Below are 115,343 nucleotides of genomic sequence, written 5' to 3' on the forward strand. Positions count from 1 at the left end.
CCACCGAGATCTTCAAGCAGCCAGAGCAGCCCCGCGCATTCGCCGTGGATCAGCGCACCATCGTCGGCAGCCTGACGTAGATCGCGGCGAATGTCATCACGAATAGATAGCGCGTCGGCATGCTCTTCTGGGAATCCACCGGGCACGATGTAGCCTTCGGCTTCCGGCAGTTCGTCAACCAATGGGTCGAAATCCACGACCTCGGCTCCAGCGGCCTGCAATAGCTCACGGTGCTCTGCATAGGTAAACGAGAACGCAGGACCCGCCGCGACCGCCACGCGCACGCGGCGATTAAGAGCCAGCGGTGCAACGAACTGTGCAGGGGCCCATGGTTCAGCTGGATAGGGCTGCCGGGCAAGCTGGATAATCCGGTCGATGTCGATGTAGGTTTCCACCAAGTTGGCCATCGATTCAATGACCGCTTCTAGCTGCTCACCCTGCTCGACTGCAGTGACCAGCCCCAAATGCCTGCTGGGCACCTCAATATCAGTCACTCGCGGAATAGCGCCGAGCACCTCGACCCCCATGGCCTCCACAGAACGGGTAATGATGTCCGCATGCCGCGGGCTGCCCACCTGATTAATAATCACGCCACTGACACGGACGTCAGTGCGAAGCGTGGAGAAACCGTGGACAACAGCCGCCGCCGACTGCGACATATGCCGGGCATCAATCACCAACACCACCGGAAGGCCCAACAGTGAGGCAATCTCAGCCGTCGAGCCCTCCACCGATAGCGGGTCGTCACCAATGCGGCCGTCGAAAAGCCCCATAACCCCTTCGACCACCGCAATATCGCTGTCGGCAGCTCCATGTGCGTAGAGCGGCCCAATCATCTCAGGCGCGCACATAAAGGAATCCAGATTGCGCCCGGGACGACCAGCGGCTACCCCGTGATAGCCAGGATCAATATAATCGGGTCCGACTTTGAAAGGTGCCACCGCGTGACGACGCGACAGTGCACGCATCAGCCCCGTGGAGATTGTCGTCTTTCCCGTGCCTGAAGCTGTCGCCGCGATGACAATTCCAGGCGCTACCACTCGATGCCCTTTTGTCCCTTACGTCCGACATCCATCGGGTGCTTAATCTTGGTCATCTCCGTCACCAGATCCGCGACCTCCACGAGCTTCGGATCCGCATCGCGGCCAGTCATCACCACATGCTGGCGGCCGGGACGGTTCCTCAATGTCTCCACCACATCGTCGACATCAATCCAACCCCACTTGATTGGGTAGGTGAACTCGTCGAGGACGTAGAAGTCGTGCACCTCATTTTCCAGGCGCCGTTTAATCTCCTGCCATCCCTCGGCAGCAGCTGCCGCATGGTCCTCCTCAGTGCCCTGCTTACGCGACCAAGACCAACCTTCGCCCATCTTGTGCCATTCGACCGGGCCGCCTTCCCCCGTGTCGTCGTGAAGCTCGCCCAACCGGCGCATGACAGCTTCCTCGCCAACCTTCCACTTTGCCGACTTTACAAACTGGAAGACACCGATATTCATCCCCTGATTCCACGCGCGCATCGCCATACCGAATGCCGCGGTGGACTTGCCCTTACCTGGGCCCGTATGCACCGCAGTAATCGGAATCATGCGACGCTGCCTGGTGGTCAGTCCATCGTTGGGAATTGATTTGGGGTCAAGCTTTCCTTGTGCCATGGTCTCGATGATAGGCATGGACCACGCCCGCCACGGCTTCGGCATTGAGTTCGGAGAGATTTATGCAGGTCGCACCCAATTCCACGCTGAGTTCCTGTGCCAGCCCCAGCCGCACGCGAGAGCGCTCACAGTCGATAACCACCGTCGCCGCCAACGCTTGACGACGGATCTTTGCGGCCACAGCCCTCGCCTGCTGCAGGCCATTTTTACCCGTTGCTCGGCCGTCGGAGAGCAAGACCATGATTGCGCGCCGTGTGGGCTCCCTATGGGCTTCCCGAACTACCACTTCGTGTGCCTTCAGCAATCCTTCGGCCAATGGAGTTCGGCCACCAGTGCGGACATCTGCGAGGCGACGTACTGCGGTGTCGATAGACTTCGTCGGCGGTAAAACTAATTCGGCGTTATTTCCGCGGAAAGTAACGACAGCGACTTTATCGCGGCTTTGGTAGGCATCACGCAGCAGCGATGTGACCGCGCCGGTGACGGCTGCCAGACGGTCGCGTGCTGCCATGGAACCCGAGGTGTCCACGACAAAGACGACCAGATTGGACTCAGTTCCCTGTCGAATAGCGCCGTGAACGTCCTCCGGTTCCAGGGGAATCATGGAGTCGCCCATGCGGGCGCCACGATTGGCCGCCGCCAGCACTGTCGCCGGCACGTGGAGACCATGGCCTCCCCGCTCGGCACCAATGGTGCTGCCCCGCGGGCCAATGGCCTTGGAACGCCGACCGGAATCCCCTTGGCCGACACCGTCAACGCTGATTTTACGAACGGCGAAAGGGGGCGCCTTCAGCGGCGCGACCTCCCTTCGATCCCGAGGAATTCGACTGTTGTGGCTCCTGAGGTTCGGAGTTGGAGTCGAACTGGGAGACCTGCTCAGCATCGGGCTCTGGATCCGACTCCGGACTCGACTCTGGCTGATTCTGGTCATCTCGGAACTGCTCCTCTGCATCCTGCAGAGCATCGTCGAGCTGTTCCTGGTCCAGTCCTGGTTCATCAAAGGGGTCACGGCGACGACGGTGCGGCAGTGCCATTTCCGCAGCTACCTTAATGTCTTCCGCAGTGATCTCAATTGGATTGCCGGGTGCCGGCTGCGCCGACTCGTCCCCGGCTACTCGCCAGGCAGCGTGAGCGCGGGCGGTACGTGCAATGACGATGTCGGCACGCATCCCGTCCACATCAAAAGCAGCGCACACTGTGGCAATTTGACCAAGAATGTTGGGGGTCAATTCGACGTCGTCAAGCAGTGCGCGCGCGCGATCGATGCGAGCGTGTAGCGCATCGTCGTCGGCGGCGAACCGCGTGACAAAGCTCTCCGGGTCGGCGTCAAAGTCGAGGCGGCGGGCGACGATTTCCGCGCGGACAGCCGGATCCTTGGATGCGGTGACGTCGATGGCGAGCCCAAAGCGGTCGAGAAGCTGGGGACGCAATTCGCCCTCTTCCGGGTTCATCGTGCCGACCAACACGAACCTGGAGGTTGCGGAGTGCGAGATACCATCGCGTTCAACAACCACGCGACCGGTGGCTGCGGCATCGAGCACGGAGTCAACGAGATGATCCGGCAGCAGGTTAATCTCGTCGACATAGAGAATGCCACCGTCAGCCGCGCTGAGTAGTCCCGGATTGAACTGTGCGTGTCCGGTAGTCAGGACGGTCTCCACATCGATGGAGCCTACGACTCGATCTTCCGTAGCGCCGAGTGGCAGGTTTACCAACGATCCGCTGAGAAATGGCGCCAACGCGCGGACCGTAGTGGTCTTGGCTGTGCCCTTCTCACCGCGGATGACGACACCACCAATCTCCGGGGATAGCGCGGTCAGAATCAACGCAAGCTGTAGTCGCTGCTGCCCGACGATCGCAGTAAAAGGAAAAGTGGGCTCTGTTTGTGCAGTGGTCGCTGACGTGATTTTTTCCATAAGCACAGTTCTACCCCACTGCGAACGGATGGCTCACAGCGGGGTAGAACAATGTTGGCTTAATTGAACTCTTTGAAGCTCTTCAGCGAGTTACTAGCGCTCCAGCTTCAGGGTCTTCTGGGAAGCCTCCCAGACCTCCTTGAACAGAGCCGGGTCATCAGCCAGGTGCGTACCGTAGGACGGGACGAGCTCCTTCAGCTTCGGAGCCCACTTGCCCATGTGACGGCCGAAGCAGCGCTCAATCAGGCTAATCATCACAGCCGGAGCGATGGAAGCGCCCGGGGATGCACCCATCAGGCCGGCAATGGTGCCGTCCCACGAGTTGATGACCGCGGTACCGAACTCGAGGGTACCGAAGACCGGAGCCTTCATCGGCTTAATGACCTGGACGCGCTGACCAGCGACGATCAGCTCCCAGTCCTCTGGGCGAGCGTTCGGGACGTACTCACGCAGGGACTCAATACGTGCGTCGAAGTCCTTCAGAACCTCAGTAATCAGGTACTTGGTCAGCCCCATCTCCTGGACACCAACACCCATCATGGACGGCAGGTTGGCCGGACGCAGAGACTTAATCAGGTCCAGGTTGTTACCGTTCTTGAGGAACTTCATGTTCCAACCGGCGTACGGGCCAAAGAGCAGGCCGCGCTTGCCGTCGATAACACGGGTGTCCAGGTGCGGAACGGACATCGGCGGCGTGCCGACGGAAGCCTTACCGTAGACCTTGGCGTCATGCTTAGCAATGACTTCCTCGTTGGTGCAGCGCAGCCACTGGCCGGAGACCGGGAAGCCACCGAAACCACGAATCTCGTTAATACGAGCCTTCTGCAGCAGCGGCAGTGCGTCACCGCCGGCACCGACGAATACGAAGTTGGCAACCAGGGTGCGAACGTCCTTGGTGTGCAGGTTCTTCACGGTGACGATCCACTTGGAACCGTCGCGCTTCAGACCGGTGACCTCGTGTCCGTAGCGAATCTCAGTACCCATATCGGACAGTGCGGCCAGGTACTGCTTGGTCAGTGCACCGAAGTTAACGTCCGTACCATTCGGGTTACGAATAGCGGAGACCGGCTTGGAGAAGTCACGGCCCTCGGACATCAGCGGAAGGTACTCAGCGAAACGGTCCGGATCTTCAATGAGCTCCTGACCGTGGAACAGCGGCTCCTTCTCAAGTGCCTCGTAGCGACGACGCATGAACGCCATCTGCTCCGGCCCCTGAGCGAAGGTGGTGTGATCAACTGGGTTGATGAATTCCTTCGGGTCAGTCAGGGTGCCGTTTTCAATCAGCGAGGTCCACAGCTGGCGGGAAACCTGGAACTGCTCATTAATGAGCTTAGCCTTGGTGACATCGACCTTGCCGTTCTTCTCCGGCGTGTAGTTCAGCTCGCACAGAGCAGAGTGGCCGGTACCAGCGTTGTTCCACGGGGAGGAAGACTCCTTGGCGGGCTGATCGAGACGCTCGAACAGAACCTGTGACCAGGATGGCTCGAGCTCCTTGAGCAGCACACCCAGCGTCGCACTCATTACACCTGCACCGATGAGGACGACGTCTACCTCGTCGCCACTGGAAGCAGGAAGCTTGTTATCAGCCATTTTGCTGTCAACATCCTTACTAACTTGATTAGTGATTCAAACTAGCGCTCGCTCACATGCGCGCACACAACTAAAGACGCAAAAGAGAGCTACCGTCTCAGTCCATAATCTATTGTGGCACACATTCCCACTACCCCCGGTAATCGGCGCTAGGCTTGACCCTGTGACTACCGATATTCCCGATTTCGTTACCCCCACCTTTAACCCCGATAACCTAGGCGAAGACTACAGCCAACATGTCATCGAACTCGGCCAGGATCCCGACGGTGAGGGATCCGTACACGCGGTATTGGTCCGCTACTGCCCCGACTCGTCGGCAAGCGACTTCCAAAAACGTCCGGCGGTTCTATGGATTCACGGGATGTCGGACTATTTCTTCCAGAAGCACGTGGCGGAGCGGTACCACGCCGAAGGCTACGCCTTTTACGCTATTGACCTGCGTAAGTGCGGGCGCGCACACCAACCGGGGCAGACTTGGCATGGCTGCAGCGATCTAACGAATTACTTCGAGGATCTCAACAGGGCACTCGCAGTGTTAGACCACGCCGGTCATACAACTGTCACTGTTAATGCGCACTCCACTGGTGGTCTCATTGCCGTGCTCTGGCTCGATTGGTTACGAAGCACAGGCGGCCATTGCCCGCAAGCACCCAATATTTCCGTCACAGCTGCCGTCTTGAACTCACCGTGGCTGACTCTGCACGTTTCCCGGGCAAAGGCTCCCGTGTACTCGCTGGTGACTCGCGTTATGTCGCGGATTCGCCCTAACAGTCTCATTCCGGTGCAGTCTGCGGGCGGCTATGGCAAATCCATTAGCGCCGACCACCAGGGACGCTGGGAGTACAACCGCACTTTCAAGCCGCTGGCTGGCCATGACAAGAACTGGCGTTGGCTCAATGCCATCATCGTCGGCCAGCAACGTGTCAGCCGCGGTATCGATACCGGCGTGCCGACGCTCGTTCTCCACTCGGACAACTACCTTCTCGGTTCCGACTACACACCGGAACTCAGCCGCGTTGACTCTGTCCTCAACACTGAGCAAATTGCCGATGCCACTGCCCACTTGGGACCGCAGGCTCGCAACGTCGCGATTCCGGGTGCTCTCCACGACGTGTATCTCTCCGCACCCGAAGCACTAGACCGCGCTTTTAATGAGACATTCCAGTTCCTTGCCACAGTCAATCCAGGAGACAGCTCAAAATAGGAGCACAGAATAGGAACTCGGAATAAATCAGCATTCAGTACGGTTGAACCAAACTAGTTTGACCAGAATGCTAGGAGTGCTTGTGACCACTGAGAATTCGCCTGAGACTACCCCACGCCACTACGACGTCATCATTATCGGAACCGGGTCCGGCAATTCCATTCCAGCCCCGGCCTACGACAATGTCCGTATCGCTCTGGTGGAGGAAGGACGTTTCGGCGGTACTTGCCTCAACGTTGGGTGTATTCCCACCAAGATGTTCGTTCTGGCCGCTGATGCCGCCCGCAACATCCGCGAGGCCAGCCGCCTGGGCGTGCACGGCACCTTCGACTCCGTTGATCTCAAGCAAATCCAGGATCGCGTTTTTGCCCAGCGCGTCGACCAGATTGCCGACGGCGGCGAGGCATACCGCCGCGGGGACGAGACTCCCAATATCGATGTCTACGACCGCCACGCAACGTTCGTCGGCCCTCGCACTATTCGCACCGGCATCGGCGAGGAAACCGTCGACATCACAGCCGACAACATCATCATCGCTGCAGGCTCCCGCCCTCACGTTCCGGGCCTCATCGCAGACTCCGGGGTCGATTACTACACCAACGAGAACATCATGCGCGTCGACAAGCTTCCGCGCGAAATGATCGTCGTCGGCGGCGGCTACATCGCTAGCGAGTTCGCGCATGTCTTCGCATCCTTCGGCACGAAGGTGCACATGCTGGTGCGCTCCGATGTCATGCTGCGTGGCTCAGACGCCGCTATCTCCGAGCGCTTCCACGAGGTTGCCTCCCGCGACATTGACATCCGTATGAACACCTCCATCACTGAGCTCTCCCAGGAGGGCGAGATCGTCACGGTCACGCTTGACGACGGCACGGAGCTCGCAGCCGATGCCCTGCTCGTGGCAACCGGACGCATCCCCAACGGTGACCGTATGGACCTTGCAGCCGGTGGTGTGGCGATGCACGACGATGGTCGCATCAAGGTTGACCAGTACGGCCGCACCTCTGCCGAAGGTGTGTGGGCGCTGGGCGATGTCTCTAGCCCGTACCAGCTGAAGCATATTGCCAACCATGAGGCCAAGGTTGTCTTCCACAACGTGCTGAATCCGTCGGACCTGCGCGAATTTGACCACCGCTACATTCCGTCGGCAGTCTTCTCACATCCGCAGATTGGTCAGGTCGGTATGACCGAGGATGAAGCTCGCGCCTGGGCTGCGGAAAATGGCACGGACATTACCGTGAAGGTACAGAACTACGGCGATGTCGCCTACGGCTGGGCGCTGGAGGATCGCGATGGCTTTGCCAAGTTGATTGCGGACCGCGCCACCGGCCGCCTGCTGGGTGCGCACTTCATCGGCGAGCAGGCTGCCACTCTAGTGCAGCAGTGCATCCAGATGATGAGCTTCGAGATGGATGTGCGCGAAGTTGTCAAGGGCCAGCACTGGATTCACCCAGCACTGCCAGAGCTGATTGAAAACGCAATCCTGGGCCTGGAGTTCGATAACTAGCCCAGCTGTTCAATACCTGTGGCCTGGGCCAATGCGGGCCCAGCCAGGTACTCCTCGACTGCATCGGCCAACAGGTCGATCTGCCGCAGCCGTTCTTCGGCAAACGAAGTATTAGAGCTGACCTCAAAGCCGTCTCGACCGACGGCAACTGCGACTTCGCTCAGCAACTGACGGCGCGCCTGATCATTTTCCAGGTAGCCGTGGCGGTGCGTACCCATCACCATGCCACGCCGCGCCCCTTCTTCAGGCTCAGTGATAAAGGGCGCCTCGCTGCTTCGCACAACCTGTCCATTGTGGACTTCGTAAGAGCCATCCGGGTGGCTCACCAGCGTCTTCGTCCCCGCGAATTCAATGTCGGTATCGAACACTCCAAGCCCGTTCACTGTCCCGGCTACCGACTCCACCGAGTCAGTGATGGTGGTGCAGAGCATTTGGAACCCACCGCAGATGCCAATCAGCGGCAACCCCCGGGCAGCTCGGTTCTCCAGCACGTCGTCAAGCCCACGCTCGCGCAACCACTTGAGATCGGCGACCGTCGACTTCGTCCCGGGCAACACGACCAGGTCGGCGCGAGCAACGACCGACGGATCGACCGTCCACTGCACGTGTACCCCTGGTTCACAGGCAAGCGCTTCGATATCGGTGGCGTTGGACACGCGCGGCAAGCGAATGGCGGCCACGGACAACGTTTCCGTACCCAGCGGTGCGTTCGCCGGCCCTACCGACGCACCAGCGACTGTACCGAGCGAATCCTCCGCATCGATCCACAGCCCCGGAATAAAAGGCACTACGCCGAGTACGGGCACGCCGGTGTGCTCGCGCACCACGTCCAATCCCGGTGTCAACAGCGAAACATCGCCCCGGAACTTGTTGACGATAAAACCGGTAATCCGCGCGCGGTCTTCGCGGCTCAAAATTGCATGCGTGCCGACGAAATGTGCAAGCACCCCACCGCGGTCAATGTCACCGGCGACCACAACCGGCAGATCAGCGAGCTCTGCCAACCCCATGTTGGCGATGTCTGACTCTCGCAGATTGACCTCGGCAGGACTACCAGCGCCTTCACACAGGACGACATCGAACTGCCCCCGCAACTCTTCCAATGTCTCCGCAACTACTCCGCGCAGCGCTTTTCTCCGCGACCGGTACGTCAGAGCGCTCACATGCCCATCGGCTTTGCCCTTGACCACCACCTGACTGGTGTGGTCCGAGCCCGGCTTGAGAAGCACCGGGTTAAAGGAGACATCCGGCTCCAGCCCACAGGCCAACGCCTGTAGAGCCTGCGCGCGCCCAATCTCGCCGCCGTCGAGCGTGACAGCGCAATTGTTGGACATGTTCTGCGCCTTGAAGGGCGCGACCTTCACGCCGCGGCGCGCGAGTAGCCGACACATGCCGGCGACCAGAACCGACTTACCGGCATCTGAGGTGCAGCCGGCAATCAGAGCTGCAGGGGCCTGCACGGTTTAGGCCTCGGGCTTCCAACCAGTCTGGAACTGGCCTGGCACGTTCTGCTCATCCGGCAGAGTGAGGATTTCATAGCCGTCGGAGGTCACCAGCACCGTGTGCTCGAACTGGGCGGTGAACTTGAAGTCATCATTCTGCACAGTCCAGCCATTATCCCAGATGTGGTACGGCAGCTCACCAAGGTTAATCATCGGCTCAACAGTCAAGGTCATGCCCGGCTCGAAAATGGTGTCCTGGCTCGGCTCATCGTAGTGGAGAACGATTAAACCATTGTGGAACGTGGTACCGACACCGTGACCGGTGAAGTCCCGAACGGTGTTGTATCCAAAACGCTTAGCGTAAGACTCGATTACGCGGCCGATGACATTAATCTCACGGCCCGGCTTGATGACCTTAATGCCGCGCATGGTGGCGTTGTAAGTGCGCTCCACTAGCTGGAGGTGCTCCTCCGAGACATTGCCCGCGAGGAAAGTCGCGTTGGTGTCACCGTGGACGCCGTTCTTGTATCCGGTGACGTCGACATTGACGATATCGCCGTCTTCAATAACCTGAGTGTCCGGAATACCGTGGCAGACAATCTCATTGAGAGACACACAGCACGACTTCTCGAAACCGCGGTACCCCAGCGTGGACGGGTAGGTGTCGTGATCCAACAGGTACTCGTGCACCACCCGGTCAATCTCATCCGTGGTCACGCCCGGAGTTACGGCCTTGCCGGCCTCCACCAACGCGTTGGCAGCAATGCGAGAGACCTCTCGCATATTTTCAATATCTTCCGGAGTCTGTACCAGCGGCTCGCCGACGCCTTCCTGAACCTCGTCCTTCCAGGCGTACTCCGGCCGTTCAATATGTGCCGGAACAGTGCGAATTGGCGTGGACTTTTGCTGAGTAAGTGGAGAACGCTGAGTCATGGAACATACTCTACCCCTACCCCCGGATTAGCCTTTCGGCCTGTGCCGGTTTCGAAGCCAGAAATGCTCTAGCCCTCGTCTCCTGAACCTTCATCCATATTGGCGAAGAAGGCATCGGTAATCGCCACCGCATGTTCGGATCCACCACCACCGACGATGAGCGTGGCGAAGGCCAAGTCATCTCGATAGCCAGTGAACCAAGCGTGCGAGCCGCCTCCATACTCGGCCTCACCGGTCTTGGCGTAGACCTCACCGCGTCCGGCAATGGCCGAACCGGTACCGGAGGTCACCACCGCCCGCATGAGTGAGCGAATCTCATTCAAAACCTCAGGTGGAAGTGGCTTCGATGTCTGCGACTGCCACGTTCCCGCGCTTGGCACGAGTGACGGCGTCGGAGTGCGCCCGGCCGCCACCGTCGCGGAAACCAGTGCCATGCCAAACGGGCTGGCCAAGTCATTGCCCTGTCCATAGCCCGCATCGATACGCTCGACTTCATCACTGCCATCAGACACGCTGCCGGTAATAGTGTCGAGGCCCGCGATGTGATAGTTGATGCCGATGCCGAAGTTCTTGGACTCCTCCTTGAACTGCCCTGGCTCCAACTTGTGAGAGATGTTGCCAAACGTGGTGTTACAAGACCGCGCGAACGCATCGCTCAGCGAGGTATTCCCGACACCACTTCCGTTGTAGTTGGTGACAATACGCGGCCCGATCTCCATCGAACCTGGGCACGGCACAGTCGATCCCGCATTTAGCCCCTCGTGCTGCACACCTGCGGCGGCAGTAACAATCTTGTACGTCGATCCCGGCGGGAACTGTCCCATCAGCGCAAGGTCGCCGTCCTTATCTGCTTCCGCTGTCTGTGCTACCGCCAGAATCTTGCCCGTAGACGGCTGCACAGCCACCAGCATTGCCTTAGCATCTTGCCGCGTATCGACGGCCTTTTGCGCTGCGTCCTGCACCTTTTTACTAATCGATGCCTGCACCGCCGGGGCTACATCCGGAGACACCTCATAGAGCGTGCCGACGACTGCTCCGCCCTCGTTGGCCGCCACGATATTCCAGCCATCGGCACCGTGATCACCAGTGTCCACTAGCCTTTCCACACGGCTCATCAAATCAGGCGCAAACCCCGGGTCGGGTCGCACCATCGCTGCTTCATCGTTAACAGAAATTCCGTCAATGTCCGCGAGCTCATCCTTGACTCGCTGCGGCGTGGATGCCGGCAGCACAATCAGTGAAAAGTTACCCTTCCCACCAGCTGCCTGCTCCCCTATAGCGCGCGCGTCAAGCTTCGGACCATCTTCCGGCATTTCATTATTGATGACCGTCGCCGCCCGGTTAATCGACGACTGCACATTCTCCGCCCCATCACGATTGAGAATTACCCGGTGCACAGTCCCCGGCTCAAGCAAGGCCGCACCGTCCGAACCAACCACAGACGGACGTGGAGCTGCGATAGTGCGCAATTCTGGGTGCTGATTACGCCCCAGCTGTGGATGCAGGGATGCTGGCGACCAGCGCAACGCCCAATCCCGTTGCCCAGCCTCAGTCTTGGTCAGCGTGAAAGTGGTGTCATATCCCCAGCGTCGCTGATGCGGCAGCTGCCAATTCATGGTGACTTCGGCCGAGGACTGATTCGAGCTGGTATCGATACCCTCGATTTCATAGTCAAGCCCCTCCGGCTGAAGGCCGTCGGTGGCCGCATTCAGATCCCCCTCAGCGGAATCCGGATGATCGGTCAGCGCCGCCGCCTTAGCGACATCCCCTCCCGCCAGCGCCCCAAGGAATTCCTCAAGCACCTCGCGCCCGGTGTCAGGCCGCGGCGTACACGCGGCGGATGACAACACCAGACCCGTGATTGCCACAGCCGAGATACTGCGAAGCAGGGGCTTGCGGCGCGAAGTTTGTTCCATGTGGGCTGACGTTAGCACCGCTTTGCTTTACGACGACGCTGGCGCGCCGCAACCTGCTATCAGCGGTTCAGCACAATTGGATTGACCACGTCAGCAGCCATAACCAGAACGCCGAAGACCAGCAAAACTGCGGTAAAGGCCATAGTAATTGGCATGAGTTTGGTGTAATCGGCAGGCCCAAGCGCAGGCTTACCGAACGCCTTGCGAATCAGGTCGCGGATGCGCTCATAAATAACAACGGCGATGTGGCCACCGTCGAGTGGCGGCAACGGCACGAGGTTGAACACGGCCAGGAAATAATTGAGGTTAGCCAGCAACAGAAAGAATGAAGGCCACTGGTTCATCTCCACCAATTCACCACCGGCACGCGACGCGCCGACGACACTCATTGGGCTGGCCGGGTCACGCTGAGCACCAAAGATAGAGGCGACCACGCCGGGAACCTTCTCCGGAATGGAGAGCAGCCCGTTCCAAACCGCCCCGAAAAGGCTGCCTGTGAAGCTGGCCGCACCGCCGATGGCAGTCACTGCGTTGTACTCGTGAAGGATGGTCTCTGGTCGCTGGAAGGCGATACCAATTGCTGGCTGGTCGATGTCCTGCCCGTCGTTAGTCTTGCGTTTGACGACTTCCGGGGTGACCGTGACCGTCTGGGTGCTGCCATTGCGGTCGATGGTCATTTTGATGTCGCCACCTGCAGAGCTACCGATGAGAGACACAGCCTCGGGGTAGGACGTGATCTTGGTGCCATTGATCTTCTCAATCACATCTCCGGCACGTAGCCCTGCGCGCTCTGCAGGACCGGAACCAGTGCAGGGCTCCAGCGTGCCGTCGGCACGCTGTGCCGGCGAGACGCACTGCACCGCCTGAATGCGTGGCGCCATTTCCTTACCCATGTTGGGCAAACCCCACGTCACGGCAATGAAGTAAAGAATGATGAATCCAACGATGAGGTTCATTGCCACCCCACCGAGCATCACGATAATGCGCTGCCACCACGGCTTCTTGTACATGGCGTAGGGTTCTTCGGCAGGATCGATTGGATCCATAGCGGTCATACCTGCGATGTCGCAGAATCCGCCAAACGGAACTGCCTTTACTCCATACTCGGTGTCATGCCCTCCTGCCGCAGCGTGATGCCGCTTGAAGGAAAACAGCGTTGGGCCGAAACCAATGAAGTACCGACGCACTTGCATTCCACACAGTCGAGCTGCGGTGAGATGGCCCCATTCGTGAAGGGCGATTGTCACCGCGATGCCGATTGCGAAGAGTAAAACTCCAAGAAGAAATGTCACGAGTGCTCACCCTACCCCCACTTTGGGCAAACGAGCACACCGGCGGAGAGTTTCCGGCCGGGCGAAGTCCCAATTTCAGCAAGTTCTAAGGTATCCTTACACCCGATACTCAAGATTGTCTGAAAATGCGCTCAGTCGCTTTCAGCAAAATCGCAGATAGACTGAAGTGCATATAGAGTGCAATTCGCCGAAAGTGTTTACAGGAGGACTTTCAAGTGAGCAACCACGAGCCAAAGGAAGAGATTTACCGCGGCGTCAGCACCCTCGACGAGCCGTCGGCGAAGTGGGGCTGGCACGGCATTAGCAAGAGCGCTATGCAGAAGGCCGGCTGGATTTCCGTGATTTTCCTGCTGGGTATGACCATTGGTAACCACAAGGGCAACGTCGAGAACTGGTGGCTGGTCGCCATCGCCGCCCTGATTGCTATTGGCCTGCTGCTGCAGTTGTTCGCCCCGCAGGGTTCTCAGGTCCGCACCGTTACCGGTCACAACAAGCCGGAAGGCCACATTGAGCCGGAGTGGGCACGTGACCAGGTTAACGGCACTGGTGTCTACGCTAACCTGACCGACTCTCAGCTGCGCTCCTGGAACCGCCTGCCGGAAGGACAGAACCAGTAGAGTTAGCCACTTTTGCAGAAAGTCTGGCCTAACAGCTCTATAGCGACAGCTCTATAGCGCTACAGCGCACAAAAAGATCCGCACCGAATTCGGTGCGGATTTTTGCTATTCAGCGACTAAACTTCTTCAGCCGCCAGCTGACCACACGCTGCCGCAATCTCGTTGCCACGGGTATCGCGGACCGTGCACGGTACCCCCTGGGCCTGTACGCGGCGGACGAACTCCTCCTGCTGCTTCTTCGGGGAGGCGTCCCACATCGAACCCGGAGTTGGGTTGAGCGGGATTAGGTTGACGTGGACACGTGAGCCCAGAGCATTGTGGAGCTTCTTACCCAACAGGTCTGCACGCCAATCCTGGTCGTTAATATCGCGAATCAAAGCGTACTCAATAGATACGCGACGGCCTGTCTTGTCTGCGTAGTAGCGAGCTGCATCGAGTACCTCGGCCACTGTAAAGCGATTGTTGATCGGTACCAGCTCGTCGCGAAGCTCGTCATCCGGAGTATGCAGAGACACCGCGAGAGTTACTGACAGGTACTCGTCGGCAAGCCGTCGGATATTCGGCGCGAAACCAACCGTAGAGACGGTGACATTGCGCATCGAGATGCCAAATCCCTCCGGCGAGGGCCGCGTGATGCGATGGACGGCGGCGAGAACACGATTGTAGTTCGCGAGCGGCTCGCCCATGCCCATGAATACGATGTTGGTCAGACGACCGCCCTCAGCTGCCATAGTGGCAGCGGCCTCACGCACCTGGTCGACAATCTCCGCGGTGGAGAGATTACGCTGCAGACCGCCTTGCCCCGTCGCGCAGAATGGGCATGCCATACCGCAACCGGCCTGTGAGGAAATACAGAGGGTCGCACGCCCCGGGTACTTCATCAGCACGGATTCCAGCAGCGTACCGTCACCTGCACGCCACAGAGTCTTACGAGTCTCGCCGTCATCACAGGTGATGTGGCGAACGGGAGTCAACAGAGGTGGGAAGAGACTGTCCTTGACCTTTTGACGATCTGCTTCTGGCAGGTCAGTCATCGTCATAGGGTCAGCCTCAAGCCGACCGTAATAGTGCCGGGCAATCTGATCGGCACGGAAGGCCGGCAGGCCCAGTTCCTTGACCGCAGCCTTCCGTTCCTCAACATCGAGGTCCGCAAAATGGGTCGCGGGCATGCCGCGACGTGGAGCTTTAAGAACGATTGGAAGTGAAGATGCCATGATGACACCCATTTTCGCATGTAATGACGGTTTTGGCCTAATGAGTGACTCGGCAGCCGCAACTAAGTGAACCTTTATAAGTGGTACATACCTGCCAAAACGTGTTGAATGATAGGTATGACTAACGCTAATCAGCCGAATAACGACAGTCCGCTTTTCGACGACGTTCCGTCGTACTCCCCAAATGATTCCGTGGCTCCTGCACCTGAGCAGGACAACCTTCCAGAGCCAGTCGTTGACGCGCCGACAGAGAAGGACTCCGCACCGGAGCCAGCGCCCGCCCCTGGCCAGCGTAAGGTGCAAAAGACCACTGCGGGCTCTATGTGGATTGGCCTGGTCATCAGTGCAGTTTTGCTGATCGTACTGCTGGTGTTCATTCTGCAGAATCAGCAGGAGACCGCACTAAACCTGTTCGGCTGGACCTGGAACTTCCCAGTCGGCGTCGGAATGCTGTTCGCTGCCATCCTCGGCGCCCTCATCACCGCACTCATCGGTGGCTGGCGAATGTTTGATCTGCGCCGCCAGATTCGTAAGGGCGGCAACTAAAGGCCGATTGAACCAGCCGAATTAAACTAGGCTGAATAGCTGCAATATCAGCCACGTCATCGCGGCTGATGGCAGCATGCCATCCAGGCGGTCCATCAGACCGCCGTGGCCCGGCAAAATCGAGGACATATCTTTAATCCCCAGATCTCGTTTGAACTGGGACTCCATCAGGTCACCAAGCGTAGCCGAGATAACCAGGGCGATGCCCAGCACGATGCCCTGCCACCACGGCGCGTGCAACATAAAGATCGCACAGAGCGCTCCAGTAATGGTGGCGAGTACAAGAGAGCCGCCGAACCCTTCCCAGGATTTTTTAGGGCTTACCTTTGGGGCCATCGGATGCTTTCCGAACATTACACCAGCGGCATAGCCTCCGACGTCATTTGAAATAACCCCAATCATGAAGGTCACAATGACCAGACGCGGATCAACTCCCCAGGGATTGTCCATGCGTACCAGCTGCACTGCTAGCGCGGCAAAGAACGGAATCCACATCATCACGAAAACACCGACTGCGACATCCCGCAGCCAGTTCCGTGGTGCTTCGGCCATCCCGTGTAAGAACAGACGAACGACCAGCAAGAGCATCAGAGTCGCGGCCAGGCCCATGACCAAACCGTCAATCCCCCAGTAGGCAGACAACCACACCATCAGCTGTCCGCCGAGAATCAATACCGGGCGAGGGACCTGCCAATCGGACTCACGGAGCCGCTCGCAGACCTCCCAGGTTGCGAGACCAACCGCCGCGGCGACCAGAACGGTCCAGGCGAGCGCCCCCAGTAGCAAGCCGATGATGACGACTGCACCAAGTGCTACGCCCACCGTGATTGCAACCGGCAGGTTCCGACCTGCTGAGTTGCGTGGCTTAATGAGCCGTAGTTCGTCTAGAACACGTTCCTTATTGGACGCTGGCTTCGACGTTGGCATTGGCGCCTCAAATCCCCTCTCCCGGTTGAATATGAAGGCCTAAACCTCCATCAATTCCGCTTCCTTGCGTTCAACCAAGGAGTCCACCTGCTCGACGTAGTTCTTGGTGACCTGGTCCAGCTCCTTTTCGCCTGCCTGCACCTCGTCCTCGCCAGCATCGCCGTCCTTCTGAATCTTCTTCAGAGTTTCCATGCCCTTACGACGGACATTGCGAATCGCGATCTTGGCGTCTTCGCCCTTCGAACGTGCGACCTTAACCATCTCACGACGACGCTCCTCGGTCAGCTGCGGGATAGTTACGCGCAGGACCTGGCCATCATTAGTCGGGTTCACACCCAGGTCGGAGTTGCGAATCGCGTTTTCGATGTCGCCCATGACGCTCAGCTCATACGGCTTAATCAGCAGCATGCGCGGCTCTGGAACCGAAATGGTAGCCATCTGGGTAATCGGAGTCGGAACACCGTAGTACTCCGCAATAACGCCGTTGAACATCGCCGGGTTCGCACGGCCAGTGCGAATGTGGGTCAGCTCCTCGCGGCAGTGTTCTACGGAGTTACCGTACTTTTCTTCACAGTCAAGCAGGACTTCATCAATCATTGTGTTTTTAACCTCGGGTTTCTACGCGGGTTCTAGATAGTTCTAGAGCGCTCTGTGGAAAGAACGTATTACGAACAAATTTATCAGCTGTGGACGAGAGTACCGATTTGCTCACCGGCTACCGCGCGCGCAATGTTTCCGTCGGTAAGCAGATTAAACACGAGAATCGGCATGTTGTTGTCCATGCACAGGGAGAAAGCGGTGGCATCCGCAACGCGCAGGTCGCGTTCCAGAACCTCACGGTGGGTGATGTCATCGAACAGCTCTGCGTCCGGCACCTCACGTGGGTCGGCCGTGTAGACACCGTCAACGGCCTTGGCCATCAGCAGTACCTCGCAGCCGATCTCCAGGGCGCGCTGGGCGGCGGTGGTGTCGGTGGAGAAGTACGGCATACCCATACCTGCACCAAAGATGACCACGCGGCCCTTCTCCAGGTGGCGCTTAGCACGCAACGGCAGGTACGGCTCCGAGACCTGTGCCATGTTGATTGCAGTTTGAACGCGGCAGTCCACGCCCTCCTGCTCGAGGAAGTCCTGCAGAGCCAGGCAGTTCATGACCGTGCCCAGCATGCCCATGTAGTCAGAGCGTGCGCGGTCCATGCCGCGCTGCTGAAGCTGTGCGCCACGGAAGAAGTTACCTCCGCCAATGACGACACAGACCTCGACGCCCTTTCGGGAAACTTCCGCAATCTGTCGGGCAACGTTTTGCACCACGTCCGGGTCAACGCCAACCTTGCCGCCACCGAACATCTCACCACCGAGCTTGAGCATCACACGTTTGAAGCCATTGCGCTCGACAGATTCTGCCATGACCATGCACCTTTCTCACACCGTTTAAAAAGTCGCAGACGAGTCTACCCGGTCACGACAGCAAGGCACACTTGACGCTCCGCATTGTCTGCAACATGGCAGCAAAATGCCCCACCCGAAGCAATCGGATGGGGCATTCACACTAGCTAGCAGCTAGAGGTTAGAGCACAAATTACAGCGAATTAGTGCTGACCAACCTCGAAGCGGACGAAACCGGTCAGGGTAACGCCAGCCTCTTCCATGAGCTGCTTAACGGTCTTCTTGCTGTCAGCGACGGACGGCTGCTCCAGCAGAACAACGTCCTTGTAGAAGCCGTTCAGACGGCCCTCGACGATCTTGGCGATAGCCTGCTCCGGCTTGCCCTCTTCGCGAGTAATCTTCTCGTAGACAGCGCGCTCTGCCTCGACGCGGTCAGCCGGGACATCCTCGCGGGACAGGTACTGAGCCTTCAGAGCGGCAACCTGCATAGCTGCTGCGTGAGCAGTCTCTGCAGCGCCCTCTCCCTCACCGGTGTAAGCAACCAGAACACCGACAGCTGCCGGCAGGTCTGCTGCACGGCGGTGCAGGTAGACAGCGATGTTGTCGCCCTCGAGAGTAGCAGCGCGACGCAGCTCCAGCTTCTCACCGATCTTTGCGGAGAGCTCCTGGGTAGCCTCAGCTGCGGTCTGACCGTCGAGGTCAGCTGCTGCGAGCTCTTCCGGGGAGTTTGCCTTGACTGCTGCGGCAGCGTCGGCGACCTTGTTGGCGAAGTCGATGAACTCCTGGTTCTTGGCAACGAAGTCGGTCTCGGAGTTGACCTCGACCATGGTGTTACCAGAAACAGCAATCAGGCCCTCGGCAGCGGTGCGCTCTGCACGCTTGCCGACGTCCTTTGCGCCCTTAATGCGCAGGATCTCGACAGCCTTGTCGAAATCGCCGTCGGTCTCGACGAGTGCGTCCTTACAAGCCTTCATGCCGGAGCCGGTCAGCTCACGGAGCTTCTTGACGTCAGCAGCAGTGAAATTCGCCATGCTGGGCGTTCCTCCTTGTGGTGGTTAGAACTTGTGGTGGTTAGAAAGTTCAGCTTTACTCAGCGGATGCCGTCTCAGTTGCAGCGGAGCCCTCGGCGTCCATCTCTGCAGCCTGGTCGGTGTTCTCAGCGGCGGACTCGATCGGAGCGTCGCCTGCTGCTTCGCGAGCAGCGTTGGCCTCGCGCTCAGCGCGAGCCTTGCGGCCCTCTTCAACAGCGGTGGAGATGATGCGGGTCAGCACGGAAGCAGCGCGGATTGCGTCGTCGTTGCCCGGGATCGGGAAATCAACGTCATCCGGGTCGCAGTTGGTGTCCAGGATGGCAACAACCGGAATGCCCAGCTTCTTAGCCTCGGAGACAGCGATGTGCTCCTTGTTGGTGTCAACAATCCACAGTGCGGACGGAACCTTGGACATGTCGCGAATACCGCCCAGGGTGCGCTCCAGCTTGGTGCGCTCACGGGTCAGCATCAGGATTTCCTTCTTGCCGCGACCCTCGTAGCCGTTCTCAGCAGCGTCCATTGCCTGAAGCTCCTTCAGGCGAGCCAGGCGCTTGGAAACGGTGGCGAAGTTGGTCAGCATACCGCCGAGCCAGCGGTGGTTGACGTACGGCATGTCAACGCGCTCTGCCTCGTTCTGAACGGCTTCCTGAGCCTGCTTCTTGGTACCGACGAACAGGATGTTGCCACCGTGAGCGACAGTCTCCTTGACGAACTCGAAAGCCTCGTCGATGTAGGTCAGGGTCTGCTGCAGGTCGATGATGTAGATGCCATTGCGCTCGGTGAAGATGAAACGCTTCATCTTCGGGTTCCAACGACGGGTCTGGTGACCGAAGTGGACACCTGCATCGAGCAGTTCTCGCATGGATACAACAGCCATGTCATATTCAGGGAAGATCCTCACGTCCAGCCTGACTAGGGCTGCGGCTGCTTCCCTTCCTTTCTTATCCGATATAGGTGGTTACAGTTCACGCACAGGCTTTCCCTGTGCCCTAGCGCTCCCCCGCTGCCTCACACCCGACAGATATCCTGCCGAGCACCCGTGAACCAGCCGGAATGGGTCGCGCGCGTAGTCTTTGTGCTAATGACCGCCCATTAAGGCAGACACCGCGAGCGTAATCTTATCTGATACATCGCGCAGGTCGCAATATCTGACACGCCCTGCTATCCACAGGACAAAAAGTCATCCACAGCTAGAACCGTTTGCAATGCACTGCCGCTTGTCGACGGGTGTAGCGTCCGCCACACTATCGCGCATGACAACCAAGCAGAGTTTCAGGCGCTCGCTAATGCGCACATTAGCGCTATTCGTGCTCGCTGTCGCGCTAACAACACCCCCAAGCCCACCTGCAGCTACCGGCGAGCCAATATCCGCTATTACGCATACTTTCCCTGTGCACGGCAAAGTTCTACGCTTCTACACCCCACCGGAAAAACGCTGGCAGCCTGGACATCGCGGAGTAGACCTGAACGCCTCCCCGGGCCAGCCAATCCGCGCCTCAGCTCCCGGTGTGGTGCATTTCGCCGGTTCGATCGCCGGAATGACTTCCGTGTCAATCATGCACGCCGATGGCATCCGCACAACCTATCAGCCCATAGATACCGCGTTAGAAAAGGGAGACCACGTGGCCGCTGGCCAGGTGATTGGTCATCTTGTGGTCAACGCCAAACATCCCGAACCGGGCCTGCATTGGGGCGCACTGCGCGGCAAAGACTATCTCAACCCACTGGATTTGATACAGCGGAGACCAATCGTGCTCAAGCCTGTACGCAATTAAACAACCCTGCGCAATTAAGCGCGCGGATGTGCCCGCTTATGTACTTCACGGAGACGATCCGCTGAGACGTGGGTATAAATCTGCGTGGTCGCCAGACTCGAATGACCGAGCATCTCCTGCACCACACGCAAGTCAGCGCCACCTTCCACCATGGCCGTGGCCGCAGAATGTCGGAGAGCATGCGGTGAAACATCAGCCCATTTATGAATAACTCGGCGCGCCTGACGAGGATTCAATCTACCTCCACGCACACCGAGAAAAAGCGCATGTTCGGCCTGTGCGGAAGCATGAAAGCTTCCACGCACCTGGAGCCAGCCTTTGAGTGCCGCCTCCGCTGGTGCACCGAAGGGCACGATGCGCTGCTTGTTCCCCTTACCCACTACCGAGATGATGTGGCGGGAAAAGTCCACATCTGAGACGTCGGCCTTGCACAGCTCTTCTACACGCATCCCGGTGGCATACAACAGTTCCACAATGGCCAAGTCGCGAGCCGCAACTGCGCTGTCCTCGGATGAGACTTTCTCGATTGCCTCCTCAACCCTCTCCGGCGAGAGCACTTCCGGAAGATGCTGATGTTTCTTCGGCGTTGACAGCCGCAGCGACGGATCAGCATCGAGAATTTGCCGAGCTACGAGCCAACTACAGAACTGGCGAATGGACGTCGTTAAGCGAGCCAGCGATGACCGCGCAGCACCCTCCGCATGCTTCGCGCCGAGGTGCGCACGGATGACAGGGGTGGAGAGTTCACTGATGTGGTCCAGGCCGGCGAGGAGGGGGATGAGATCGGCTCGATAGGCACGGACGGTTGCGTCAGAGAGTCTGCGGGAATAAGTCAGCTCATCGAGAAAATCCATGAGCACGGCCTCAATATTGGCGGATAACCCGAGATCCAGCTCAGTCCTGTCGTCGTTATTGGTTGCGCGCTTCACGGTTCTGACCTTAGTAGATGCACACCGCGAGACCTCACCAGACAGCGGAAAAAGGCAGTGACTCCGACTTTCGCCAGAGCCACTGCCCTATTGCCTCACCCATGTCACAAGCCCGTTTCCGTAACAGTTACTTAGGCTTGCCTTGCCTATATTACTGAGCGTACAGAGAATTGCAATACCTAATTCAAGATTTTTTCGAGATTCTCTGCAGAAGGCTTTATTAGCGCCTCACTAACGCTTCTGTTCCTGGCGCAACCACCCACCCTCCACCCGACTGGTCAGCCCCTGTCCCTGCAGCTCCAGCAACAAATGTGTCGTAAGCGCCACGGCCAATCCCGCCTGCGCTGCGACTTCTCCCACCGGCGTTGGCTCCGCAGAATTCAGAGAGTCGTAGACAGCGAGCTCGTTTCGAGAAAGCTTCTGCACCGCCGACTTTTCCCACAACAATTCAAGCTGAGCATCCTCGTTCACTGTGCCAACTGACCGATACAGCGACCGCACATTATCGGCACTACACACCAGGACAGCCTCGCCACTGCGGATTAGGTCATGACAGCCAGAGGTAGTTTGCAGCGTCACCGGTCCCGGCACTGCTCCCAAGGGCTTGTTTAGCCTCACTGCCCAGTGCGCTGTGTTGCGCGCCCCTGAACGCCAGCCCGCCTCGACGATTGTGGTTGCTCGCGATAGGGCCGCTACCAGACGATTCCTAGTCAAAAACCGATGCCGCGCAGGTCGCACCCCCAGTGGATACTCCGTAATCAGCGCACCCCGCTCTGCAATCCCGTCGAAGAGTTCTGCATGCGCCCGCGGATAGTCAACCCCTACACCACCGGCTCCGACCACAACCGTAGTGCCGCCAGCGTCGAGCGCAGCTCGATGCGCCGCGGCATCAATACCCAACGCACCACCACTGATGACACTAACCCCCGCATTCGCGAACTGCCCCGCGAATTGGGCCGCCACCTGTGTCCCGTAGCTGCTGGCCATCCGCGTTCCGACAATCGCCACCGCTTCACTGACCACGTCCCGCAAGTCACGGCCACGCACCCACAGCGCAAGTGGTGGTGCATCGGCGCGGTCACGGACTTCGAGCGTCGTAAAGCAGGACAGCAGCTCCCCCGGCCACTCTGGGTGCCCCGGATAAATAAGACGCCACCCCATCGCTGCCGCCAGCTCCAAATCGTGGCCGCTCTGGTCAACGTCGGCCCGTGCCTGCGTCGTATTGAGCAGACCTTCCGGCAGCCCGGCGCGAGCCTTGATCCTCTCTGCTACCTCTACCGGCCCAAACTCCGTCACGAGCCGCACAATCTGCGGATGCGTCGCCTCTATCACACGATTCAGGTAAGCCCACGCGTGAATTTCGTCCATTTCTCCCCCTTGATAGTGGTTCGGTTGTATTAGCCGCTCTCGCGGTCATGCAGCTGGCAGGCACGTTGCACGTGCTCGAAGGTAAACGCGTCTACTCCCCCGAGATCTGCGAGCGTCCACGCCACTGCGATTACTTTGTCCACTCCCCGCTGGGTAATCTCTCCGTTCCTCAACTGGAAGTCCAATAACGCCATCGCTTCTTCGTCTAAGCCCGCGTGACGACGGAGAAGCGAGCGTGGCACACTCGCGTTGGTGACGGCTGCTTCGTCGGCAAGCCCCAGGGCCTGCCACCTATGTCGGGCACGGTCACGTGCGGCCTGTACCCGATCGCGAACGGCCGCGGAGGGCTCATTGTGTGCTTTGTTTTTAATTCCCAGCTTGGCCCCGGCAGGACTGAGCGTGACGTTGAGATCCATGCGATCGCGTAGCGGGCCCGATAATGCGCGACCATGCTTGGCTCGCTCGGTACTAGAACAGGTGCATTCGCTGGCATACGCCGCCCCACACCGACAGGGATTGGTCGCCATGACTAGTTGTGTTCTCGCCGGAAAGGTCACTCGATGGTGCGTACGCAGGTGGACGACCACCCCGTTTTCCATCGGCATCCGCAACGCATCCAATACCGCCGGGCGCATGAGGGTGATTTCGTCCAAGAACAGCACCCCATGGTGGGCAAGGCTAATCGCGCCGGGCTTGGGCACAGCACCGCCGCCGACTAACGCTGCCACAGTCGCGCTGTGATGTGGAGCCACAAACGGCGGATGTTGAATAAGAGTGTCCGCAGTATCGAGCGCTCCGGCCACCGAATGCAGCGCGGTGACCTCCAGCTGCTGCCACTTCTGCAATGGCGGCAGAATTGTGGGCAAGCGCTCAGCGAGCATGGACTTCCCAGTTCCCGGAGAACCCTGCATGAACAGATTGTGCCCACCTGCTGCGGCTACCTCGAGGGCGAAGCGGGCCTCAGGTTGGCCATCGACATCGGCCAGGTCTACCGAGAAGGCTTGTTCGCTGGGGTCGTCGTTAAGCGCGGTCGTCAAACCTGAGCCGGTGAGTACCCAGCCCCATAGCTGTGTGAGGTCGGCTGCGGTGCAGACTGCGATGCCGTCGACGAGCGCGGCCTCGGCGGCGTTGGCGGCGGGGACGACAACCCAACGGGCACCTGCCTCGCGGGCGGCAAGGACCTGCGGCAGCACTCCACGCACCGGGCGAATGGAACCGTCGAGCCCAAGTTCGCCAATGAGAACCGTGTGGCGGAGACGACCTCGGGCCTCCATGTCATCGCTGGTTGCGATAAGGATGGCGCAGACGATGGCGAGGTCAAAGCTAGTGCCGTGCTTGCGGATATGCGCCGGCGACAGACTCACCACGACTTTTGTCTTCGGCCAGGGCAACTGCGAGTTAGCAACCGCCGTGCGCACGCGATGTTTGGCTTCTCCGACGGCGGCATCGCCGAGCCCACCGATATACATTCCCGGCAAGCCACGCCCAACATCGGCTTCCACCTGCACAATAGTTCCTTCAATGCCGCTGAGGCTGACTGCAAGAGCTGTACCGACAGTCATCTAGCAGTCCCACATGATTGCGTCGCTGATTGCGGGAATGTACGTAACTGCAACGACTGGAGGACCGGACGAAGGGCTGGACACTGTGACTTCTGCGCAGTCGATAACTACGGACTCTAACCAGTAGGTAGAACTCTCTGACAGCCACTGTGCCGCCGCCTTGCGCAAATGACGAAGCTTGGCTGCTGTGATGGACTCTCTGCCGTCCCCAAACTGACTACTTCGCGAGCTGCGCCGCGTTTTTACCTCCACAAAATGCAGCCTGCCGTCAACATCTTCAGCAATAAGATCGAGCTCATAGCGCCCCACCCGCTCATTCCGAGCAATAACTTCCCACCCCTGATCCTCCAACATCTCGGCGACGAAATCCTCCCCAAACGCGCCGAGCTGTCTCGTGGTTAGTTCTTCAAAGCTCTGTGTCATAGCCCCGGTCCCCCTGGTTCCCCGTTGAATTGTGCCTTGGCGGTTTACTGCCTAGACTTTTGCCGCCTTGGCGGTTCGGAAACACTCTTGCACAGCGGGCATGACAAAGGCCCTCCGATAAATGCTCAGAGGGCCCTAACTGTGGATAATTTTTCGACTGTGGATAACTGTTAGCAGCTAGCCATAACAAGTGATGACAGGCGACGATAACCTACGGCAGTCGCAAGTCCGGCTTATCCAGTTCCTCGATATTGACATCCTTGAAAGTGATAACGCGCACGTAGCGGACAAACCGAGCCGGGCGATGGACATCCCACACCCACGCATCCGACATCCGCAGCTCGAAATAGACCTCGTTTTCGCTGTTGTGCGGAATCAGCTCCACAGCATTAGCAAGGTAGAACCTGCGCTCCGTCTCAACAACGTACGAAAACTGACTAACGACATCGCGGAACTCCTTGTACAGGGATAGTTCAACGTCGGCCTCGTAGTTTTCTAGATCTTCTGCGCTCACGACCGCGACGGCTCCTTCGAGTGTTTACATGTTGCTCTTTTTGTACATGTTGGTCTATTCGGGGTGCTCAAGATACTCCGCGTGTGCCAAGCGCACATTGCGGTATGACCACCGATGCTCCGGGGTTGCGCCATGGCGTGAAATCGCTTCCATATGCGATGCCGTGCCGTAGCCCTTATGCCCCGCCAGACCATAGTCCGGATACTTCTCCGATAGGTCAACCATAATGCGGTCGCGGGTGACTTTGGCTAAGACACTCGCAGCAGCAATACATCGGCAAGCGGAATCACCACCAATCACGGGCAAATAGGGTGCCGTGAAGCCAGACACTTTGAGTGCGTCGGTAAGCACATAGCCAGGGCGCTTCCCCAAACCGGCTACCGCGCGGCGCATTCCAGTGACATTCGCGTCCTGAATGCCGAATTGGTCGATGTAGGACGCGGGAATCGTCGTCACGCAAAAAGAGGTGGCGAAGCGTTGGATGAGCGGAAAGAGCCGTTCGCGTGCGGCCGGCGTGAGCTTTTTAGAATCGGTGAGCTTATCCAGCTCTGCGATAGGGCGTTCGGGAAGGCAGCAGGCGGCGATGACTATCGGGCCTGCACAGGCGCCACGGCCAGCCTCGTCGACCCCAGCTACAGGCCCAAAGCCACGCTTTGCCAGCGCGACCTCTATCGTGCGCGACTGCTTCAGCCTCCGCAGTTTCGGCGCCGGCGGCGTGAGCAGACTGTGCTGACTAGTTGTGCTGGATGTCCGGATCATCGACGCCACCGATGCGGTTAAACGGCAGGATGATTGCCTGCACCTTGCCGACGACGTTATCCAGCGGCACAGTACCCTGCAGCTCGTCGCCCATGTGATAGCGAGAGTCCGCAGAGTTGGTGCGGTTATCACCCATGACCCACAGATGCCCCTCCGGCACTGTTACCGGCCCGAAGTACGGGCCACCACACTGCTCTGAGCCAAGATTATCCACCACCGGCTTGTCTGCCGGAGTTTTAATGAAATCCTGGTCTGTCATCTTGCCGTCAACCATGATGCCGGGATCTCCTGGGCGACACTGCACAGTCTGCCCACCCGTGGCAATCACACGCTTGACCAACGCATTTTCATCCGGGGCGACAAGGCCAATCCAGGAACCAACCGTCTGCAGCGAGTTCGCCACTGGGTTGGTTGAACGCTGTGACACGTAGTTACTATTCCAGGACTCCGGGCCATTAAAGACGACAACATCGCCGGGCTTGGGATCTGAGAACTGGTAGGAAACCTTATCCACCCAAATGCGGTCACCGGTGCACCCGACACATCCGTTGAGCGTCGGCTGCATCGACTCGGATGGAATCACGTAGACGCGGCCGATAAAGGACTGCACACCGGCACTGATGAGCAGGGCAATCACGATAATGATTGGAATCTCGATGTACCACGGAGTGTGCTTTTCAGGCTCCTCGTCAAGTTTCCGGAAGCCTTTCAAGCCTTCAGTACGGTCTTCTTTTTGGCCGTCAGTCTGTTCGCGAGAATCGTCGTCGGTCATGGGAAAAGACTATACGCGATAGAAAAATCCCCACCGAGCTCAACACTCGATGGGGATTATTTTGCGCCAAAAGACTAGCGGCGCTCCTTGATGCGTGCAGCCTTACCGCGCAGGTTGCGCAGGTAGTACAGCTTCGCACGGCGAACGTCGCCCTTGAAGACAACGCGAATCTCGTCGATGTTCGGGGAGTGCACCGGGAAGGTACGCTCAACAGCGATACCGAAGGATACCTTGCGGACGGTGAAGGTCTCGCGGACGCCGCCGCCCTGACGACGGATAACGACGCCCTTGAAGACCTGAATACGCTCGGTCTTACCCTCGACAATCTTTACGTCGACCTCGACGGTGTCACCAGCGCGGAACTCCGGAATGTCGTCGCGCAGGTATGCTGCATCAACCTTGTCAAGAATGTTCATGGAAACTTATTCCTTTACTTTTTGCATAGACAGAGGACCCTGGCGGCGCTTTCCCACAGAGGGACGCTCGGCCGGTTCATGCCCGAAACAGGTAAAGCTGCCTATAAAGACAACCTGGAAATTATTACACACCCCCTGGTCAGAAACCAAACTCTTCCATGTTCGGCGGGTCTTGCGGGTCTTGTGGGTCCTGGGGGTCTTGCGGTTTAAGAGTATCGGCGTCTTCTCCCCTGCGCGCTTCTTCGACCAGCTTCCGTGATTGCTCTATCAACTCCTGGCGATACTCGTTATATTCTGCCAGTGCCTGCGCCATTCGCAGTCCCCGTTTGTCAAAGGTGTAGCGTCCGTGCCCGGCGAGCGGCCCATCTTCCAGGCTCACCGCCTTTTTGCCCGTGCTTGACGACGTCCACAGTTCCACTCCATCCCGATCACGTGCAACATTCCACAGACCAGCTGTTTTCATGTTGTGGTGCCGGCGGCAGAGGCAGTGGAGGTTCGGCGTTTCCGTTGCCCCGCCCTCCTCTGGGTGCTCTTTGTCGTACGGCTCAATATGGTCAATGTCGCAGAGCTCCGCGGGTACATCACATCCCGGAAAGCGACACGTTCCGTCCCGACCTTTAACGAAGGCCCTCTGACTTTCGGTTGGGGCGTAGCCCTCCGCGGTTTCGTCGGCAAGCATACGAATATGCGTGACCTTATCAATCCACGCCTGCGTAGCTAACTGCGAGATCCAGCCAACGCCGCCAAGCCAGGCGGTGCGGGGACGCTCCTCTGTGGCAGGACAGTATAGGTTGAGTACGATTTTTGCCTCGGCGGTGCCGCGGATGAGGTGTGTCAAAGCTTCGACTCGAGTGCAGCCAGCTGAGCTGGAGATGGACTCGAGGGTGGTTTTGAATTCGAGAGCGCGGGTCTTTTCCAGCTCCATAAAAACTTCCGCGAAGTTGTCGCTCTCTTCAAAACCGATACTCTCTCCTACTATTTCGCGTTCTCCTGCAGGAAGCAGCGGATCGACATCACCCGGAAGGTTTTTGGGGCGAAGCTGAGGTTCAATTTCTTCGATAACCCGTTGCAGGAATTTATGTAGGCTGCGAACTCCCCGGAGTGCCTCGCCATGCTTTCGGGGAATGACAAAGCGGGCAATTTCTTCTTCAACAGCTGCACGCACCTCTGGATCGTGGAGCGGCGCTGTCGCGCGAGCAATGGTGATCAGATGCGCAAAGGGCAAATGAGCTCGAGCTTTAATAAAGGCACCCAGCCGGGGCATACGCGCTAACTGAATGCCGACCTCTACATACTCGAGCGCCTTACCGCGGGAAATACCCAACTCGGGTGCGATTTCAGCAATGTATGCATTCACATCAATCTCAAGCGACTTCGGCGTGCAACCGCAAGCTATACCCAGTTCCAGGCGATTGCGTTGGATACCCGCCACCGCCAACTGGTTCGTGGATGACTCGTGGAAAAACTGCGGCGCTTCAGGCAGCAGAGCCGCTTGGTAAACATCAGACGGTTGTTTGGCCGGACTATCTTTTTCAGACATTGTTCCCCCAAAGCCCCAACCCCGCTCAGTGTCGATAACCAGTGAATACCACTAGCCCAACGCCAAGAAGAGAAGCTCAAGTACTTTGTTCTTGATGCCTCCATTTTAGCACACCCATTCGATTGCGCAACCCCTTTAATAAAACTTTTTCGCTTGTACATTCGAGTGAATTGTTGAGCGTGTTATCAAATGTCACGAGGTGCATCTTCTGGCGAAACTCCGCGCACACTAAGACGGCACGCTACAACCGCTCGCTACAACGTCACGCTGATACAGCACTCCAATAACGACCGCTGCCGACCGTTGCTACAAAGCCCCCCCCCAACTGCTAGATTGTCTCCATGCAGCAGATTCCACGCTTTGACCCCTGGATTGTTCGAGGAACAATCATCGCCCCGTGCGTTCTGGCGATTGCACAGCTTCTGTGGGTAATTGCCATTTCCGACCGACTACCGGAGCAGTTAGCAACGCATTGGAGCGGTAGCGGCACTCCCAACGGTTTCATGCCGCCAGTTCAAAGCACATTGATTATGGCCATCATCGTCATCGCATGTGCACAGATCGGTTGGCTCGGCGCCAAGACCAGTACGCCGCTTGTTGTACGGAAGCCAATTGCAATAACCAACCTCGCCCTCTGCGGCTTCTTAATCGGCATTGAATTCGCGATTATCATCCCGCAGATCGGCACGACGGACCCTACGACCGCCCGAATCGGCTGGATCTATGCAATAGCCGGCGTCATCATCGGCCTAGTAGCGGCCCTGCTCGTGACGCGCCGCCTCAAGGACTACTCCTCGCTTACCGACGCCACGGTCACCGAGCCGACATCGCCACAGTTGCCCCATCGAGAAGGAGCCCCGACTCCCATCGATGTCAGTGTGGCCATCTCTAAGGGGGTCAAGGTCACCCTCGCAGTCTGGTGCGTGGTGTCTGTAGCGCTCGCAGTGTTCCTGCCAAGCCTCGGCATTGTTTTTCTGCTGTGCACGCCGCTATTCCTCATCGCATATGAAACCGGCATGACACTAGACACGGACCCGAAGACAGATTCCATTACCGTTTTTAACGGCTGTGGACCGCTGAAGATGAAACACCCCATTGAGCTTCGAACCATCAAATATGCGAAGCCGGCCACTTATAACTGGGCCGACGGTGGCGGTATTGGGCTTCGACTTGGCAATGATGGCCGCATCACCGTGGCGGCACGGTCAGGCGAGGCAGTCAAGATTGAGACCTCGGGGTCCGATTACACCATCGTCGTACCGGATGGAATGGCTGCGGCTGTCGCGGGTGAGATCAACAGCCGCATCGACGCTATGCGCCAATAGGCTATGCGCTAATAAATCAAGCGCTAACAGATCAGGAGCTAAAAGCCTGCCCTGCGCAGCGCGTCAGCCATGGAACCGCCGCCTCCACCGCGGTTGGCTCCACCGCGCTTCTTATTCTGGGAACCACGCTTTCGGCCGCCTCCACGGCCTTCTCCGCGACCGCCGTCACGCTTTGGCTTGGCATCCGAGGCGTCGTCGTCAAGCCTGAGCGATAGACCGATGCGGTTGCGTTCGACGTCAACGTCGAGAACCTTCACCTTGACCACCTCGCCCGAGCGGACGACCTCGTGCGGGTCGGAGACGAAACCGCGGGCCATGTTGGAGACGTGGACGAGGCCGTCCTGGTGGACTCCGACGTCGACGAAGGCGCCGAAGGCCGCGACGTTGGTGACGGTGCCCTCGAGAATCATGCCGGGCTGAAGATCGGAGACCTTCTCCACGCCTTCCTTGAAGGTGGCGGTGACGAACTCGGGACGCGGATCGCGGCCGGGCTTGTCCAGCTCGGTCAAGATGTCCTGGACGGTGGGCAGGCCGATACCTGCGGACTCGTCGACGAAGTCTGCAGCACGCACCTTGGACAGGACACGGGAGTTGCCGATGAGCTCCTGGACACTAACGCCGGTCGAAGCGGCGATGGCATCGACGACGCGGTAGGACTCCGGGTGCACGGCGGAGGCATCCAGCGGGTTGTTAGCGCCGTGGATGCGAAGGAAGCCGGCGCACTGCTCGAAGGCCTTCGGGCCAAGACGCGGAACCTTCAGCAGCTCCTTGCGGGAGGTGAAAGCGCCGTTTTCGTCTCGGTAAGCGACGATGTTGTCCGCAACAGTCGAGGACACGCCAGCAACGCGACCGAGCAGCGGCGCAGAGGCGGTGTTGACCTCCACGCCGACAGCGTTGACGGCATCCTCGACCACGGCATCGAGAGAGTGCTCGAGCTTGGTCTGGGAAACGTCGTGCTGGTACTGGCCGACACCGATGGACTTCGGATCGATTTTGACGAGCTCAGCAAGCGGGTCCTGCAGGCGGCGGGCAATCGATACGGCACCGCGGAGAGATACATCCATGTCCGGGAACTCAGCTGCTGCCAGGGACGATGCGGAGTAGACGGAAGCACCGGCCTCAGAAACCACCACAGGGGTCGGCTTCTTGCCACCGGCCTGAGCTATCAGGTCAGCGATTTCGCGGGCCAGGGTTTCGGTCTCGCGGGAAGCGGTGCCGTTGCCGATGGCCATGAGCTCCACGCGGTGCGTGGCGCAGAGAGTGGCCAGTTGCTCCTTGGCGCCGGACCAGTCATTGCGCGGCTGGTGCGGGTAGACGATGGCAGTGTCGAGCACCTTGCCAGTGGAGTCGACAACGGCGCACTTAACACCATTGCGGTATCCCGGGTCCAGGCCGAGAGTGGCGCGCTGGCCAGCCGGTGCGGCCAGCAGCAGGTCACGCAGGTTACGGGCGAAGACATCCACGGCTTCGGCCTCGGCGCGCTCCTTCAGTCGAGTGCGGGCATCGAGGGCAGCGGACACCTCCAACTTGGTGCGCCAACCGAAACGAACGGCCTGGTCAATCCACTTGGAGGTACCGCCGTCGGGAAGCTCAAAGGCCTCACGGATCATGTGCTCGTAGGTCTCATCCTCACCCGCATCGATGTTGAGCGTCAGGATGCCCTCGGCCTCACCGCGCAGCACGGCCAACACGCGGTGGCTAGGCATGGTGTCCAGAGGTTCGTTGTGCTCGAAGTAGTCACGGTACTTCGCACCCGCAGTCTCCTTGCCCTCCACCACGGCAGCGGCGGCGGAACCGGAGGACCACACCTGCTCACGGACAGAGCCAACCAAATCAGCATCGGTAGCGAAGCGATCGACCAAGATGGCACGGGCACCGGTCAGAGCGTCCTTCGCATCCTTACCAGCTGCCTCGCCGTACTTAGTGGCCAGAGTCTCGGGGTCCGCGGCTGGGTCGGCCAGCAGCTCCTCCACCAGCGGTTCGTACCCGGCCTCACGTGCAATATCGGCCTTGGTCTTGCGCTTCTTCTTGTACGGCAGGTAGAGATCCTCCAACCGCGCCTTAGTGTCGCAGGCGAGGATGGCGGCCTTCAGGTCGTCGTTAAGCTTTCCCTGCTCTTCGATAGCGGCGAGAATCGTTTGCTTGCGATCTTCTAGTTCGCGCAGGTAGACGACGCGTTCCTCGATGAAACGCAGCTGTGTGTCATCGAGTCCGCCGGTTACTTCCTTGCGATAGCGGGCGATGAAAGGCACGGTGTTGCCTTCGTCGAGAAGCTTGATAGCGGCGGCGACGGCACTTTCGGCAACGTCCGCACCAGTGGCGGCGAGTTCTCGGGCAATTACTGATGAAATCACCCGGGCAACTTTACTATCGTGGAAGTACCAATTGGCGAACGCCCCACAGAAGGCTCGCAGTAATCACCGGAAAAGGAGCCCCATGAAGCAGAAACTCTGTGCCGAATACCTGCGCATCTCCGACGAGGAGGCAGCGCGGTTAGTTGAGGTCGCAGCACCTGCGGCGACCAGCGACGGCGGCACGGCGGGGCTTGTTACCGACGGCGCGGAGAAGATTATCCTGCAGCACTTCGTCGACGTTCCGGACGAAGATGCCCTGGACATCGACACGGACTGGGAGTCCCTGCTGCGCACGTTGACCGGCAATCCCATCGACGGCCAGGCACTCGGCGACCCGCTGGCGGAGGCCATCCTCGGTGCCGACCGCGTCTGCCGCAAGCCGCTGTCCGCAGTCATCCGCGCCGATCGCGTCGGCGACGTGCACCAGACGCTGGCAAGCATCGATCTTGCCGCCCGCATCACGGACAATGGTTCGCTTATCGACGAAGCCACTGCGACACAGCGGTACCGCGAACCCGTGGCCTTCTACGAGGAGACTAAGGCAGCGCGTAGCGCCGTGCTCGTGGCCATCTCCTAAGAACTAGCAGCGCAACTGCTAAGCCGATAACTCCGGCGATGAGGCCGCCGATAACATCGGTGAGCCAGTGCGCCCCGACCCACACGCGCGACAGTGCCACAGCGCCGATAAGCGCGATGATGGCCAGGTCGAGCAGCTTGCGGGCTGTGCGGCGCAATACGGGGATGGCAAGCTGCATCGCGGCCATGCCACTGGAGGTAACCGCTGCCACATGTGCAGAAGGAAACGCCGCATCGTGCAGGTTGACCAGTGAGAACTCCTCTCCCGGTCGGTCGCGGTCCAAAAACCACTTCATGGCATAAGTCACCGCAATTGACGAACCGAATGACGCCGGCAATAGCAACGCCCACGCACGGAAGCGGAACCACAGGAGTGCCGCAGCAACAAGCGTGACCGGCGCGACGTAAATCGGCCGGATAATCTCGCTCAAAGCCAGCATCACACTATCGACGCGGCCATCCCGCGCCCCATGCAGGTCACTGACCCAACCCGCAAACGACTGATCCATACTCCCCGCCAGCTGCGTCTGAGTGAACCACGCCAGCGCCCCAAGGACAGCTAGCCAACCAATGACGTGCCGAGGTCGCGCAATTCGAACACGTGCCACTAGCAGTTCTCCTCGGTTACTTCCCCAATGACTCCCTGGATTATTTCCCGGTCACGGGCGCTGAGGTCGACGTCGGCAAGCAAATCGGGACGACGTTCGGCCGTGCGGATGAGCGATTGGTCGCGCCGCCAACGGTCCACCAGCGCGTGATTGCCGCTGAGGAGAACGTCCGGCACTGTCAGTCCACGCCACTCGCGCGGCTTGGTGTAGGACGGCCCTTCGAGCAGACCGTCAGAGAAAGAGTCCTCCTCGTGGCTTTTGCGATTGCCCAACACACCCGGGATCAACCGCACGACGGACTCCGCAATCACCAGCACCGCCACTTCCCCGCCGATCAGCACATAGTCCCCAATAGAGACCTCACGCACGCGGTAACGATTAGCGGCATCATCAATAACTCGCTGGTCGATGCCCTCGTAGCGCCCGCACGCGAACACAATGTGCTCCTCGTGTGAGAACTCCTGCGCCATCTGCTGCGTAAACGGCTCGCCCGCCGGGGTCGGGACGATCAGCAGGGGCTTCGCTGAATCTTCTTCGCTTAACGACGGCACTTCCGCTGCAGCATAGGAAGATTCCTCGACCAAGCCCAGTTTCTGATCATGGCGGACATTGTCCAAATGTGGCACCGCGGACGTGAGCGACTGCTCCGCTTTCAGCGTCGCCACCTCGTCGAGGGCGGGGCCCCAGACATCCGGCTTCATAACCATGCCGGGGCCACCGCCGTAGGGCGAGTCATCCACGGCTTGATGTACACCTGGCGCCCAGTCGCGCAGGTTGTGCACTCCGACACTCAAAATGCCCTGCTCAATTGCCTTGCCCAGCAGCGCATGACGCAGTGGCTCGAGGTACTCCGGGAAGATTGTGACTACATCGAGACGTAAGCTCACAGCTCCAACAGTCCTTCCGGCGGGGTGATGGTGACAGTAGAATTCTCAAGGTCAACTTCCGGAACGATGTCCTCTACCAGAGGGATGAGTACCTCCCGGGCCCCGTCGTCAAGCGTGACTTCAAGGAGACGATGAGCGGGCGCGCGGACGATAGAAGTGACCTCGCCTATATCGGTGCCGTTATGGACTACGCGCAGGCCTTCAAGTTCAAAGTCATAAAAGTCCTCGTCTTCGAAGACGGGCTCGGCATAAAACTTCATACCCCGATGACGCTCGGCCTCATTGCGGCCCGGAATCTCCTCGAAGCGAATCAGCAAACGCCCCTGGTGCGGGCGTGCCGTTTTCACAGTCAGCTGTTCCTCACGGCCGGCCTGTACACCCAACAGCGTGGCCCCGACTGCGAAACGCCCTTCCGGATCATCCGTTGTCGCATCGACGACGACTTCCCCGCGCACACCGTGGGGCTTGATCACTCGGCCAATAAGCACCATGTCAGCTACCGACACGCGCACACTCCCTCTCTTATAAAGGCTCTGTAAAACACCCCGCGTAAAGCAAAAAGGCGCCACCCAACACTTCGTCTTGAAGTATAAGGTAGCGCCCGGATTAGCTAAGCGGCGTACTCAGCGTCCTTATTACTCGGCGTCCTCGGAAGCCTCGGACTCAGCAGCCTCAGCCTCGGCAGCCTTTGCGGCCTCCTCAGCTTCCTTAGCAGCCTTAGCTGCTTCCTTGGCCTCGCGGCGCTTAGCGGTGATGGCCTCAGCGGACGGGCCATTGTTGGCCTCTTCCAGAGCCTTGTTGAACAGCTCGAGCTTGGTCGGCTTCGGCTCAGCAACCTTCAGAGTGCCCTCTGCACCCTCGAGGCCCTTGAACTTCTGCCAGTCGCCGGTGACCTTCAGCAGAGCCAGAACCGGCTCGGTCGGCTGTGCACCGACGCCCAGCCAGTACTGAACGCGCTCGGAGTCAATCTTGATGATCGACGGCTCTTCCTTCGGCTGGTAGATGCCCAGGTTCTCAATGACCGCACCGTTGCGACGGGTACGAGCATCAGCAACGACAACGCGGTACTGAGCGGTACGAATCTTACCCAGGCGCTGCAGCTTAATCTTGACTGCCATGAGGAGTTCCTCTTTCTTCTATGTCACTGGACAATACTTATGCATCCGAGCTCACGAGTAATTACTAACGAAGTGCCTCGGACCGGTTTTGCCCTTGGGATATTTACACTGCGCGTGACCACCGGGCGGCCGTGGCCGGATCCGATGAATTCGCAGTCGTGCCTCAGCTGAGGATTCTCATTGAGACAACTCGAGGTATGTTACCAGCAGTTTTTGGAAATTAACAAAACTGCGCACTCGAAACGCTGCATACCCACTAATGCTGAACGTCGTTGACAGTGCGGTAACGTAACATTCTATGAAAACCACCGGCACCCAATATAGGTATGACTTGGACGGACTACGGGGCATTTCGATTGCCCTCGTAGTCCTTTTCCACGTTTACGTCGGCCGCGTTTCCGGTGGTGTGGACGTATTCCTCTTGCTCTCCGGGTTTTTCTTCTTCGGCGCGCAGTACCGCAATGCCATCAACCCCAGGCAGTCCATCAATCCGTGGTGGAGTATCTGGCGCACGCTGCGTCGCCTAATCCCGACACTGGTGCTGGTCCTCTTCGCGACAACCCTGTTTGTCATTTACTTCATTCCATCGCTTCGCACCATCGACATTGCCCAGCAACTCCGCGCCAGCCTGCTCTACTACCAAAATTATGAACTGGCACTCCAGGGCTCGGACTACGCTGCCGCAGAGAGCGAAACTTCCCCACTGCAGCACCTGTGGTCAATGTCGGTGCAGGGCCAGTTTTATCTCGGCTCCATTTTGCTCATCTCCCTACTCGCCTGGATGACGCGCTCACCCCAGATTGTCGGCGCGGTTACCTCACCGGTGGAGGCGAAGCGCACCGACGCTACCGGCGGTAAACTCCGCCGAATCCTCACCCCTTTGCTGGCAGTTATCACTCTCGGCTCGCTTGCCTATGCCTTCTATATGCACTCCGAAAACCAGGGCTGGAACTACTACTCCACTGTCAGCCGCCTCTGGGAGCTCTGCCTCGGCGCACTACTCGGACTGATTCTTGTCCGGGGCTCCATCCCCATGCCCAAGCCACTTCGAGTGCTGTTAGCCAGCATCGGCCTCGCACTGGTAGTCTCCACCGGTTTCATCTTCGACGGCGCCGCACAGTTCCCAGGCCCTTGGACCCTATGGCCCCTCGGTGGTGCTGCGCTGATTATTATCGCCGGCCCTGAGGCGGGCTGGATCTCCAAGTTCCTGGCCAGCCGCCCAATGCGCGAAGTAGGCCAGAGCGCCTACGCGCTCTACCTGTGGCACTGGCCTCTTCTCATCCTGGCCATAAACTACCTCAACCGCGATACTCCGGGGCTGAAACTTGGCACCACAGTGATCGTCGTTTCCTTTATTTTGGCCAAACTCACCAACAAGTATGTCGAGCTGCCGCTGGCTCAATCGACTCGCCGACCGACCCGGACTCAGCCCGTCGTTGGCGATGCAATCCACGCAATGAAGCATCGTCGCCCGGCTCGTCGTCTAGCGGCAGTCGGCACTGTTGTCGTCATTGCGTTGGTCGGCATGTCCAGCCTTGTCAACGTGCAACAGGTGCGCGTCGATCGCGCCTCCGCCACCAGCCTAGATCCAGAGGTCTATCCAGGTGCACTCGCGCTTACCGACGGGTACGAGGTCCCCAAGGCAGCCACAAAGCCGAATACCGATTTCATCACGGACCTTTGGCCGGAACCTGCCCTCGATGGCTGCCTTGCGACAGGCGGTGAGGACGTCGGATACTTCCCGCCGAATCGCCGTTGGCGCGATGAGACCCAGCCGTGTGTCTACGGTGATGCAGATGCTAGTGAATCGATTGTCATCGTCGGCGGCTCGCACATGGAACATTGGTTTGCCCCGATTGATGCCTACGGCAAAAACAACGGGTACCGAGTGGTGGTTCTTCTCCGACAAGGCTGTCCAGCGACCTTAGAACCGATCCACGGAGTCGGCGATATCTGCGTGGCCTGGACTTTCGAGGCTCTGCAGAAAATTGACGAGATTCAGCCAGAGATGGTTTTCACCACTGCAACCAGACCCTTGTTCCAGGCGGACCCACCGCAGCCCGGCGACTACACACCGGATGGTTACGTTTCGTTTTTCGCTGCTCTGCAAGAACGCGGAATTGATTTCTTCGCCATCCGCGATAACCCATGGGCGCTACGGGAGGACTTGGACCAATTCTCCCCCAGCGTATGCGAAGAAGCGGAAGAAGACTGCACTATCCACCGCAAAACTGCCCTAAATGCAGAAAATCCCGCTGAGGAGATTCTTGCGAACTTCCCCAACGGGCACAGTCTAGATTTCTCCGACATCTTCTGCGGTCCGACCACCTGCCGTAAAGTTATTGGCAATATCTACGTCTACCGCGACAGCAATCACATCACCGATGAACTAGCGGCCACTTTCAGTCCTGAAATGGACCGCCAGATTCAGAAGGCTCTGCGGGACTAGCTACTTCTAGTCCCCGCTACTTCTTGCCCTGTCCGAAGTCGAGATTGTTGAGGTCAAAGTCCTCCATACCTTCTGGCAGCTGATTACCCATCTGCTTCTGCAGCTTCTGCAGTTCAGCCATGCTAGGCATACCCGGCATGCCCTGCATACCTGGCATTCCAGGCATACCGGGCATTCCGCCACCGCGCATTGCCTTCGGCGGCGTTGGACCACGGTTAGCGCCCTTGCGCTTATTCTTGCCCTTGCCCTTTCGACCACGCTTGGCCTTGCGGTTCGATGGGCGACCACCGCCCATACCAAATCGGCCGGCCATCTGCGCCATCATCTTCCGCGCCTCATTGAAACGCTCGATGAGCTGGTTAACCTCTGAAACGGACACACCGGAACCGTTGGCGATACGACGACGTCGTGAAGCATTCAAAATCTTCGGATTCTCGCGCTCTTCCGGAGTCATACCGCGGATAATCGCCTCGATGCGGTCAAGCTGCTTTTCGTCGACCATTTCCGCGGCCTTGGACATTTCCGCGCCGCCGGGGAGCATCTTGAGGATGTTGCCGATTGGGCCCATCTTGCGGACCATCATCATCTGCTCGAGGAAGTCCTCGAGAGTCAGCTCGCCGGAACCAATCTTCTGGGCGGACTTGGCAGCCTGCTCATGATCGATTTCCTTGGAAGCGACCTCAACCAACGTCTTCAGGTCACCCATGCCCAGGATGCGGCTGGCCATACGGTCTGGGTGGAAGACGTCAAAGTCCTCCAACTTCTCGCCCGTGGAGGCGAACAGAATCGGCTTACCGGTGACCTCACGGATAGACAGTGCAGCGCCACCGCGCGCGTCGCCATCGAGCTTGGTCAGTACAACGCCGGTGAAGTCAACGCCGTCTCGGAAGGCCTTGGCGGTCTCTACCGCATCCTGACCAATCATGGAGTCGATGACAAACAGAACTTCATGCGGGTTGATGGCATCGCGAATGTCGCGAGCCTGCTTCATCAGAACCTCATCGATACCCAGGCGACCTGCGGTATCGATAATCACCACATCGTGGCGATGCTGGCGAGCATAAGCGAGGCCACGGAACGCGGCGTCAACTGGGTTGTCCTCGCTGGTGCCCATTTCATGGGTGGAATCGAGGCTGGTGCCCGGGAACGGTGCGAAGCACGGCACGCCTGCACGCTCAGCGACAATTTCCAGCTGCTGCACCGCACCTGGACGCTGCAGGTCACAGGCGACGAGGACCGGGGTGTGCCCCTGATCCGTGAGGTACCTGGCCAATTTACCGGCCAAGGTGGTCTTACCAGCGCCCTGCAGACCGGCCAGCATGATAACTGTTGGTGGCTGCTTCGACATATTCAGCCGTCGAGTCTCGCCACCGAGGATGTTAATCAGTTCCTCATTGACGACCTCAATAATCTGGTTTGCCGGGTTGACAGTCTGGCTGCCAATAATTTCGTTAGCGCGTTCCTTGATGCGCTTGATGAAGGTACGGACAACCTCGAGGGAGACATCGGCTTCCAGAAGAGCCAGCCGAATCTCGCGGGCGGTGGCGTTAATATCCGCCTCAGTCAGGCGGCCCTTCCCGCCCAGCCCCCGCAGGGCACCCGTCAAACGATCGGAAAGAGACTCAAACAAGTTTCCAGCTCCCCTTTTGCCTTGTTTTTTCTTAACTGTTCTACCGTACCCGCTGGATACTCCATTTGGCACATATCTACAGCTTCGCCTATCGACAACGATTGCAGCCCACCCACCCTAAATGCCCCGATTCGGGTGTAACCAATAGGAAGTAAAAAATAGCAATAGGACGAAGCTCTTTTATTCTCAAGGACGTTAGATTACTGTTCGTTATTTTAACGTGACAATTAAACGAGCCTCCAGATATGAATGTCCTACTGCATAAAGAACGTTTATCCAACCCAGTTACCACCAGCTAGGTAACAGACAGATAACGCCAGTGGCTAGCTTTTGCTAAGGCCACCCTTAGTAAGAACCTCCCCCGGAATGGTGTAAGCCAAATAGCAAACCGGCGGCATTGCAGCAGGTCAAAGCACGCCACTGCGCACCTGATGTTATTCCTATAACTACCTCCAATACCGTTCATAAATCAACCAGTTTATGGTTAATCATGAACCTAGTTAACCGCAGTTGGCCTGGTTTTATTTTCCGCCGTGCACGATGAGGGATGAACGGCGAAATCATATTCATTGGTCTCTGACCGTTTGACTCCTTGAGAGGTTTTCATGAAGAAGTTCACCACGGCTATCGCCGCCGCTGCCTTCTCCGCCAGCATGATTGCAAGCGCAGGCACCGCTACTGCACAGATTCCGGACTCAATGCCGACCGAGTGCCCCGCCGGCCAGCACTTTGAAAACGTCGGAGGCACCTTCCAGTGCGTCGCAGACCAGCCTGAGCAGGATTCCACTGACGGAATTCCGGCCCCAATGCCGGACAAGTGCCCAGACGGGCAGCACTTTGAGAACGTCGGCGGAACCTTCCAGTGCGTCGCGGACCAGGAAGCTCCTAAGCCCGAAACACCGGGCGACAATGAGTCCCAGCCGGGCGACCTGGGAAACCCAGGCATTTCTGATAAGCAGTGCCCGGAGGGCGAGCACTTCGACATGAGCAAGCCAGTCCCAGGCAACCCGAACGTCTTCGGTGTCTGCGTCAAGGACGAGGCGAAGCCGGACACTGACAAACCAGGCACGGACAAGCCGGACACCGAGAAGCCAGGCAAGGACGGCAAGGACGGTAAGCCGGGCAAGGACGGCAAGGACGGTAAGGACGGTAAGCCAGGCAAGGACGGTAAGCCGGGCAAGGACGGCAAGGATGTCAAGGTAAACGTTGACATCAAGATCTCTGCTGAGTGCAAGAACGAAAACAAGTGCACGAAGGAAGAGAAGAAGGCCAAGGAAAAGGCCGAGAAGAAGGCTTCCGAGTCCAAGAAGACGACCTCTTCCGAGAATGTAAAGAAGGTTTCGGACTCCAAGAAGTCTGAGCAGAATACCTCGGAGTCCAAGAAGGCTTCTTCGACTCAGAGCACTGGCCTGGCAGCCACCGGCGTTGACGCCACCACCCTGGGCGGAGCCGCTCTGGTTCTCCTTGTCGGCGGTGTCGCCGCTACCCGCATCGCCCGCAAGAACCGCTAAGAAGCTTGGGGTTCTACCCCGGTAACGAAACATAAAATGCTCCTGATGCCTATTTAGCATCGGGAGCATTTTTGTGCGCCATACCTCCGAAAAGTCATAGCTCCTATAGCCCGAAGCATAAAACCTCACAGGCACCGATTTTTTACCGAACCTCTACGCCCCATCCACCTTTCACCACCCGACACAATCAGGTACCACGCTTCGCTAGCGAAGACAGAAAAGCCCCCTACCGAGTCGACAGTGACTGGTTCTATAAACGCCCTACCCACAACGGGTGTACACACTCAGCGTTGTAAATATAAGTTCCCACTTCCCCTTACTGGGGTTTGGACAAGTCAACAATTTCTCTTTACCCCCCCTTCCCAAACCCATACCACCAAAGACTGTAATTAGTTATTAGAATCAAAAGTGTGAACAGTGTTCCCCCTTAAGTCCTTTGATTGCAGGGCTTTCCTATAGACATTGTGAGGTTTCCAAATGAAGAAGCTCTCTTCGACCATGGTGGCCGCTGCCGCTTCAGCCGGCATGCTCATCGGCGTTGGCGCCGCCACCGCACAGATTCCTGACCCCGCCCCGTCGGAATGCCCCGCCGGTCAACATTTTGAAAATGTTGGCGGTACTTTCCAGTGTGTAGATGACGCTGCAAATCCGGATCCAGGAGGTTCATCTAACGATGGCATCCCACCGGGCGTTGAGGACACCCAGACCTGTCCCGACGGTTCCCCGCGTGACATGAGTAAGATTGACCCGGCAACCGGGGCTTACGGTGCTTGTGGCACTTCAGATGATTCCGGCCCAACTCCGGAGCCTGATGAAGATGCCCCAGAAAATGACGGAATTCCGCCGGGAGTCGACGACACCGCAACGTGCCCCGACGGTTCCCCGCGTGATATGAGCAAGATTGACCCGGCAACCGGAGTCTACGGCTACTGTCCGACCTCCGATGACGAAACTCCGGGCGACGACAAGAACCCAGGCGACGAACAGCCTGGGGACGACGAGAAGCCCGGGGAGGAAAAACCAGGCGACAAGCCCGACAACCCTAAGAATGACGGTAAGAAAACCGGGACCAAGAACACTGGGCTAGCAGTCACTGGTGTTCAGGCGACTGCCCTCGGCGGTGCCGCTCTTGCACTCTTGGTCGGTGGCGTGGCAGCTACCCGCCTCGCACGCAAGAATTCTAAGGATTCCTAGCACAACTCTCCGCTAGATTCCTAGCACCTCAACATTAAAGGCCCCGGAGCCCCGCGTATCCTCTACAGAAATCTACGCGGTGGCTCCGAGGCCTTTATTTTTGCCGGGGGCAACGGGCGACGCTGTACTCACCAATCGATGGAAAATTCACTCATCGATGTTAGTTACTATTTGCGGCCGCCGAGCAGTGCGTCTACGAAGCTCTCCGGCTCAAACGGCGCCAGGTGGTCAGCACCTTCACCAAGGCCAACCAACTTCACCGGCACACCGAGCTCGTTTTGCACCTGGAATACAATGCCGCCCTTCGCGGTACCGTCCAGCTTGGTCAGGGCAACGCCGGTGATGTCTACTACATCCCGGAACGTACGAGCTTGCAGTAGACCATTTTGGCCAACCGTCGCGTCCAAAACCAGGATGACTTCGTCAACCTGAGCCTTCTTCTCCACCACGCGCTTAATCTTGTCCAGTTGGTCCATCAGACCGACCTTGGTGTGCAGGCGGCCGGCGGTGTCGATGAGCACCACATCAGCGCCGGACTCGATACCGTGAGCAACTGCCTCAAATGCAATAGAAGCAGGATCGGCGCCTTCAGCGCCGCGAACGGTCTCCGCGCCAACGCGTCGCCCCCAGGTCTCCAGCTGGTCGGCTGCAGCAGCACGGAAGGTATCCGCTGCGCCGAGAACAACACGGTGGCCACCGGCGACCAGTACACGAGCCAGCTTGCCCGTCGTCGTGGTCTTACCTGTGCCGTTGACACCGACTACCAGAATCACTGCGGGCTTGCCCTCGTGCGGAAGTGCGCGGATGGAGCGGTCCATCTCAGGCTTGCACTCCTCAATCAACACCTCACGCAGCAGGGCGCGCACTTGCTCTTCCGTGCTCACCTTCTGGCTGGCAATACGCTCGCGCAGCTTATCGACGACACGCTGCGTCGCAGCCGCACCGAGGTCAGCCATAACCAGGATGTCTTCAACCTCTTCCCACGCGTCCTCATCAAGGTCACCCGCGCCCAAGATGCCGAGCACAGACTGGCCAATTGCATTCTGCGACCGTGACAGACGACCGCGCAGGCGGCCCAGACGTCCCTCAGCCGGGTCGATGGAGTCAATCTGCTGTTCTGCTTCTGGCTCTGGCGTCGGCTCCGGCGCAGCTTCCGGCTCCGGCTCTGGCGTCGGTTCTGGTTCGGGAGTCGGCTCCGGCTCCAGCTCCGGTTCAGGAGCAGGAACTACCTCTACCTCAGGCTCTGCTTCGGGCTCTGGTTGTGGTTCCGGCTCGGGCTCTGATTCCTCTTCCCCGGCCGTTGGCAAATCGATTGGGATTTCCCGCATTACGCGGTCATAATCCCCCTCCATTTCGGTGGGGTTATCCGGAATAACCAGTCGACCTTCTGGTTTCAGCAGTGAACCGTCCGGCTGATCGGCAGGTATATCAGCCTGCTTTTCCTCTGGCTCCGGGGCCTGCTTTTCAATCGGCTTTTCCGCCGGTTTCGGCATCGGTTTTTCAACCGGCTGCTTCTCGCGGGTATCAGTCCCACCACCGGCCGGAGCGAAGTTAAAACCACTAGTGGCCTGGTAATTTCCAGACTTCTCCTGCTGGGTGAGTTCCTTAGTATCTTCCTTCGCAAAGGAAATGCGCTGGTTCTTCCTGCGGACATAGCCCACAACAAAGAGCAGCGCGATAATAACGACAATCGCGACGACAAGGAGTATCCACTGAGTTGGAGTCATAACTCTCATTATGCAGTATCAACGACTCTTCCTCACTTACTCCGCGCTTACTCCGCTCCTGTCGACGGAGTTGCGGATGCCGGTGACATTCGCTGCGAGATTACTCGAGTCACACCATCGCCCCGCATGGTCACGCCGTAGAGCACATTCGCAACGTCCATTGTTGGCTTCTGGTGCGTAATGACAATCAGCTGACTGGTCGCGCGGAGTTCCTCGAGCAGCGCAATAAGGCGACGCAGGTTAACGTCGTCAAGCGCGGCTTCCACCTCGTCGAGTACGTAAAAGGGACTCGGGCGCGCGCGGAAAATAGCGACGAGCATTGCCAGCGCCGTCAGCGACTTCTCGCCGCCGGAGAGCAACGACAGCCGCTTAACCTTTTTGCCCGGCGGGCGGGCTTCAACCTCGATACCTGTCGTGAGCAGGTTGTCCGGCTCGGTGAGAACCAGTCGTCCGTCGCCGCCCGGGAAAAGCGTTTGAAAGACTGCGGGGAATTCTGCCTCGACATCGTTCCACGCGTCTGTGAAGAGCTGCAGGATCGTGGCATCGACTTCCTCGACAACATCGGTGAGGTCCTGGCGGGCCTTGAGGACATCATCGAGCTGCGTGGATAGGAAAGAGTAGCGCTCCTCCATCGCCTTATACTCCTCCAGCGCCAACGGGTTGACGCGGCCGAGCACACGCAGATCCTTCTCCGCCTGTTTGAGCTGCTTCGTCACGGCTGCGCGGTCGAAGTTCTCATCAGGAGCAAAGTCCGCGAGCAGGTCATCGACAGACAGCCCCAACTGGTCGACGATGCGCTCTGCAGCCTCGGTCACGCGGACCTGCGCCTGCGCACGGGCGATGTCGCCCTGGTGCGCGGAATCCGTTAGCTGTGCCAGCTCACGTTGCGCCGCATTTGCCTCCGTCCGGGCCGCTGATAGTGCCTGCGACACTGTCTTCTTCTGCGCCTCGGCATCGTCGCGATCGGCCTCTGCCCGCGCCAACGACACGTTGACCTTCGCATGCAAATCCTCAGCCAGCTCCGCGACAACTTCTGCCAATTCGCGCTGGGCAACCTTCGCCATCTGCGCCTGCTCATGGCGGGCCTTCGCTACGCGCTCCGATGCAGCCTGGCGACGGAGCCGCTCGGCCTTGCCTCGTACACTCGACAGTCGCTCCTCTGCCGTACGCAGCGACAGACGCGCCTCTGTTTCCATGGCGCGCACAGCCGTCAGCGCCTCCGAGGCACGGTCACGTTCGCTTGTCGACGGTTCCCCCTCCTCGGGGTCACGGTCAACGCGAGCTAAGCGGTCTGCGACCACCGCCAACTCCTTCTGGAGCTTCGTTACTCGGTCCGCGGCTTCGGCTCCGCGCTGCTCAGCGCGTTCGGCATCATGCACCACGCCGGACAGCTGCGCTGTGGCCCGAGTTCGGGCATCCGTGAGGACCTTCATACGACTCTGGTGTTCACGCAGCGCAGCACGGGCGGCCGCCGCGTCCGTGCGGCGGTCCTCTTCTTCGGCCTGTGCACCGGAGAGCACACCACCGAGGTCACTCAAACGCACCTGTGCTTCTGCTAGTTCTTCGCGAGTCTTAGCAATGTCGGCGGCGATTTCCACACCTGATGCAGTGCCACCAGCACCGCCAGCTACCCAACCAGAGCCACGCAGCACACCATCGCGGTCAACAACGCGCAGTCGAGTATCCTGGGTCACCAGCTCACGGGCGACGTGCTCGTCGTCGCAGGCCACGACGTCAACGAGCAGAGAGGTCAACGAACCCGAAAGCTCCGCGGGCACTGTCACATGATCGAGCAGCCAGGATGCCTGTGCGGGCAGAGTGATGTCCAAGCGCCAAGAGTCGGATGCATCCGCAGAATTGATAACAACGGCACTGCCCTTGCCCGTGGCCACAAGCTCGTCGATAAGCGAATCTCCACTGCCCTCGCTGACCAGTGCTTCGGCGGCCGCGCCGAGGGCGGCAGTGAGCGCTTTTTCCCAGCCAGCGTCGACATCGATGACTTCAGAGAGAACGCCGAGTTCGTGTTTTTCACGTAGCCACGCGGTGCCGTCGTTGGCAGCGGCGGTGCGGGCGGTCTCCAGAGCTTCGATGCGGGCGGACAGACCTGAGACACTGCGTTCGAGGTCGCGCTCGTCAGCGCGGAGTTCTGTCAACCGTGTAGAGGCCAGCTCTGCTTCTCGGTTGGCCTGTTCATAAGCACTCTGCAGCTCGGGACCTTCGAATTCGGCCTCGGCTAGTTCCTGCGCGGCGTTTTCCACGGCTTCGGTGGCATCGGCACGGCGTTCGTCGGCCTCATTGGTTTGCTCGGCAAGGCGTGCAGCTTCGGCTTCGGCGGCTTCCAAGCGGGTGCGCAGAGATTCTTCTGCGGAAATGAGACGAACCACGCCTTCGCGACGGTCGGCGATTGCGCGAACGGCCGCGAGGTGCTCCGCTTCGGCTTCACGGAAAGTCTCCTCGGCGTCGAAGAGCGTTTCGCGGATTTCCTCCAGTTTTTCGCGGGCCTCTGCCTCAGCCTCAGCGAGCGTGGCTTCTTCGGTGGCGGCGTCGTCGGCCCTCTGCTCCAGGTAGTCCGGGTCTGGGCCTACCCACGGAGCGACGGAGTGGTCGGCCGCGCGATCGGCGGCGATGCGGGCCGTCGCTTGGATACGCTCACCGAGTGCGGAGAGACGAAACCACAAATCTCGGGCAGCATCGGCAGCTGGAGTGATGTCCTCCAGTTCGGCTTCGAGTTCTGCAGTGCGCTCAGCGGCAATCTCGGCTCGCTCCGTGGCGGCCTCCACCTTTTCCTCAATGAGCTTGGCTTGACCAGCAATGTCATTGAGGCTGTCCTGCAAATCCACGAAGTCCGCGGCAGCCAAACGCAACTTGGCGTCGCGCAGGTCTGCCTGCACAGTCTGGGCGCGAGAGGCGGCCTCAGCCTGACGCTTCAGCGGTTTGAGCTGACGGGAAAGCTCACCTGTCAGATCCTGCAGACGGTCGAGATTGGCCTGCATCGACTGCAGCTTGCGCTGCGCCTTTTCCTTGCGACGGCGGTGTTTGAGCACGCCTGCGGCTTCTTCGATAAACGCACGACGCTCCTCTGGCCGCGATTCCAGAATCTGCGAAAGCCGACCCTGGCCGACGATGATGTGCATCTCGCGGCCAATGCCGGTGTCGCTGAGGAGCTCTTGGACATCCATGAGGCGGACGCGAGAACCGTTGATTTCGTACTCACTTGCGCCGTCGCGGTACATGCGACGCGTGACAGAGACTTCCTTATATTGAATGGGAAGTGCCCCATCGGAATTGTCGATGGTAAGAGTGACCTCCGCGCGCCCCAAAGGCTTTCGCCCGGAGGTTCCCGCGAAGATGACATCTTCCATTTTGCCGCCACGGAGGGTCTTGGCGGAATGCTCACCCATAACCCACGCGAGGGCATCGACGACATTCGACTTACCAGATCCATTCGGGCCGACAACTGCGCAGATGCCGGGCTCGAATTTCATCGTCGTCGCCGAAGCGAAGGATTTAAAGCCCTTCAGAGTCAGCGATTTCAAATACATGGGGCAATATCTTACCCGTAGTTACGGTTTGGAGCTGAATTACCCCAAGCACGCACCCTGTTACACAAGATTGTTTACACAGCGTTGTTTACACCACTGCCTGCTTAGTTGACGCGTAGGCCGACTCACCGTGCTGAGCGACGTCGATACCAGAATGCTCCTGCTCGCCGTGGATACGCCAACCGACGGTTGCCTTCAGGACTCGGGCAATGATGTACGTCAGCACGCCTGAGAACACCGCTGCGACGACAGCAATAATGACCTGGATGGCAAACAACTTCAGGCCGTCGATGCCACCGCCGGTAAGCAGTCCGCGATCATTAGCCAGCAGGCCAACACCAATCGTTCCCCACATAGCTGCAACCAGATGCAGACCAACCACATCCAGGGTGTCATCGAAGTTGAATTTGTACTTCAAGCCCACTCCCCAGCAACCCAGCGCACCGCCGATATAGCCCAGAATGATTGAGGTCACTGGGTTCATATCTCCTGCGGCCGGAGTAATAGTCACAAGCCCTGCGATGACACCCGAAGCGGCGCCCAGCGAGGTGGGATGCCCATCACGAATACGCTCGAGTGAAATCCAGCCGAGCATCCCCACGCACGCTGCCACCGTCGTATTCAGCCATGCCAGACCAGCGACACCGTCGGCCGCAAATGCCGAACCGCCGTTGAAGCCGAACCAGCCGAACCACAGCAGTGCAGCACCCAGCATGACGAGTGGCAGATTGTGCGGGCGATGCTGGCTGCCATCGATGGACTTGCGCTTACCGACGATAATCGCCAGCACCAAAGCGGCAGTACCAGCAGCAATGTGCACAACCGTACCGCCAGCGAAGTCAATTGGAGCGATCAATGCTTCACCGTCAGCGGTACCGAACAGCTTTGCCGACAGCCCCTCTGCCGAGTGGCTCAGCAGGCCACCGCCCCAGACCATGAAGGCCATTGGGAAGTACACCAGCGTCGTCCAGAAGCCGACGAAAATCAACCAGGTGGAGAACTTCACGCGTTCGGCCAGCGCCCCAGAGATCAGCGCTACAGAAATCGAGCAGAACGTGAGCTGGAACCCAATGTCGATGATGTTTGGGTAACCGTTCGCACTCGCAATGTAGTTGCCGTCGCCATCCGTGATTGAGTTACGCAGACCGAAGAACTCGAATGGGTTGGCAAAAACACCACCGATCGACTGCGATCCGTAGGACATCGACCAGCCCCACAGCACGTAAATGGCACCGACAACGCCGACAGCACCAAAGCTCATCATCATCATCATGTTGAGCACCGACTTCTGTCGCGACATGCCGCCATAGAACAGCGCGAGCGCCGGTGTCATCAGCAAAACCAACGAAGCCGAAATCAGCATCCACGCTGAGTTTCCAGACTGTGCAATTACTTCTTCAGGCGTCATATGTGCCTCCCCTGCCTGTCAGTAGGTAGTTATTAACTTAATCCACTCGCCTTTCGTATTTACGTATTCTTTTTCCCGGTTGCGTAGGTTTTTAGCGCTCTGAGACCTCTACAACGCACCAATCGACTACCTCAAGACACGAAAAATCCCCCGCCAACTGCGCAAAAACAATGACATAGAGCGAGGGATAGAACGTATTCGAATTTTTCGGATTCCTACACCGACATGGGGGGGGGGAGGAAGGCAGTTGGCACCCGCTTAACGACGGTCAAACGTGCTCAATGCACCCTTCGGTTCCTGCCATAACGGCACCACTGCCGTCACATCGCCCGGAGTATTCGGCCCCTCAAGCCAAGCGAGCAAACTCTCACAGTCTGCCCGTGGCCCTTCAGCAACAACTAACACCCGACCATCCGGGTAGTTCTGGGCGTAACCAACCAACCCCAACTCCAGAGCCGTCGCGCGGGTGTACCAGCGAAAACCAACACCTTGAACACGACCGTGTACCCACGCGGTGAGGCGGACGTCGTTAAGCAACATCGGACTCACGCACTGTCATCGGGTCGGAACCGTCCCAGCACTCAATCTTGTCGTGGCCGCGGACGTTAGGCAGATCATCGCGGTGGAATACCGGATTAAGCCCCTTGGACTTCTGCTCGGAGTAATTCTTTAGTAGGGCGACAGCTACGCCGCCCAGCGGCAGAATGGCGATGATATTGATGGTGGCCATGAGTGCGGAGAAAGTATCTGCAAGCGACCAGACGAGCGGCACGGAACCGACAGCTCCGCCAATCACGCACAGGATGACCAGGACACGCACGGTGTTCAGGACAGCCTTGCTCTTTGACAGGAACGGGATATTCGCCTCGGCGTAGTAGTAGTTACCCACCAGCGAGGAGAACGCGAGGAAGAAGATGATAACCGTGACCGCGTGGATGGCCCACGTACCCACCTGCGCCGACAGCGCAGCCTGAGTTAACGCGGTGCCCTCCGCATCGCCGCCGAAGGTCGGATCGGACAACAGGATGATAACTGCGGTGATAGTACAGACGACCCAGGTGTCGAAGTAGACGCCCATCGTCTGGATGAGGCCCTGTTTGACCGGGTGCGACACCGACGCCGTAGCCGCCGCATTTGGTGTGGAACCCATACCGGCCTCGTTGGAGAACAGACCACGGCGAATACCCTGCATCATGGCGGTACCGACAGCGGCACCAGCGATCTCACGGATACCGAAGGCGTGCTCGAAGATGAGCTTGATCATGCCCGGCACTTCAGTGATATTGAGAGCCAGCACAATCAGACCGAGGATGATGTAGGCCACGGCCATGATCGGTACGACAATTTGCGTCACCGCCGAAATGCGCTGCACACCACCGAAGATGATGACGCCGGCCAAGATTGCCAGCACAATGCCGACGCAGAATTTAAAGATCGGCGTTCCCTGACCAGTCGACTCAGCCACAGCCGCCGTGATTGAGTTGGACTGCACCGCATTGAACACAAAACCGTAGGTCACCGTGATAGCGATGACGAAGAGCGACGCCATCCAGCGCCAGTTCTCTCCCAGCCCCTTGGTGATGTAGTACGCGGGCCCTCCTCGGTAAGAGTCCTTATCCCGCACCTTGTACAGCTGCGCCAGCGTCGACTCCACGAAGCTGGTAGCACCGCCAATCGCAGCGAGCAGCCACATCCAAAACACGGCACCTGGCCCACCCGTAGTGATTGCCACCGCCACACCTGCGACGTTACCGGTACCGACACGCGAGGCAGCAGAGATTGTGAAGGCCTTAAAGGCCGAGATGCCCTTGACCCCCTCGGAGATGTCAGACGGCTTTTCGGTAATTGCCTTGAACATCTCCGGGATGTACCGGAGCTGCACCACAATGGTCCGCCAGCAGAAGTACAGGCCTGCACCGCTGAGTAGCAGAATCATGAACAGCCAGTACTTGTCATTCCAGGCGTTGACCCAATCGGTCGCTTGTTCCATGAAGCTCATAAGGAAATTCTAGCGCTGACAGGTGGGACACAGATAACTCGATCTATTCCCAAATGGCAGACGGACAATTGCGCGCCCACACCTCGAGCACGGCTCCCCCGCTTGGCCATAGGCGTTCAAGCTCCGCTCGAAATAGCCACTTTCGCCGTTGACATGCACATATAACGCATCGAAGCTCGTGCCACCCGCCGCTAGCGCCCGCTGAAGTACCGCTTGCCCCTCGCGCAAAAGTTTCGCTAAACGACGGACCGAAAGGTCACACGCCGGCACGCGCCCATCGACCTTCGCTGCCCAAAGCATTTCGTCGGCATAGATGTTACCGATACCCGACACAATGTTCTGGTTGAGCAATACGGCCTTAATCGGCGAACGCGACTTCATCATGCGGTGTGCAAGTGCAACCACATCGACAGTTGGCTCCAATAGATCGGGCGCGATCTTGGCTGCGGGTTCCGGAACAAAGCGACCGTGGGATTCGACCATTTCACAGGCCCAGACCCAACCAAAGGTGCGCTGATCGTTGAAGTTGATAAGGTGCCGAGCGCCGTCCGGCAGGGCTATGTCAAATGCGGCCCTGGTGTGGCGTCCGGGCAGCGTATCGGGCGTGTACGGAGCTTCCACACGCAATTGGCCGCTCATACCCAGGTGGATGGCAATTGCGGAGTCGTCGTCAAGCGTGAGCCACATGAACTTGCCGCGGCGATCCGTAGCGATAACCGTGCGCCCGCGCGTGCGACCGATAAACTCTGCGGCACCACCGGGTTGGCGCCGCACGGCACGAGCGTTGTAGACGAAAGTGTCCTCGATGCGGCCACCGACGACGTAAGCGTCGAGACCGCGGCGTACGGACTCGACTTCAGGAAGCTCGGGCATTATGCCAGTGCAGTATGCGCCTGATGCGCGGCGTGCATCTCGGCTTCCTTCTTCGTGGCGCCGGTACCGCTGCCCTTAACCACGCCGTCAACCAGCACGTCAACGTAGAAAGTTAGGTCATGGTCGGGGCCGGTGGTGCGCACGGTGTACTCAGCAGCCGGTAGTTGCTTGGCTGCCAGGCGCTCCTGCAACAGCGTCTTCCAGTCACGACCGCGAGACTCCGTCGGGGCATCGTCAATCATCTGGTTAAACAGGCGAAGAACGGTCTCGCGGGCAACCTCAAAGCCATGCTGCAGGTAAATGGCACCCAGCAGCGCCTCGGTGGTGTCAGCGAGAATTGAGTGCTTATCCGCACCACCGGTGGCCTTCTCACCGCGACCGAGGAGAATGTGCTCCCCCAATCCGATACTGCGGGCCAGGTCAGCCAGCGCGTACATGTTCACGACACCTGCGCGCATCTTGGAAATATCCTGCTCAGCGCGGTCCGGGAAGCGACGGTAGAGTTCTTCAGCAACGCACATGCCCAGCACGGCGTCGCCCAGGAACTCTAGCCGCTCGTTATTGGTCAGCATGCCATTTTCATTCGCGAAACTGCGGTGGGTCAAAGCGAGCTTCAGGGACTCCTCTGATAGCTCAACACCGAGTTTTTCCAGCAGCGGGGCGTGATCGACGGCCTCGAAAGCCGCCTTTCTAGCCGCCTCACCGGTTAGCCGACGCTTGCGGCTCATCCGTTATATCTCCTTTAAAGTCTTCGTCTAAGTCGTCGTCGATTACTTCTCGTCGCCGAGCGAGCCAAACTTTTCCGCCAGGCCAGCCCAACGCGGATCAATGCGCTCCTCTTCACCCGAGATGCCGTCTGGCTCCGGCACTTCTGAGTCCGACTCAGCACAGCTGGAATCGAAATCCAGACAGGTCGGATTGAAGGGCAGATTCAAGCCCGCCTCATCGATGACGGCTTGAGTGATATCCACCGTATTGTCGACGATCTGGCCAACTTCGTCCTCAAGGTCTTCTTCCTCGGCATCGTCGCCTGTGATGAAGTCCTCGTTGTTGGAAAAGACAGCCGAAATGTGGAAGCTGAGCTCCGGATTCAGCGGGGCTAGGCAGCGGACACACTCGCCGGTGGCCTTGGCAGTCACAGTCGCGTCAACCATGACACCACTGCCGAGGTTCGTGACAATGCCGTCAACGACAACCTCCTCGCCAGCGGCGATGCCAATCATCTCGACACCAACGCGGACGGGGCTATCGCCTACCTTGCGGAACTGCTCGGGCATGCCGCCCTGCAGACATGTCGAAACGTCCAGAACAAATGGGGATGAGTCAGTCATGATAGACCTCAGTCTACCCCGAAGATGCGCTAACGCTCGTACCGGCGGCGTTCCTGCCCCTCGGAGAAGGAAGACGGCGCGCTCTGTGCCCCTGCACCACCGCCGACGGCACCGGCCCCCGAACGCAGTACCGAGCGATTGCGACCGACATTACGCAGGGTCTCCTGGAGAGTCTGTTCAAACTCGGCGAGCTTGGAATCAACGTAGCGGTCACACTCTTCACGGAGGCGAGAGGAATCCGCGTGTGCGTCGGAAAGCAGACGATTCGCCTCGTCGTTGGCTTCGCGGACGACCGTTGACTCAGCGACCAGGCGAGCCTGCTCCTCGCGGCCTTCCGCAACGGAACGCTCGTAGGATTCGTTACCAGCGTGAATCAGGCGATCGGACTCGGCAGAAGCACGATCCACAATGCTGTCGTACTCGTGCTGAGCATCCTCGCGGAGGCGACGGGCGTCGTCCTCAGCGGCCGCGACGGTGCCAGCTGCGTGGGCATTGGCATCCTCGACGGTGTGGTTAGCGCGGGCCTCGGCCTCGTCGACAATGCGATGGGCTTCTTCATCCGCAGTCGAAATGGTGTTGTTCGCCCGGGCTTCAGCATCGTTGATAATCTCATCCCGCTGGTCCAAGACATCCTGCGCGTCATCGAGCTCAGCCGGGAAAGCATCCCTCAGCTCATCGAGCAACTCGAGAACACGCTGACGCGGAACCATACAATTGGCCGACAGTGGCACGCCGTGTGCCTCTTCTAGGATCTGGACCAGTTCATCAAGAGATTCGAAGACGCGAAACATGACTTACATGCTACTTCAGTCGGCGCTGCAGGGCGTGCAAGACAGGCTCAGGAACTAGCCCTTCCACCGAACCGCCGTAGCGAACAACTTCCTTCATCAGTGTCGACGACACATGACCGTACTTCGGATCAGCTTCCACAAAGAGAGTCTCAATGCCCGTCATGCGCCGATTCATCTGCGCCATGGGAGCCTCGTACTCGTAGTCCGCCGCCGAGCGCAGCCCCTTGACCAGGCAGGAGATGCCCTGCGCGGAGGTGTAGTCAACCAACAGCTTCGACCAGGAGTCCACCTGCACATTGTCCAAGTGCTGCGTGCACTGCCGAATGAGGTCCATGCGCTCTTCGACATTGAACATGCCCTGCTTATTCGGGTTGTGGGTAACCAGCACGGTCACCTGATCGAATTGGCGCGCGGCACGCTCAATCACATCGAGGTGACCAGAGGTCATGGGATCGTAGGAACCGGGGCAGCATGCGTGAGTCATAGAGGTCAAACCACCTTTGGCCGTCGTAAAGCGTAAAGAAGAACGTTAAGCGTTGTAGATAGCGGTGTCGAAGCGCGCCAAACCGTGAATGCGACGCTTCAGCTTCTGCTGGAGCTGTTCGTAGCCCTCGGGCCACTGCGTCTCCTCGTCATCGCGGTGACGCTCCACAGTCACGACCGCGCCCGGCGCGAGGAAGCTACGCAGCGCCTCGAGCATCTCTGTAACGGCCTCCCCCACCAACTCATAGGGCGGATCCGCGATGACGCGGTCAAAAGGCTCGCCCGGCGCGCCCGCAAGGTACGACGACACTTTCATCGGAGACAGGGCCACATCGGGATGCCCCACGGTGCGAATGTTCTTTTCAATAGCGGCAATGGCGTTCGGATCGTTTTCCACCAACACGACGGAACGCGCGCCGCGAGAAGCCGCTTCCAAACCGAGCGCACCCGAGCCAGCAAACAGGTCGAGAACGCGAGTTCCCTCTAGCCCAAAGCGTGTGGACCAGGAGGAAAAGATGGCTTCCTTCGCGCGGTCACTAGTTGGCCGAGTGGTCTCTCCCTTAGGCGCGACTAGCCTACGACCGCGTGCCTCACCTGCAATAATGCGGGTCATCTACTTCCCTTCGTGCGATGTGTTCTCGTTGCCGTTGTGCTGTGCCGTGGCGCTGTGAGTTGCTGGCGTGATTCTTGCCAGCAGCTGACCGCCTTCGACATCCACAAATTGATCTGCCGCCACCTCCGCGACCGTGCCCGGGCAGGGCGCTAAAACCGGCGCTTCTAGCTTGACGGCCTCCACGACCGCAATAACCTGACCGGTCGTCACCGAGTCTTTCTCGGCGACCTCCCAGCGGACTACTCCTGCAAAAGGTGCACAGACATCTACCATGCCCAACAGTCTACTTTGGTCTTACTAGGAGCGGTCCAAGTAGTTCGACTGCTCTTCATCGATATCGGAGATAAGCTCTCCCACAAGCCTCTCATCAACATCGAGAAGAGCCATGGCATCATGTCGGGTGCGCTCGATGATTTCGCCGTCGGTGGTGAGGTCCACCAGGCCGAGGCCGGTTGCCAGTCCCGATTGGTCATCGCCGAGCAGATCGCCGAAACTACGCGTGGCCAGGTCCAGCTCCGCCAGTTGAATGCCGTCGGTGGTGGCGGCAATGCGGTCCAGCCGGGTGCGCTCCGGTGTCTGCGAATGCGTGTGTGTACATAGGAAGCACAGGCCACCACGGTCACCACGGCCGACACGACCGCGCAGCTGGTGAATCTGCGAGATACCGTAGCTCTCGGCGCGGCGAATCATCATGATCGTGGCCTCTGGTACATCCACGCCGACTTCGATAACTGTGGTGGACACCAGCACATCCAGCTGTCCTGTGGCAAAGGCCTGCATCACGCGGTCTTTGTCCTCCGGTGCCATATTGCCGTGCAACTGACTGATACGTACACCGGGCAGTTTTTTCCTCGCTCGGTCGAACACCGCCTCCACGGACTCGTCGAGGAACTGTTCCTCATCGCGGGTAATGCGGGGACAGACAATGAAGGCGCGGTTGCCCTTGGCCACTTCTTCCCCAATGCGCTCCCAGGTTCGTGCCTCCCAGCGGGGTTTCTCCAGCGTCGGTACGACAAAGGATTGGATTTCCTGACGTCCCCGTGGCAATTCCGTCAACTGCGAAACTGCGAGGTCGCCAAAAATGGTCATCGCTACCGTGCGCGGAATCGGGGTTGCCGACATCACCAACAGATGCGGTGTCATTCCACCCCGTCCCCTGCTTCGCAGCTGATCGCGCTGGCGCACACCAAAGCGGTGCTGCTCATCGACGACCACCAGCCCGAGATCGAAGAACTCCACGCCCTCACTGAGCAGGGCATGCGTGCCGACGACAATGTCAGCCTCCCCGTTGACTGCCTCCAACAGGGTTGCCCGGCGCTCCTTCGTCGACATCGATCCCGTCAACAGTCGTACAGTCACTGCTACTCCGGCTTGCTCCAGCATCGCTGTCAGCGATCGGTAGTGCTGTTGGGCCAGGACTTCCGTCGGCGCCAGCATCGCGCACTGCCTGCTGGAATCGACTGCTTGCAGCATTCCCAGTAGGGCCACCACGGTCTTACCCGAGCCGACTTCACCTGCTAGCAGGCGGTTCATCGGGTTAGACCTCGCTATATCCTGCGCGATATCGGCTGCGACCGCGACCTGACCGTCGGTAAGCGAAAACGGCAACCCCCGGCGTAGCTCGTCGCGAAGTCCCCCGGCGACTTCCATGCAGGCCGGAGCGGTGAGACTCGCTTGAGTACGCTTGCGTGCACCAACGGCGAGCTGGAGCTCAAGCGCTTCGTCGTACTTCAGTCGGGCAAGCGCGATGTCGGGGCCCGCGATGGAGGGAAAGTGTGCGCCACGCAGTGCGGAGTCGAAATCGGTAAGTCCCTCCGGCGTGGCGGGCAATGGGTCTGGCTGCAGCGGTAACCATTCGAGGATGCGCTGCATGTACAGAGCCAGGTGAATACCCGCTACTCCTTTACGGCCACGGTAAATGGGCAGATAGGGGCGCGTGAGCAGCCGCTGCATCTCCGCAATCCCCTTGGCTGTCTTCGTCAGTGTGGCCAGCTTGCCAGTGGCTGCGCCTACCGAACCATCGGCTTTAAGCACCATGCAATCAACATTTTTCAGCTGTAGCTCATTGCGGAACTCGCTGAGCGTGCCAACAATGAGTAGACGCACACCGGGGTGCAGCATATTGCGCAGCCATTCGGCACCGAAAATCGCGGCCGGAAGAATGCGCACGCCGTCGCTGACATAGATTTTCAGTGGCTTGCGTCGGTCGGCGAAGGCGGGCGCTGGCGAAATGCTGTGCACCTCCACGACTGTGGTGATGGTGTCGCCAATGTCGGAAAATGACACATCTAAGCTCTTACCCTGCGCCACGTAGCGCTTCGGGAAATTCGTCAGCGCATCCGAGACGGTCTCCATACCAAAAGCCGTATGCAGCTTCTTTGCAGTCTTTGGCCCCACCACGATATTCAGGGGCGTGCGCGCATAATCCGAGCCGAGCCATCCGAGCATCGCGCTACTCGATTCCTACCTGCACCAGCTCATCGATGCCGGTCGCATCATAGGCTACGACCTCCACAGGCTTGTCCAGCCGCGCCCGCACTTGCGCTATGTCCACGCCCTCAGCTCCGCGCCCGAGCAGCAGAGTCACTAGTTCCCCGCCGCCAGCCAACAGGTCTGAGATGGTCTCTGTGAGCGCGTCAGTCAGGGGCTTATCGACGTCCGCAGCGACTACAGCCGTTCGCGTGCCATTGGCAGCCTCTCCCATCGCATACGCAGCAACCGCCAGCGGCAGCTCAGCCGAATGCACGGCCAAGGCAGCAAGGCCAGCCGGAATGGAGTCTGTGGACACTACCGCGAGAGTCGGATTAGCCGCAGCAGCAGCGAATTCGATATCCGCCAATTCCTGGTCGCTGACCAGCCCATTTGGCAGCAGGATAACCTCGTCCGCGCCCCTCATGGCAGTCAGTGCCTTGGTGACCACATTGTCAGCGAACTCCTGGTCGGCGATGGCTGCGCGATCTGTGGGAGTGGATGTGGGAGTCGGAGCGGGGGTCGGGCTGATAGCAATCGCCCCAGAGGAGGTGATGAGATCATTCAGCGGACCATCCGGCACTACCGCAATGAGGATGCGAGTGGAGTCAGGTGTTGTCTCCGGCTCATCGAGCACCTCGATACGGATGCGTTCCGGACGACCGAAGTCAAGTGCTGCCTCGATAACCGCGCCCGGCTCCACTGTGTGGATATGCACCATGTACTGCGCGGTCTCCGCATTACCAGCATCACCTGCGATGATGAGCGAATTGCCCAGCGGGTTCAACCGCTCTCGCAGCGCTTCCACCGCCTGGGTATCCGCCAAGGAAATCAGGTACATGACCTCCATCTCAACGGTGGCTACGTGTGGCGCGTCGACATGCAAATCGACCGGTGCGGCTGCGCGGCCGCTGACTTCGTCGGCAAGCGCGTCGAGCAGAATGACCAACCCCGCGCCGCCGGCGTCGACCACGCCCGCCTGCTGCAGTGCCGGGAGCTGGCTGGGGGTTTTCGCCAGCGCATCGCGAGCGGCATCCGCGATCGTGTCGGCGAGCTCCTCAATCGAGTCGCCCTCAAATTCCTCCGCGGCAATCGCGGCGTGCCGCAGGACTGTCAGAATCGTGCCCTCCACCGGATTGGCAATCGCTTGGGAAACATGTTGCACAGCTAGCTTTAGCGAGTGTTGTACCGACTCAACGCCAATGCCACTACCGGAGGCAGCCTCAGCCACCGCGCGAAAAACCTGCGAGAGCACAGTGCCCGAATTACCGCGGGCGCCGCGCACTGCACCGGCAGCTAGGGCCGCGGTGACTGCGCGAACATCGGAAGCGTCAGCCTTTTGCGCTTCCTCATAGGCCGAACTCAACGTCGCGAGCATATTCGACCCGGTATCGGAATCCGGTACTGGGAAGACATTGAGACTGTTGATCTCATCGCGGCGGGATTGAAGCGCGTCAATCCCCCGGGCAACCCAGCCGACAATGGCGGCAGAACCAATCTGCAAAGACATGAATTCCTATTCTAGCGTCCAGTCGATAGGGGTAGCTCCCTGACGAATCAGCGACTCATTGGCCCGGCTGAACGGACGCGACCCGAAGAACCCACGGGATGCCGACAGCGGTGACGGGTGCGGCGAACAGATGCAGTCCACGCCGGGGAGCCAACGCTGCAAACTCTGCGCGTTGCGTCCCCACAGAATGGCCACGAGAGGCTGATCACGGGCGACCAATGCTTTGATGGCATGCTCCGTAATTGCCTCCCAGCCCTTACCGCGGTGCGAGGCAGCAGCACCCGGGCGCACGGTCAGTACACGGTTGAACAGGGCCACGCCCTGCCTACTCCACGGAGTGAGGTCACCGTTGGAGGGAGTCGGGAGCCCCAGGTCGGAGGAGTACTCCTTAAAAATATTCGCCAACGACCGCGGTACCGGCTTCACATCCGGCTGGACCGAGAAGCTAAGCCCCATCGCATGCCCCGGGGTCGGGTACGGGTCCTGACCGATAATGAGCACCTTGACCTCATCGAATGGATAAGTAAAGGCGCGCAGCACATCGGTGCCCGCGGGCAGGTAACCGTAGCCGGCCGCGTTCTCCTCGCGCAGGAACTGCCCCATCCGGTGGATGTCATCGGCCACTGGCTCCAGCGCCTTCTGCCACCCTTCTTCGACCGGCAACGGATCCATGTCATGCAGCCTTTCTTCTCAAAACCTCTTCGAACTCTTAAAAGGAAACCCAACCGGCATCGCGGGCAGGAGGTTTGCCGTCGATAAGCACCGAATCGAACTTTTCCTTCGACACCGTACCGATAGCGCGGAACCCCGTCGGAGGCTCCCCCGGCGTCGAACCGATCAGTGTATGGTCCTCCCCTCCGGTGAGCACCCACTCCCACGGGTCGATGCCCAGGTATTCACCAGCGGCAATCTGCAACTCATCGGGCGCAATAGCACTGCTGTCAACTTCCAAAGTAACCCTGGAGGCCTGCGCAATAGCGCGGAGATCCACCACCAGTCCATCGGAATTGTCCGTCAGTGAACGCACACCTGTGGCTCGCGCCGTGGCACCCCTGCGATATTCAAATTCGGGCGTACAGTGTGCTGCCACCAGCTGCGCAAACTCACTCGGAACCTTTGCCGGGCTTCCGCAGTGCTGCAGCAGCGCAAGGCCCGCAGCAGAGTAGCCGATGCGTCCCGACGCAATCACCGTATCCCCCGCGCGTGCCGCTGAGCGCAGCAGCGGCCGCCCAAGCCCACCGAGTTCGCCCATCGCACTGATGGAAATCACCAGAGAATCTCCGCTGACCATGTCACCACCGACGAGCTCCGCCGGACATTGCTTGCCTTCCTGCCACAACCCCTCGGCGATACCGGTGACCACACTCACCGGAGTATGCAACGGTGCTGAGATGGCGAAAAGCATGGCCGTTGGACGCGCACCCATCGATTCGATATCGGCGAAGTTCTGTACTGCGGCCTTAGCTCCAACTTGCTGAGGTGTCGACCAGTCCAGGCGGAAATGGCGCCCTTCCACCAACATGTCGGTGGAAGTGACAAAACGGGCGTTGGGGGTTGTCTGTGTCAAGACGGCGGCATCGTCGCCATTGCGTGCCGACGGGGCGATAGCCCGGATGGCCTCAATGACCCCAAACTCGCCAATATCGCCAATGGTCAATTCAGTCACAGTGTCGAGTCACATTCCTAATAGTCGATGGTTAACCGTTAATAGCGGAACCCGTCTCGGTATTGCCCCCAACCAATTGGAGTTGGTACCGGACAACGTAGAATCAGGCCCATGGTAGACGCACCCCCATCGGGAGAAACAGTTCAGTCCAAGGGTAGCCGGACACGCGCGGGCATCGCACTCGCTATCGCCATTATCTCTATCCTCGGCATCATTTTTGCCGCAAAGATTTACCAGGATAATCAGGCGACAAAGCCAGTCGCGATTTCCAACCCGGAGCTCCCCGCCAATGACTCGCCCGAGTGTGCGGAACTGCTCGACCGACTGCCAGATCGCGCCGCAGGTCTGGTTCGCGCCGACATTGCAGAGCCAGCTCCAGAAGGTGCCGCTGTGTACCGAAACTTGGAACAAGACCGCATCACGCTGCGCTGTGGCGCGAACGTACCTAGCCAGTACAACGAACTGGCTAAGACCGAAGAGGTCAAGGGCATTTCGTGGCTGCGTGTTGTCGACAGTACCGACGAGTCTTTGGCGACTTGGTTCACCGTCGGGCGCGAACCGGTTGTTGCAATTACCGCCGAAGGAAATGCAGAGGCGGAGGATGCCCTGAGTGACCTCGCCGAGGCGCTGCGCCCGGACTCCGCGTACAAGAACAAGCCGGAGCGCGGCGGCGTCCCACTGGTAGAACTGGCAGCTCCGGAAGCTGATAGGCGCTGCAGCGGCTTGGAGGCTGCCCTCCCCCGCGAGCTTGGCAACCGTCACCGTCTGAGCACAGAGGAAATGCCGGCTGACATGCCGAAGGACATGGTCATTTGGGGCGGCACCCCAGCCGATCCGGTGGTGCTGCGCTGTGGTGTCGACGAGCCGGCTGGCTATAGCACCACCACGCAGCAGCTGACGCAGGTTGGCGACATTGTCTGGTTCAACGAACCAACGCTTTCCTCCGGTACCTCCGCCACCTGGTACGCCATGGGCCGGGAGCGCTTCGTCGCCGTTGAAATGCCGATGTCGGAGGCCAGCTCACTGATGCCGGTGCTCTCCTCGGTCATCGCGGACAACCTGGAGAACATCTCGCCGAGCGAAGAAAAGTAAGAACCAACTTCTATCGACGAGCTACTAGCGCCCGCTCAATCAGGGCGCTGAGCAGCTCCTCGTAGGCAACACCGGAAGCCGCAAACATCTGCGGGTACATCGAAATCGGGGTAAAGCCCGGCATGGTGTTGACCTCATTGATAATCGGGCCATTATCCGTGACAAAGAAGTCCACGCGAGTCAGCCCATCAGAGCCCAGTGCCCTGAACGCCCGACGAGCATCCGTGTCCAGTGCCTTCAAAACATCCTCCGGCAGCTCAGCCGGGATCTGCGCCGAGACGACATCATCCAAGTACTTGGTCTCAAAACCGTAGAAGCCCTCGTCAGAGTCCTCCGTGCCACGCAGCAACGACGGAACTGATACCTGCAGGCTGCCGTCAGCGCGCTGCAGCACACCAATCTCCACTTCGGCGCCGTCTACACCGGCCTCTACAATGACCTTCCAGTCGTGCTCTCGGGCCAGCTCTACCGCCGCATCCAGATTCGCCCAATCATCGACGCGGGAGATACCAATCGACGATCCACCACGGGCAGGTTTAACGAACACCGGCAGGCCAAGGGTCTCCTTGTCCTCGTCGGAAAGCGACTCGCCGACATGCAAAACAACCTGCTTGCCAATAGGAAGCCCCGCTGCCTGCAAGAGATTCTTCGTGCGTTCCTTATCCATTCCCGCAGCGGAAGCGAGCACGCCCGGGCCGACATAAGCAATGCCGGAAAGCTCAAAGAGCCCCTGAATCGTGCCGTCCTCGCCGTGCGGACCGTGGAGGACCGGGAAGATAACGTCGACGGTGTCGAAAACCTCGCCGGCGCGATCACCGGTGACGAAGCGGAATTCACCGCGGCGTGACGGCGAGGTGCTCAGCGCAACCTCCTCGCCCGGGATGACCTCAGGCATCGTACGCCCCTGCGTGCGCAGCGTATCCGTCTCACGCGTGCCGACGGTCCAGACACCATCCTTGGTAATACCAATGGGAACCACTCGGAAGCGGTCTTCATCCAGGTGATCCATAATTGCGCCGGCCGAGACACAGGAAACACTGTGTTCAGGGCTTGCGCCGCCGTAGATGACGGCGACGGAAATGCGATCTGCAGACGAGCTATTCGACGAAGTCATGGTGACTAAGTTTAGCCCCGACCTCGTTTAAGTGGTTACTCCGACTTGCGGCTGCGCCCCATCAGCTTGCGAATTGTCTCATCGACCTTCGCGCCTTCGTGGCAGACGGCGTAAACGGCCTCAGTAATTGGCATTTCCACGCCATTGCGACGAGCGAGGTCACGGACCGAGATTGAAGAAATCACACCCTCAGCCACCTGACCGCGCGTAGCGTGCTGCGCCTGCTCCATCGTGTCACCGCGACCGAGACGGTCACCGAAGGTGCGGTTACGCGACAGCGGCGAGGAACAAGTGGCCACCAAGTCACCGAGGCCCGCCAATCCCGCGAAAGTCTTATCTTCTGCACCAACCGCGTCGCCCAGACGCGTGGTTTCCGCCAAGCCACGGGTGATAATGGTTGCCAGCGTGTTCTCACCCAATCCTTGACCAGCGGCCATACCGCAGGCCAACGCAATGACGTTCTTGCAGGCACCGCCGATTTCGCAGCCGATCACATCGGTGTTGGTGTACGGGCGGAAGTAATTAGTGGCAACTGCCGCCTGAATCATCTTGGCGTTGTTCTCATCGGCGCAAGCAATCACCGTTGCCGCTGGCTGCTCCATCGCAACCTCGCGGGCAAGGTTCGGGCCGGACAGCACCGCAATACGCTCTGCTGGCAGGTCTGTGACCTCCGCAATGACCTCACTCATGCGCAGATGTGTCTCGCGCTCCACACCCTTAGCAAGGCTGAGCAGAATCGTCTCCGGCCCGATGAAGTCCTTCCAGACCTTGAGGTTGTCACGCAAAGTCTGCGAGGGCACGCCCAGCACCACCACATCCGCGCCCTTCAGCGCGGCCTCTGCATCCGAGGTGGCTTCGATGTTGCGCGGCAGCCCCAGACCAGGCAGGTAGTCGTGGTTTTCGCGGCTGATCTCAATACGCTGTGCCTGCTCCGCACGTCGCGACCACAGCCGTACAGGATTGCCCGCATCAGCAAAAACCTTGGCGAGCGTCGTGCCCCACGAGCCCGCACCCATCACTGAAACCTGCACCATCGCCGCGACCTTCCTCCGTTAGTCTCTAATCTCCAACAAGTCTAGCGAGACGTTCTCACACTGCGATACTAAACTAGGTCGGCGACAAAGGATTGAAAGGGAATTCACGATGATGCACGAAGAGGACAAGGACCTCAAGGGCGATACCTCCGTGACCGGTCGCCTGCGCCAGATTCCAACGAAGCCAGGTCAGGATGTCACCAAGCCGACCTTCGCGGCCGGCGCGGTTCTATGGCGCGGCGATGTCCACAACCCTGAAATCTGCGTGATTCACCGTCCCTCCTACGACGACTGGTCGCTGCCGAAAGGCAAGCTCGACGCCGGCGAGAACCTCATTGCCACCGCCGTCCGCGAAATCTGGGAAGAGACCGGCTACCGCGTCCGTCTGGGCAAGCTCGTCGGCAACGTCTCTTACCCTGTCGCCGGACGCACGAAGCTGGTCTGGTACTGGACCGCTGAGGTTCTAGACGGCGAATTCGAACAGAACTCCGAGGTCAACGAGCTTCGTTGGGTCTCCTGGGACGAAGCCGAGGAGCTGCTGTCCTACGACCTCGACCGCGACGTGCTGGTCAAGGCCCGCAAGCGCATGAACAAGGAACCGGACACCCGTCTCATTCTGGTTCGCCATGGGCGTGCGCACCGTCGCACCAACTGGAACGGCAATGATGCACTGCGGCCACTGGATAAGAAGGGACGTCGTCAAGCGGAACTGCTCGTCTCTGCCCTGGAAGGCTTCCGCCCCGAGCGGGTCTACTCCGCCGAGCCCGTGCGTTGCCAGGACACCGTCGCGCCACTCGCCGCAGAGCTGGGCATGCAGGTCACAGTCGACGAACGGCTTGGCGACGAGCACTGGATTGCCAACCAGGTGGAGTCCAAGAAGGCCTTCGAGGACATTGTCGCGCTCGGCGGAGTCAGCGTGATCTGCTCTCAGGGCATCACCATCCCAGACCTACTTGCCGCCTGGTCCGCTGAGGGCACCCTGCCATTCGACGAGGAAATCCTGTGCAAGAAGGGCTCTGCCTGGGTGCTGGGCTTCAACGACGGTGTGATGACCACGGCTGATTACTACGCCTCGGCGCTGCCGGTGAAGTAGCCCCTACAACCTCGGATCCATCGGCTCTGACTCCAGCGCCAACACGCCGAAGACAGGGACGTGGATTCGATGCAGAGGCTCGCCCGCCGCTAGACGTTCCAGCGACTCAATGCCGAGGGCATACTCGCGCAGCGCCGATGACTGCTTGTGCTGCAGATTTCGCCGCTTCAACTGCTCTTGACGCTGCGGGTGCAGGTAGTCATGCCCATAAATCATGCGCAGATACTCCCGCCCCCGCACCTTCATACCGGGCTGCACCTGGCGGTCCACTGCCGCGTTTTCCATTGGCTTGACGACGGCCCCCTCCCCGCCCGACTCTGTCAGCTGCAACCACCACTGCGATGCGGCCTCTACCTGTTCCGGGTCACTGGGGTCGAGGACGAAGCAGCGCGTCTGCTGGTAGATCTCACTGTCAGCTGCTACCAGCTGGTTCGCGATATCCAAGTGCCATGAGTGCGGCTTGTGGTGCCAGGTGGCATCCTCACTTGCCAGCACTTGGAAGGGTGCGAACTGAATCTTGTTGTCGCTGTCGACATAGCGGTTGTAAGCAGCGCGGAACTTCTCGAGTTCGTCCAGAGTCTGTTCTGGAGCGGGACCGCCGACCTCTACTCCCCTATCGGTTGCCGCCTGCAGAGCGACCGCGAGCTGTCTGGCAGCACCAATACCGGCGGCAGCGGTGGGTGCATAGATGTCGTCGATAAGCCCTTGTGCCTTGAGATTCCAAGGCAACATTTCACCGTCGAGCAGGACCCAGTCGCCGAATTGATCGAAAAGCCCGGCGCGCTCTGCGGCCTTGGTCATTTCGTCGAGTGCTGGATTCTTACCTTCGAAGAAGGCGCGTCCGGTACGGGTATATGCGTAGGTGCTAGCACCGAAACGGGTCTTTGCCCCTGGCCGGATCAGGCAGAGCACAGCTCGGGAACCCATGTGCTTCTCCTGACAAATGACCTGGTCAGTGTGCGCTGCGTAGTAGCGGAATGCCTCCTCCGGGTGTTCCAGGAATCCCTCTCGCTGCGAGGTCGGCGCCGGTGACATTGTCGGTGGCAGGTACGGAATTTTCTCCGGCGCGAGCGTAAAACGACTAATTGTTTCCAGCGCTGCAGCCGCGCGGTCACTATCAATGCGGATGCGGCCATGGCGCCCAGTCTGGATACCATCGACATCCAACACGTCAGTGATGCGCAGCTCGGACTCCGTGCGATTGGTGGTCTTGCGGGATGGGGCCTCCCACCAGGTGTGCTTTGCATCAACCTGCACAGTCTCTAGCTCGGGATAGCGCAGCGCAGAGAGCTTGCCGCCAAACACGCAACCAGTGTCGATGCACATGGTGTTATTGACCCAGCGCAGACGGTCCGCTTCCATGTGGCCATAGACCACACGGGCGGAACCGCGGTAGTCCGCTGCCCAATCCAAACGTTCTGGCAGGCCATTTTCATCACGCTTGCCAGTAGTCGCACCGTAGAGCGCGAACTCGCGGACCTTGCCGGAGGCCCTGCCATGGAGGTGCTCAGGCAGTCCCGCGTGGGCTACGACCAGGGCGCCGTCATCCAGCACATAGTGCACCGGCAAGTGGTCGATGAAGTCGCGGACGTCCTTCCGGAATTCCTCACTTTCGTCGGCGAGCTGAGTGAGCGTTTCGGCCAGCCCGTGGCCCGTGGTGACGTTGTGGCCGTCGAGGGCGCGCACCAACTTAGAGTCGTGGTTTCCGGGCACGCAGAGAGCATTGCCGTCCGAGACCATCCCCATGACCAGCTTCAAGACGGCTGGGCTATTGGGGCCGCGGTCAACGAGGTCACCAACGAAAATGGCCTTGCGGCCATCTGGGTGATGAGCATTGCTGCCATCCGCCGAGAGCTCGTAGCCGAGCTTCTCCAGCAGTGCGGTCAGCTCGTCGAAGCAACCGTGGACATCGCCGATGATGTCGAAAGGGCCGTGGAGATCGCTGCGATCGACCTTCAGCGGCACACGTTCAATGGTGACGTTGTCGATTTCCTCCGCGGAATTCAAGATGAAAACGTTGTGAATCTTCTCGCGCTTCAGGTGCTTGAGCCCTCGGCGCAGGTCACGGTGCTGGCGCTCCAACACCTCTACTCCGAAGTTGCGGTCAGTGCGCTGCCTGTGCCGCTCCTTCACCTCCGCCAACGGAAGATTCAAAACGATAGCAGCACTGAGCGCATGGTGTCTGCGCGCCAGCTTCACGAGCCGGGCGCGGTCCTGCGGTTTCACATTCGTCGCATCGACCACGGTGAGTAAGCCTGCTTCCAGCCGCTTGCCGACGATCGTCTCCAGCAGCTCAAAAGCAGGCGCCGTCGCCGCCTGGTTATTCGGATCGTTGGAAACAATGCCGCGACAAGTATCCGAGGATACGACTTCAAACGGGCCGAAGTGTCGTGCCGCAAAGGTAGACTTTCCAGCACCGGAGACACCGACCAGCATGACCAAGCTGAGGTTAGGAAGTGAGATGGTACTCATAGTTAGCTCTCCTCTGCTGCGGTGAAGTCGTAGGAAAAGACCGCCATTTGTGTTGGTTGGCCGTAAGTTTCGTGCACGTCCCCAATACCGTCGAAGTCCACCAGATAACCGAACTTCTCGGCCACGCCCCTGGCCCACTGACGAAATTCCGCGCGGCTGAACTCGAAACGGTGATCGAGGTGCCGGAACTGTCCAGGCTCTAGGTTTGGGTAGCAAGCGTTGTAGTCACTATTTGGGGTGGTGACGATGACATACTGCGGGCGTGCGAGCCCAAAGACGTTGTTCTCCAACGCGGGCAGCCGGTCGGCATCAATGTGCTCGATGACCTCCATCAGGATTGCCACGTCCATGTTCGCAATGCGCTCATCGACATAGGTGACCGAGGATTGGAAAAGCTCAACCCGCGCGGCTTGGCGCTCCGGCATGCGATCTAGGTTCAGCGCCTTGTGCGCCTTACGAAGCTCCCCCACAGAAACATCGGTACCAACGATCTGCGCGATTCGCGGATTCTCCAGCATCGGCCCCAGTAGCACGCCGGAACCGCAGCCGATGTCGACTACACTGCGCGGGCGCAGGCTAAGTACTTCACGCAGTACTCGCTCTTGGCGCTGTCGATTAAGTGGCTTGGCTGGCTGGTCACCGCGGGGCAGTTCGATTGCAGCGGCTTCCCCAGCAAGCTTCACGACAGCCTCGTTGACCAGGCCTTCTTGATCCGCAAGATAGCGCCCCAGGATTCTCTCCCGCTGTGGGTGCTCCGGTAGCCAGTCCCGCGCACGCGCGGCGAGCTTGTCGATTTCCCGGTCATCGACCCAATAGTGTTTCCCACCGTCGAGGACGGGCAGCAGAATATACAGGTGATTGAGCAAATCGCGGACGGTTGCCCTACCCGAAAGCGTTATCGTCGGTGAGAACTTCTGGCCGGCAATATTGTTCGAAAAATCGCAGGCGACGTTCCACCCCAGCGGTTCGAACAGAGCCCGGATTTCTTCCTCGGTGCCGGGTACCGCGGCGACTGTCGCGGTGAGGTCGCTCGGGGTTTCGTCGTAAGGCGAGGGCTTTTCCATGACCATCGCCGTGGAGAAGACGGACTTCAGCGCCACTGTCATAAGCGATGACGCGGCCCATTGCCGGTCATTGATGTAGCCGGTCAGATTGAACGTATCAGCGCGGTACTGCTTGAGTTTCAGCAGCTCATCACGGTCAATATCAACCCAAAGGGCTGCCGTGCATTCGGCATCGGTAGCCGTGGAGAAAAAGACTCTGGCAACACCGAACTTTAACTCGGACTCATGCACGCGATCGGGATGCTTTCGCAAAATAAATCCCAAATCGCGTGCCGATTCAGCAGGCGAAGATTCACCGAGCCGAGAGTGTTTAGTGATTGCCAGATACATACGGCAAGTCTAACGCCTACCGCGGATTGGACTAGAGCATTTTTTGACCTACAGCGTCTTAGGCTTGTGGGCCGGACGACTCTCCTCGTAGGCCACAATGTCCGCTTCGTTGCGCAGGGTCAGGGAGACGTCGTCAAGCCCTTCCATCAGACGCCAGCGGGTGTAGTCGTCGACCTCGAACGGGAAGACCTGCTCACCGGCCTCGACGGTGCGGGTCTCCAGGTTGACGGTGAGCTCCATGCCCGGGTTAGCTTCCAGCAGCTTCCACAGCAGCTCGACATCGGACTGCTGCATCTGTGCGGCGAGCAGCCCCGCCTTGCCGGCATTGCCACGGAAGATATCGGCGAAGCGGGAGGAGATGACGACGCGGAAACCGTAGTCCATCAGGGCCCACACGGCGTGCTCGCGGGAAGAACCGGTACCGAAGTCCGGCCCTGCTACGAGGACGGAGCCCTTTGCGTATTCCGGACGGTTGAGCACGAAGTCGGACTCGTTGTTGCGCCAGTTGCTGAACAGGCCATCCTCGAATCCGGTGCGGGTGACGCGCTTTAGGTAGACGGCCGGGATGATCTGGTCGGTGTCGACGTTGGATCGCTGCAGGGGAACGCCGACGCCGGTGTGAGTATCAAACTTTTCCATGGTGAAAGGTCCTTAGAAGTTCTGCTTGGGTCTGTTGTACAAAGATCGGCGGTTAGAGTCAGTTAGAGATCAGCCGGTGCTGCGAAGTGACCGGCGACGGCAGTGGCTGCGGCGACAGCCGGGCTGACCAGGTGGGTACGACCACCCTTGCCCTGACGGCCCTCGAAGTTGCGGTTGGAGGTCGAAGCGCAACGCTGGCCCGGGGTCAGCTGATCCGGGTTCATGCCCAGGCACATGGAGCAGCCCGGCATACGCCATTCGGCGCCTGCCTCTTCGAAGATCTTGCCCAGTCCCTCTTCCTCAGCCTGCGCACGGACCTTTGCGGAGCCCGGCACGATGAGCATCTGGACGCCGTCGGCAACCTTGCGGTCCTTCAGCACGTCGGCGACGGCGCGCATGTCCTCGATGCGGCCGTTGGTGCAGGAACCTACGAAGACCACGTCGACCTTGACGTCGCGCATCGGGGTGCCCGGCTTCAGATCCATGTACTCCAGTGCGCGTTCGGCCGCGATGCGGTCGGAGTCCTCAGCGATGAACTCCGGATCTGGCACGGTCTCCCCCAGCGGCACGCCCTGGCCAGGGTTAGTACCCCAGGTAACGAATGGGGTCAGCGCGGAACCGTCGATTTCGACGACCTTGTCGAACTTCGCGTCCTCGTCAGTAACCAGGGACTTCCAGTATTCGACTGCCTCGTCCCACTGCTCGCCCTGCGGCGCGTGCGGGCGGTCCTTCAGGTATTCGAAGGTGGTCTCGTCCGGAGCAATCATGCCGGCACGGGCACCGGCTTCGATGGACATGTTGCAAATGGTCATGCGGGCTTCCATCGACAGCTTCTCGATGGCCTCGCCGCGGTACTCAATAACGTGGCCCTGACCACCGCCGGTGCCAATCTTGGCGATAATCGCCAGAATCAAATCCTTGGCGGTAACACCATCCTGCAGTTCGCCGGTGACGTTGACCGCCATGGTCTTGAAAGGCTTCAGCGGCAGGGTCTGGGTAGCCAGAACGTGCTCAACCTCCGAGGTACCGATACCGAAGGCCATAGCACCGAAAGCACCGTGGGTTGCGGTATGCGAGTCACCACAGACGACGGTGGTGCCCGGCTGAGTCAGGCCCAGCTGTGGGCCGACGACGTGCACGATACCCTGTTCGCGGTCGCCCATCGGATGCAGGCGGATACCGAACTCCTCGGCGTTCTTGCGCAGTGTGGCAATCTGGGTACGAGAGGTCGGTTCCTCAATCAGATTGATTTTGCCGCCGGCGACAGTAGTCGGAACGTTGTGGTCCTCGGTTGCGATGGTCAAATCCGGGCGGCGCACCTTGCGCCCTGCCAGACGGAGGCCATCAAAAGCCTGTGGCGAGGTAACCTCGTGGACGAGGTGCAGATCGATATAAATCAAATCTGGTTCGCCGTTGTCGCCTTGCTTGACTACGTGGTCACGCCAGACTTTCTCGGCCAGAGTCTTCGGGCTGGTGTCCGTGGTGCGCATAGTGGGTGAGCCGCCTTCCGGATATATCTCTTTTATCTCAAGGAATGAGATGTTAATATCATGGCATGGGACAGATTAGCACATCCGAGACGCCAGCTCTAAGTGGCATTAAGGTTCTCGACCGTTCGGTACTCATTCTCAAGTCTGTTGCAGAAACTCCACGCACCCTCGCCGAGCTCTGTGACGACACCGGCCTGCCCCGCGCCACCGCCCATCGGCTGGCCACGGCGTTGGAAGTACACCGCCTTGTCACCCGCACTCCGGACGGCCGCTGGACGACGGGCCCCGGCCTCACCGAGATCACGCCTGTCACAACCGACCTGCTTGCCGACGCCGCAGCGCACATCCTGCCGAAGCTAGTAGAGGTAACCGGAGAGTCCGTGCAGCTCTACCGTCTCACCGGCGATACCCGCACCTGTATTGCCTCCATGGAGCCCGCCACCGGACTGCGCAACACCGTGCCAGTTGGCTCTCGCATGCCGCTAACCGCCGGCTCCGCCGCACGTGTTCTCCTGGCCTTTGGCCCGGCCAACCTCGCTGAGCGAATGCTTCCCGACGCCGACTTCAACCAACAGGACCTCGACGACTGCCGACGTCTCGGCTGGTCCGAGTCCATGGGTGAGCGCGACCCCGCACTTGCCTCCGTCTCCGCCCCGGTTTTCGACAGCAACCAGCGCATGATTGCAGTCCTATCCGTCTCCGGCCCCGTGGAGCGCATGACTCCGTCGCCCTACGAATGCTGGGGCGCAAAGGTTCTCGGCGCCGCTGAAGAGATGAGCTCCCGACTGTAATGCCCGCTTACCGTCACCTTGTCCTTCTTCTGTCCATGTTCGCGGCGGTCGGTTCGTCCGTCGTTCACATGGGTGTGCCTTTTCTCATCCCATCCCTACAGGAAAACGGCTTAAGCCTCTCCGCCGCCGGCCTCGTCGCAGCAATGCCGGCGGCCGGTATTGTCTTCACGCTCATCGCCTGGGGCTGGTTTGTCGACCGCTATGGCGAACGCGCAGCTCTGTTCGCCGGCCTGACCTCTACTGCCTTAACGACGGGGCTTGCGGCGCTAGCTTCGTCGTCAAGCCCGGCTCTGCTCGGGGCCACGCTCTTTCTCGCCGGGTGTGCGGCGGCGAGCGTGAATTCGGCATCCGGCCGCGTGGTGTCGGGCTGGTACCCACCGCATCAGCGCGGCACTGCGATGGGCATTCGCCAAATGGCTCAGCCCCTCGGCGCTGCACTATCAGCGGTAACCCTGCACCCTCTCGCGCAGAATTACAGCATCGGAGTCGCACTCGCGATGCCCGCAATCCTGTGCGCCGTGCTGGCGTTGCTTGTACTGATAGGCGTGAAGAATCCCCCTCGCCCTGATGCCTCGAACCCCACCGTCACGGCCAGCCCCTACCGGGACGGCAAGTACCTCGTGCGCATCCACATCGCCTCGGCGCTGCTGTCCTGGCCGCAGTCGATGATGGGTGCCTACATTCTGGTGTGGTTGCTGTCTGTGGGGTACTCCGATGGCACGGCGGGCACAATTGTGATGGTCTCGCAGCTGCTCGGTGCCGGATCGCGAGCACTGATGGGTGTGGTCTCTGACCGAGTGCGATCTCGCATCCGCCCCTACCGCTGGGTCTCGGGTGCGACCTTTGTTTTGGCTGTCGCAATGATGATTGCCAGCTGGGCTGATTGGCGCACGCTTGGAACTTTGCTGGTCTGCGCACTGGCCGTTGCTGTGGTCAGCCCGAATGGACTCGCCTTCACCGCAGTTGCTGAATACGCAGGCCCCTTCTGGTCCGGACGCGCTATGGGTACGCAGAACACGTTCCAGAACATTATCTACGCTGCAACGCCTCCGGTTTCGGGTGCGATTGTGGCCGCTGCGGGCTTCCCCGCGCTGTTTGCCGTCACGGCTCTGTTCCCCGCCGCCGCGCTGGGTATTGCGCCACGAGAAGACCAGAACCGCAACGGGCGGGTGCGGGTCGAGCTTGACTAGCTAGCTCCGCGCCCACCAAACAAATCGAGCCACGCACGCGCACCAGTGCACAGCCAGCAAACACAGCAGCCCAGCGCTGGCCACGTATAGCCACTGCACGCCGGTAATGTCACCCAGGCTGTGCGTACCAAGACTCAGAGTGCCCACGGGGAAGGTTGCACCCCACCAACCAGGGCTGTATCCGGCCCAACTGATTACGGCGCGGGTGAATCGTCGTAAAGCGATGGCGGCGAGGAAGACACCGACAATGAGCACAGCGGTGCCGTAAGCGACAGCGGAGGTTCGGTTGAAAAGCAGCTGCGCAGCGGCCGTGGACTGACCGACCAGCCCGAGCGGAATCCAGGCAGTACCGGCGATGGAATCGGGGATGCGCATGGCGCCAGAGAACAGCGCGACGTAGCAGCGTACGAAAACCGGCAGAACCGTAATCAGCGCCATCCAAAAGAGTATTTGTGCGCAGACGTGATAGAACGTGCCGTAGTCAACGCTCAGCTGTGCGCCACTTGTCGCCGCCACCATCGGGGCGACTAGCGCGAGGCCCCACTGAAAAGTTGGTTCGCCTTCGAATCCTCGCAGTTGGCGAAGGCTGACGTAGATTGCCAGCGGCGCACCGATCCACCAGGACATCAGCTGCCACGATGAGTTACTAGCTAGCGCAGTCGCAGCACTACCGAGAGCCATGATGCCCATCGAGAGCATGCCCCACGGCGCCATCAGCTTCGAGTGGAAAGGCGGGTTTCGAAGGCGCAGCCAACCGACCACTATGAAACCGAGAATGCCACCTGCCACGACGAGAAGCAGTTCCGGAACCACCGGCACATCATGAATGTGCGTAAGCGTGGCGAAGATGGAGGTGCCCATCAGCGATCCTGCCCACGCAGGCCCGGCGGGCGCAAGCACATCACTGCAAGGAGAGTTGGTCATGCCCATACCGTATTTGTTCTTGCTGCAGTCACCGCTATCACGAAACTCTGTGAGGGGTACCATTGACGCATGTACCCCTCCGCTGTGGCCGAACTCGAAGCACTTTTCACCGTCGCCCGTGCGGGGTCGATCTCGAAGGCCGCGCGTGAGCTAGGCATCAATCAGCAGACCATGTCCGCACGCATCGCGCGGGCGGAAAAAGCGCTGGGAATCACCGTCTTCGAACGCTCCCCCTACGGCGTATCTCCCACGGAAAACGGGCAAGTGCTTATCGACGCACTCCCAGACCTCCTCGCCGCCTGCCACAGGTTTTCGGGCATTGCCGCCAGCTTGCGTTCCGACGATGTTCCCCGCCACCTCACCCTTGCGGTGTCCAATACTGTCGCTGAGCTCTACTACCCCGGCTGGGCCGCAGAGTTCCACCGGCAACATCCCGCAGTCAAACTGTCAATGGTGCAGGCAAACTCCCGTGAGGTGCGGCAACTAGTGGCCAACAGTGCGGTGGACTTCGGCCTGGTAGAGGGCGAGGCTGGTCGACACGACCTCGAAGAACGGATCATCGGCACCGATGAGCTGGTCCTCGCTGTGCCGACGGGGCATCCGTGGACTGAGCGGGCCGAGATATTCATCGAGGAACTGCGCACTACCCCGCTGGTTATTCGCGAACCCGGTTCCGGCAGTAGAAAGGTCGTGGAAGATACACTGGGGAATCTCGCCGAACCCGCGGGAGAATTTGGTTCCCTTTCGGCACAGCGTGCTGGCATGATTGCGCTGGCAGCGCCAACAATCATCGCCCGCGGCGCAATTCGCGATCAGGTAACGCTCGGGCGCATCGTCATCGTCCCCACCCGCACCCGTTTTACTCGCAATCTCAGCGTAGTTATGCGTCGCGGCAGTGAAGCTAGTGGGGACATTTCGGAATTTATCCGCATTGCAAGTCCTATACTTAGCAAGCATGAGCAATCCCAATGATGAACTCTTTTCCTCCGACCGCTACGATGCCGGTATCCAAATCCGCCGCGAGGTAATGGGCGACGAATTCGTCGATGCCGCCCTCTCCCGCAATGCTGGCTCCGACGGAGAGACCCTGCAGAAGCACATCACCGCCACAGTCTGGGGCTCCGTCTGGAGCCGTGAAGGACTGGCCAAGCGTGATCGCTCCCTGCTCAACATTGGAATGCTCGTCGCTCTGCGCGCCACCGAGGAACTGCGCGGCCACATCAAGGGTGCCCTCGCCAACGGCCTGACCCGCACCGAGATCACCGAAGCCATCGTCCACGCTTCCGGTTACTGCGGCGCACCGGCCGCACTGTCCGCGATGAAGGTCGCGCAGGAAGTGCTCGTTGCTGAGCTCGGCCCGCTTGACGACGACGATCAGTAGGCAGCCCATGGGCTCTCAGGCTCTGGTCTCCGCGTTAGTACATCAGTGATGCGGCGCAGCAGCCACGACAGTGGCAGGGCGATGGCAGTGGTGACAATTGCCACTGCCAACATCGAACCCTGGAAGGTCTGATAACCCATCAAGCTCATTACCCAGTCCATGACCAACACGTGAACGAGGAAGAACTCGTAAGAGACTTCTCCCAACCAAATCATGGCTGGATGACGAAGCCACCTTACCTCCGTACCCAGCGCAATCGGAGCCACGAATGCGCCGGCAGACAGACCATACAGCGTGGTCTTCCACAACGCCTGGTCGACATCATCCGGCACCAAGGTTGCTGGCCCCACGTGAGTGGTTGTGGATAGGAAAAACAGGACTAGCGCTATCAGCCAGCTGGCCGCCAAATTGACGCGCCAGCCAACTTTTCGCCCGTAAGCCAGCAGCATTCCGATGGCGAACCAGTCGAAATACGCCATCGGCCACAGCCGTGCCACTACCGGCAGCAGCCCTTCCTGATGCGACAGCACAGTCCAGACCGGGCCAATAAGGCCAAAACCAATAATGATGGCCAACGTTGGACCAGGCCGCAGCCGCCCCTTTGTGATCGTCCAGATGCCAAGCCCCACCAGCGGCAATACCAAGTAGAAGCCGACTTCCACCACCATCGACCACATCTGGCGCAAGCCCGGGTGAATCCAGCCGAATTGGAGCGTCTGGGTAAACGACATCGTGCGCAACCAGCCCTGTAGCCCTCCACCAGATGGTGGTGGCTCGTCTGCAGTGTGAATCAGAAAGGCCGCAGTGACCACAATCCAGTAGGCCGGCAGGACTCTCTTCGCACGGCTGGTGAAATACTTCCGCAAGTCCGGTCGGTTCGCGGGGACGTCGTCAGGCGAACCGAGCCAGCGCCCTGTGAGCAGAACCGCACTGAGCACGAAGAAGATGGTGACGCCAATTTCGAATCGACCGTTGAGGCGCCCCCACCAATCGCCGGTGTAATTGCCCGTCCAAAACGCGGCATGCGTGAGCAGGACGCCGAACGCGCCGATGGCTCGGATGCTGGTCAGCTCCGGAACGTAGGTGGACTTGGCCGAATTCATGCCAATATTTTAGGAGCGCAAAGTACTTCCCCGTGTTATTTCGGCAAAAGTGGAATCTACATAATTTCTTCTACATATTCTCGACGGTGCTCAAAATGTACTGAGCAGATTCACGCAACCGCTCCAGCTCCCAGCTGTTTAGCTGTGGCGGCATACGGCGAATGATTCCACCTCGGCCAATCACCGCAGGCATCGACAGCGAGACATCCGGCAACCCGTATTCACCATCCAAGCGTGTACACACCGGGTGGACGCTGTTTTGATCCAGCATCACCGCACGGGTAATTTCCAAAGCGGAGCGTGCAACACCGGCATTAGTCCAGCCCTTGGCATTGAGAACATCGTAAGCTGCCCCGACCACGGCATCTTGAATTTCTTGCGGTGAAGGCAGCGGCGTGCCATGCCATTTTTCCAGTTCTGCCCACCTCACACCTTGAACATTGAGTGTGGACAAAATTGGGACAGCCGTAAGCCCGTGCTCACCCATCATGTAGCCAGTGACTGACTTCGGGTCGATGCCGAGCTGCTTGGCCACCACCCAGCGCAGTCGAGCCGAGTCCAGCATGGTGCCGGTACCAAAGAGCTTTTCCGCGGGGTAGTCGAACTCGGTATGTGCCAAGTGCACCACCGCATCGAGTGGATTAGTAATAAAGAGGACGATCGCATCGCGCGTATGCTTCACGATTCCCGGCATGACATCGCGAACCACCTCCCCGCTGAGCTTGGCCAATCCGGCACGGTCCGGACGGGAATCCGGGTCGTCCGGGTCCGGGAGAATGGACGCACCAGCAGCGACGATAATCATATCTGCGTCAGCACAATCGCTGTAGTCGCCAGCATGCACATTGACATAGTCCGTGCCGGGAACACCAGTGGACTGGGATTGGTCCAGAGCCTCGCCATGCGCGACGCCTGGTGCTGCGTCAATAGTGGCAATCTCAGCGAACAGCCCGGATTCCATGGCATATGTCAGAACATACGAACCGACGTGACCGAGACCAATACAAACGAGTTTTGAATGTTTCATAGTTTCGATACTAGGACTGTGGAAATCCAGTGCCGCGGTGGAGGGGTGAGCAGCAAGACAAGAGCCTCCACTCGATTACGAGTGAAGGCTCTTGTCTCTATATATCTTTGTACCCCGTACGGGATTTGAACCCGTGTTACCGCCGTGAGAGGGCGGCGTCCTAGGCCGCTAGACGAACGGGGCTTAGAACTTTCATCCGCGCGCTGCGGACTTGTTAAACAATACACTAGACGTGGATAGTAACTGCAAATCACCAGGTCAAAGCACTAAATTCCAAGTGTTTCCGCATTTTCTGCCAATGCGTTTTTAAGCTCCGCTTCATCCATTCTTCGCAAAGTCGCAACTTCGGCGACAGTGTCCCGCAACGCGGCGATGACCTCGGCAGAGACCGCCTCCGCCGCATCACCGCTTCCGGGCTCGCGCGGAAGGTCAGTTTCCAGCAAAAGCCTATCGACGGGCACCTGCGACACATAGGCCCGTCCGCGTTTGGTCCGCAACATGAGCGGATTGACGGAGATGTAGCCACCGGCTCGGATAAGCCTGGTCAGCTCATCGTTGGTGCCACCGAAACGGTGAAAGATGGGCACGAGATTCTGACCGAGCCCTACCCCTTTGCCGGAGTCCAAGCGTGGTTCCAGCAGATCAAGCACCGTATCGGCGCTGCGGACTGTGTGAATGGACAGGATATGCGGCTGGCTCGAAGCTTGGACAGCATCGAGGATGCCGGTGAGGACATGGATTTGAGTCTCGGCGGGAACGTCGTCAAGCCTGCGGGGCGCGAAGTCCAAGCCAATCTCACCGACGAAACGGGTGTGTGGAAGGGCCTCGCGAAATATCTCAAGCTCGCGCTCGTAGTTGCCGTCGATATACCACGGGTGATAGCCGACTGCGGCCATGGGGAGATTTTCGCGCTCTAGCTCGACAAATCCGGAGGGGCGGACTGTCTGCGCGATGATCTCCACGCCTTCCTGCGCAATATCGGCTTTGAAGCACTCGCGCGAAGCCGGTGGCAGGAAATCGTAGTGAAAGTGGGTATCGATGAGCCGCATCATTTTTCCGTTGGTGGCTGGTTTTCGTCGGCCGGACCGCCGATTCGCGGGGCCAGCGGGGTTTCCTCGAACCCGAGCAGACGGCGAATGACCTTTCCGGCCAGCATCTGCCCCATGATTGGCGGTATGTAGCTCATGGTACCGAGGGTTTCCGCTTTGGTGCCGCTGCCCTTGTCCGCAATGCGCACAGGCTCTTCGGATGAGTACAGCACTTCAAGACCGCGAATGCGTCGGCGGATACACACCTGACGGACGACCTTCGCCAGCGGACAGACCTTTGTCTTATTGATTTTTGAGAAGGTCAGCCGAGATGGGTCGAGCTTATTTCCGCCGCCCATAGCGGAAATGAGGTGGATGCGATTTTCCGCGCACCACTGCGCGATCTCAATTTTCCCGGTGACATCGTCGATAGCGTCGATGATGTAATCCGGACGCGGGAACTTCTCGAAGGTCTCTGACAGGTTTTCGCGTGTGAGAAAAATCTGGCGGGCATAGGTCGTACAATCCGGGTTGATATCGGCAACCATCGCCTCCATAACCTCGGCTTTGACCCGACCAATCGTGGAGACAAATGCCAGCGCCTGACGGTTGAGATTGCTCGGCTCCACGACATCGCCGTCAATCAAGATGAGGTTGCCCACGCCACCTCTCGCGAGAGCTTCGGCACAACTCGACCCCACGCCTCCGAGTCCGACAACCATGACGGTAGATTCAGCCAACGTTTCCAGCCCCTCCTCCCCTAGGAGAAGCTTCAGTCGTGCGAAACGTTCACTGGTCATAGTCACCTCTGGTCATAGCGGCCTCGATTCTTAAAAAACAAAAACTCCCCAGCCAACTGACTGGGGAGTAACTTTGTACCCCGTACGGGATTTGAACCCGTGTTACCGCCGTGAGAGGGCGGCGTCCTAGGCCGCTAGACGAACGGGGCTTAGAACTTTGCAGTTAGTGAATACATTCAACAATGAACTTCTTCACTGCTGGCCTACCAGGACTCGAACCTAGAATGACGGTACCAGAAACCGTAGTGTTGCCAATTACACCATAGGCCAATAAAGACTAGCGCTTTCACGCTGTCTTTGTACCCCGTACGGGATTTGAACCCGTGTTACCGCCGTGAGAGGGCGGCGTCCTAGGCCGCTAGACGAACGGGGCTTAGAACTGAATTCAACTCAACTGAGTGAGCGAATTCCGCTGGCCTACCAGGACTCGAACCTAGAATGACGGTACCAGAAACCGTAGTGTTGCCAATTACACCATAGGCCATCGCTGCTGAACGCAACGAGGAATAATATAGCCAATTCGCGCTAACAAGAGCAAATCACCTGGTCAAAGGCTCGTTTAAATTCGCGAGTTCCCCACAGTCCACCTCAGCAGTGCATATAACTAACGCAGTCCCAGATCGAAAGCCCATTCGATCGCAGCTCAAAGCCGATCCGCCCTTCAGGAGACACTTCGTGGTGAAGCGGCTGGCAAACAGCCGACACACACCAAAAAAACCAGACCTGAAAGGCAGGCACCATGACTTCCCCAACAACGACGGCAACAACCGCCCCCATCACGCTCGAGCTGGAGTTCTCCGACATCACGGAGCAAATGAACGGCACCATCGGCCGCGTCATCGGCACTGTCACTATCCGTCAGTTCGCGAAAATCATCTCGGCCCTCAACCTCGATGCCAACCCACGCGTGTCCCGCACCGGCCGCATCACCGATGCCATCATGGAAACCATCGACACCACGCCGGAGCTCTTCGCCTACAAGTCCAAGGGTGTGCTCCTGGCCTCCACTCAGTTCACCAGTGAAGACAATCTCTACCGCTTCACCTTCAGCAACCGTCGCATCGAAGGCATCCTCGACGGCGGCCACAACTCGCTGGCTATTGCGCTGTTCGTCCTGGGCAAGCTCACTCCACCGCCTAGCCGCAAAATCAAGACGTGGTCCGAAATGAAGGAGGTCTGGATGGAGCGCTCCGAGGAAATCGAGGAATTGCTTGCCGACGAAAGCCTCACCGAGCTCGATGCCAAGGTTCCGGTAGAGGTACTCGTTCCCGGTGCTCGGGACGAGGACACTGTGCAGGACTTCTCCGATGCTCTGCTCGATATCTGTGCCGCCCGCAACAACAATGCGGAGCTCAAGGCGGAAGCAAAGCTCAATCGCGCCGGCTACTTTGACGATCTGAAGCATGCTCTGCCACAGGGAATTAGCGACAACGTGCAGTGGCGCACCAACGATACTGGTCGACTAAAGGTGGGCGATATCATCGCTATGGCGTGGATTCCACTGTCCTGTATTGACCTGCCGAAGGATGCCGACGGCAAGCAGATTGAAGCACCGACCCCTACCAGCCTCTACTCCGGCAAGGCCAAGCTGCTTGACCGCTTCGAGGATGTCATGAGTTCCCCGGAGGTCACTAAGCCCAGCACTGAAAGTATCAATGAGCGCACCGAAGAGGTCGTTCTCTACAACGAGAAGGTCCGCAGTGCCTTGAACCTCACGCGTGACTTCATCGATATTTTCGAGCGCATCAACGCGGAGCTACCCGATCTCTACAACAAGAGTGGCGGCAAATTCGGCGGCATTGATGCTGTTGACAAGGCCAACAAGAAGAATCCGCGGACTGGCAAAACTCCACAGAAGTACTCGAAGTTCTACCGCCAGCCCATCGGCTACGCGATTCCGGACGGGTTCATCTACCCACTCGTGTACGCCTTTGCCGCACTGCTCAAGCGAAACGAGGACGGCACGGTCTACTGGGGAACCGACTGGCACGAGTTCTTCAACAACCACATGGGGTCGCTGGTCAAGGACTACCGCGAAACCTCCATGAACATGCTGAACCGCGACCCGCAGAAGGTGGGCAAGGAAGCGGGTTCTTACACGAACCTGCTTCGCTCAGCCCAGCTCGCACTCTTTACTGAGCAGCAGTAAAAGGAGTGACCTCGAGAGCCTTGCGCAGTCGGCTCAGGCTGCGGCTGCGGCCAAGCAGCTCCATGGACTCGAACAGCGGCGGCGATACCTGAGCACCAGTTACAGCCACGCGCACCGGGCCAAAGGCCTTGCGTGGCTTCAGCTCCAGGTCCTGGATGAGAGCCTTCTGAAGTGCAGCTTCGAGCTTCTCGGTGACGAAGTCCTCTTCGCTGAGCGGCTCCACAGCTGCAATGGTGGCCTCCAGGACAGCGACGGCGTCTTCCTTGAAGTTACGGCGTGCCGAGCGCTCATCGAAGGTGAACTCGTCCTCTTCCACAACCAGGAACTTCGAGAGGTCCCAGGCGTCGGAAAGCGTCTTCACACGAGTCTGCAGCAGCGTTGCCAGGAAAGCGAACTTATCCGCCGGGTAGTCGGACGGGAAGTCAAAGTGGCTTTCCAAATACGTGCGCAGACGCTGTTCGAAGTCCTTCGGATCGAGCATGCGGATGTGGTCGGCGTTGATAGCGTCGGCCTTCTTCTGGTCGAAGCGGGCCGGGTTGGACAGCACATCGTGGATATCGAAGGCCTTAACCATCTCGTCCATGGTGAAGATGTCCTGATCGCCGTCCATAGACCAACCCAGCAGAGCCAGGTAGTTCAACAGACCCTCGCGGATGAAACCGTTATCGCGGTGGATGAAGAGGTTGGACTGTGGGTCGCGCTTGGACAGCTTCTTATTGCCCTCGCCCATAACGAACGGCAGGTGACCGAACTCCGGGGTGAACTTGGCGACACCGATACGCTTCAGCGACTCGTAGAGAGCAATCTGGCGCGGGGTCGATGGCAGCAAATCCTCACCACGCAGGACGTGAGTAATCTCCATCAGAGCGTCATCCACCGGGTTAACCAGGGTGTAGAGCGGTTCACCGTTGGAGCGGGCAATAACGAAGTCCGGAACCAGGCCGGCCTTGAACTCGATACGACCGCGGACGAGGTCCTCGAAGACAATGTCCTCGTCTGGCATGCGCAAGCGAATCACCGGCTTGCGACCCTCTGCACGGAAGGCTTCCTTCTGCTCCTCGGTCAGGTTACGGTCGTAGTTGTCGTAGCCCAGCTTCGGGTCACGGCCGGCTGCCTTGTGGCGCTCCTCAACCTCTTCAGCGGTGGAAAAGGCCTCGTAAGCTTCACCAGCGTCAATGAGGCGCTGCAACACATCGGCGTAGATGTCCTTGCGCTGCGACTGGCGGTACGGGCCGTGCGGGCCGCCGACGTCGATGCCCTCGTCCCAGTCAATACCGAGCCAATTCAGGGCCTCGATGATTGCCTGATAGGACTCTTCGGAGTCGCGAGCGGCATCGGTATCTTCGATGCGGAAGACCAGCTTGCCACCAGTGTGACGGGCATATGCCCAGTTGAACAGGGCGGTGCGGATGAGGCCAACGTGCGGGGTACCGGTTGGCGACGGGCAAAAGCGTACGCGAACATCTGACATGCTTTCCCACGATACCCGCCCTCCCACCTGCAGGCATGCATAGGGTTTTACATAGGGTTACAGAGTCCATTCCCCAGCCACTTCGCCGGCGTATCCAGCGGCGCGCAGCCGCTCAACCCAGCTGCGCAGTGGCGCCTCACCGGTGCCCGGCGCGCCGCGGCCTGGGAAATCGGCAATCTGGACGTGCGCCGGCAGACTCACTCTTCCGGTCTCCACATCAGCGAGCCAAGCATCCACATCGATGCCATTGGCCGCAAAATGGTAAAAGTCCGCGAGCACGCCAGCACCAGTCTGTTGCGCTAACTCCTCGGCCTGCCAGGGATCTGTAATGGGGTAATCGTCCATCCCGGACAGCGGCTCAATCAACGCGCGAACGCCGCTGAGCTCCAGCTGTGCAGTAATCTCGGTCAGCCTTTGCAACTGCAAGTCCGTTAGCTCCCCCGAGCGCCCCAGCAGCACGTTAGAGCATTTCAGCCCCGTGGCTCGCGCGATCTGGCTAACTGCCTCCAGGTGCCCCGTGGGCAGCCCGTCTGTATCGAGCACTCCTCTCTGCCCCGTTGCCATGTCCCCTCCCCACAGGTTCATGGCATAAAGACCAAGGCTGTCGTCAAAGAGGTTACAAAAAGCGGAAACCTCATCGGGTGCGGGCACTGCGAGGTCAAATGGCCACCAGAATTCCACGGCCGCGTAGCCGTCGTCACGCGCGGCGTTGACGGCGTCGTGCGGGGACATGTGTGCGTAGACCGTAGAACAGTTAATAATGGTGCTCATGACCAAAACGGTAGTAGTAACTGGTGGCGGCGCGGGCATTGGTCGCGAAATTGCTCTGACTTTCGCCGCCGATGGCTGGCACGTGCATATCTGCGGCAGGCGTATCGACGCGCTCGAGACTGTTGCCGCCGAAGCGGACAACATCACCTACTCCAGGTGTGACATCACCGACCCAGAGCAGGTCCGTGCGATGTTTGAGAACGCGCAGGTGGCTACGGGAACCATCGATGTTGCGGTGCTCAATGCGGGGCTGCCCGGCACGCCCGCGGAGTTTGGAGAGACCGACATTGAAGACTTCCGGGCGGTCATCGATACGAATGTGGTCGGCTCGTACCTGTGTGCACGCGAGGCTTTTTCGCGGATGAAGGCGGGGTGCGAGAGGAAGACAGGGCAAGCGGGCGGCCGAATCCTGGTCAATTGTTCTATCGCGGCGCAGGTGCCGAGAGCGCACACGGCGGCGTACGCGACGTCGAAAAGCGCGCTTGCCGGAATGACCCACGTGCTTGCCCTCGACGGACGCGAATACGGCATTACGGCAACGCGCATTGATATTGGCAATGCGCAGACTGACCTGTTGGGGACGTTCACAGGCAGCGAGCCGGTGTTCGATGCCAAGCAGGCTGCGGAAACTTTCCTCTACGCCGCGAATCTGCCGGCAGGTGCCGTCATCGATCAGCTTACGATTACCGCTGCGGGTATGCCCTTTTTGGGCAGGGGTTAGCCTGCCCCTTAAACTGGAGCACAACTGGGTTTAGATTGAGGAGGCGGGTTAGGGCTATGTCCATGGAAAACCACCCCTCTCTGGGCGGCGGAAACGAGGAAGAGCAGCAGGAAAAGTCTCACCCGTCGAACGAGCCTGCAGCGACTCCGAAGCGTTCGACGCGCTGGGACACGTCCCGCCCAACCACCGCTCCTGATTTTTTGCTCTCCCGTGCGCACGGCTCCATCCGCACGCAAGGTATTGAAGAGCAGATTTCCGACCCCTGGCTCGCAGCCGAGGGACTGCACTCGGGCATTCACAAAATGGTGGTCGGCGCCCTGCCCTTCGACTTGGACAAGCCCGCCGCCCTGACCGTTCCCCGGGAAGTCATCCGCTCCTCGCAGCCGCTGGAGCCACCCGCGCACTACCGCTGGAACGCACCCAAGCCTCACGCCAGCATCGTCGCTTACGATCCCCCGCTCGATGAGCACGCTGAGCGCATCGCCGCAGCAATCCGCACCATCGAGTACTCGGCGCTGGAAAAGGTCGTGCTCGCGCGCGCTGTGGAACTCGAAATCGATCCCCCGATTGACCCGCTCCTACTCGCATCGCGGCTTATCGACGGATCCCCCAACCGCGATGGCTTTGTCGTGGATCTCTCTCCCGCCGGTTCCGATTATGAGGGCAAGTTGCTCATCGGTTCCTCCCCGGAGATGCTGGTCCGCCGTACGGGTGACATCGTTGAGGCATTTCCCTTGGCCGGGTCGCTGCCGAGATCCCGGAATGAAGAGGTGGACCGGGCGTCGGCTCGTCGTTTAGCGGACTCGCGCAAGAACCTGGATGAACACGCCTTCGTTGTCGATGACATCGCCGACAACCTGGCGCCGCTGTGCAGTTCGCTGGATGTTCCGGACAGCCCCGAGCTGATGAGCACTGCCGAGATGTGGCACTTGGCCACGCATATCCGCGGTCGATTGAAGGATCCGTCGCTGTCCGCGCTGGATTTGGCACTGGTGGTGCACCCAACACCAGCCATTTGTGGCACGCCGACGGAATCCGCCTTCGGCGTCATTCAGGCCGTAGAGACTGACCGCGGCTTCTACTCCGGCGCTGTCGGCTGGTGCGATGAGAATGGCGATGGTGAGTTCGTGGTCTCCATTCGCTGTGCCGAAATCGACACTGAGGGGTCCGTGGCACGACTATGGGCCGGAGGCGGCATTGTGTCGCACTCCGACCCAGAAGAAGAAGTCACGGAGACCAGCGCCAAGATGGGCACTGTACTCCGCGCTTTTGGAGTTAAGGGCGCTTAAGCCAGGGCGCATAGGCCCTAGCAGCTTAAGCCCTGGCAGCTTAAGCCCGCTCCACAGGGTTGGCCAGCTTGCCGATACCCGGGATCTCAATCTCGATGCGGTCACCCGGGAACATCGCAGCGGTACCGGCCGGGGAGCCGGTGCAGATGACATCACCCGGCAGCAGCGTAATCGAGGCAGTGATGAACTCGATAATCTCCGGGATGGACATAATCATCTGGTTGGAGTTGGAATCCTGCTTGGTCTCGGTAACACCCTCGTGAGTCAGGTGCGCCTTGATCGGCAGCTCGTTGTAGTCCAGCTCCGTCTGGATCCACGGACCAAGCGGGCAGAAGGTATCGATGCCCTTTGCGCGCGCCCACTGACCATCGGCAAACTGCAGGTCACGGGAAGAAACATCATTGACGATGGTGTATCCGAAGATCACATCGTGAGCGTTTTCCTTCTTGACGTTCTTGCACGGCTTACCAATAACCAGTGCCAGCTCGCCCTCAAACTCGACGTTGGTGGCGAAATCCGGAATGCGAATCGGCGCTTCCGGGCCAATGACGGCCGTCGGCGGCTTAATGAACATCGTCGGCGGCAGCGATTCTGCCGACTTCTTGAACACCTCGGCGACGTGGTCAGCGTAGTTACGACCAATAGCGATGACCTTCGACGGCAGCATTGGGGCGAGCAGACGTACGTCGGCAAGCGGCCAGGAACGGCCAGTCTTATTCAGCTGACCGAAAGGGTGCCCTTCGATTTCGTGCAAAGTAACTTCACTGCCTTCGCCCTCAACGAGCGCGAAGCACATGCCCTCTGGGTGGGCGATTCGAGCAATACGCATAAAAATAGGGTACACGTCACATTGCGATAATTATGCAACGACCCCCACTCTCTATACTCTGCGCTCTAAACTCCGCGGGATTCCTGCGCAAGCCACACCAGCGCACAGGCCAACGCATCGTTGAACGCGTGATGGGCCTTAAAACGGGGAATGCCGTACTTGTCGCACAGTGACCACAACCGCAGCTCATCACGGACCGGCTCACGGTTGGCCCGCAGAATCGCGTCGTACTCACGTGTCATAGTGTCCGCCACCGGCACATCAAAACGCGCATCGAAGTACTTCCGGCACAACGGATCTAGGAAACCAACTTCCATCCGCGCGTAGTGCGCCAGCAGCTTCCGTCCCCGTAGAGCTTCTAACAGCTTGCCGACGGCCACCTCTGCCTCTACCCCGGTTGCGACCATGTCGTCGGTAAGCCCATGCACCGTCGCCGACTCGCCGACGCTCACCTCCTCGCGCTCTGGGCGAATGAGAAGGTGACCCGACTCTTCCAGCACGATGTCGCGGCCTTCGACGGCAACCCAACCGATGGAAAGCAACTGATCTTTGGAGGGATCCAGACCGGTGGTTTCCACATCGACCGCGAGCCAAGCATTGTCGCGGATAGGTGCGTCCAAGAGTTTCTTGCGGGGTTTGAAAAACTTCAACATTGCGCGCTCACGACATCGCCCGGATGGGATACTTCGCCCCGAGGCTCTGCTGCAACTTGCGGATAACACCAAACGCATCGCGCAGGTGCTCGCGTTCCAGGCTGGAGAGACGCTTCGGGTAGATGTGGTTATTCGGCTGCTCGCCAGCGTTGAACTGGGCCTGCTGGTGATGAAGCTGCACCGTGCACAGGAACTCGAACGCATCCGCCAGATCCTGCGCACCCTGACGGCTCACGCTTCCGGCACCCGCACTCGCCGCCAAGCGTTCACGCGTCGACAGCTGTGGCAGGCCGGCCGCCACAGTAAATAGACGCGCCATCTGCACCACAGCAGCAGTTCCCCCCTTTTTGATGTCCAGGGTCTCTGCGTGATCGCCGCCCTTTTCCAGCACTAGGCCCCGGAAGAAGCCGAGCGGCGGCTCCCGCCAGGCCGAGAGCTTGGCCAAGTGCGCGTGCAGGCGCTGCGACCCCTGGGCCAGCGGTAGGTAGGCCGCGCGCAATTCCTCTACCAGTTGCACATCGCCCGCTACCGCTCGCATGTCGAAGAAGGTCTGTGCATGTAACAGCGCCTCCGCCTCCGGTGCGGTAATCCACCCGTGGAACGTGCGCAGCCACTGCGACTTGGTCATCCTCCACGCAGGATTGCTGGCCATCATGTCCCCTGGACAGAGCGGATAACCGACTCGGTCGAGGTTGGTGCAAATCTCGTCGCTAAGCGCGGCGAAATAGTCAGCATGAGCGTCGGCGTCGTAGTCGTCGGCGAGAACAAGCGCATTGTCCTGATCGGACGCGAGCCCCATCTCCCCGCGCCCATGCGAACCCAGTACCGCAAAGGCGTAGCTGACTGGTGGCGGCCCAAGCTTTTCCTCCGCCAGCGCAACCAGGCGTCGGGTGACAGCATCGGCCACGGCAGTCAGCAGCTTGGCGACCTCCTCCCCCGAATCACCTCGGTCAATAAACCGGCCGACAATCCGCCGCGCGTTCTGAGCAATCTCCGCAATCTCCGAGATATCGCTCTTCCGCGCCAGCGTCGCCGTCGCGTACACGGGATCGGTGTGCAGACTGCGCAGCAGGTCACCAATGACAATCATGCCGACCACTCTCGTCCCGTCGTGCACCGGCAGATGATGGTAACCGCGCTCAGCCATCAGCAGCATGGCCTCAAAAACCAGCAGGTCGGGACTGATGGTTTCCGGGTTCCCGGTCATCACTTCGCTTACAAGCGTCGCCGCGGGCTTCGCCTCTGCCAGCACTCGACGACGGAGGTCACGGTCAGTGATGATGCCGACGAGCGGGCTCTGGTTGGCGCCTGCAGACTCCATTACGAGCAAACTGGAGACATTCCGCTCCGTCATAATCTGCGCCGCCTCTTGTACTGTCGCATCAGCACTGCAGGTCACCAGCGATGTTTCCATCAGATCCGCAACCCGTGTGCGCAATGACTCCGATGCCGCAGTACTCCGCAGCTTCGATGCCACTGCGCGAATGCGCGCGTTCTCACCGCCGTAATAGCGCCGGACCTCTACGAACTGCTCATTGAGCTGGTCAAAAACCTCCTTGGAGATCACTAGGAATACGCAGTCCTCCACTGCCGTCATCGTGTATAGCGAAGGGTCACTGCTCAGCAGCGTCGAATAGCCGAAATGATCTCCCACATCTCGCCTGTCCAACAGCGTGCCAGCTGGGTCAAAGAGATCCACCATGCCGGAGCGAATAATGAAACAGCTGTTGTTATCCGCACCCGCCCGGATAATCTCCGTTCCACGACGGGCATAGCGCATGGTCAAAAGCGGTGGGATAGTCGCGCGCTCTTCATCGTTGAGGTCCGAAAAGGGGCGAGTATGGCTGAGGAAGTCTGCGATTTCCGCAAGCTCGACGGTCATGGGGTCAATTATCCCCTATTTTTGCTCCCAATAGGACTGATTTGCGGGAATACTCGACCTTATGACCAATTCCACACACAGCGCTTCAACAAATTCCGAATGGCCGCTCGACGCCCACATCCTCGGCAGGATGGACAAGCTCGCGGCACTCGTCGCCACGCTTGACGACGACGCCTTCAATGCAACCCTCCCCATCCCAGCCATTAACTCCCTGGCCGTGCTGTTACGACATGTGACCGGATCCGCGAGGTACTGGCTCGAGCGCGTCTGCCTTGGGCGTGATTATGTCCGTGATCGCGATGGGGAGTTTTCTGCTCATTGCAGTGTTTCGGAAGGGCTGGAGATTTACCACCGTGACCGCGCGGCCATTGAATCCGCGCTGGTGGAGTTGCAAGGCGTGGACCGCGCTGGTGCTCCTGCTGTTATTCCTACCGATAAGGACCGTTGGTGGTGCGGCAGCATCGAAGGCGTGATTGTGCATGTCTTCCACGAGGCGGCTCAGCACCTGGGACATGCGGAGATTACGAGGGATGCGCTAGTGGCAGGACTGGGAGGGGATGATTCCGATAACGGCGCAGGAAGCTCATCCCCATACCCCCTTGACACCATCATCGATGTACTTCGCCAGGTCGGACATGCGTCGGACTTCATCGAGCACACCGCCGACGGTAAGACTCACATCACTACCGTCGATGGCAAAACTGTGATTGCCTAGCCCTCTCCCTCCCTATTTTTTACTGCGCTACTTCAAAGCAGCAGCAATGCGGTCGCCAACTTCAGTGGTCTTAATCGGGCCACTACCGCGAGTAGCCATGTCAGCTTCCACAGCAGCCTCGATGCGCTGAGCGTCTTCCTCACGACCCAGGTGGCGCAGCATCATGGCACCCGACAGAATGGCTGCGGTCGGGTCAGCGATCCCCTTGCCAGCAATGTCGGGAGCGGAGCCGTGAACGGGCTCAAACATGGACGGGTTGGTATTAGAGGCGTCAATGTTGCCGGACGCCGCCAGGCCGATACCGCCCGACACTGCACCAGCCTCATCAGTAATGATGTCGCCGAAGAGGTTGTCGGTGACGATGACGTCGAAACGCGAAGGATTAGTGACGAGGTAGATCGTCGCAGCGTCGATGTGCGAGTAATCGACATCTACCTCTGGGTATTCCTTAGCGACCTCATCGACCGTGCGCTGCCACATACCGCCACCGTGCACCAACACATTGGTCTTGTGGACAAGGGTCAGCTTCTTACGACGGGTCATAGCCAGCTCGAAGGCGTAGCGAACAACGCGCTCAGCACCGAAGCGGGTATTGACGGAGGTCTCGTTGGCAACCTCGTGTGGCGTGCCGACGCGAATCGCACCGCCGTTACCGGTGTAAGCACCTTCGGTTCCCTCGCGGACGACCACGAAATCAATTTCGCCCGGGTTCTTCAGCGGTGACTCGACACCCGGGAAGAGCTTGGAAGGACGCAGGTTGACGTGGTGATCCAGCGCGAAGCGCATCTTCAGCAACAGGCCGCGCTCGAGAACACCCGGAGGAACGTTCGCCGGGTCACCGATAGCACCGAGCAGAATAGCGTCGTGCTCACGCAGGGAGTCGAGATCGGCGTCGGTAAGCAGTTCGCCATTGCGCAAGTAGCGACGCGAGCCGAGGTCGTACTCGGTGGTGTCGAACTCGCCGATAGCAGCCTTGAGCACCTTCAGTGCCTCTGCCGTAACTTCCGTGCCGATGCCATCACCCGGGATGACGGCGATCTTCAGCTTTCCTGCCTCAGTCATTTTTTGAGATACCCTTCTCACTATATGGACACAAATGAGTGTAGCAGAACCTAGCGCTCACCCCCGTCACTGTCTGCGCGATTTTTACCATCTCCATCGTTTTCACAATCCACCCCGCCTACTGCTCTCTCCTTTTCCATATCCCGCCGCACCTTATCCACTAGGCCGCGGAGATTGTCATGCAATTTGCGACGTTTCTCATTGTGCTCAGCCAGCGCAGCGGTCTTCTTTTCAGTCTGCGAGGCAAAGGTGTAACGACCATGCCCAGTGTGCTCTTTTTCCGACTGCGCAAACGGCCCTTCATCACAAGAGAGGAACGTCCAAGCTTCGATCCCATCATCACCTCGAACAACTCGCCACATACCGGCAGTTTTGAGGTTGTGGTGCCTTCGACAGAGACAATGGAGATTATCTGTGTGCGTGACCCCTTCCTTTTGCCGCTCACCACCGGAAAGGCTGTGATCAAATTCCACAATATGGTCGATATCGCACTTTTCCGCGGGGACATCGCATCCAGGAAAACTACACACACCGTCACGGGCACGCACGAATGCACGCTGAGACTCGGAGGGCCGATACCCCTCAACCGCACTATCCCCCAGCACCCGCAATGTCGATACCCGCTTCAGCCAAGACTCGGCCACCAGCGAAGAAAGCCAACCAGCCCCAGCGAGCCACACTGGAGTGTTTTCCGGTTCGCCATCCTCCCCGGGAGAGAGCACTCGGAAGAGTTCCAGATTCACCTCCACCTCACAAGTACCGCGTAACGCATGCATGAAAGCTGCCGCGCGACTCACTTTCATCTTCTTAGCCACTGCGTCGATAATTGCAAGGGCTTCCACTGCATGATGCCGCTCGAGGACAGTAGTCAGTGTCGTAACTCCAGCGTCACCATGTTCATCAACTGCGACAAACTCCTTAGCCGTCATACGATCGCCAAAGTAGTCGAGAGCCGCAGCTTGAACCTCCCGTACCTCCTCCGACTCCGCGGGATTATCCGCCGACTCTCCATCCGCCTCGACCTGGTATGCCGCCGCATCAATTGCAGCACCTACGGTCGCCTCCACATTCCGGGCCAGGACCCTATCAGCCTGCAACCCAGCGACATCCACATCACGTGGCCGCACTTCCGGAGCACACTCACCAATCACTCGCTGCACCCGCGTTGCCATCGCACGCACGCCACGGAGCGCCTCCCCGTCGCGCCTAGGCTTAACGACGTCCACGAGACCCGACTCCACCGCGTCAACCTTGTCATCAGCCACAGGCCGGGTATGCTTACCAAGCATTGCTAAATGCCTCATCGACAAATGCCCGCGCTCCTGACACATTTCCGCTAGTTGCGGCATACGTCCAAGCATGTAGCCAATTTCCATATATTTGTTCACTTCGGCGCGTGAGATTCCAAGCACCACCGACCAATAAGCCAAATGAGCTTCGACATCGCCATCATCTGGTGGTGCGACCCGCTGAGCGATAACCATCTGCAGACGATTAATCTCGCGCATCACTTCAGCGAGCGAATGAGCCCTCACCTCATGGCTGAACCGAAATTCCCCACACGATTCCAACTCTGACATTGCACTGTCCCCTCCCTAACGAGGTCCCCTAACGAACAGTTCTTTATCAATTCGCCCACACCATATCCCCCACCCCGGATTCAAACCGCTGCGCACCCCAAAAATCTCCACATTATTCGAACACTATTTCGAACTAAAGCCGAAAGAAAATCCCGCCCTACGACGCAAACTTCGTCGTAAAGCGGGAACCGCACTAGAAACCTAGTCGACCGGCTTCATGGAACCGTTTTCGAGGAAACGACGGTGGAAGTCATAAGAAGTACCCAGGTCATGCGGAGTATGCAGGTACGGGGTGGCCCTCTCAGCACGCTCAACGTATTCGAGCAGCGCCTCCTTGTACATCGGGTGCGCACACTTCTCAATGACAACACGGGAACGCTGACGCGGCGCCAGCCCACGGAGGTCAGCCAGACCCTGCTCAGTGATGATGACCATCACGTCATGCTCAGTGTGGTCAACGTGAGAGACCATCGGCACGATTGCGGAAATGTCGCCATTCTTAGCCAGCGACGGGGACACGAACGTAGAGATGTAGGCGTTTCGGGTGAAGTCACCGGAACCGCCAATGCCGTTCATCATGCGGGAGCCAGCCACGTGAGTGGAGTTGACGTTGCCGTAGATGTCAGCCTCAATCATGCCGTTGGTGGTAATCAGCCCCATGCGGCGGACCAGACCCGGGTTATTGGAGATGTCCTGCGGCCGCAGAACGATCTTCTCGCGGTAGTCAGCAGCATTCTCGTTCATACGAGCTGCATATTCAGGAGACAGCGAGAATGCAGTACCGGAAGCCACGGTCAGCTTGCCAGCATCCATCAGGTCGACCATGCCGTCCTGGATAACCTCAGTGAAGGAGGTCAGGTTCTCATACTTGGAGTCGAGCAGACCTGCGAGAACGGCGTTCGGAATGTTACCGACACCCGACTGCATCGGCAGCAGGTTCTCCGGCAGACGACCGGCCTTGACCTCGCCATCGAGGAAGTCGAGCAGGTAGCCAGCAATAGCCTTGGAGTCATCGTCCAGCGGCTTGAACGGCGAGTTACGGTCCTCGGCGTTCGTCTCGACGACAGCGACAACCTTATCGACATCGATCTGAACATCCGGAGTGCCGATGCGGTCCCCCGGGTTCACAATCGGAATCTCCTTACGGTTCGGAGGCAGGCCGACACTGTAGATGTCGTGCATACCCTCGAGGTCCTCGGACTGCCAGGAGTTGACCTCAATAATGATCTTCTCTGCAGCATTGAGGTAAGAAATGCTGTTACCAACCGAAGAGGAAAGAATCAGGGAGCCATCGGCCTTAATGCGAACAGCTTCGACCACGGCAACATTGACCGGACCAAAGAAGCCCTGCTCAGTCATCGGGCCAGAGTGCGACAGGTGAATATCACTATAGAAGGCATCGCCTGCATTGATACGGTTACGCATTCCCGGGTCGGACTGGTACGGCATACGCCACTCAACACCATTGGCCTTCGCCAGCGCACCATCAAGTTCCGGAGCGGTAGACGCGCCGGTCAAGACCTTAATCTTGAACTCGTCGCCACGCTCGTGAGCGGCCTCCATGCGCTCAGCGAGAGCCGGCGGGACAACCTTCGGGTAGCCAGCACCGGTAAATCCGGCAAAGCCCACCATGTCTCCGTGGTTGATGAACTGCGCCGCCTCCTGCGCGGTCATCACCTTGGATTTGAGACCAGCATGGGCAATACGATCTGACATGAATTCACCTTTCTATATCCCCCAACGCGACTATCGGGGGTAGCACTTCGAACACCAAAGCACACCCCCAACCCTATCAACGAAGCGGTTAGCGCCTTTCATTCAGATGCCCGAAAGCGCCCCCATTTTAGGCACATTCCATACGCCACTAAAGCCGACTACAACACCGTTTTATGCCCTACGTCACAACCAGTCGACAATCAGCCATGCGACACATTTACAACCCCTCACATAGCCCAATTCATGCACTAGTTATTGATAATCATTTTCAGTACGCTAATCTTGTCGGGTGACTTCTACCGAATTTTCTGATAGCACCACCCAGACCACTCCCGTCACCGTCCTGTCCGGATTCCTGGGCGCCGGCAAGACCACCCTCCTCAACAACCTCCTGGCAAACTCACAGGGGCGCAAAATCGCGGTCATCGTCAACGACTTCTCGGAAGTCAACGTCGATGCCGCCCTCATCGAGCAGGGCACATATCTCGAGCGCGGCGAGGACCGTTTCATCGAAATGTCTAACGGCTGCATCTGCTGCACGCTGCGAGATGACCTCGTGGAAAACGTCGGCAAGCTCGCGCGCAGCGGCAAATTCGAACACATCGTCATCGAATCCACCGGCATCTCCGAGCCCATGCCAGTCGCCGCTACCTTCGAGTGGGAATTCGACGATGGCCGTCGCCTCGCCGACATCGCCCCCATCGACACGATGGTCACGCTCGTCGACGCCTCTACATTCCTCGACAGTCTCCGCCAGGGACGCGCACTGCCTGACGACGAACGCACGGTCGCTGACCTCCTTGTCGACCAGGTGGAATTCGCCGATCTCATCCTCATCACCAAATCCGACCTCGCCGGCGAAAAGCTCACCGGCGGCACCGAGGAAACAATCCGCGCCATGAACCCCCGCGCACGCATCGTCCGCGTGACTAACGGCGAAATCGCCACCTCTGCCATTCTCGACGCATCGCTTTACGACGAAGGTACCGCGGCCACTTTCCACGGATATGCAGAAGAACTTGCGAATCCCCACACGCCGGAGACTGAAGAATACGGCATTTCTTCGGTTGTTTTCCGAGGCAACCGCCCCTTCGACCGCGAACGACTGATTAAGGCTCTCCGCGGCACAAAGGGGCTCGTACGATCCAAGGGGCACTGCTGGATTTCCGACCGCCTCGAAGTCGCCCACGTGTGGAGTCAGGCGGGGCCGAACCTGAAAATCACCCCTGCCGTCATGTGGGCGCAGACCGATGTCCCACCATCCAATGAGGTCGTACTCATCGGTGTGAAATTTAACCCAGAGGCCACACTGCAGGCATTCGAGGATGCCATGCTGACTGACGAAGAAGTGCGGGAATTGCTGTAACAAAGCCCCTGGAAGAGCGCCGATAAACGACCCGCTGAAGCGATCAGAGTGTCATAAATCACTTCTCAACCTGCGGGTGTGGCAACACACTGTTAGCGCATGCTAGGTTAGGCGACAAAACTAAAGTCGAACAGTCTATCTAGGAGATGACATGTCTGATCGCATCGCACATGCCGGTTTGCGCGGCAAGGTAATGACCGCCGACGAGGCTGCACAGTTTATCAATCATGGTGATGCCCTCGGCATCTCTGGCTTCACCGGTGCTGGCTACCCGAAGGCCCTGCCGACTGCGCTGGCAAACCGTGGCAAGGAACTTCACGCCAAGGGTGAAGAGTTCGCTGTCGACATCTACACAGGCGCTTCCACTGCCCCAGACTGTGACGGCGTGATGGCAGAAGCTGACATCATTCGCTACCGCATGCCGTACCAGGGCGATCCGGCACTGCGTAAGTCCATCAACTCCGGCAAGGCGAAGTACCAGGACATCCACCTCTCCCACTCCGCGCTGTACATCGAGCAGGGCTTCCTGCCGATTGACGCCGCAATTGTTGAGGTCACTCGTATTACGGAAGATGGACACCTCGTTCCGTCGTCAAGCGTTGGCAACAACGTCGAGTGGATGGACAACGCTGACAAGATCATCATCGAGGTCAACTCGTGGCAGTCCGAGGAACTCGAGGGCATGCACGACATCTACCGCATTCAGCACCTGCCTAACCGCACGCCGGTGCCGATCAACGCCCCGGGTGACCGCATTGGTACCCCTTACATCGACATCAACCTGGACAAGGTTGTCGCAGTTGTCGAGACCAACGCGCCGGACCGCAACTCCCCGTTCAAGCCGTTGGATGAGACCTCGAAGGCTATTGCCGGCCATTTCCTCGACTTCCTCGAGGGCGAAGTTCGCGCGGGTCGCCTGGCTTACGACCAGTACATCATGCAGTCGGGCGTCGGTAACGTTCCGAACGCCGTGATGGCGGGTCTGTTGGACTCCAAGTTTGAGAACATCAAGGCCTACACCGAGGTTATTCAGGACGGCATGATCGACCTGATTGACGCAGGTAAGATGACCGTCGCTTCGGCTACCTCCTTCTCCCTGTCTCCGGAAGCGGCCGAGCGTATGAACAACGAGGCTGCTCGCTACCGCGAGAACATCATTCTGCGCCCGCAGCAGATTTCTAACCACCCGGAGGTTGTCCGTCGCGTCGGCCTAATCGCCACCAACGGCATGATTGAGGCCGACATCTACGGCAACGTCAACTCCACCCACATCAACGGCAGCCGCATGATGAACGGCATCGGTGGTTCCGGTGACTTCACCCGTAACGCCTTCGTTTCCTCGTTCATCTCGCCGTCGCTGGCGAAGGACGGTGCGATTTCGACTATCGTTCCGTTCGCTTCGCACATTGACCACACCGAGCACGACGCCATGGTCATCATCACCGAGCGTGGATTCGCTGACCTGCGTGGCCTGGCACCGCGTGACCGCGTGGCGAAGATGATTTCCGTTGCACACCCGGAGTACCAGCCACTGTTGGAGGAGTACTACGAGCGCGCGCTGAAGACCGCTCCGGGCATGTCTACCCCGCACGACCTGCGTACTGCCTTCGACTTCCACGTCAACATGATTGAGAAGGGCTCGATGAAGGGCTAGGCAGTAGGGCTACGGCTGCATAGATCAGCTGGGAAACAAAAATCCCCTCCATGCGGAGGGGATTTTTTCATGCAGTAGAAGCTGCGCTAGAGACTAGCTCTAAAACGCCTAGGCGCTCAGAACTAGTCCAGCTCGAGCTGCAGAGCGTGGGTAGCGGAGATCTCCTCGGTAATCTTTCCGACGAGCTCCTCCGGAACCTCCTTGGAAACGCGCAGCACCAGGATGGCAGTCTGATCTGCTTCCTGCGGAGACAGAGCAGCAGCCTCGATGTTGATGCCGGACTCACCCAGGGTGGTAGCAACGCGACCCAGAGCGCCCGGAACGTCGTTGTACAGCAGGAAGAGGTTACGGCCCTGAGCGCGCATGTCGATGCCGCGGCCATTGATACGGACAATCTTCTCGACGCGGTTCAGGCCAGTGAGAGCACCAACGACGGTAGCGGTGGAGCCATCAGCACCGATGACCTTGACCTCGAGTACGGAGCGGTGAGAGACGGACTCCGGCTCGGTCTCGACAGTGAAGGTCACACCACGCTCTTCTGCGATACGCGGAGCGTTGACGAAAGTGACCGGTTCTTCCACCATGAGAGAGAACAGTCCACGGATTGCTGCCATACCCAGAACGTTAACGTCCTCAGTGTGCAGCTCACCGCGAGCGGTGACCTCAACAGCAGCCGGAGCGCCCTCGAGCAGACCGCCAGCAACCAGACCCAGCTCACGAGCCAGCTCGAGCCACAGGGCCACCTCTTCGCCGACAGCGCCACCGGAAACGTTGACTGCATCCGGGACGAACTCGCCAGCCAGGGCCAGCAGCACGGACTTAGCGACATCGGTACCTGCACGGTCCTGCGCCTCGACGGTGGAGGCACCCAGGTGCGGAGCACAAACAGTTTCCGGCAGGCCAAACAGCGGGGAATCCGTGCACGGCTCGGTCGCGTACACGTCGAAGCCAGCACCGCGGATGTTGCCAGCCTTGATTGCGTCGGCAAGCGCCTGCTCGTCGACGAGACCGCCGCGGGCAGCGTTGATGATGATCTGGCCCTTCTTGGCCTTGCCCAGGAGCTCAGCATCGAACATGCCAGCGGTTTCCTTGGTCTTCGGCAGGTGGATGGTCACGAAATCAGCACGAGCCATCAGGTCTTCCAGCTCAACCAGCTCGACACCGAGCTGAGCAGCACGAGCCGGGTTCGCGTACGGATCGTACGCAATGATGTTGGTCTCGAAAGCAGCGAGACGCTGCGCAAACAGCTGGCCGATGTGACCGAAACCGACGATACCGACGGTCTTGCCGAAGATTTCGACACCCTTGAAGGAAGAGCGCTTCCACTCCCCCTCACGCAGGGACGCGTCCGCAGCCGGCAGCTGGCGAGCGGTGGCCAGCAGCAGTGCGATTGCGTGCTCACATGCAGAGTGAATATTAGAGGTCGGAGCGTTGACAACCATGACGCCGCGCTTGGTAGCGGTATCGATGTCGACGTTATCCAGGCCAACGCCGGCGCGACCGACGATCTTCAGATTCGGAGCAGCCTCGAGGACTTCCTGATCCACGGTGGTAGCGGAGCGGACGAGAAGTGCGTCAGCATCACCAACCGCAGCCAGGAGCTCAGCGCGGTTCGGGCCATCTACCCAACGGACCTCAACGGAATCCCCCAATGCGTCCACAGTGGACTGTGCCAGCTTGTCGGCGATGAGGACAACGGGGCGAGCGTTCTGGCTCACAAGCATCTCCTGGTTTGTCTCGAAAAGTTTATGCAGTATGTGCGGTGTCACTTAAGAAAACTACTAAAGCGTGCACGCGCATTACGTCTCATCATAAACTCTGGGGGTGAGACACGGGGGGACTTACCTAAGCAAAACGGCGCTTACTACCCTTTGTTTAGGGAGTAAGCGCCGTTGCCCCCGACATTCAAGTCGGCAAATATTTCGCGTTATATTTTTATTTCTGCTGGTCTATAACCTACTGGTACGTAACCAACCACGGACGCGGCTCGATGTTCATGGTCTCCTCAGGAGTAAACATCGGCTGATCCTCGTCGATGAAGTTCTTCCACGCCTCGAAAATCTCCGGCTGCAAATCCTGCAGCATGACGTTCCAGGTCTCAAACTTCTCCTGCGCGGTGCCATGGCCGTCGGCATGCAGAACGAATGCGAGCTCCGGGTGCGACAGATCCAGCGTCTCACGGTCGCGAATCATCTGTAGCTGGAACTGGTGCAGCATCAGCATCTTCTGCGGAAGGTTGTTCTTACGAGTCAGCTCAGCCAGCCAATCAGCAACGCGGTTGACTTCTTCAGCCTTAACGTGACCAACCTGGGTCGCCGGAACCTGCCCCGGTTCCATCTTCCACTCCGGGTCCAGCGCCAGACCGACGTTTGGCATCTTCAGCAGTTCTTCGTAGAACTTGGCCTGGTCCAGGAAGTCTGCACTACCCGGCTGCAGGTCGATGATGACGTAGCCGCCGGCCTTGGTCATGGCCTCGACGTACGGCTTCAGAGTCTCAACCGGAGCTGGCTCGGAGTAGTCACCGCGTGGACCCGGGTCAGCCTGCGCGACCGAAGCGATAATCTCGAAGGCCGGCAGTACCGGGTCATCAGCGAACTTCTCGTACTGCTTCACGTAGTCCTTCGCACGTGCGACGGCATCCTCCGGATCATCCTCACCCATCACACCCAATGGAGCGACACCAGGGTGACCATACGTTGCAATCAGATGACGACCGGGGAACAGCAGTGTGCCTCCACCTGGCAGCTCCTTGACCTTGTCATCTTTGGCAAGCTCGATGGACTGATCAAACTTGTCCTTATCGCCGAAAACCTTACCCAGAGCAATCAGGGACTCGCCGTCGCGAGCAGCGGAAATCGACTCAGAGGTAGCACGCGCGTCGCCCACCGGCAACCAACTGACCTTCAGGCCAGCGGCGCGGGCCGTAGCAATGGAGGCCAAACCGGTACCCGGTGCGGCCAGTGCCAATGTGTCCTTGACCTCCTTCGGAGATCCCTTCGGCAGGGTGACGCTCTCCTGTCCCTTGTCGTCCTGCCCATCGCTGGCGCGATCCTGAGCCTCTTGGTTGGCTGCCCCATCCTTCGTTGCATCGCCCTCGACGACAGTTGGCTTCTCCGGATCCATCTCAACGACAGCGCGAGTCGGCTTCGACTCCGTCTCCTTGAGAACCTTAAACTCGGTACCGACGAGCTCCTTAAGGCCATCGGTCGTACCCGGATCCGCAATGATCTGACGGCCCTCTTCGCCAGTCAGGTCAACTGCCCCCACAGTAAGGACTGTCTTTGCGCCCAGGCGGTCAATCTCTTTTTCCACATCGGCGATATCGGCGCCAGTATCACGGCCACGAGCATCCTTCTTCGGGCTCTTGGCAGTAGTGTCATCTTCCGCATCTTCGGCAGAACCAGCCACTAGCATCGGCAGACCAGCAGCAACCGCGATGCCTGCCGCCCTACGCTGCTCAGCAGAGCCAGCCGAGGAAACGACAACCGCTTCCGAACTGTCGATCAGACTTTCCGACGCTGCGATGTCGTCGCTAAGCACCGTCGATTCAGCGTCCACCTTCTTCGTGGAAACAGCGCTGTCGGAATTTCCACACGCGACCAAGGCGCTTGACCCCAACGCCAGGCTGACCGTCAGGGCAACGGTTGCCGTCACGCGCCGCGTCATTGCGGATACTCGCACATTTACCTCCGTGAAATGATTTGATTTCAACGATTAGACTATCGAACGTCTTTGTTGAGGGAGACCTTTCAACCCAGATTAGAACCCCGGATAGGACTGGGGCTACACCCGTTTGGCAGTAGTTGCTTTTGGCTCAGACGTTTATTCCACACGTCTACCCCACACGGTTCAGTGAAAGAATACTAGTGAGAGAGATACGAAAAGGGCCTCATCACGGCGGTGAAGCTCAGTGATGAAGCCCTACTTCGCGAACAAGCGAGGGATTCGCTTAAGCAACAAACTTAGGCAGTCTCAGCGCGAGCGTCGACCTTAACCCAGCTCATCAGGTCGCGCAGCTTGGAGCCGACCTCTTCAATCTGGTGGTTGTTGTAGGAAGCGCGCAGGTCCTCGAGCTCCTTGTTGCCGCCCTCGACGTTGGCAATCAGGCGCTTGGTGAAGGTGCCGTCCTGAATGTCAGACAGAATCTCGCGCATGTGCTGCTTGGTATCAGCGGTAATAACGCGCGGGCCAGACAGGTAGCCACCGAACTCAGCGGTGTCGGAGACCGAGTAGTTCATGTTGGCAATACCGCCCTCGAACATCAGGTCAACAATCAGCTTCAGCTCGTGCAGGCACTCGAAGTATGCCATCTCCGGCTCGTAGCCAGCTTCAACCAGAACTTCGAAACCGACCTTGACCAGTTCCTCGGTGCCGCCACAAAGAACAGCCTGCTCACCGAAGAGGTCAGTCACAGTCTCTGCCTCGAAGGTGGTCGGGATAACGCCAGCGCGGGCGCCACCGATAGCTGCAGCGTAGGACAGAGCCAGGTCGCGGCCCTCGCCCTTCGGATCCTGGTCAACAGCAATCAGGCACGGAACGCCCTTGCCATCGACAAACTGACGACGAACCAGGTGACCCGGGCCCTTCGGAGCAACCATACCGACGGTGATGTTGTCAGCCGGCTTGATGAGGTCGAAGTGGATGTTCAGACCGTGGCCGAAGAACAGCGCGTCGCCGTCCTTCAGGTTCGGCTCGATGTCCTCGCTGTAAACCTTTGCCTGGGTGGTGTCCGGAACCAGCACCATAATGACGTCTGCCCATGCAGCGGCATCTGCGTTGGACTTAACCTCGAAGCCAGCTTCCTGGGCTTTCACAGCGGACTTGGAACCTTCACGCAGACCGATAACAACCTCGACACCGGACTCGCGCAGGTTCTGAGCGTGAGCGTGGCCCTGGGAACCGTAGCCCAGGATTGCGACCTTACGTCCCTGGATGATGGACAGATCAGCATCGTCGTCGTACAGCAGTTCAATAGCCATTAAAATTAGCCTCTTTTCGAATCGGATTCGTTAAAAATTTTAGCGTTTAGTTGTTAGCGGGGCTGGAGCATCGGCTTCGGCCCACGTGCCATTGCGACGGTACCGGACTGAATGAGCTCACGGATACCAAACGGCTCGAGGACCTCCAGCAGGGCTACAAGCTTCGAGCGCTCACCCGTCGCCTCAATGATGACAGACTCTTGAGAGACGTCCACCACGCGAGCACGGAAGAGATTGGCAGCATCGACGACCTGCGGACGGTTGGTGTTGTCGCAGGAAACCTTCACCATTAGCAGTCCGCGCGACACCAAGGTCTCTGGGGGCTGGCGGACCACCTTCAGCACGGGCACTAGCTTGTTGAGCTGCTTAGTGATCTGTTCGATCGGCAGCGTCTCCGTCTCAACCACGACAGTGATGCGGTTGACTCCCTCGGTCTCAGTTTCACCCGAGGTAATCGACTGGATGCTGAAACCTCGGCGGGTGAACATGCCCGCAATGCGGACCAGAATACCCGGCTCATCGAGGGTCAACACGGATAGAGTGTGCAGTTCAGCCATTTTGGGACTCACTTCCTGTTGCTTCGGATCCCGATTAGCGGGTCTTCATGGACGGGTGGTTAGCGTCGGGCTGCTTCGCGGCGTCCTCGGAGTTGTCCACAACAGTGCCGTGGATGTCAGCCGGGGCCTCAGCTGCTGAATTCTCATCGTTGAACAGCGGGCGCAGACCGCGGGCGTATTCGACCTCATCATTGGACTTGCCAGCTGCCACCATCGGCCACACCTGAGCATCCTCACCGACAATGAAGTCAATAACCACCGGTCGGTCATTAATCTCGCGTGCCTTCTTAATCGCCGCCGCGACATCTTCCTTCTTGGTCACGCGGATCGCCACGCAGCCAAGCCCCTCGGAGAGCTGGACGAAGTCCGGCAGGTAGGAGTTGTCCTCCGGGCGCAGCTTGGTGTTGGAGTAGCGCTGATCGTAGAACAGCGTCTGCCACTGACGAACCATGCCCAGGTTACCGTTGTTAATCAAGGCAACCTTGATGGGGAAACCTTCCATTGCACAGGTGGTCAGCTCCTGATTGGTCATCTGGAAGCAACCGTCACCATCAATGGCCCAGACTTCCTTTTCTGGAGCAGCCGCCTTGGCACCCATCGCAGCCGGAATTGAGTAGCCCATCGTGCCGGCACCACCGGAGTTGAGCCAGGTGCGCGGGTGCTCGTACTGGACGAACTGCGCTGCCCACATCTGGTGCTGGCCGACGCCAGCGGCATAGATGGCCTCCGGGCCAACGATGTCGGACAGGGTCTGAATTACAAACTGCGGAGCGATTGCACCATCAGTGGGCTCTTCCCATCCAAGGGGGAACTCGTCGCGAAGACCGTCGAGAAGCTTCAGCCAGTCGGCAATCTGCGGGCGGCTAAGACCGAGCTTGGTGTAGGACTCGCTAAGTGCGGCAAGGACCTCACGGGCATCACCGACGATGGGAACGTCAACTTCGCGGAGCTTGCCAATCTCTGCCGGGTCAATGTCGGCGTGGATTACCTTCGCGTTCGGCGCGAAGGAATTCAGATCACCGGTAACACGGTCGTCGAAACGCGCGCCGATAGTGATGAGCAGGTCGGACTTCTGCAGAGCAGCGACGGCTGACACCTTGCCGTGCATGCCCGGCATACCCATGTGCAGCGGGTGCGAGTCCGGGAATGCGCCGCGAGCCATCAGCGTGGTCACGACCGGAACCCCAGTCTGCTCGGCGAACTCGACCAGCTCCTTGGAAGCATCGGCCTTAATGACGCCACCACCGATGTAGAGCACCGGACGCTTTGCCGCAGCAATCATCTCAGCGGCTTCGTCGATCTGTCGCTGGTGCGGGGTTGTCACCGGACGGTAGCCCGGCAGTTCAATCTCCGGTGGCCAGGTGAAGTCGATCATCGTGTTCTGGAGGTCCTTCGGGACATCGACCAGAACCGGACCTGGACGACCAGAAGAAGCCAGGTGGAATGCCTCAGCGAGCGCGCGCGGGATGTCCTCAGCTTCGGTGACCATGAAGTTGTGCTTCGTAATCGGCATGGTCACACCGCGGATGTCAGCCTCCTGGAAAGCGTCAGTACCCAGCAGCGGGCGACCGACCTGACCAGTGATAGCGACAACCGGAACGGAGTCCATCTGAGCATCCGCGAGCGGGGTCACCAGGTTAGTAGCACCCGGGCCGGAAGTCGCGATACAGACACCGACCTTGCCGGAAACCTGCGCGTAACCAGTGGCAGCGTGGCCAGCTCCCTGCTCGTGGCGCACGAGAACGTGGCGGAGCTTTTCCGAGTCATAAATCGGATCGTAGAGCGGAAGCACTGCACCACCGGGAATGCCGAAGGCTACCTCAACACCAAGCTCTTCAAGGGATCGGACTATGGCTTGTGCACCAGAAATTCGCTCGGGGGCGCTGGTGCGCGCCTTAGCCGCGAATTGGGCGGGCGATGGGGTGTGCTGCTCGTGCGCGTTCACGATTTCGCTCCTGGGTCATGGTGGGCAACTACTCAACTCACATTCACGCGAAGAAGCTACGAATGTGGCGTTAGCTACAACCATAACGTCCACATAGTGAGAAGTCAATCCCGCCAATTGGACGCCCTGCCCGTTTAACACCCCGAGCACCCACCCGATTCCAACGAGAACCCCACCCCTACTTTGGGAATTACCCTACCCAGAAACTTCCCGACCACGACGCCGGGGACACCCAAACCTGCACACCCAAGCCTGCACACCCGAGCCCTACACGCCCGAGCCCCGCAAGCCCCAAGTCCAAAGCTCGTCTTTATGCATAATTCTTTACCTTTAAACTCAGCGCACATTAAGGCGAACTACCTACAGTGGATGGCATGGAATTTTTGCAATACATGTTGTTACGGACATGGCAATGGGTGGCCAATAACGGCCTTGCCATCGCATGTCTGGCCATTCTGCTAATTCTTGTTCCCCGTATCCGACGTTTCGTTCTGGCAATTGCGGACGGAAACATCTCCTCTTCAGAGGAGCAGTCCAAGGGACGGCGCGCACTGATTGGCGCTGTGGTTTACATCGTCGAAGTCATTGCATACTTCGTCTTAATCATCGCGATTCTGTCGAAATTCGGAATCTCACTGACCGCCGCCGCTATCCCCGCGACGGTCGTTTCCGCCGCTGTTGGTTTTGGCGCACAGGGAGTCATCGCCGACTTCCTTGGCGGACTGTTCATCATTGCCGAGAAGCAGTACGGCATTGGCGACTGGGTTGAGTTCCACGCCCCTTCGGGGACCGTGCAGGGTGACGTCGTCAATATGACATTGCGCGCCACCACCATCCGAACCCTAAACGGCGAGGAAATCATCGTGCCGAACTCCGAGGCACGTATGTGTATCAACTACTCCTCACAGTGGTCCCGTGCTGTTGTTGAAGTTCCCGTACCGATGACCGCCGGTGGCTCCATTAAGGATTTGGAAGAGCGCACTGTCGCCGCCGCCAAGCGTGCAATCGCACTGGACTCCGTCAAGGATGCAGTTCTCTCCGAGATCAAGCTGCAGTCCTCCACGGAACTCAATCCGCCAACGGTTATGGGCCTGCCGTGGACCGTCACTATGCGCTTGATTGTCGATTGCAAACCGGGCGACCAATGGCTCATCGAGCGCGCCATCCGCGCCGCAGTCATCGACACTTGGTGGGATGACTACGGCGAGCGCGCCCAACAGACTCCGTTTGCCCCCGCCGAAGAAATCACCGGCCACGTCCGTGATGACACGATGATCGAACAGCTCAGGCAGGCCGATGCTAAGCAAGAGAAAAAACAACAGCTTGACGACGGCGACAGTGCTCCAACCGAAATTGTCGAAGCGGTAGCGAACACTACTGTCCAGCCGGATACCGCAAAAACCAAGCTGATGGAAACTCAGACCGTCGACAAGCAAGACGGGAACGAGCGATCCGACCTGCCGCATGCAGGTGCCAACCTCGATGATGCCCGACGCGAGCAGGAAGACAGCGGAAGCAACGATGTCATCCGCAAACTGGCTAGCCACCCTGACTGGAAGACACTCACGACGCGCCAGAAGGTTCGTCGAATCCTCTCCGCAGGTGGACGCGCTCGCGTTTCGACGATTGTGCTCTTGGTAGCCTTACTGATCCTCTTCATTTTGAACCTGATGACAGTCGAAACTGAGGACGGCCCATCTGGATGGTTGGCACCGAGCAGGTGGAGCGATCGGGTAACGACGCAGGAAGAGGACCCGGAAGAGTCGTCAGCTCCGCAGTCATCGAACCAGCCGACTAGCACTACACAGAGTGTGCAGCCCACCGAGACTTCGCAGCAGACTCAGACGCCACAGAATCAGCCGTCCGAGACTTCACAGCAGCCTCAGAGCACGCAGAACCGCGCACCTTCGACCGCCACCTCCACCGAGCCGGACTCTGACCAGAGCAACACCGACAACGAGAGCTCTGGCGGATCACAGTCGACAGACTCCACTAACAACGCGGAACCGAACTCCGCTGATACGCAATAACGCGCAACCGCCCACCGTGCATTGGCGAATCCGAACTACCCGCTACAATCAAAGGCCATGACTGACTCGACTCCACAGCCAAAAATTGCGACGCAGCGATTTCGCCCACAGAAGACGCATCTGTTCATCGTTGCGTTCATGCTCGTGCTGTGTGTAATTGCCACCGGTTTTGCCCCGTGGCTGGCCGTTACCTTCCTGGCACCGTTGATTTATACGCTTTGGATTTTCCGAGTACGCACCACTGTGGGACCACGCGGTATCACCGCGGTGTACCTATTGGCCAAGCGCCGCTCGGTGCCCTGGAGCGAATTTGCGGGCATCTTCTTCAACAAGGGCGGTCGCGCCTTTGCAGTGACCAAGTCCGATGAGCGCATCGCCCTGCCGGCCATCTCTTTTAATTCGCTACCGGAGTTGAAGGAAGCCACCGGCGGTCTGATTCCAGATCCGATTGCTTCGGCTCGCATGGCGGAAAATGACAAGGTCGAGGTTTTCGACCGCGATGGCTACTCGGTAATGAAGAAGGTCAGTGAGGTTGAGGCTGATGCCAAGGCTAAAGGTGACGCCTCTGCCGAGTAACATATAAGCAGTCCACAAAGCCCCTAAATCTCATTATGCGGACACCAGTGACCACGAAATGAGACATTAGGGGCTTTTTGTGATTAATATGGATAATTAATTACCTTGCACCCTATCTAGGAAGGGCAGCCCCCATGATTCCCCTTCGCTCTAAAGTCACCACTGCCGGCCGTAATGCTGCAGGTGCGCGTTCGCTATGGCGCGCAACTGGCATGACCGATAACGACTTCGGCAAGCCGATTATCGCAATTGCCAACTCTTACACTCAGTTCGTTCCGGGTCACGTGCACCTGAAGGACGTTGGCGACATCGTCGCAGAAGCTGTAACCGCAGCCGGTGGCGTCCCCCGTGAGTTCAACACCATTGCTGTCGACGACGGAATTGCGATGGGCCACGACGGCATGCTCTACTCGCTGCCGTCCCGTGAGATTATTGCTGACTCTGTCGAGTACATGGTCAACGCTCACACCGCTGACGCATTGGTCTGTATTTCCAACTGTGACAAGATCACGCCGGGCATGCTCAATGCGGCTCTGCGTCTGAATATCCCGGTGGTCTTCGTTTCCGGCGGGCCGATGGAATCGGGATCGTCGATTGTTATCGATGGCGTCGTCAAGCCCGGCTCTGACCTCGTCTCGGCTATTTCTGCATCCGCGAACGACAAGGTCGATGACAAGAACCTGCTCGACATCGAGCGCTCGGCATGCCCGACCTGCGGATCGTGCTCGGGCATGTTCACTGCAAACTCGATGAACTGCCTGACCGAGGCCCTCGGCCTGTCCCTGCCGGGTAACGGTTCTACCCTGGCAACTCAGCAGGCGCGTCGCGATTTGTTCACGCGCGCCGGTGAACTGATTGTGGACCTGGCGAAGAGCTACTACCACGATGGTGACGAGTCCGTGCTGCCGCGCAACATCGCCAACCGCGACGCTTTTGTCAATGCAATGACGCTCGACGTTGCCATGGGTGGTTCCACCAACACCGTGCTGCATATTCTCGCTGCCGCCCAGGAGGGCGAGATCGACTTCGACCTCTCCGACATCGACGCGATTTCCCGCCGCGTGCCTTGTCTGTCCAAGGTGGCACCGAACTCGGACTACTACATGGAGGACGTCCACCGCGCCGGTGGTATTCCAGCCATCCTCGGCGAACTGCGCCGCGCGGGCCTGCTGCAAATGAATGTCCGCTCCGTTCACTCCCCATCTCTGGAGGAGCACCTGGACAACTGGGATATCCGCGGCGGCAAGGCCACTGACGAAGCGATTGAACTGTTCCACGCAGCCCCTGGCGGCGTGCGCACCACCGAGCCGTTCTCCACATCCAACCGCTGGGAGAGCCTGGATACGGACTCCGAAAATGGCTGCATCCGCGACTTCGACCACGCCTACACGAAGGAAGGCGGTCTGTGTGTCCTGCGCGGCAACATCGCCGAGGACGGCGCTATCCTGAAGACCGCCGGTATCGGCGAGGATCAGTTCCACTTCGAGGGCACCGCTCGCGTCGTAGAAAGCCAGGAAGAGGCTGTCTCGGTCATCTTGAACCGCACCTTGCAGCCGGGCGAAGTTCTCTTTGTCATCTACGAGGGTCCTTCCGGCGGCCCGGGCATGCAGGAGATGCTGCACCCGACCGCATTCATCAAGGGCGCTGGCCTGGGTAAGGTCTGTGCGCTGGTCACCGATGGTCGCTTCTCCGGCGGTTCCTCCGGACTGTCTATCGGCCACGTTTCCCCGGAGGCCGCTGCCGGCGGCGCAATCGGTCTCGTCCGCAACGGCGACCCGGTGTACATCGATGTCGCTGAACGACGCCTTGAGATTCAGGTGTCCGACGAGGAGCTGGCCGCTCGCCGCGATGAGGAGCTCAAGCGCGATAAGCCTTTTACTCCGCACAAGCCGCGTCCGCGCAAGGTCTCCAAGGCGCTGCGCGCATACGCCAAGATGGCGTCCAGTGCGGATAAGGGCGCGGTCCGCATTGTCGACTAGCTAGATCAAACCCGCTTAAAGGCCTGTGCTTACCGCACGGGCCTTAGGCGTTTCTAGAGTGGCTTTGCGCCCAGTCTTCTGCGTGGGCTTCACCAAATCCCGGTACTCGACGTCGGCAATCCCCTCAGCGACGTCCTCGGTGTGTGCATATTTGCCGCCCTCGGTAATGGCCGCCATTACATATCCGGGGCCAAAAACAACGGAAGAGTGCCACGAACGCCGGTTGGACCAGCCCATTTTCGCGCCTTCAGAGCCGGGCAGCCCGGCAAGACCAAAATTCTGTCGATAGCCATCGGCAGCAATCGGCGACCAGTGTCGCATCGCCTCGAGCACCTCAGAATTAGGATGCTTCAGACGAAGCTGGGAAATAAAAGACACCACATCTTCCGCGGTGGTCCTCGATACTCCCCACTTTTCTCCGCCGGAAGTGTTGAACAGGCCGTACTCGGTCGCAATGGAATCGACCGATTCCGGGTACTTCCGGTAAAAGTCGGCGGCCAAATCGTCGTCGGAACGCGAAATCATCTTTTCGACGCGCTCGGCATCGTCGGCAGTGCCGTGTTCGAGCACATACTGACCAATATACAACTTAATCAGGGATAGCGCCGGCAGCGGGCGTTGCGATGCCTGGCTGCTGTACCCCACGCCCACCGGCTCGTAGCTCACCGCCATTTGCGTGCGCGGGTCAGTCTCAATCAACCCTCCGGCGTTGAGGTTCATGCGCGGCAGACTCACCTCATGAGTCGGCCAGACGCTTGCCGACGAGACGGAGGCTGCAACCTCATTGTGCTCGCCGGCAGCGGCTGTCGAAGGTGAGTGAATCGACGTTGTAGCGCCTATCGAAGACATGAAAAAGACCACCGCGAGGGTGGTCTTTAGTACGTGTCTCGACTTTGGCATAGGGGGCATTGTACCCCGGCCCTAACCGAGAACCTAGTTTAGGTCGCTCGACTGTTTGTGCAGCTGCGAGCCGCCTTAGCCAACAAACGGCAGCGTGCCGGTCGTCAGCCACCACAGGCCAATTGCTGCGGCGATGGACAGAATTCCGAAGATCCACGACGATGCCAGTGGTCGACGAGCCCAGCCGCGTCCGAAGTCGATGCCGATACGGCCCGGGCCGGTGAACTGCAAGCCAAGCGCCATGGCGGTCATCAACAGCTGTAGTTGGAGGTTACTGGAATCCTGGCCAACGATATTCACACCATTGGCAGAGGTAGCCACATCAAACATGCTGAGGTAGGCGGACAATGCCAGCGCCAACGCCGCGGCCAGCGGTGTCGCGAGCCCCAAGATAAGCAGGGCACCCGCGATAAGCTGAACCGTTGGGATGGCAGTGGCCATTACAGGGCCGAGGGCAAAGTTGTTCTGGCTAAACTGTGTCTCCAGCGCAGTGGTGCCACCGGAGTTGCCCCAGCCGAGCAGCGTTGTCAGACCATGGACCAGCAGTAGCGCACCCAATCCAAGACGCAGCAGCAGGAGGCCGAAGTCAGTGGTACCGCGACGGAACTCCGGTTCGTTGTCGTCGTAGAAGTCCGTGTCTTCATCGTCGTCAGCAGCGGCGGTGGTCGTAGCAGCAGTTGCCCCGGCGGCTCCTACGCCTGCTCCTGCAACACCAGCGGCGCCAGCTGCACCAGCGGTATCGCGAGACGCAGCCGGTTCAGCGAAATCCGATTCATCGAAATACTGAGTCTCAGCTGCGGAATTGCGTGAAGAGTCATAGGTCGGCTCCGCCTCATCGTCGAATACTGGCTGTGCTTCCGACTTTTTTGCAGTAGCTCCCGCTGCGGACGCTGCTGCCGCTTCAGAAGCCGAGAAGGCCTGCGTCGGCTGGCTGAGATCCTCGTCTGAATCAACGCGCTCACTACGAGCCGGCTGCTCAAAGATTTCGGTTGCCTCCGACTCCGGGGCCACCTCCGACTCTTTATCAGCCGTGGGCGCTGACTCAGTTTCAGCCTGCTCATCCCGCGGCGAAGGCTTACCGGCAGGGCTAATCACCTGAGGTGCCGTGCGGCCTGCAGCGGCGTAGGCGTCGTAGCGCTTCTTCGGCTCATCCTGAACTTCAGGCTCCGGTTCCGAGCTCGGCTCAACCTCTGTCTCTGCCACTGTCTCTGATGCAGCGGTAGGTTCCGGAGTCAGGTTTTCTTGGTCTGCCTCCGACTCCTCCGCTACGCGCTTTTCCGGCACACCCGGAAAAACCTGCGTTGCGGTGTTGTCGCTGTCATCACGGTTGGTTTCTTCGTTCATTGGCTCAGCGAGCTTGCGGTAGGTCGGGACGTCGAGATCGTCATCGAATCCGTCCTCCACATTCTCGAGGGCGCGGTCGTTCGGGTACTTCTCTGAGTCGCTCACATCGTCCACATTAAATCTACTGCCTCACTTTTGGTCGCAGGCGTGGCCGTGAAACGAGGCTGTATTGTGTATGCCTATGGGATTCCACCTCGTCCACACCAGCAGTGCACAGGCTCGCGCTCGCGGGCGGCGTCGTCGTGCTGCGCTCGCCGCTGGTGTCGTCGGGATGGTCTCTCTTTCCGGCTGCATGAGTGCCTCGAGCGCGCTTGAGTCACCGTTTACTGAAGACAAGTCGGAACCGACAGGCATTGCCATGCCGAAGTTTTCCTCCCCTGATTTGCCCTCTACCCCGGTCCCAACCACGGAAAGCAAAGCCAAAGACAAAGGTCCCTGCGACCTCGACGATGTCACTCTCGCGGCCTGCCTACCGCTTACCACCGCGCTAGCCTCAACCGGCCCTGGGGAGGCTCTCGTCGCCACCGACGACGGTGCACTCACCGTTGTCGCACCGGGTAAGACACCGCGTGAGGTCGCACGGCTCGGCGCCCCTGCAAAACAACTGCTGCCCAGTCCCTCGGTTGAAGAGGACCGTCAGGTCTTTGTTTTGCGTAACGACGACACCATTGCGCGCGTCACCCTCGTGGAGGGCAGCACCGCTGATGTGCGCGAACTTCCGGACCTCAGCGAGCCCGGCATTCTCGGAATCTATTTTGACCGAACTTCGGACACCCTGTCCCCGCGCAAATTGCTCGTGGGAGATCCAGGCATTGAGTTTCAGCAGTTCTGCCATGGTCCGGACGGAATGCCGCCGTTGGCAACCGCCATTCTCGACGGCACCCCACAGCTGGTTCAGCTCACCGGCCCTGTGATTAATCCCCTCGGCGGTGTGGACCTGAACGATTCCATCGGTGGATGCGCAGTGATGGGTGACCGCGTGGTCATTGCCATCCCAGACGCGCAGAAGGTCATCTCCATGCCGGTGGGTCCGAAGTCAAGTGGGCCCGACGCGGCGTGGGAGGTCAAGGGTTCCCCTGAAGTGCTTGTCGACGGCGACTTCGGCCACATCTCGTATGTAGCGGCTGTCGCAGCAAATCAGGGTATTGAAGTTTGGGGTGCCACGACCAACAAAACCGCCGGGGCACAACCGTCGGAGTCCGACGAGCGCGTCGTCAGACTGCCGAGCGATGGTGCCGCCGGCGGTTCCCCGGATTAGCTTTCAGGGAGGCTAGCTCAGCTTCTTCGCAATCAGCTGGTTGACCTGAGCCGGGTCTGCCTTGCCGCGGGTGGCCTTCATGACCTGCCCCACGATGGCACCGACGACCTTCTTGTTGCCAGCTCGGTACTTCTCGACGATGTCCGGGTTAGCAGCCAGTGCATCGTCGACGGCCTTCTCAATAGCACCGTCGTCGCGAACGACCTCCAGGCCACGGGCAGCAACGACCTCATCAACATCGCCCTCGCCTGCGAGCACGCCGTCAACGGCCTTACGGGCCAGCTTGTTGGTCAGCTTGCCCTCTTCAATCAGTGCAATCACACGTGCAACCTGTGCCGGGGTAATCGCGAGCTCAGCCAGCTCCACGCCTGCCTCGTTGGCCTTCTGCGCCAGGTAAGCGACCCACCAGGAACGAGCCTCAGCCGGGCCGGCACCAGCCTCAACGGTGTCGACAATCAGGTCGAGAGCGCCGGCGTTAACCAGGTCGCGCATTTCCTCGTCCTTCAGACCCCACTCTTCCTGAATACGGGCACGACGCACCCACGGCAGCTCCGGCAGAGTTGCGCGGATTTCCTCCACCCACTCACGCGGCGCAATCACAGGTGGCAGATCCGGGTCGTTGAAGTAGCGGTAATCCGACTGCGATTCCTTCGGGCGGCCCTTGGAGGTCGTGCCGTCGGTCTCCTGGTAGTGGCGGGTTTCCTGAACGATCTCCTCGCCATTAGTAATCGCAGCAGCCTGGCGCTGCATCTCGTAGCGAACAGCCTGTTCAACCGACTTCAGGGAGTTGATGTTCTTAGTCTCGGTACGAGTGCCGAACTCCTCCTGGCCGATTGGGCGCAGGGAAACGTTGGAGTCCACACGCATCGAGCCCTGGTCCATGCGGGCATCGGAGACACCGAGGGACTTCACCAGGTCACGCAGCGCAGAAACGTACGCACGAGCAACCTCTGGGGCACGCTCCCCTGCACCGAGAATTGGCTTAGTAACGATCTCAATCAGCGGAATACCTGCGCGGTTGCAGTCCACCAGCGAACGCGTGGCGCCGTGAATACGACCATCGGCACCGCCCAAGTGCGTCAGCTTGCCGGTGTCTTCTTCCATGTGAGCGCGCTCGATTTCGACACGGAACTCCGTGCCGTCGTCAAGCTGAACGTCAAGATATCCGTCGTAGGCGATTGGTTCGTCGTACTGCGAAATCTGGTAGTTCTTCGGCTGGTCCGGGTAGAAGTAGTTCTTGCGCGCGAAGCGGGAGGACTCAGCAATCTCGCAGTTCAGCGCCAGGCCAATCTTGATGGCCCACTCAACGCCCTGACGGTTAACCACAGGCAGCGCGCCAGGTAGGCCGAGGCTGCAGGGATCGACGTTGCTATTCGGCTCGGCACCAAAGTGCGCCGAGGAGGAGGAGAACATCTTGGTATTCGTCGAGAGCTCGACGTGAACCTCCATGCCCATTACCGGGTCAAAACGTTCGAGGACCTCATCAAAGTCCATCAAGTCATCAGCGTATGCAGCGGTCATGTTTGTAGAGTCTACTAGCGATGGCCCCGCAGGCGTGCCCTAGGGTATAAGTCGTGCCCGGAGTTAACGAACACCCACCGATTCCACCGACGTCAGCACGCGATACGCCAACGTTCCGCGACGCCGCTGACCGCCACCGCGCAGGCGCTACTTTCGACAACGACCTGCAGGAAAGCGCCGACGGAGCCACGGGCTACCACCGCGTGCGCCCCGGATATCCTCCAACCGTCATCGAAGCGCTTACCCGTCTCGCACCGCACCCACAGGTAGTCGCCGATATCGGCGCCGGCACTGGGAAGCTCACCGCCTCGCTTGCCGACGTCTACCGCGATGCCACCCTGCTGGCACTCGATCCCTCCACCGCGATGCGGCAAGCACTGATGCACAATGTGCCAGCGGCGGAATGCCTGGAAGGCACTGCGGAGCGCACGGGACTGGAGTCCAACAGCGTCGATGTAGCAACATGTGCGCAGACATGGCACTGGGTGGACCCGACAGCTGCAAGTAAAGAACTCACTCGGGTGCTAC

The 115,343-nt window shown here is 59.2% G+C and carries 100 protein-coding genes and 5 tRNA genes (1 of these 105 running past the window's edge); 27 read left to right on the top strand and 78 right to left on the bottom strand.

What is annotated here, in order from left to right; translation table 11 throughout:
- The 5 genes from HMPREF2562_RS03685 to mqo form a co-directional block, all read right to left on the bottom strand.
- Positions 1-1,040 (bottom strand): cobyrinic acid a,c-diamide synthase CobB (locus HMPREF2562_RS03685; RefSeq protein WP_070549639.1); only part of this gene is annotated, 1,040 nt, incomplete at its 3' end.
- Positions 1,034-1,654, bottom strand: coding sequence for a cob(I)yrinic acid a,c-diamide adenosyltransferase (cobO, locus tag HMPREF2562_RS03690; RefSeq protein ID WP_042389270.1), 621 nt, complete (start codon positions 1,652-1,654; stop codon positions 1,034-1,036). The genes HMPREF2562_RS03685 and cobO, both read right to left, overlap by 7 nt.
- Positions 1,635-2,312 (bottom strand): vWA domain-containing protein, encoded by a 678-nt coding sequence (locus HMPREF2562_RS03695; RefSeq protein WP_224784241.1) that lies wholly within the window; start codon positions 2,310-2,312, stop codon positions 1,635-1,637. Before HMPREF2562_RS03695 ends, cobO begins: the two co-directional genes overlap by 20 nt.
- Before the next feature lie 106 nt (positions 2,313-2,418).
- Positions 2,419-3,570, bottom strand: a complete 1,152-nt coding sequence (locus tag HMPREF2562_RS03700) for a magnesium chelatase ATPase subunit I (RefSeq protein WP_048735587.1) — start codon at positions 3,568-3,570, stop codon at positions 2,419-2,421.
- 93 nt (positions 3,571-3,663) lie between these two features.
- Positions 3,664-5,160, bottom strand: a complete 1,497-nt coding sequence (mqo, locus tag HMPREF2562_RS03705; protein WP_049170803.1) for a malate dehydrogenase (quinone) — start codon at positions 5,158-5,160, stop codon at positions 3,664-3,666.
- A gap of 163 nt (positions 5,161-5,323) precedes the next feature.
- Here mqo and HMPREF2562_RS03710 point away from each other — a divergent pair, with 163 nt between their 5' ends.
- Both HMPREF2562_RS03710 and mtr read left to right on the top strand, forming a co-directional pair.
- Entirely contained in the window at positions 5,324-6,364 is a 1,041-nt protein-coding gene (locus HMPREF2562_RS03710) for an alpha/beta hydrolase (RefSeq protein WP_049170801.1), read from the top strand.
- A gap of 67 nt (positions 6,365-6,431) precedes the next feature.
- A complete protein-coding gene (gene mtr / locus HMPREF2562_RS03715) occupies positions 6,432-7,871 on the top strand; it encodes a mycothione reductase (RefSeq protein ID WP_049170798.1) in 1,440 nt (479 codons plus the stop codon).
- Here mtr and HMPREF2562_RS03720 read toward each other — a convergent pair.
- The 4 genes from HMPREF2562_RS03720 to HMPREF2562_RS03735 all read right to left on the bottom strand — a co-directional run bounded on the left by HMPREF2562_RS03720 (position 7,868) and on the right by HMPREF2562_RS03735 (position 13,454).
- Positions 7,868-9,331 (bottom strand): cobyric acid synthase, encoded by a 1,464-nt coding sequence (locus HMPREF2562_RS03720; protein ID WP_049170796.1) that lies wholly within the window; start codon positions 9,329-9,331, stop codon positions 7,868-7,870. The genes mtr and HMPREF2562_RS03720 overlap by 4 nt on opposite strands.
- Positions 9,332-9,334: 3 nt before the next feature.
- Entirely contained in the window at positions 9,335-10,246 is a 912-nt protein-coding gene (gene map, locus HMPREF2562_RS03725) for a type I methionyl aminopeptidase (protein ID WP_049189666.1), read from the bottom strand.
- Positions 10,247-10,314: 68 nt separating this feature from the next.
- Positions 10,315-12,162 (bottom strand): penicillin-binding transpeptidase domain-containing protein, encoded by a 1,848-nt coding sequence (locus tag HMPREF2562_RS03730; protein WP_049189667.1) that lies wholly within the window; start codon positions 12,160-12,162, stop codon positions 10,315-10,317.
- A gap of 59 nt (positions 12,163-12,221) precedes the next feature.
- Positions 12,222-13,454, bottom strand: coding sequence for a M50 family metallopeptidase (locus HMPREF2562_RS03735; protein ID WP_070549640.1), 1,233 nt, complete (start codon positions 13,452-13,454; stop codon positions 12,222-12,224).
- Positions 13,455-13,669: 215 nt separating this feature from the next.
- Between HMPREF2562_RS03735 and HMPREF2562_RS03740 the strand changes: the two genes are divergently transcribed.
- The gene (locus tag HMPREF2562_RS03740) at positions 13,670-14,071 is read left to right on the top strand and encodes a DUF2631 domain-containing protein (protein ID WP_038628682.1); all 402 of its coding nucleotides are present in this window, start codon (positions 13,670-13,672) and stop codon (positions 14,069-14,071) included.
- Between the two features lie 116 nt (positions 14,072-14,187).
- On the opposite strand, the gene rlmN is transcribed toward HMPREF2562_RS03740, so the two are convergent.
- Positions 14,188-15,285: a dual-specificity RNA methyltransferase RlmN gene (gene rlmN / locus HMPREF2562_RS03745; RefSeq protein WP_049170933.1), complete on the bottom strand. Its 1,098-nt coding sequence runs from the start codon at positions 15,283-15,285 to the stop codon at positions 14,188-14,190.
- Between the two features lie 117 nt (positions 15,286-15,402).
- Here rlmN and HMPREF2562_RS03750 point away from each other — a divergent pair, with 117 nt between their 5' ends.
- Positions 15,403-15,831 carry a lipopolysaccharide assembly protein LapA domain-containing protein gene (locus tag HMPREF2562_RS03750; protein ID WP_070429301.1) on the top strand — a complete coding sequence of 143 codons (429 nt, stop codon included), beginning with the start codon at positions 15,403-15,405 and terminating at the stop codon, positions 15,829-15,831.
- Positions 15,832-15,852: 21 nt separating this feature from the next.
- Here HMPREF2562_RS03750 and HMPREF2562_RS03755 read toward each other — a convergent pair whose 3' ends face one another.
- From HMPREF2562_RS03755 to rpsB, 5 genes are all read right to left on the bottom strand, one after another.
- On the bottom strand, positions 15,853-16,758 hold the full coding sequence (locus HMPREF2562_RS03755; protein ID WP_048735546.1) for a phosphatidate cytidylyltransferase: 906 nt from the start codon (positions 16,756-16,758) through the stop codon (positions 15,853-15,855).
- A gap of 39 nt (positions 16,759-16,797) precedes the next feature.
- Positions 16,798-17,355 carry a ribosome recycling factor gene (gene frr / locus HMPREF2562_RS03760; RefSeq protein WP_070549641.1) on the bottom strand — a complete coding sequence of 186 codons (558 nt, stop codon included), beginning with the start codon at positions 17,353-17,355 and terminating at the stop codon, positions 16,798-16,800.
- A gap of 83 nt (positions 17,356-17,438) precedes the next feature.
- The gene (pyrH, locus tag HMPREF2562_RS03765; RefSeq protein WP_070429358.1) at positions 17,439-18,164 is read right to left on the bottom strand and encodes a UMP kinase; all 726 of its coding nucleotides are present in this window, start codon (positions 18,162-18,164) and stop codon (positions 17,439-17,441) included.
- A 182-nt stretch (positions 18,165-18,346) separates the two neighbouring features.
- On the bottom strand, positions 18,347-19,174 hold the full coding sequence (gene tsf / locus HMPREF2562_RS03770) for a translation elongation factor Ts (protein ID WP_048735543.1): 828 nt from the start codon (positions 19,172-19,174) through the stop codon (positions 18,347-18,349).
- Positions 19,175-19,229: 55 nt separating this feature from the next.
- Positions 19,230-20,051, bottom strand: a complete 822-nt coding sequence (gene rpsB / locus HMPREF2562_RS03775; RefSeq protein ID WP_038628671.1) for a 30S ribosomal protein S2 — start codon at positions 20,049-20,051, stop codon at positions 19,230-19,232.
- 376 nt (positions 20,052-20,427) lie between these two features.
- On the opposite strand from rpsB, the gene HMPREF2562_RS03780 reads away from it, so the two are divergent.
- Positions 20,428-20,949 (top strand): murein hydrolase activator EnvC family protein, encoded by a 522-nt coding sequence (locus tag HMPREF2562_RS03780; protein ID WP_070429359.1) that lies wholly within the window; start codon positions 20,428-20,430, stop codon positions 20,947-20,949.
- A 14-nt stretch (positions 20,950-20,963) separates the two neighbouring features.
- Here HMPREF2562_RS03780 and HMPREF2562_RS03785 read toward each other — a convergent pair whose 3' ends face one another.
- The 9 genes from HMPREF2562_RS03785 to HMPREF2562_RS03825 form a co-directional block, all read right to left on the bottom strand.
- Positions 20,964-21,818: a tyrosine recombinase XerC gene (locus HMPREF2562_RS03785; RefSeq protein WP_049170927.1), complete on the bottom strand. Its 855-nt coding sequence runs from the start codon at positions 21,816-21,818 to the stop codon at positions 20,964-20,966.
- Between the two features lie 291 nt (positions 21,819-22,109).
- Entirely contained in the window at positions 22,110-23,246 is a 1,137-nt protein-coding gene (dprA, locus tag HMPREF2562_RS03790) for a DNA-processing protein DprA (RefSeq protein WP_049189671.1), read from the bottom strand.
- A 29-nt stretch (positions 23,247-23,275) separates the two neighbouring features.
- Positions 23,276-24,808, bottom strand: a complete 1,533-nt coding sequence (locus HMPREF2562_RS03795) for a YifB family Mg chelatase-like AAA ATPase (RefSeq protein WP_070549642.1) — start codon at positions 24,806-24,808, stop codon at positions 23,276-23,278.
- Entirely contained in the window at positions 24,809-25,231 is a 423-nt protein-coding gene (locus tag HMPREF2562_RS03800) for a YraN family protein (RefSeq protein ID WP_065421646.1), read from the bottom strand.
- 211 nt (positions 25,232-25,442) lie between these two features.
- Positions 25,443-25,745, bottom strand: a complete 303-nt coding sequence (locus HMPREF2562_RS03805) for a DUF2469 domain-containing protein (protein WP_005509529.1) — start codon at positions 25,743-25,745, stop codon at positions 25,443-25,445.
- A 54-nt stretch (positions 25,746-25,799) separates the two neighbouring features.
- Positions 25,800-26,504, bottom strand: a complete 705-nt coding sequence (locus tag HMPREF2562_RS03810) for a ribonuclease HII (RefSeq protein WP_240593326.1) — start codon at positions 26,502-26,504, stop codon at positions 25,800-25,802.
- The gene (gene lepB, locus HMPREF2562_RS03815) at positions 26,479-27,276 is read right to left on the bottom strand and encodes a signal peptidase I (protein ID WP_048735525.1); all 798 of its coding nucleotides are present in this window, start codon (positions 27,274-27,276) and stop codon (positions 26,479-26,481) included. The genes HMPREF2562_RS03810 and lepB overlap by 26 nt, the downstream gene beginning before the upstream one ends.
- A gap of 74 nt (positions 27,277-27,350) precedes the next feature.
- Positions 27,351-27,692 (bottom strand): 50S ribosomal protein L19, encoded by a 342-nt coding sequence (gene rplS, locus HMPREF2562_RS03820; RefSeq protein ID WP_048761860.1) that lies wholly within the window; start codon positions 27,690-27,692, stop codon positions 27,351-27,353.
- A gap of 139 nt (positions 27,693-27,831) precedes the next feature.
- Positions 27,832-29,232, bottom strand: coding sequence for an HNH endonuclease signature motif containing protein (locus HMPREF2562_RS03825; protein WP_070549643.1), 1,401 nt, complete (start codon positions 29,230-29,232; stop codon positions 27,832-27,834).
- Between the two features lie 341 nt (positions 29,233-29,573).
- Here HMPREF2562_RS03825 and HMPREF2562_RS03830 point away from each other — a divergent pair, with 341 nt between their 5' ends.
- The gene (locus HMPREF2562_RS03830; RefSeq protein WP_049189676.1) at positions 29,574-30,557 is read left to right on the top strand and encodes a DUF1648 domain-containing protein; all 984 of its coding nucleotides are present in this window, start codon (positions 29,574-29,576) and stop codon (positions 30,555-30,557) included.
- 38 nt (positions 30,558-30,595) lie between these two features.
- Here HMPREF2562_RS03830 and HMPREF2562_RS03835 read toward each other — a convergent pair whose 3' ends face one another.
- A complete protein-coding gene (locus tag HMPREF2562_RS03835; RefSeq protein WP_049194020.1) occupies positions 30,596-32,911 on the bottom strand; it encodes a Tex family protein in 2,316 nt (771 codons plus the stop codon).
- An 82-nt stretch (positions 32,912-32,993) separates the two neighbouring features.
- Between HMPREF2562_RS03835 and HMPREF2562_RS03840 the strand changes: the two genes are divergently transcribed.
- Positions 32,994-33,488, top strand: a complete 495-nt coding sequence (locus tag HMPREF2562_RS03840) for a DUF1877 family protein (protein WP_070549644.1) — start codon at positions 32,994-32,996, stop codon at positions 33,486-33,488.
- On the opposite strand, the gene HMPREF2562_RS03845 is transcribed toward HMPREF2562_RS03840, so the two are convergent.
- The 4 genes from HMPREF2562_RS03845 to rpsP all read right to left on the bottom strand — a co-directional run bounded on the left by HMPREF2562_RS03845 (position 33,448) and on the right by rpsP (position 36,100).
- Positions 33,448-34,095, bottom strand: coding sequence for a phosphatase PAP2 family protein (locus HMPREF2562_RS03845; protein ID WP_070439622.1), 648 nt, complete (start codon positions 34,093-34,095; stop codon positions 33,448-33,450). The genes HMPREF2562_RS03840 and HMPREF2562_RS03845 overlap by 41 nt on opposite strands.
- Positions 34,095-34,982 (bottom strand): tRNA (guanosine(37)-N1)-methyltransferase TrmD, encoded by an 888-nt coding sequence (gene trmD / locus HMPREF2562_RS03850; protein WP_049171525.1) that lies wholly within the window; start codon positions 34,980-34,982, stop codon positions 34,095-34,097. The genes HMPREF2562_RS03845 and trmD overlap by 1 nt, the downstream gene beginning before the upstream one ends.
- Positions 34,979-35,473, bottom strand: coding sequence for a ribosome maturation factor RimM (gene rimM, locus HMPREF2562_RS03855; protein WP_049171609.1), 495 nt, complete (start codon positions 35,471-35,473; stop codon positions 34,979-34,981). Before rimM ends, trmD begins: the two co-directional genes overlap by 4 nt.
- 144 nt (positions 35,474-35,617) lie before the next feature.
- Positions 35,618-36,100: a 30S ribosomal protein S16 gene (gene rpsP, locus HMPREF2562_RS03860; RefSeq protein WP_038628648.1), complete on the bottom strand. Its 483-nt coding sequence runs from the start codon at positions 36,098-36,100 to the stop codon at positions 35,618-35,620.
- Positions 36,101-36,398: 298 nt separating this feature from the next.
- Between rpsP and HMPREF2562_RS03865 the strand changes: the two genes are divergently transcribed.
- A complete protein-coding gene (locus HMPREF2562_RS03865) occupies positions 36,399-38,549 on the top strand; it encodes an acyltransferase family protein (protein ID WP_070549645.1) in 2,151 nt (716 codons plus the stop codon).
- Positions 38,550-38,565: 16 nt separating this feature from the next.
- On the opposite strand, the gene ffh is transcribed toward HMPREF2562_RS03865, so the two are convergent.
- Positions 38,566-40,179 carry a signal recognition particle protein gene (gene ffh / locus HMPREF2562_RS03870; protein ID WP_048735500.1) on the bottom strand — a complete coding sequence of 538 codons (1,614 nt, stop codon included), beginning with the start codon at positions 40,177-40,179 and terminating at the stop codon, positions 38,566-38,568.
- 605 nt (positions 40,180-40,784) lie between these two features.
- Here ffh and HMPREF2562_RS03875 point away from each other — a divergent pair.
- Positions 40,785-41,690 (top strand): hypothetical protein, encoded by a 906-nt coding sequence (locus HMPREF2562_RS03875; protein WP_070549646.1) that lies wholly within the window; start codon positions 40,785-40,787, stop codon positions 41,688-41,690.
- Between the two features lie 477 nt (positions 41,691-42,167).
- Positions 42,168-42,884 (top strand): intestinal mucin, encoded by a 717-nt coding sequence (locus HMPREF2562_RS03880; protein WP_070549647.1) that lies wholly within the window; start codon positions 42,168-42,170, stop codon positions 42,882-42,884.
- Between the two features lie 167 nt (positions 42,885-43,051).
- Here HMPREF2562_RS03880 and ftsY read toward each other — a convergent pair whose 3' ends face one another.
- The 16 genes from ftsY to HMPREF2562_RS03960 all read right to left on the bottom strand — a co-directional run bounded on the left by ftsY (position 43,052) and on the right by HMPREF2562_RS03960 (position 61,296).
- On the bottom strand, positions 43,052-44,611 hold the full coding sequence (ftsY, locus tag HMPREF2562_RS03885; RefSeq protein ID WP_049171536.1) for a signal recognition particle-docking protein FtsY: 1,560 nt from the start codon (positions 44,609-44,611) through the stop codon (positions 43,052-43,054).
- Positions 44,612-44,658: 47 nt separating this feature from the next.
- On the bottom strand, positions 44,659-48,153 hold the full coding sequence (gene smc, locus HMPREF2562_RS03890) for a chromosome segregation protein SMC (protein ID WP_070549648.1): 3,495 nt from the start codon (positions 48,151-48,153) through the stop codon (positions 44,659-44,661).
- An 88-nt stretch (positions 48,154-48,241) separates the two neighbouring features.
- Positions 48,242-49,561 (bottom strand): ammonium transporter, encoded by a 1,320-nt coding sequence (locus tag HMPREF2562_RS03895; RefSeq protein ID WP_070439639.1) that lies wholly within the window; start codon positions 49,559-49,561, stop codon positions 48,242-48,244.
- A gap of 258 nt (positions 49,562-49,819) precedes the next feature.
- Positions 49,820-50,101 (bottom strand): acylphosphatase, encoded by a 282-nt coding sequence (locus HMPREF2562_RS03900; RefSeq protein WP_049171546.1) that lies wholly within the window; start codon positions 50,099-50,101, stop codon positions 49,820-49,822.
- Positions 50,091-51,551: an alanine/glycine:cation symporter family protein gene (locus HMPREF2562_RS03905; protein WP_049171612.1), complete on the bottom strand. Its 1,461-nt coding sequence runs from the start codon at positions 51,549-51,551 to the stop codon at positions 50,091-50,093. Before HMPREF2562_RS03905 ends, HMPREF2562_RS03900 begins: the two co-directional genes overlap by 11 nt.
- Positions 51,552-51,569: 18 nt before the next feature.
- The gene (gene mutM, locus HMPREF2562_RS03910; protein ID WP_049189533.1) at positions 51,570-52,433 is read right to left on the bottom strand and encodes a bifunctional DNA-formamidopyrimidine glycosylase/DNA-(apurinic or apyrimidinic site) lyase; all 864 of its coding nucleotides are present in this window, start codon (positions 52,431-52,433) and stop codon (positions 51,570-51,572) included.
- Complete coding sequence (rnc, locus tag HMPREF2562_RS03915) at positions 52,433-53,161, bottom strand: ribonuclease III (protein ID WP_049189534.1); 729 nt, start codon at positions 53,159-53,161, stop codon at positions 52,433-52,435. The genes mutM and rnc overlap by 1 nt, the downstream gene beginning before the upstream one ends.
- Positions 53,162-53,203: 42 nt before the next feature.
- On the bottom strand, positions 53,204-53,764 hold the full coding sequence (locus tag HMPREF2562_RS03920) for a YceD family protein (RefSeq protein WP_048735478.1): 561 nt from the start codon (positions 53,762-53,764) through the stop codon (positions 53,204-53,206).
- Positions 53,765-53,793: 29 nt separating this feature from the next.
- On the bottom strand, positions 53,794-54,555 hold the full coding sequence (locus HMPREF2562_RS03925) for an SPFH domain-containing protein (protein ID WP_049171555.1): 762 nt from the start codon (positions 54,553-54,555) through the stop codon (positions 53,794-53,796).
- Positions 54,556-54,565: 10 nt separating this feature from the next.
- Positions 54,566-55,039: a pantetheine-phosphate adenylyltransferase gene (gene coaD / locus HMPREF2562_RS03930; RefSeq protein WP_049189535.1), complete on the bottom strand. Its 474-nt coding sequence runs from the start codon at positions 55,037-55,039 to the stop codon at positions 54,566-54,568.
- Between the two features lie 45 nt (positions 55,040-55,084).
- Positions 55,085-55,651, bottom strand: coding sequence for a 16S rRNA (guanine(966)-N(2))-methyltransferase RsmD (gene rsmD / locus HMPREF2562_RS03935; protein ID WP_049189536.1), 567 nt, complete (start codon positions 55,649-55,651; stop codon positions 55,085-55,087).
- The gene (locus HMPREF2562_RS03940; protein WP_049171558.1) at positions 55,652-55,924 is read right to left on the bottom strand and encodes an acyl-CoA carboxylase biotin carboxyl carrier protein subunit; all 273 of its coding nucleotides are present in this window, start codon (positions 55,922-55,924) and stop codon (positions 55,652-55,654) included.
- A 24-nt stretch (positions 55,925-55,948) separates the two neighbouring features.
- Entirely contained in the window at positions 55,949-58,099 is a 2,151-nt protein-coding gene (locus tag HMPREF2562_RS03945; RefSeq protein WP_049171560.1) for an ATP-dependent DNA helicase RecG, read from the bottom strand.
- A 4-nt stretch (positions 58,100-58,103) separates the two neighbouring features.
- Positions 58,104-59,630, bottom strand: a complete 1,527-nt coding sequence (locus tag HMPREF2562_RS03950) for a DAK2 domain-containing protein (RefSeq protein WP_048735464.1) — start codon at positions 59,628-59,630, stop codon at positions 58,104-58,106.
- Between the two features lie 6 nt (positions 59,631-59,636).
- Positions 59,637-60,302: a uracil-DNA glycosylase gene (locus HMPREF2562_RS03955; protein ID WP_070549649.1), complete on the bottom strand. Its 666-nt coding sequence runs from the start codon at positions 60,300-60,302 to the stop codon at positions 59,637-59,639.
- Positions 60,303-60,339: 37 nt separating this feature from the next.
- Complete coding sequence (locus HMPREF2562_RS03960; protein ID WP_049171566.1) at positions 60,340-61,296, bottom strand: thiamine-phosphate kinase; 957 nt, start codon at positions 61,294-61,296, stop codon at positions 60,340-60,342.
- A 111-nt stretch (positions 61,297-61,407) separates the two neighbouring features.
- On the opposite strand from HMPREF2562_RS03960, the gene HMPREF2562_RS03965 reads away from it, so the two are divergent.
- The gene (locus tag HMPREF2562_RS03965) at positions 61,408-62,388 is read left to right on the top strand and encodes a DUF3515 domain-containing protein (RefSeq protein ID WP_048735456.1); all 981 of its coding nucleotides are present in this window, start codon (positions 61,408-61,410) and stop codon (positions 62,386-62,388) included.
- A 10-nt stretch (positions 62,389-62,398) separates the two neighbouring features.
- Here HMPREF2562_RS03965 and HMPREF2562_RS03970 read toward each other — a convergent pair whose 3' ends face one another.
- Complete coding sequence (locus tag HMPREF2562_RS03970; protein ID WP_049171570.1) at positions 62,399-63,502, bottom strand: D-alanine--D-alanine ligase family protein; 1,104 nt, start codon at positions 63,500-63,502, stop codon at positions 62,399-62,401.
- Between the two features lie 35 nt (positions 63,503-63,537).
- Entirely contained in the window at positions 63,538-64,536 is a 999-nt protein-coding gene (locus HMPREF2562_RS03975) for an NAD(P)H-dependent glycerol-3-phosphate dehydrogenase (protein ID WP_070549650.1), read from the bottom strand.
- A gap of 112 nt (positions 64,537-64,648) precedes the next feature.
- Between HMPREF2562_RS03975 and HMPREF2562_RS03980 the strand changes: the two genes are divergently transcribed.
- The gene (locus HMPREF2562_RS03980) at positions 64,649-65,629 is read left to right on the top strand and encodes an NUDIX hydrolase (RefSeq protein WP_187269737.1); all 981 of its coding nucleotides are present in this window, start codon (positions 64,649-64,651) and stop codon (positions 65,627-65,629) included.
- 3 nt (positions 65,630-65,632) lie between these two features.
- Here HMPREF2562_RS03980 and HMPREF2562_RS03985 read toward each other — a convergent pair whose 3' ends face one another.
- The 4 genes from HMPREF2562_RS03985 to leuC form a co-directional block, all read right to left on the bottom strand.
- The gene (locus HMPREF2562_RS03985) at positions 65,633-68,101 is read right to left on the bottom strand and encodes a polynucleotide kinase-phosphatase (protein ID WP_070549651.1); all 2,469 of its coding nucleotides are present in this window, start codon (positions 68,099-68,101) and stop codon (positions 65,633-65,635) included.
- Positions 68,102-68,103: 2 nt separating this feature from the next.
- Positions 68,104-69,495: a 3' terminal RNA ribose 2'-O-methyltransferase Hen1 gene (locus HMPREF2562_RS03990; RefSeq protein WP_070549652.1), complete on the bottom strand. Its 1,392-nt coding sequence runs from the start codon at positions 69,493-69,495 to the stop codon at positions 68,104-68,106.
- A 48-nt stretch (positions 69,496-69,543) separates the two neighbouring features.
- Entirely contained in the window at positions 69,544-70,134 is a 591-nt protein-coding gene (leuD, locus tag HMPREF2562_RS03995) for a 3-isopropylmalate dehydratase small subunit (RefSeq protein ID WP_049189541.1), read from the bottom strand.
- Positions 70,135-70,196: 62 nt separating this feature from the next.
- The gene (gene leuC / locus HMPREF2562_RS04000; protein ID WP_049171584.1) at positions 70,197-71,624 is read right to left on the bottom strand and encodes a 3-isopropylmalate dehydratase large subunit; all 1,428 of its coding nucleotides are present in this window, start codon (positions 71,622-71,624) and stop codon (positions 70,197-70,199) included.
- Between the two features lie 65 nt (positions 71,625-71,689).
- Between leuC and HMPREF2562_RS04005 the strand changes: the two genes are divergently transcribed.
- Together HMPREF2562_RS04005 and HMPREF2562_RS04010 are read left to right on the top strand one after the other, a co-directional pair.
- The gene (locus tag HMPREF2562_RS04005; RefSeq protein WP_049171587.1) at positions 71,690-72,415 is read left to right on the top strand and encodes an IclR family transcriptional regulator; all 726 of its coding nucleotides are present in this window, start codon (positions 71,690-71,692) and stop codon (positions 72,413-72,415) included.
- On the top strand, positions 72,415-73,605 hold the full coding sequence (locus HMPREF2562_RS04010) for an MFS transporter (RefSeq protein ID WP_049189543.1): 1,191 nt from the start codon (positions 72,415-72,417) through the stop codon (positions 73,603-73,605). The genes HMPREF2562_RS04005 and HMPREF2562_RS04010 overlap by 1 nt, the downstream gene beginning before the upstream one ends.
- Here the strand turns inward: HMPREF2562_RS04010 and HMPREF2562_RS04015 are convergent, their stop codons facing one another.
- Positions 73,606-74,529: a TDT family transporter gene (locus HMPREF2562_RS04015; protein ID WP_065421654.1), complete on the bottom strand. Its 924-nt coding sequence runs from the start codon at positions 74,527-74,529 to the stop codon at positions 73,606-73,608.
- 69 nt (positions 74,530-74,598) lie between these two features.
- Here HMPREF2562_RS04015 and HMPREF2562_RS04020 point away from each other — a divergent pair, with 69 nt between their 5' ends.
- Both HMPREF2562_RS04020 and HMPREF2562_RS04025 read left to right on the top strand, forming a co-directional pair.
- Complete coding sequence (locus HMPREF2562_RS04020) at positions 74,599-75,501, top strand: LysR family transcriptional regulator (protein ID WP_070549653.1); 903 nt, start codon at positions 74,599-74,601, stop codon at positions 75,499-75,501.
- Entirely contained in the window at positions 75,485-75,910 is a 426-nt protein-coding gene (locus tag HMPREF2562_RS04025; RefSeq protein WP_070549654.1) for a carboxymuconolactone decarboxylase family protein, read from the top strand. Before HMPREF2562_RS04020 ends, HMPREF2562_RS04025 begins: the two co-directional genes overlap by 17 nt.
- Here the strand turns inward: HMPREF2562_RS04025 and HMPREF2562_RS04030 are convergent.
- The 9 genes from HMPREF2562_RS04030 to HMPREF2562_RS04070 form a co-directional block, all read right to left on the bottom strand.
- On the bottom strand, positions 75,904-77,013 hold the full coding sequence (locus tag HMPREF2562_RS04030) for an acyltransferase family protein (protein WP_070549655.1): 1,110 nt from the start codon (positions 77,011-77,013) through the stop codon (positions 75,904-75,906). The genes HMPREF2562_RS04025 and HMPREF2562_RS04030 overlap by 7 nt on opposite strands.
- A 70-nt stretch (positions 77,014-77,083) precedes the next feature.
- Entirely contained in the window at positions 77,084-78,040 is a 957-nt protein-coding gene (locus tag HMPREF2562_RS04035; RefSeq protein WP_070549656.1) for a lactate/malate family dehydrogenase, read from the bottom strand.
- 110 nt (positions 78,041-78,150) lie between these two features.
- Positions 78,151-78,223 (bottom strand) — tRNA-Glu (locus HMPREF2562_RS04040).
- An 83-nt stretch (positions 78,224-78,306) separates the two neighbouring features.
- Positions 78,307-79,092 (bottom strand): TatD family hydrolase, encoded by a 786-nt coding sequence (locus tag HMPREF2562_RS04045; protein ID WP_241482131.1) that lies wholly within the window; start codon positions 79,090-79,092, stop codon positions 78,307-78,309.
- Positions 79,089-79,868: a tRNA threonylcarbamoyladenosine dehydratase gene (locus HMPREF2562_RS04050; protein ID WP_070549657.1), complete on the bottom strand. Its 780-nt coding sequence runs from the start codon at positions 79,866-79,868 to the stop codon at positions 79,089-79,091. The genes HMPREF2562_RS04045 and HMPREF2562_RS04050 overlap by 4 nt, the downstream gene beginning before the upstream one ends.
- Before the next feature lie 76 nt (positions 79,869-79,944).
- Positions 79,945-80,017 (bottom strand) — tRNA-Glu (locus HMPREF2562_RS04055).
- Positions 80,018-80,066: 49 nt separating this feature from the next.
- A tRNA-Gln gene (locus HMPREF2562_RS04060) sits at positions 80,067-80,138 on the bottom strand.
- A 30-nt stretch (positions 80,139-80,168) separates the two neighbouring features.
- Positions 80,169-80,241 (bottom strand) — tRNA-Glu (locus HMPREF2562_RS04065).
- Between the two features lie 39 nt (positions 80,242-80,280).
- Positions 80,281-80,352 (bottom strand) — tRNA-Gln (locus HMPREF2562_RS04070).
- A 255-nt stretch (positions 80,353-80,607) separates the two neighbouring features.
- On the opposite strand from HMPREF2562_RS04070, the gene HMPREF2562_RS04075 reads away from it, so the two are divergent.
- Positions 80,608-82,017, top strand: a complete 1,410-nt coding sequence (locus HMPREF2562_RS04075; protein WP_246819322.1) for a hypothetical protein — start codon at positions 80,608-80,610, stop codon at positions 82,015-82,017.
- On the opposite strand, the gene gltX is transcribed toward HMPREF2562_RS04075, so the two are convergent.
- Together gltX and HMPREF2562_RS04085 are read right to left on the bottom strand one after the other, a co-directional pair.
- Positions 82,001-83,488, bottom strand: a complete 1,488-nt coding sequence (gltX, locus tag HMPREF2562_RS04080; RefSeq protein WP_070549658.1) for a glutamate--tRNA ligase — start codon at positions 83,486-83,488, stop codon at positions 82,001-82,003. The two genes, HMPREF2562_RS04075 and gltX, sit on opposite strands and share 17 nt — an antisense overlap.
- Before the next feature lie 57 nt (positions 83,489-83,545).
- Entirely contained in the window at positions 83,546-84,259 is a 714-nt protein-coding gene (locus HMPREF2562_RS04085) for a TIM barrel protein (protein WP_070549659.1), read from the bottom strand.
- On the opposite strand from HMPREF2562_RS04085, the gene HMPREF2562_RS04090 reads away from it, so the two are divergent.
- The gene (locus HMPREF2562_RS04090) at positions 84,258-84,980 is read left to right on the top strand and encodes an SDR family oxidoreductase (protein WP_070549660.1); all 723 of its coding nucleotides are present in this window, start codon (positions 84,258-84,260) and stop codon (positions 84,978-84,980) included. The genes HMPREF2562_RS04085 and HMPREF2562_RS04090 overlap by 2 nt on opposite strands.
- A gap of 56 nt (positions 84,981-85,036) precedes the next feature.
- On the top strand, positions 85,037-86,269 hold the full coding sequence (locus HMPREF2562_RS04095; protein WP_070549661.1) for an isochorismate synthase: 1,233 nt from the start codon (positions 85,037-85,039) through the stop codon (positions 86,267-86,269).
- A 40-nt stretch (positions 86,270-86,309) separates the two neighbouring features.
- Here the strand turns inward: HMPREF2562_RS04095 and HMPREF2562_RS04100 are convergent, their stop codons facing one another.
- From HMPREF2562_RS04100 to HMPREF2562_RS04110, 3 genes are all read right to left on the bottom strand, one after another.
- Positions 86,310-87,098 (bottom strand): fumarylacetoacetate hydrolase family protein, encoded by a 789-nt coding sequence (locus tag HMPREF2562_RS04100; RefSeq protein ID WP_049172137.1) that lies wholly within the window; start codon positions 87,096-87,098, stop codon positions 86,310-86,312.
- A 65-nt stretch (positions 87,099-87,163) separates the two neighbouring features.
- Entirely contained in the window at positions 87,164-87,751 is a 588-nt protein-coding gene (locus HMPREF2562_RS04105) for a 3'-5' exonuclease (RefSeq protein ID WP_048735364.1), read from the bottom strand.
- A gap of 7 nt (positions 87,752-87,758) precedes the next feature.
- On the bottom strand, positions 87,759-89,633 hold the full coding sequence (locus HMPREF2562_RS04110) for a DUF294 nucleotidyltransferase-like domain-containing protein (RefSeq protein ID WP_070549662.1): 1,875 nt from the start codon (positions 89,631-89,633) through the stop codon (positions 87,759-87,761).
- A 61-nt stretch (positions 89,634-89,694) separates the two neighbouring features.
- Here HMPREF2562_RS04110 and HMPREF2562_RS04115 point away from each other — a divergent pair, with 61 nt between their 5' ends.
- Positions 89,695-90,348, top strand: a complete 654-nt coding sequence (locus HMPREF2562_RS04115; protein WP_070549663.1) for a mycothiol transferase — start codon at positions 89,695-89,697, stop codon at positions 90,346-90,348.
- Positions 90,349-90,375: 27 nt separating this feature from the next.
- Here HMPREF2562_RS04115 and HMPREF2562_RS04120 read toward each other — a convergent pair whose 3' ends face one another.
- The 3 genes from HMPREF2562_RS04120 to HMPREF2562_RS04130 all read right to left on the bottom strand — a co-directional run bounded on the left by HMPREF2562_RS04120 (position 90,376) and on the right by HMPREF2562_RS04130 (position 94,706).
- Positions 90,376-91,392 carry a 3-isopropylmalate dehydrogenase gene (locus HMPREF2562_RS04120; protein WP_088611968.1) on the bottom strand — a complete coding sequence of 339 codons (1,017 nt, stop codon included), beginning with the start codon at positions 91,390-91,392 and terminating at the stop codon, positions 90,376-90,378.
- A gap of 68 nt (positions 91,393-91,460) precedes the next feature.
- Positions 91,461-92,990 (bottom strand): HNH endonuclease signature motif containing protein, encoded by a 1,530-nt coding sequence (locus HMPREF2562_RS04125; protein WP_070549664.1) that lies wholly within the window; start codon positions 92,988-92,990, stop codon positions 91,461-91,463.
- Positions 92,991-93,191: 201 nt separating this feature from the next.
- Positions 93,192-94,706 carry an acetyl-CoA hydrolase/transferase family protein gene (locus HMPREF2562_RS04130; RefSeq protein ID WP_070429316.1) on the bottom strand — a complete coding sequence of 505 codons (1,515 nt, stop codon included), beginning with the start codon at positions 94,704-94,706 and terminating at the stop codon, positions 93,192-93,194.
- A 289-nt stretch (positions 94,707-94,995) separates the two neighbouring features.
- On the opposite strand from HMPREF2562_RS04130, the gene HMPREF2562_RS04135 reads away from it, so the two are divergent.
- Positions 94,996-96,072, top strand: coding sequence for a GTP-binding protein (locus HMPREF2562_RS04135; protein WP_049190124.1), 1,077 nt, complete (start codon positions 94,996-94,998; stop codon positions 96,070-96,072).
- 151 nt (positions 96,073-96,223) lie between these two features.
- On the top strand, positions 96,224-97,726 hold the full coding sequence (locus HMPREF2562_RS04140) for an acetyl-CoA hydrolase/transferase family protein (protein WP_048735346.1): 1,503 nt from the start codon (positions 96,224-96,226) through the stop codon (positions 97,724-97,726).
- Positions 97,727-97,848: 122 nt separating this feature from the next.
- Here the strand turns inward: HMPREF2562_RS04140 and serA are convergent, their stop codons facing one another.
- The 5 genes from serA to HMPREF2562_RS04165 all read right to left on the bottom strand — a co-directional run bounded on the left by serA (position 97,849) and on the right by HMPREF2562_RS04165 (position 105,207).
- Positions 97,849-99,444: a phosphoglycerate dehydrogenase gene (gene serA, locus HMPREF2562_RS04145; protein ID WP_049190146.1), complete on the bottom strand. Its 1,596-nt coding sequence runs from the start codon at positions 99,442-99,444 to the stop codon at positions 97,849-97,851.
- 238 nt (positions 99,445-99,682) lie between these two features.
- A complete protein-coding gene (locus HMPREF2562_RS04150) occupies positions 99,683-101,407 on the bottom strand; it encodes a hypothetical protein (protein WP_049172104.1) in 1,725 nt (574 codons plus the stop codon).
- A 281-nt stretch (positions 101,408-101,688) separates the two neighbouring features.
- On the bottom strand, positions 101,689-102,705 hold the full coding sequence (gene ilvC, locus HMPREF2562_RS04155; protein ID WP_038628558.1) for a ketol-acid reductoisomerase: 1,017 nt from the start codon (positions 102,703-102,705) through the stop codon (positions 101,689-101,691).
- Positions 102,706-102,758: 53 nt separating this feature from the next.
- Positions 102,759-103,262 (bottom strand): acetolactate synthase small subunit, encoded by a 504-nt coding sequence (gene ilvN, locus HMPREF2562_RS04160; protein WP_070549665.1) that lies wholly within the window; start codon positions 103,260-103,262, stop codon positions 102,759-102,761.
- A 34-nt stretch (positions 103,263-103,296) separates the two neighbouring features.
- Positions 103,297-105,207, bottom strand: a complete 1,911-nt coding sequence (locus HMPREF2562_RS04165; protein ID WP_070549666.1) for an acetolactate synthase large subunit — start codon at positions 105,205-105,207, stop codon at positions 103,297-103,299.
- Between the two features lie 374 nt (positions 105,208-105,581).
- On the opposite strand from HMPREF2562_RS04165, the gene HMPREF2562_RS04170 reads away from it, so the two are divergent.
- From HMPREF2562_RS04170 to ilvD, 3 genes are all read left to right on the top strand, one after another.
- Positions 105,582-107,237, top strand: coding sequence for a mechanosensitive ion channel family protein (locus HMPREF2562_RS04170; protein WP_070549680.1), 1,656 nt, complete (start codon positions 105,582-105,584; stop codon positions 107,235-107,237).
- A gap of 57 nt (positions 107,238-107,294) precedes the next feature.
- On the top strand, positions 107,295-107,813 hold the full coding sequence (locus HMPREF2562_RS04175) for a PH domain-containing protein (protein WP_070549667.1): 519 nt from the start codon (positions 107,295-107,297) through the stop codon (positions 107,811-107,813).
- A gap of 134 nt (positions 107,814-107,947) precedes the next feature.
- A complete protein-coding gene (gene ilvD, locus HMPREF2562_RS04180; RefSeq protein WP_069358811.1) occupies positions 107,948-109,792 on the top strand; it encodes a dihydroxy-acid dehydratase in 1,845 nt (614 codons plus the stop codon).
- A 15-nt stretch (positions 109,793-109,807) separates the two neighbouring features.
- Here the strand turns inward: ilvD and HMPREF2562_RS04185 are convergent, their stop codons facing one another.
- Both HMPREF2562_RS04185 and HMPREF2562_RS04190 read right to left on the bottom strand, forming a co-directional pair.
- On the bottom strand, positions 109,808-110,692 hold the full coding sequence (locus tag HMPREF2562_RS04185) for a hypothetical protein (RefSeq protein ID WP_246819323.1): 885 nt from the start codon (positions 110,690-110,692) through the stop codon (positions 109,808-109,810).
- 75 nt (positions 110,693-110,767) lie between these two features.
- Positions 110,768-112,141, bottom strand: coding sequence for a DoxX family membrane protein (locus tag HMPREF2562_RS04190; protein WP_246819324.1), 1,374 nt, complete (start codon positions 112,139-112,141; stop codon positions 110,768-110,770).
- Positions 112,142-112,217: 76 nt separating this feature from the next.
- On the opposite strand from HMPREF2562_RS04190, the gene HMPREF2562_RS04195 reads away from it, so the two are divergent.
- A complete protein-coding gene (locus HMPREF2562_RS04195) occupies positions 112,218-113,294 on the top strand; it encodes a glucose dehydrogenase (RefSeq protein ID WP_224783716.1) in 1,077 nt (358 codons plus the stop codon).
- Positions 113,295-113,306: 12 nt separating this feature from the next.
- Here the strand turns inward: HMPREF2562_RS04195 and gatB are convergent, their stop codons facing one another.
- A complete protein-coding gene (gatB, locus tag HMPREF2562_RS04200; protein ID WP_016422487.1) occupies positions 113,307-114,815 on the bottom strand; it encodes an Asp-tRNA(Asn)/Glu-tRNA(Gln) amidotransferase subunit GatB in 1,509 nt (502 codons plus the stop codon).
- Positions 114,816-114,868: 53 nt separating this feature from the next.
- Here gatB and HMPREF2562_RS04205 point away from each other — a divergent pair, with 53 nt between their 5' ends.
- A protein-coding gene (locus tag HMPREF2562_RS04205) for a class I SAM-dependent methyltransferase (RefSeq protein ID WP_049194081.1) crosses the window boundary here: on the top strand, positions 114,869-115,343 show its 5' portion. It continues 359 nt past the right edge of the window; the window shows 475 of its 834 coding nt (coding positions 1-475); it begins with the start codon at positions 114,869-114,871; the stop codon falls past the right edge of the window.

Origin of the sequence: Corynebacterium sp. HMSC077G07 (assembly GCF_001809225.1) — a bacterium.
Taxonomy (GTDB): Bacteria; Actinomycetota; Actinomycetes; order Mycobacteriales; family Mycobacteriaceae; genus Corynebacterium; species Corynebacterium jeikeium_D.

Coding starts and splice junctions, on each gene's coding strand:
- HMPREF2562_RS04115 (WP_070549663.1), top strand. CDS start 89,695: ATGACCAATTCCACACACAGCGCTTCAACAAATTCCGAATGGCCGCTC.
- HMPREF2562_RS04085 (WP_070549659.1), bottom strand. CDS start 84,259: ATGAGCACCATTATTAACTGTTCTACGGTCTACGCACACATGTCCCCG.
- HMPREF2562_RS03950 (WP_048735464.1), bottom strand. CDS start 59,630: ATGTCTTTGCAGATTGGTTCTGCCGCCATTGTCGGCTGGGTTGCCCGG.
- ilvD (WP_069358811.1), top strand. CDS start 107,948: ATGATTCCCCTTCGCTCTAAAGTCACCACTGCCGGCCGTAATGCTGCA.
- HMPREF2562_RS03700 (WP_048735587.1), bottom strand. CDS start 3,570: ATGGAAAAAATCACGTCAGCGACCACTGCACAAACAGAGCCCACTTTT.
- HMPREF2562_RS04125 (WP_070549664.1), bottom strand. CDS start 92,990: ATGTCAGAGTTGGAATCGTGTGGGGAATTTCGGTTCAGCCATGAGGTG.
- HMPREF2562_RS04175 (WP_070549667.1), top strand. CDS start 107,295: ATGACTGACTCGACTCCACAGCCAAAAATTGCGACGCAGCGATTTCGC.
- lepB (WP_048735525.1), bottom strand. CDS start 27,276: ATGACCGACGACGATTCTCGCGAACAGACTGACGGCCAAAAAGAAGAC.
- rsmD (WP_049189536.1), bottom strand. CDS start 55,651: ATGACCCGCATTATTGCAGGTGAGGCACGCGGTCGTAGGCTAGTCGCG.
- rpsB (WP_038628671.1), bottom strand. CDS start 20,051: ATGGCTGTTGTATCCATGCGAGAACTGCTCGATGCAGGTGTCCACTTC.
- HMPREF2562_RS04090 (WP_070549660.1), top strand. CDS start 84,258: ATGACCAAAACGGTAGTAGTAACTGGTGGCGGCGCGGGCATTGGTCGC.
- gatB (WP_016422487.1), bottom strand. CDS start 114,815: ATGACCGCTGCATACGCTGATGACTTGATGGACTTTGATGAGGTCCTC.
- HMPREF2562_RS04005 (WP_049171587.1), top strand. CDS start 71,690: ATGGGACAGATTAGCACATCCGAGACGCCAGCTCTAAGTGGCATTAAG.
- cobO (WP_042389270.1), bottom strand. CDS start 1,654: ATGGCACAAGGAAAGCTTGACCCCAAATCAATTCCCAACGATGGACTG.
- HMPREF2562_RS03965 (WP_048735456.1), top strand. CDS start 61,408: ATGGTAGACGCACCCCCATCGGGAGAAACAGTTCAGTCCAAGGGTAGC.
- HMPREF2562_RS04110 (WP_070549662.1), bottom strand. CDS start 89,633: ATGACCGTCGAGCTTGCGGAAATCGCAGACTTCCTCAGCCATACTCGC.
- HMPREF2562_RS04015 (WP_065421654.1), bottom strand. CDS start 74,529: ATGACCAACTCTCCTTGCAGTGATGTGCTTGCGCCCGCCGGGCCTGCG.
- HMPREF2562_RS04075 (WP_246819322.1), top strand. CDS start 80,608: ATGACTTCCCCAACAACGACGGCAACAACCGCCCCCATCACGCTCGAG.
- HMPREF2562_RS03810 (WP_240593326.1), bottom strand. CDS start 26,504: ATGATCCGGACATCCAGCACAACTAGTCAGCACAGTCTGCTCACGCCG.
- HMPREF2562_RS03975 (WP_070549650.1), bottom strand. CDS start 64,536: ATGGTGCAGGTTTCAGTGATGGGTGCGGGCTCGTGGGGCACGACGCTC.
- leuC (WP_049171584.1), bottom strand. CDS start 71,624: ATGCGCACCACGGACACCAGCCCGAAGACTCTGGCCGAGAAAGTCTGG.
- HMPREF2562_RS04105 (WP_048735364.1), bottom strand. CDS start 87,751: ATGTTGAAGTTTTTCAAACCCCGCAAGAAACTCTTGGACGCACCTATC.
- rlmN (WP_049170933.1), bottom strand. CDS start 15,285: ATGGCATCTTCACTTCCAATCGTTCTTAAAGCTCCACGTCGCGGCATG.
- HMPREF2562_RS04025 (WP_070549654.1), top strand. CDS start 75,485: ATGAGCAATCCCAATGATGAACTCTTTTCCTCCGACCGCTACGATGCC.
- HMPREF2562_RS03905 (WP_049171612.1), bottom strand. CDS start 51,551: ATGGAACAAGCGACCGATTGGGTCAACGCCTGGAATGACAAGTACTGG.
- mqo (WP_049170803.1), bottom strand. CDS start 5,160: ATGGCTGATAACAAGCTTCCTGCTTCCAGTGGCGACGAGGTAGACGTC.
- HMPREF2562_RS03875 (WP_070549646.1), top strand. CDS start 40,785: ATGAAGAAGTTCACCACGGCTATCGCCGCCGCTGCCTTCTCCGCCAGC.
- gltX (WP_070549658.1), bottom strand. CDS start 83,488: ATGTCAGATGTTCGCGTACGCTTTTGCCCGTCGCCAACCGGTACCCCG.
- HMPREF2562_RS03925 (WP_049171555.1), bottom strand. CDS start 54,555: ATGTTTCGCGTCTTCGAATCTCTTGATGAACTGGTCCAGATCCTAGAA.
- HMPREF2562_RS03865 (WP_070549645.1), top strand. CDS start 36,399: ATGAAAACCACCGGCACCCAATATAGGTATGACTTGGACGGACTACGG.
- mutM (WP_049189533.1), bottom strand. CDS start 52,433: ATGCCCGAGCTTCCTGAAGTCGAGTCCGTACGCCGCGGTCTCGACGCT.
- HMPREF2562_RS03830 (WP_049189676.1), top strand. CDS start 29,574: ATGCAGCAGATTCCACGCTTTGACCCCTGGATTGTTCGAGGAACAATC.
- rnc (WP_049189534.1), bottom strand. CDS start 53,161: ATGAGCCGCAAGCGTCGGCTAACCGGTGAGGCGGCTAGAAAGGCGGCT.
- smc (WP_070549648.1), bottom strand. CDS start 48,153: ATGTATTTGAAATCGCTGACTCTGAAGGGCTTTAAATCCTTCGCTTCG.
- HMPREF2562_RS03880 (WP_070549647.1), top strand. CDS start 42,168: ATGAAGAAGCTCTCTTCGACCATGGTGGCCGCTGCCGCTTCAGCCGGC.
- rplS (WP_048761860.1), bottom strand. CDS start 27,692: ATGAACATTCTTGACAAGGTTGATGCAGCATACCTGCGCGACGACATT.
- HMPREF2562_RS03945 (WP_049171560.1), bottom strand. CDS start 58,099: ATGCTCGGATGGCTCGGCTCGGATTATGCGCGCACGCCCCTGAATATC.
- HMPREF2562_RS03755 (WP_048735546.1), bottom strand. CDS start 16,758: ATGCCAACGTCGAAGCCAGCGTCCAATAAGGAACGTGTTCTAGACGAA.
- HMPREF2562_RS04100 (WP_049172137.1), bottom strand. CDS start 87,098: ATGCGTATTGCTCGAATCGCCCACCCAGAGGGCATGTGCTTCGCGCTC.
- rimM (WP_049171609.1), bottom strand. CDS start 35,473: ATGGTGCTTATTGGCCGAGTGATCAAGCCCCACGGTGTGCGCGGGGAA.
- ftsY (WP_049171536.1), bottom strand. CDS start 44,611: ATGACTCCAACTCAGTGGATACTCCTTGTCGTCGCGATTGTCGTTATT.
- HMPREF2562_RS03920 (WP_048735478.1), bottom strand. CDS start 53,764: ATGACTGACTCATCCCCATTTGTTCTGGACGTTTCGACATGTCTGCAG.
- HMPREF2562_RS04095 (WP_070549661.1), top strand. CDS start 85,037: ATGTCCATGGAAAACCACCCCTCTCTGGGCGGCGGAAACGAGGAAGAG.
- pyrH (WP_070429358.1), bottom strand. CDS start 18,164: ATGGCAGAATCTGTCGAGCGCAATGGCTTCAAACGTGTGATGCTCAAG.
- HMPREF2562_RS04170 (WP_070549680.1), top strand. CDS start 105,582: ATGGAATTTTTGCAATACATGTTGTTACGGACATGGCAATGGGTGGCC.
- HMPREF2562_RS04045 (WP_241482131.1), bottom strand. CDS start 79,092: ATGATGCGGCTCATCGATACCCACTTTCACTACGATTTCCTGCCACCG.
- ilvN (WP_070549665.1), bottom strand. CDS start 103,262: ATGGCTGAACTGCACACTCTATCCGTGTTGACCCTCGATGAGCCGGGT.
- HMPREF2562_RS03955 (WP_070549649.1), bottom strand. CDS start 60,302: ATGGATCCGTTGCCGGTCGAAGAAGGGTGGCAGAAGGCGCTGGAGCCA.
- HMPREF2562_RS03840 (WP_070549644.1), top strand. CDS start 32,994: ATGAAGCAGAAACTCTGTGCCGAATACCTGCGCATCTCCGACGAGGAG.
- rpsP (WP_038628648.1), bottom strand. CDS start 36,100: ATGGCAGTCAAGATTAAGCTGCAGCGCCTGGGTAAGATTCGTACCGCT.
- HMPREF2562_RS03730 (WP_049189667.1), bottom strand. CDS start 12,162: ATGGAACAAACTTCGCGCCGCAAGCCCCTGCTTCGCAGTATCTCGGCT.
- HMPREF2562_RS03800 (WP_065421646.1), bottom strand. CDS start 25,231: ATGACACAGAGCTTTGAAGAACTAACCACGAGACAGCTCGGCGCGTTT.
- HMPREF2562_RS03780 (WP_070429359.1), top strand. CDS start 20,428: ATGACAACCAAGCAGAGTTTCAGGCGCTCGCTAATGCGCACATTAGCG.
- HMPREF2562_RS03825 (WP_070549643.1), bottom strand. CDS start 29,232: ATGTCTGAAAAAGATAGTCCGGCCAAACAACCGTCTGATGTTTACCAA.
- dprA (WP_049189671.1), bottom strand. CDS start 23,246: ATGGACGAAATTCACGCGTGGGCTTACCTGAATCGTGTGATAGAGGCG.
- HMPREF2562_RS04195 (WP_224783716.1), top strand. CDS start 112,218: ATGGGATTCCACCTCGTCCACACCAGCAGTGCACAGGCTCGCGCTCGC.
- HMPREF2562_RS03970 (WP_049171570.1), bottom strand. CDS start 63,502: ATGACTTCGTCGAATAGCTCGTCTGCAGATCGCATTTCCGTCGCCGTC.
- HMPREF2562_RS03990 (WP_070549652.1), bottom strand. CDS start 69,495: ATGTATCTGGCAATCACTAAACACTCTCGGCTCGGTGAATCTTCGCCT.
- HMPREF2562_RS03750 (WP_070429301.1), top strand. CDS start 15,403: ATGACTAACGCTAATCAGCCGAATAACGACAGTCCGCTTTTCGACGAC.
- map (WP_049189666.1), bottom strand. CDS start 10,246: ATGACTCAGCGTTCTCCACTTACTCAGCAAAAGTCCACGCCAATTCGC.
- frr (WP_070549641.1), bottom strand. CDS start 17,355: ATGATTGATGAAGTCCTGCTTGACTGTGAAGAAAAGTACGGTAACTCC.
- coaD (WP_049189535.1), bottom strand. CDS start 55,039: ATGACTCACGCATGCTGCCCCGGTTCCTACGATCCCATGACCTCTGGT.
- HMPREF2562_RS04130 (WP_070429316.1), bottom strand. CDS start 94,706: ATGTCAGATCGTATTGCCCATGCTGGTCTCAAATCCAAGGTGATGACC.
- HMPREF2562_RS03940 (WP_049171558.1), bottom strand. CDS start 55,924: ATGGTAGATGTCTGTGCACCTTTTGCAGGAGTAGTCCGCTGGGAGGTC.
- HMPREF2562_RS04010 (WP_049189543.1), top strand. CDS start 72,415: ATGCCCGCTTACCGTCACCTTGTCCTTCTTCTGTCCATGTTCGCGGCG.
- HMPREF2562_RS04030 (WP_070549655.1), bottom strand. CDS start 77,013: ATGAATTCGGCCAAGTCCACCTACGTTCCGGAGCTGACCAGCATCCGA.
- HMPREF2562_RS03900 (WP_049171546.1), bottom strand. CDS start 50,101: ATGTTGCTTAACGACGTCCGCCTCACCGCGTGGGTACACGGTCGTGTT.
- HMPREF2562_RS03895 (WP_070439639.1), bottom strand. CDS start 49,561: ATGACGCCTGAAGAAGTAATTGCACAGTCTGGAAACTCAGCGTGGATG.
- mtr (WP_049170798.1), top strand. CDS start 6,432: ATGCTAGGAGTGCTTGTGACCACTGAGAATTCGCCTGAGACTACCCCA.
- tsf (WP_048735543.1), bottom strand. CDS start 19,174: ATGGCGAATTTCACTGCTGCTGACGTCAAGAAGCTCCGTGAGCTGACC.
- HMPREF2562_RS04140 (WP_048735346.1), top strand. CDS start 96,224: ATGTCTGATCGCATCGCACATGCCGGTTTGCGCGGCAAGGTAATGACC.
- leuD (WP_049189541.1), bottom strand. CDS start 70,134: ATGGAAAAGTTTGATACTCACACCGGCGTCGGCGTTCCCCTGCAGCGA.
- HMPREF2562_RS04020 (WP_070549653.1), top strand. CDS start 74,599: ATGTACCCCTCCGCTGTGGCCGAACTCGAAGCACTTTTCACCGTCGCC.
- HMPREF2562_RS04035 (WP_070549656.1), bottom strand. CDS start 78,040: ATGAAACATTCAAAACTCGTTTGTATTGGTCTCGGTCACGTCGGTTCG.
- ilvC (WP_038628558.1), bottom strand. CDS start 102,705: ATGGCTATTGAACTGCTGTACGACGACGATGCTGATCTGTCCATCATC.
- HMPREF2562_RS03985 (WP_070549651.1), bottom strand. CDS start 68,101: ATGAGTACCATCTCACTTCCTAACCTCAGCTTGGTCATGCTGGTCGGT.
- HMPREF2562_RS04050 (WP_070549657.1), bottom strand. CDS start 79,868: ATGACCAGTGAACGTTTCGCACGACTGAAGCTTCTCCTAGGGGAGGAG.
- HMPREF2562_RS03795 (WP_070549642.1), bottom strand. CDS start 24,808: ATGACTGTCGGTACAGCTCTTGCAGTCAGCCTCAGCGGCATTGAAGGA.
- HMPREF2562_RS04185 (WP_246819323.1), bottom strand. CDS start 110,692: ATGCCAAAGTCGAGACACGTACTAAAGACCACCCTCGCGGTGGTCTTT.
- HMPREF2562_RS03980 (WP_187269737.1), top strand. CDS start 64,649: ATGCACGAAGAGGACAAGGACCTCAAGGGCGATACCTCCGTGACCGGT.